The 115,343-nt window shown below is 61.4% G+C and carries 100 protein-coding genes and 2 pseudogenes (2 of these 102 cut by a window edge); 49 read left to right on the top strand and 53 right to left on the bottom strand.

The window, feature by feature from the left end; all coding sequences use genetic code 11:
* The 6 genes in view from LUU92_RS02275 to LUU92_RS02250 are tightly spaced (at most 26 nt apart) and all read left to right on the top strand, a layout consistent with a single transcriptional unit that may run on beyond the window.
* On the top strand, positions 1-199 hold the final stretch of the coding sequence (locus LUU92_RS02275) for a hypothetical protein (RefSeq protein WP_071492353.1). Its footprint begins 284 nt before the window's first position; 199 of the gene's 483 nt are visible here — the last part of the coding sequence; its start codon lies off the left edge, out of view; the stop codon is at positions 197-199.
* Complete coding sequence (locus LUU92_RS02270) at positions 196-1,362, top strand: beta-ketoacyl-[acyl-carrier-protein] synthase family protein (protein WP_071492354.1); 1,167 nt, start codon at positions 196-198, stop codon at positions 1,360-1,362. Before LUU92_RS02275 ends, LUU92_RS02270 begins: the two co-directional genes overlap by 4 nt.
* Complete coding sequence (locus LUU92_RS02265; protein WP_071492355.1) at positions 1,359-1,820, top strand: hotdog family protein; 462 nt, start codon at positions 1,359-1,361, stop codon at positions 1,818-1,820. Before LUU92_RS02270 ends, LUU92_RS02265 begins: the two co-directional genes overlap by 4 nt.
* Entirely contained in the window at positions 1,817-2,545 is a 729-nt protein-coding gene (gene fabG, locus LUU92_RS02260) for a 3-oxoacyl-ACP reductase FabG (protein ID WP_071492356.1), read from the top strand. Before LUU92_RS02265 ends, fabG begins: the two co-directional genes overlap by 4 nt.
* Positions 2,545-3,771 carry a beta-ketoacyl-ACP synthase gene (locus tag LUU92_RS02255; RefSeq protein ID WP_071492357.1) on the top strand — a complete coding sequence of 409 codons (1,227 nt, stop codon included), beginning with the start codon at positions 2,545-2,547 and terminating at the stop codon, positions 3,769-3,771. The genes fabG and LUU92_RS02255 overlap by 1 nt, the downstream gene beginning before the upstream one ends.
* Before the next feature lie 26 nt (positions 3,772-3,797).
* Positions 3,798-4,241, top strand: a complete 444-nt coding sequence (locus LUU92_RS02250) for an ApeA family protein (protein ID WP_071492358.1) — start codon at positions 3,798-3,800, stop codon at positions 4,239-4,241.
* A 260-nt stretch (positions 4,242-4,501) separates the two neighbouring features.
* Here LUU92_RS02250 and LUU92_RS02245 read toward each other — a convergent pair whose 3' ends face one another.
* The gene (locus tag LUU92_RS02245; RefSeq protein WP_257103111.1) at positions 4,502-5,395 is read right to left on the bottom strand and encodes a LysR family transcriptional regulator; all 894 of its coding nucleotides are present in this window, start codon (positions 5,393-5,395) and stop codon (positions 4,502-4,504) included.
* Between the two features lie 172 nt (positions 5,396-5,567).
* Here LUU92_RS02245 and LUU92_RS02240 point away from each other — a divergent pair, with 172 nt between their 5' ends.
* Positions 5,568-6,794: an MFS transporter gene (locus LUU92_RS02240; protein WP_371322040.1), complete on the top strand. Its 1,227-nt coding sequence runs from the start codon at positions 5,568-5,570 to the stop codon at positions 6,792-6,794.
* Between the two features lie 119 nt (positions 6,795-6,913).
* On the opposite strand, the gene hemE is transcribed toward LUU92_RS02240, so the two are convergent.
* The 11 genes and pseudogenes from hemE to LUU92_RS02185 form a co-directional block, all read right to left on the bottom strand.
* Positions 6,914-7,981 (bottom strand): uroporphyrinogen decarboxylase, encoded by a 1,068-nt coding sequence (hemE, locus tag LUU92_RS02235; protein ID WP_257103109.1) that lies wholly within the window; start codon positions 7,979-7,981, stop codon positions 6,914-6,916.
* Positions 7,982-8,222: 241 nt separating this feature from the next.
* Positions 8,223-9,641, bottom strand: a complete 1,419-nt coding sequence (locus LUU92_RS02230) for a glutamate synthase small subunit GltD family protein (RefSeq protein WP_071492362.1) — start codon at positions 9,639-9,641, stop codon at positions 8,223-8,225.
* A gap of 32 nt (positions 9,642-9,673) precedes the next feature.
* On the bottom strand, positions 9,674-14,119 hold the full coding sequence (gltB, locus tag LUU92_RS02225) for a glutamate synthase large subunit (RefSeq protein WP_222540837.1): 4,446 nt from the start codon (positions 14,117-14,119) through the stop codon (positions 9,674-9,676).
* 351 nt (positions 14,120-14,470) lie between these two features.
* Positions 14,471-16,030, bottom strand: coding sequence for an SPOR domain-containing protein (locus LUU92_RS02220; protein WP_071492364.1), 1,560 nt, complete (start codon positions 16,028-16,030; stop codon positions 14,471-14,473).
* Positions 16,031-16,040: 10 nt separating this feature from the next.
* Positions 16,041-17,141 (bottom strand): 3-dehydroquinate synthase, encoded by a 1,101-nt coding sequence (aroB, locus tag LUU92_RS02215; protein WP_071492365.1) that lies wholly within the window; start codon positions 17,139-17,141, stop codon positions 16,041-16,043.
* A gap of 125 nt (positions 17,142-17,266) precedes the next feature.
* Positions 17,267-17,785 carry a shikimate kinase AroK gene (aroK, locus tag LUU92_RS02210; RefSeq protein ID WP_003171222.1) on the bottom strand — a complete coding sequence of 173 codons (519 nt, stop codon included), beginning with the start codon at positions 17,783-17,785 and terminating at the stop codon, positions 17,267-17,269.
* Between the two features lie 4 nt (positions 17,786-17,789).
* A pseudogene (locus LUU92_RS02205) lies at positions 17,790-19,046 on the bottom strand (type IV pilus secretin PilQ); the annotation flags it as partial.
* Between the two features lie 139 nt (positions 19,047-19,185).
* Positions 19,186-20,151 (bottom strand): pilus assembly protein PilP, encoded by a 966-nt coding sequence (locus LUU92_RS02200; protein ID WP_071492366.1) that lies wholly within the window; start codon positions 20,149-20,151, stop codon positions 19,186-19,188.
* Positions 20,148-20,702, bottom strand: coding sequence for a PilN domain-containing protein (locus tag LUU92_RS02195; protein WP_222540834.1), 555 nt, complete (start codon positions 20,700-20,702; stop codon positions 20,148-20,150). The genes LUU92_RS02200 and LUU92_RS02195 overlap by 4 nt, the downstream gene beginning before the upstream one ends.
* On the bottom strand, positions 20,699-21,352 hold the full coding sequence (gene pilM, locus LUU92_RS02190; protein ID WP_093121363.1) for a type IV pilus assembly protein PilM: 654 nt from the start codon (positions 21,350-21,352) through the stop codon (positions 20,699-20,701). Before pilM ends, LUU92_RS02195 begins: the two co-directional genes overlap by 4 nt.
* Before the next feature lie 23 nt (positions 21,353-21,375).
* On the bottom strand, positions 21,376-21,522 hold the full coding sequence (locus tag LUU92_RS02185; protein WP_156682174.1) for a hypothetical protein: 147 nt from the start codon (positions 21,520-21,522) through the stop codon (positions 21,376-21,378).
* 51 nt (positions 21,523-21,573) lie between these two features.
* Here LUU92_RS02185 and LUU92_RS02180 point away from each other — a divergent pair, with 51 nt between their 5' ends.
* Complete coding sequence (locus LUU92_RS02180) at positions 21,574-24,033, top strand: penicillin-binding protein 1A (protein WP_371322039.1); 2,460 nt, start codon at positions 21,574-21,576, stop codon at positions 24,031-24,033.
* A 206-nt stretch (positions 24,034-24,239) separates the two neighbouring features.
* Here the strand turns inward: LUU92_RS02180 and LUU92_RS02175 are convergent, their stop codons facing one another.
* The 3 genes from LUU92_RS02175 to rpmE form a co-directional block, all read right to left on the bottom strand.
* A complete protein-coding gene (locus tag LUU92_RS02175; RefSeq protein ID WP_071492370.1) occupies positions 24,240-25,508 on the bottom strand; it encodes a malic enzyme-like NAD(P)-binding protein in 1,269 nt (422 codons plus the stop codon).
* Between the two features lie 181 nt (positions 25,509-25,689).
* A complete protein-coding gene (locus LUU92_RS02170; protein WP_257103108.1) occupies positions 25,690-26,496 on the bottom strand; it encodes a thermonuclease family protein in 807 nt (268 codons plus the stop codon).
* Positions 26,497-26,510: 14 nt separating this feature from the next.
* Positions 26,511-26,744, bottom strand: a complete 234-nt coding sequence (gene rpmE, locus LUU92_RS02165) for a 50S ribosomal protein L31 (protein ID WP_005784030.1) — start codon at positions 26,742-26,744, stop codon at positions 26,511-26,513.
* 215 nt (positions 26,745-26,959) lie between these two features.
* On the opposite strand from rpmE, the gene LUU92_RS02160 reads away from it, so the two are divergent.
* From LUU92_RS02160 to LUU92_RS02115, 10 genes are all read left to right on the top strand, one after another.
* Entirely contained in the window at positions 26,960-29,179 is a 2,220-nt protein-coding gene (locus LUU92_RS02160; protein WP_257103107.1) for a primosomal protein N', read from the top strand.
* A gap of 110 nt (positions 29,180-29,289) precedes the next feature.
* Positions 29,290-31,026: an arginine--tRNA ligase gene (argS, locus tag LUU92_RS02155; RefSeq protein WP_092246395.1), complete on the top strand. Its 1,737-nt coding sequence runs from the start codon at positions 29,290-29,292 to the stop codon at positions 31,024-31,026.
* Between the two features lies 1 nt (position 31,027).
* The gene (locus tag LUU92_RS02150) at positions 31,028-31,729 is read left to right on the top strand and encodes an SPOR domain-containing protein (protein ID WP_025858692.1); all 702 of its coding nucleotides are present in this window, start codon (positions 31,028-31,030) and stop codon (positions 31,727-31,729) included.
* A 195-nt stretch (positions 31,730-31,924) separates the two neighbouring features.
* Positions 31,925-32,455: an ATP-dependent protease subunit HslV gene (hslV, locus tag LUU92_RS02145; RefSeq protein ID WP_010563201.1), complete on the top strand. Its 531-nt coding sequence runs from the start codon at positions 31,925-31,927 to the stop codon at positions 32,453-32,455.
* 37 nt (positions 32,456-32,492) lie between these two features.
* Positions 32,493-33,830: an ATP-dependent protease ATPase subunit HslU gene (gene hslU, locus LUU92_RS02140; protein WP_257103106.1), complete on the top strand. Its 1,338-nt coding sequence runs from the start codon at positions 32,493-32,495 to the stop codon at positions 33,828-33,830.
* Between the two features lie 148 nt (positions 33,831-33,978).
* The gene (locus LUU92_RS02135; protein ID WP_071492374.1) at positions 33,979-34,356 is read left to right on the top strand and encodes a gamma-butyrobetaine hydroxylase family protein; all 378 of its coding nucleotides are present in this window, start codon (positions 33,979-33,981) and stop codon (positions 34,354-34,356) included.
* A gap of 249 nt (positions 34,357-34,605) precedes the next feature.
* Positions 34,606-36,285 (top strand): class II poly(R)-hydroxyalkanoic acid synthase, encoded by a 1,680-nt coding sequence (gene phaC, locus LUU92_RS02130; protein WP_071492375.1) that lies wholly within the window; start codon positions 34,606-34,608, stop codon positions 36,283-36,285.
* An 85-nt stretch (positions 36,286-36,370) separates the two neighbouring features.
* Positions 36,371-37,216 (top strand): poly(3-hydroxyalkanoate) depolymerase, encoded by an 846-nt coding sequence (phaZ, locus tag LUU92_RS02125; RefSeq protein ID WP_071492376.1) that lies wholly within the window; start codon positions 36,371-36,373, stop codon positions 37,214-37,216.
* A gap of 89 nt (positions 37,217-37,305) precedes the next feature.
* Positions 37,306-38,988 (top strand): class II poly(R)-hydroxyalkanoic acid synthase, encoded by a 1,683-nt coding sequence (phaC, locus tag LUU92_RS02120; protein ID WP_257103105.1) that lies wholly within the window; start codon positions 37,306-37,308, stop codon positions 38,986-38,988.
* A 27-nt stretch (positions 38,989-39,015) separates the two neighbouring features.
* Positions 39,016-39,636 (top strand): TetR/AcrR family transcriptional regulator, encoded by a 621-nt coding sequence (locus LUU92_RS02115; RefSeq protein WP_071492378.1) that lies wholly within the window; start codon positions 39,016-39,018, stop codon positions 39,634-39,636.
* Positions 39,637-39,672: 36 nt separating this feature from the next.
* Here LUU92_RS02115 and LUU92_RS02110 read toward each other — a convergent pair whose 3' ends face one another.
* On the bottom strand, positions 39,673-40,347 hold the full coding sequence (locus LUU92_RS02110) for a response regulator transcription factor (protein ID WP_231999479.1): 675 nt from the start codon (positions 40,345-40,347) through the stop codon (positions 39,673-39,675).
* 368 nt (positions 40,348-40,715) lie between these two features.
* On the opposite strand from LUU92_RS02110, the gene LUU92_RS02105 reads away from it, so the two are divergent.
* From LUU92_RS02105 to LUU92_RS02080, 6 genes are all read left to right on the top strand, one after another.
* Positions 40,716-41,297 (top strand): fimbrial protein, encoded by a 582-nt coding sequence (locus tag LUU92_RS02105; protein ID WP_071492379.1) that lies wholly within the window; start codon positions 40,716-40,718, stop codon positions 41,295-41,297.
* Positions 41,298-41,390: 93 nt separating this feature from the next.
* On the top strand, positions 41,391-42,179 hold the full coding sequence (locus tag LUU92_RS02100; protein WP_257103104.1) for a fimbrial biogenesis chaperone: 789 nt from the start codon (positions 41,391-41,393) through the stop codon (positions 42,177-42,179).
* Positions 42,176-42,934 carry a fimbrial biogenesis chaperone gene (locus LUU92_RS02095; protein WP_071492381.1) on the top strand — a complete coding sequence of 253 codons (759 nt, stop codon included), beginning with the start codon at positions 42,176-42,178 and terminating at the stop codon, positions 42,932-42,934. Before LUU92_RS02100 ends, LUU92_RS02095 begins: the two co-directional genes overlap by 4 nt.
* 140 nt (positions 42,935-43,074) lie before the next feature.
* Positions 43,075-45,618 carry a fimbria/pilus outer membrane usher protein gene (locus tag LUU92_RS02090; protein ID WP_371322032.1) on the top strand — a complete coding sequence of 848 codons (2,544 nt, stop codon included), beginning with the start codon at positions 43,075-43,077 and terminating at the stop codon, positions 45,616-45,618.
* A gap of 56 nt (positions 45,619-45,674) precedes the next feature.
* The gene (locus tag LUU92_RS02085) at positions 45,675-46,613 is read left to right on the top strand and encodes a fimbrial protein (protein ID WP_257103103.1); all 939 of its coding nucleotides are present in this window, start codon (positions 45,675-45,677) and stop codon (positions 46,611-46,613) included.
* A gap of 21 nt (positions 46,614-46,634) precedes the next feature.
* Positions 46,635-47,162 carry a fimbrial protein gene (locus tag LUU92_RS02080; protein WP_071492384.1) on the top strand — a complete coding sequence of 176 codons (528 nt, stop codon included), beginning with the start codon at positions 46,635-46,637 and terminating at the stop codon, positions 47,160-47,162.
* A 72-nt stretch (positions 47,163-47,234) separates the two neighbouring features.
* On the opposite strand, the gene LUU92_RS02075 is transcribed toward LUU92_RS02080, so the two are convergent.
* The 3 genes from LUU92_RS02075 to LUU92_RS02065 form a co-directional block, all read right to left on the bottom strand.
* Positions 47,235-48,185 carry a phasin family protein gene (locus tag LUU92_RS02075; RefSeq protein ID WP_257103102.1) on the bottom strand — a complete coding sequence of 317 codons (951 nt, stop codon included), beginning with the start codon at positions 48,183-48,185 and terminating at the stop codon, positions 47,235-47,237.
* A 12-nt stretch (positions 48,186-48,197) separates the two neighbouring features.
* Positions 48,198-48,620, bottom strand: coding sequence for a phasin family protein (locus LUU92_RS02070; protein WP_028615406.1), 423 nt, complete (start codon positions 48,618-48,620; stop codon positions 48,198-48,200).
* Between the two features lie 105 nt (positions 48,621-48,725).
* Complete coding sequence (locus LUU92_RS02065) at positions 48,726-49,001, bottom strand: polyhydroxyalkanoic acid system family protein (protein ID WP_071492386.1); 276 nt, start codon at positions 48,999-49,001, stop codon at positions 48,726-48,728.
* Positions 49,002-49,145: 144 nt separating this feature from the next.
* On the opposite strand from LUU92_RS02065, the gene ubiE reads away from it, so the two are divergent.
* From ubiE to LUU92_RS02010, 12 genes and pseudogenes are all read left to right on the top strand, one after another.
* On the top strand, positions 49,146-49,916 hold the full coding sequence (gene ubiE / locus LUU92_RS02060; protein WP_016972732.1) for a bifunctional demethylmenaquinone methyltransferase/2-methoxy-6-polyprenyl-1,4-benzoquinol methylase UbiE: 771 nt from the start codon (positions 49,146-49,148) through the stop codon (positions 49,914-49,916).
* Positions 49,916-50,539, top strand: a complete 624-nt coding sequence (locus LUU92_RS02055; RefSeq protein ID WP_071492387.1) for a ubiquinone biosynthesis accessory factor UbiJ — start codon at positions 49,916-49,918, stop codon at positions 50,537-50,539. Before ubiE ends, LUU92_RS02055 begins: the two co-directional genes overlap by 1 nt.
* Positions 50,536-52,140 carry a ubiquinone biosynthesis regulatory protein kinase UbiB gene (gene ubiB, locus LUU92_RS02050; RefSeq protein ID WP_257103101.1) on the top strand — a complete coding sequence of 535 codons (1,605 nt, stop codon included), beginning with the start codon at positions 50,536-50,538 and terminating at the stop codon, positions 52,138-52,140. The genes LUU92_RS02055 and ubiB overlap by 4 nt, the downstream gene beginning before the upstream one ends.
* A 41-nt stretch (positions 52,141-52,181) precedes the next feature.
* Positions 52,182-52,574, top strand: coding sequence for a phosphoribosyl-AMP cyclohydrolase (hisI, locus tag LUU92_RS02045; RefSeq protein WP_058423690.1), 393 nt, complete (start codon positions 52,182-52,184; stop codon positions 52,572-52,574).
* A 2-nt stretch (positions 52,575-52,576) separates the two neighbouring features.
* On the top strand, positions 52,577-52,909 hold the full coding sequence (locus tag LUU92_RS02040) for a phosphoribosyl-ATP diphosphatase (RefSeq protein ID WP_071492389.1): 333 nt from the start codon (positions 52,577-52,579) through the stop codon (positions 52,907-52,909).
* 26 nt (positions 52,910-52,935) lie between these two features.
* Positions 52,936-53,214: a twin-arginine translocase TatA/TatE family subunit gene (locus tag LUU92_RS02035; protein WP_071492390.1), complete on the top strand. Its 279-nt coding sequence runs from the start codon at positions 52,936-52,938 to the stop codon at positions 53,212-53,214.
* Positions 53,215-53,224: 10 nt separating this feature from the next.
* Entirely contained in the window at positions 53,225-53,629 is a 405-nt protein-coding gene (gene tatB, locus LUU92_RS02030) for a Sec-independent protein translocase protein TatB (RefSeq protein WP_257103100.1), read from the top strand.
* Complete coding sequence (gene tatC, locus LUU92_RS02025; RefSeq protein ID WP_257103099.1) at positions 53,626-54,414, top strand: twin-arginine translocase subunit TatC; 789 nt, start codon at positions 53,626-53,628, stop codon at positions 54,412-54,414. Before tatB ends, tatC begins: the two co-directional genes overlap by 4 nt.
* Complete coding sequence (locus LUU92_RS02020) at positions 54,411-55,118, top strand: 16S rRNA (uracil(1498)-N(3))-methyltransferase (RefSeq protein WP_092246351.1); 708 nt, start codon at positions 54,411-54,413, stop codon at positions 55,116-55,118. The genes tatC and LUU92_RS02020 overlap by 4 nt, the downstream gene beginning before the upstream one ends.
* Positions 55,119-55,224: 106 nt before the next feature.
* A pseudogene (locus LUU92_RS29080) lies at positions 55,225-56,283 on the top strand (methyl-accepting chemotaxis protein); the annotation flags it as partial.
* Complete coding sequence (locus LUU92_RS29075) at positions 56,269-57,141, top strand: methyl-accepting chemotaxis protein (RefSeq protein ID WP_371322038.1); 873 nt, start codon at positions 56,269-56,271, stop codon at positions 57,139-57,141. The pseudogene LUU92_RS29080 and the gene LUU92_RS29075, both read left to right, overlap by 15 nt.
* 106 nt (positions 57,142-57,247) lie before the next feature.
* The gene (locus LUU92_RS02010; RefSeq protein ID WP_257103098.1) at positions 57,248-59,155 is read left to right on the top strand and encodes a methyl-accepting chemotaxis protein; all 1,908 of its coding nucleotides are present in this window, start codon (positions 57,248-57,250) and stop codon (positions 59,153-59,155) included.
* Between the two features lie 3 nt (positions 59,156-59,158).
* Here LUU92_RS02010 and LUU92_RS02005 read toward each other — a convergent pair whose 3' ends face one another.
* The 10 genes from LUU92_RS02005 to LUU92_RS01960 all read right to left on the bottom strand — a co-directional run bounded on the left by LUU92_RS02005 (position 59,159) and on the right by LUU92_RS01960 (position 70,920).
* Entirely contained in the window at positions 59,159-59,893 is a 735-nt protein-coding gene (locus LUU92_RS02005) for an amino acid ABC transporter ATP-binding protein (protein WP_071492395.1), read from the bottom strand.
* Positions 59,886-60,845, bottom strand: coding sequence for an amino acid ABC transporter permease (locus LUU92_RS02000; protein ID WP_071492396.1), 960 nt, complete (start codon positions 60,843-60,845; stop codon positions 59,886-59,888). The genes LUU92_RS02005 and LUU92_RS02000 overlap by 8 nt, the downstream gene beginning before the upstream one ends.
* Positions 60,846-60,976: 131 nt before the next feature.
* Positions 60,977-61,774, bottom strand: a complete 798-nt coding sequence (locus LUU92_RS01995; RefSeq protein WP_071492533.1) for a transporter substrate-binding domain-containing protein — start codon at positions 61,772-61,774, stop codon at positions 60,977-60,979.
* Between the two features lie 219 nt (positions 61,775-61,993).
* A complete protein-coding gene (locus LUU92_RS01990; RefSeq protein ID WP_071492397.1) occupies positions 61,994-62,794 on the bottom strand; it encodes a transporter substrate-binding domain-containing protein in 801 nt (266 codons plus the stop codon).
* Between the two features lie 185 nt (positions 62,795-62,979).
* Positions 62,980-65,550 (bottom strand): glucans biosynthesis glucosyltransferase MdoH, encoded by a 2,571-nt coding sequence (gene mdoH, locus LUU92_RS01985; RefSeq protein WP_071492398.1) that lies wholly within the window; start codon positions 65,548-65,550, stop codon positions 62,980-62,982.
* The gene (locus tag LUU92_RS01980; RefSeq protein ID WP_071492534.1) at positions 65,543-67,279 is read right to left on the bottom strand and encodes a glucan biosynthesis protein G; all 1,737 of its coding nucleotides are present in this window, start codon (positions 67,277-67,279) and stop codon (positions 65,543-65,545) included. The genes mdoH and LUU92_RS01980 overlap by 8 nt, the downstream gene beginning before the upstream one ends.
* A gap of 267 nt (positions 67,280-67,546) precedes the next feature.
* Positions 67,547-67,984 (bottom strand): D-aminoacyl-tRNA deacylase, encoded by a 438-nt coding sequence (gene dtd / locus LUU92_RS01975; RefSeq protein WP_071492399.1) that lies wholly within the window; start codon positions 67,982-67,984, stop codon positions 67,547-67,549.
* A complete protein-coding gene (pip, locus tag LUU92_RS01970; RefSeq protein WP_071492400.1) occupies positions 67,981-68,952 on the bottom strand; it encodes a prolyl aminopeptidase in 972 nt (323 codons plus the stop codon). The genes dtd and pip overlap by 4 nt, the downstream gene beginning before the upstream one ends.
* 103 nt (positions 68,953-69,055) lie before the next feature.
* Positions 69,056-69,991, bottom strand: coding sequence for an alpha/beta hydrolase (locus LUU92_RS01965; RefSeq protein ID WP_071492401.1), 936 nt, complete (start codon positions 69,989-69,991; stop codon positions 69,056-69,058).
* Positions 69,988-70,920: a choline ABC transporter substrate-binding protein gene (locus LUU92_RS01960; protein WP_071492402.1), complete on the bottom strand. Its 933-nt coding sequence runs from the start codon at positions 70,918-70,920 to the stop codon at positions 69,988-69,990. Before LUU92_RS01960 ends, LUU92_RS01965 begins: the two co-directional genes overlap by 4 nt.
* A 194-nt stretch (positions 70,921-71,114) precedes the next feature.
* Between LUU92_RS01960 and LUU92_RS01955 the strand changes: the two genes are divergently transcribed.
* Positions 71,115-72,250, top strand: a protein-coding gene (locus LUU92_RS01955; RefSeq protein WP_428842196.1) for an IS3 family transposase whose coding sequence is annotated in 2 segments (ribosomal slippage) — positions 71,115-71,361 and positions 71,361-72,250 — 1,137 coding nt in all. Because the reading frame shifts where the segments join, the coding sequence is not laid out codon by codon here.
* A gap of 122 nt (positions 72,251-72,372) precedes the next feature.
* Here the strand turns inward: LUU92_RS01955 and hutG are convergent.
* The 10 genes from hutG to hutU form a co-directional block, all read right to left on the bottom strand.
* Positions 72,373-73,173 carry an N-formylglutamate deformylase gene (gene hutG / locus LUU92_RS01950; protein WP_093121421.1) on the bottom strand — a complete coding sequence of 267 codons (801 nt, stop codon included), beginning with the start codon at positions 73,171-73,173 and terminating at the stop codon, positions 72,373-72,375.
* A gap of 12 nt (positions 73,174-73,185) precedes the next feature.
* On the bottom strand, positions 73,186-74,391 hold the full coding sequence (gene hutI, locus LUU92_RS01945) for an imidazolonepropionase (RefSeq protein ID WP_071492404.1): 1,206 nt from the start codon (positions 74,389-74,391) through the stop codon (positions 73,186-73,188).
* Between the two features lie 15 nt (positions 74,392-74,406).
* The gene (locus tag LUU92_RS01940) at positions 74,407-75,816 is read right to left on the bottom strand and encodes an L-histidine transporter HutT (RefSeq protein ID WP_257103097.1); all 1,410 of its coding nucleotides are present in this window, start codon (positions 75,814-75,816) and stop codon (positions 74,407-74,409) included.
* 196 nt (positions 75,817-76,012) lie between these two features.
* Positions 76,013-77,551: a histidine ammonia-lyase gene (gene hutH / locus LUU92_RS01935; RefSeq protein WP_257103096.1), complete on the bottom strand. Its 1,539-nt coding sequence runs from the start codon at positions 77,549-77,551 to the stop codon at positions 76,013-76,015.
* Between the two features lie 20 nt (positions 77,552-77,571).
* Positions 77,572-79,083 (bottom strand): histidine ammonia-lyase, encoded by a 1,512-nt coding sequence (gene hutH / locus LUU92_RS01930; RefSeq protein WP_222540814.1) that lies wholly within the window; start codon positions 79,081-79,083, stop codon positions 77,572-77,574.
* 136 nt (positions 79,084-79,219) lie between these two features.
* Positions 79,220-80,044, bottom strand: coding sequence for a quaternary amine ABC transporter ATP-binding protein (locus tag LUU92_RS01925; RefSeq protein WP_058423708.1), 825 nt, complete (start codon positions 80,042-80,044; stop codon positions 79,220-79,222).
* Positions 80,041-80,892, bottom strand: coding sequence for an ABC transporter permease (locus tag LUU92_RS01920; protein ID WP_012721776.1), 852 nt, complete (start codon positions 80,890-80,892; stop codon positions 80,041-80,043). Before LUU92_RS01920 ends, LUU92_RS01925 begins: the two co-directional genes overlap by 4 nt.
* Before the next feature lie 72 nt (positions 80,893-80,964).
* Entirely contained in the window at positions 80,965-81,930 is a 966-nt protein-coding gene (locus tag LUU92_RS01915; RefSeq protein ID WP_071492407.1) for an ABC transporter substrate-binding protein, read from the bottom strand.
* A 69-nt stretch (positions 81,931-81,999) separates the two neighbouring features.
* On the bottom strand, positions 82,000-83,445 hold the full coding sequence (locus LUU92_RS01910; RefSeq protein ID WP_071492408.1) for a purine-cytosine permease family protein: 1,446 nt from the start codon (positions 83,443-83,445) through the stop codon (positions 82,000-82,002).
* A 42-nt stretch (positions 83,446-83,487) separates the two neighbouring features.
* Positions 83,488-85,191, bottom strand: coding sequence for a urocanate hydratase (gene hutU / locus LUU92_RS01905; protein ID WP_071492409.1), 1,704 nt, complete (start codon positions 85,189-85,191; stop codon positions 83,488-83,490).
* Between the two features lie 437 nt (positions 85,192-85,628).
* On the opposite strand from hutU, the gene LUU92_RS01900 reads away from it, so the two are divergent.
* Positions 85,629-86,027, top strand: coding sequence for a hypothetical protein (locus LUU92_RS01900; protein WP_257103095.1), 399 nt, complete (start codon positions 85,629-85,631; stop codon positions 86,025-86,027).
* A gap of 42 nt (positions 86,028-86,069) precedes the next feature.
* On the opposite strand, the gene LUU92_RS01895 is transcribed toward LUU92_RS01900, so the two are convergent.
* Together LUU92_RS01895 and hutC are read right to left on the bottom strand one after the other, a co-directional pair.
* Positions 86,070-86,627: a HutD/Ves family protein gene (locus LUU92_RS01895; protein ID WP_257103094.1), complete on the bottom strand. Its 558-nt coding sequence runs from the start codon at positions 86,625-86,627 to the stop codon at positions 86,070-86,072.
* Complete coding sequence (hutC, locus tag LUU92_RS01890; RefSeq protein ID WP_173668614.1) at positions 86,624-87,334, bottom strand: histidine utilization transcriptional repressor HutC; 711 nt, start codon at positions 87,332-87,334, stop codon at positions 86,624-86,626. Before hutC ends, LUU92_RS01895 begins: the two co-directional genes overlap by 4 nt.
* Before the next feature lie 147 nt (positions 87,335-87,481).
* Between hutC and LUU92_RS01885 the strand changes: the two genes are divergently transcribed.
* The gene (locus LUU92_RS01885) at positions 87,482-88,846 is read left to right on the top strand and encodes a formimidoylglutamate deiminase (protein WP_257103093.1); all 1,365 of its coding nucleotides are present in this window, start codon (positions 87,482-87,484) and stop codon (positions 88,844-88,846) included.
* Positions 88,847-88,960: 114 nt separating this feature from the next.
* Here the strand turns inward: LUU92_RS01885 and LUU92_RS01880 are convergent, their stop codons facing one another.
* From LUU92_RS01880 to LUU92_RS01855, 6 genes are all read right to left on the bottom strand, one after another.
* On the bottom strand, positions 88,961-89,530 hold the full coding sequence (locus tag LUU92_RS01880) for a lipocalin family protein (protein WP_058423714.1): 570 nt from the start codon (positions 89,528-89,530) through the stop codon (positions 88,961-88,963).
* 30 nt (positions 89,531-89,560) lie between these two features.
* On the bottom strand, positions 89,561-89,815 hold the full coding sequence (locus LUU92_RS01875; protein ID WP_033897714.1) for a lipoprotein: 255 nt from the start codon (positions 89,813-89,815) through the stop codon (positions 89,561-89,563).
* Between the two features lie 176 nt (positions 89,816-89,991).
* Complete coding sequence (locus LUU92_RS01870; protein ID WP_003187818.1) at positions 89,992-91,002, bottom strand: class 1 fructose-bisphosphatase; 1,011 nt, start codon at positions 91,000-91,002, stop codon at positions 89,992-89,994.
* A gap of 109 nt (positions 91,003-91,111) precedes the next feature.
* On the bottom strand, positions 91,112-92,467 hold the full coding sequence (locus LUU92_RS01865) for a DUF3999 domain-containing protein (RefSeq protein WP_257103831.1): 1,356 nt from the start codon (positions 92,465-92,467) through the stop codon (positions 91,112-91,114).
* Positions 92,467-95,526 carry a DUF2339 domain-containing protein gene (locus LUU92_RS01860; protein ID WP_257103092.1) on the bottom strand — a complete coding sequence of 1,020 codons (3,060 nt, stop codon included), beginning with the start codon at positions 95,524-95,526 and terminating at the stop codon, positions 92,467-92,469. Before LUU92_RS01860 ends, LUU92_RS01865 begins: the two co-directional genes overlap by 1 nt.
* Positions 95,527-95,685: 159 nt before the next feature.
* Positions 95,686-98,136: a glycogen/starch/alpha-glucan phosphorylase gene (locus LUU92_RS01855; protein ID WP_257103091.1), complete on the bottom strand. Its 2,451-nt coding sequence runs from the start codon at positions 98,134-98,136 to the stop codon at positions 95,686-95,688.
* Between the two features lie 228 nt (positions 98,137-98,364).
* Here LUU92_RS01855 and LUU92_RS01850 point away from each other — a divergent pair, with 228 nt between their 5' ends.
* Positions 98,365-98,799: a YkgJ family cysteine cluster protein gene (locus LUU92_RS01850; protein WP_012721764.1), complete on the top strand. Its 435-nt coding sequence runs from the start codon at positions 98,365-98,367 to the stop codon at positions 98,797-98,799.
* A gap of 193 nt (positions 98,800-98,992) precedes the next feature.
* Here LUU92_RS01850 and typA read toward each other — a convergent pair whose 3' ends face one another.
* Positions 98,993-100,813 (bottom strand): translational GTPase TypA, encoded by a 1,821-nt coding sequence (gene typA, locus LUU92_RS01845; RefSeq protein WP_058423717.1) that lies wholly within the window; start codon positions 100,811-100,813, stop codon positions 98,993-98,995.
* Between the two features lie 139 nt (positions 100,814-100,952).
* Positions 100,953-102,407 carry a tRNA uracil 4-sulfurtransferase ThiI gene (gene thiI, locus LUU92_RS01840; protein WP_071492415.1) on the bottom strand — a complete coding sequence of 485 codons (1,455 nt, stop codon included), beginning with the start codon at positions 102,405-102,407 and terminating at the stop codon, positions 100,953-100,955.
* A 334-nt stretch (positions 102,408-102,741) separates the two neighbouring features.
* Here thiI and glnA point away from each other — a divergent pair, with 334 nt between their 5' ends.
* The 4 genes from glnA (at position 102,742) to ntrC (ending at position 107,650) form a co-directional block, all read left to right on the top strand.
* Entirely contained in the window at positions 102,742-104,148 is a 1,407-nt protein-coding gene (gene glnA, locus LUU92_RS01835) for a glutamate--ammonia ligase (protein ID WP_017529544.1), read from the top strand.
* A 190-nt stretch (positions 104,149-104,338) separates the two neighbouring features.
* Positions 104,339-104,884, top strand: coding sequence for a chorismate mutase (locus LUU92_RS01830; protein ID WP_257103090.1), 546 nt, complete (start codon positions 104,339-104,341; stop codon positions 104,882-104,884).
* Between the two features lie 247 nt (positions 104,885-105,131).
* Positions 105,132-106,217 carry a nitrogen regulation protein NR(II) gene (gene glnL, locus LUU92_RS01825; protein ID WP_056860661.1) on the top strand — a complete coding sequence of 362 codons (1,086 nt, stop codon included), beginning with the start codon at positions 105,132-105,134 and terminating at the stop codon, positions 106,215-106,217.
* A complete protein-coding gene (gene ntrC, locus LUU92_RS01820) occupies positions 106,214-107,650 on the top strand; it encodes a nitrogen regulation protein NR(I) (protein WP_058423720.1) in 1,437 nt (478 codons plus the stop codon). The genes glnL and ntrC overlap by 4 nt, the downstream gene beginning before the upstream one ends.
* Before the next feature lie 472 nt (positions 107,651-108,122).
* Here ntrC and LUU92_RS01815 read toward each other — a convergent pair whose 3' ends face one another.
* Entirely contained in the window at positions 108,123-108,563 is a 441-nt protein-coding gene (locus tag LUU92_RS01815) for a hypothetical protein (protein WP_071492417.1), read from the bottom strand.
* Here LUU92_RS01815 and LUU92_RS01810 point away from each other — a divergent pair.
* On the top strand, positions 108,562-109,017 hold the full coding sequence (locus tag LUU92_RS01810) for a tRNA (cytidine(34)-2'-O)-methyltransferase (protein ID WP_003171120.1): 456 nt from the start codon (positions 108,562-108,564) through the stop codon (positions 109,015-109,017). The two genes, LUU92_RS01815 and LUU92_RS01810, sit on opposite strands and share 2 nt — an antisense overlap.
* A gap of 125 nt (positions 109,018-109,142) precedes the next feature.
* On the opposite strand, the gene secB is transcribed toward LUU92_RS01810, so the two are convergent.
* The 3 genes from secB to LUU92_RS01795 are packed head-to-tail and all read right to left on the bottom strand — an operon-like array spanning position 109,143 to position 110,333.
* Positions 109,143-109,622: a protein-export chaperone SecB gene (secB, locus tag LUU92_RS01805; RefSeq protein WP_010213875.1), complete on the bottom strand. Its 480-nt coding sequence runs from the start codon at positions 109,620-109,622 to the stop codon at positions 109,143-109,145.
* 41 nt (positions 109,623-109,663) lie between these two features.
* Positions 109,664-109,918, bottom strand: a complete 255-nt coding sequence (gene grxC, locus LUU92_RS01800; RefSeq protein WP_033896917.1) for a glutaredoxin 3 — start codon at positions 109,916-109,918, stop codon at positions 109,664-109,666.
* 1 nt (position 109,919) lies between these two features.
* A complete protein-coding gene (locus tag LUU92_RS01795; RefSeq protein ID WP_010213877.1) occupies positions 109,920-110,333 on the bottom strand; it encodes a rhodanese-like domain-containing protein in 414 nt (137 codons plus the stop codon).
* A gap of 151 nt (positions 110,334-110,484) precedes the next feature.
* Here LUU92_RS01795 and gpmI point away from each other — a divergent pair, with 151 nt between their 5' ends.
* The 4 genes from gpmI to LUU92_RS01775 form a co-directional block, all read left to right on the top strand.
* Positions 110,485-112,011 carry a 2,3-bisphosphoglycerate-independent phosphoglycerate mutase gene (gene gpmI / locus LUU92_RS01790; RefSeq protein WP_257103089.1) on the top strand — a complete coding sequence of 509 codons (1,527 nt, stop codon included), beginning with the start codon at positions 110,485-110,487 and terminating at the stop codon, positions 112,009-112,011.
* A 259-nt stretch (positions 112,012-112,270) separates the two neighbouring features.
* The gene (locus LUU92_RS01785; RefSeq protein ID WP_257103088.1) at positions 112,271-113,566 is read left to right on the top strand and encodes a murein hydrolase activator EnvC family protein; all 1,296 of its coding nucleotides are present in this window, start codon (positions 112,271-112,273) and stop codon (positions 113,564-113,566) included.
* A gap of 30 nt (positions 113,567-113,596) precedes the next feature.
* Positions 113,597-114,904 (top strand): S41 family peptidase, encoded by a 1,308-nt coding sequence (locus tag LUU92_RS01780; RefSeq protein ID WP_071492420.1) that lies wholly within the window; start codon positions 113,597-113,599, stop codon positions 114,902-114,904.
* 1 nt (position 114,905) lies between these two features.
* Positions 114,906-115,343 carry the 5' portion of a divergent polysaccharide deacetylase family protein gene (locus tag LUU92_RS01775; RefSeq protein ID WP_071492421.1) on the top strand. Its footprint extends 333 nt past the window's final position, so 438 of the gene's 771 nt are visible here — the first part of the coding sequence; the start codon lies at positions 114,906-114,908; its stop codon lies beyond the right edge, outside the window.

Below are 115,343 nucleotides of genomic sequence, written 5' to 3'. Positions count from 1 at the left end.
GCTGTTTGCCGCGCTGCTGTTTGCGCTGACCTCGTCGGATGACGTGCGTACGCTGTACCCCAGCGCGCAGGCGATGGATTTGACGCGCACCCTGCCGGGCCATTGGCAGATCGTGTACCAGTCTTCCGAGGTGTTCAGCGTAAATATGACTGGCCAACCCTTGAGCTACCGCATCACACCGCTAGGAGCGGCACGATGACCGCCTACCTGAACGCCCTGGGCGTGATTTGCGCCCTTGGCCGTGGCCAGGCGGAGGTCAGCCGCAGCCTGTTTGCCGGTGACTGCTCCGGCATGCGCGCCGAAAGCGGCTGGGTCCCGGACCGTGTGCTGCCGGTGGCCGGTGTGCACGGCGAACTGGCAACCATACCCGCTGAGCTGGGCCAGCAAAGCAGCCGTAATAACCAGTTGCTGCTGGAAGCGGCGTTGCAGATCGAGGGCGAGATCCGCCAGGCGATCCACACCTACGGCGCCTCACGGGTCGGCATCGTGCTCGGCACCAGCACCTCGGGTATCGATGAAGCCAGTCGCGGTATTGCCCATTACCTGCGCGAACACCAGTTCCCCGGCGATTACGATTACCGGCAGCAGGAACTCAGCGCCCCGGCGAACTTCCTCGCCGACTGGCTGCAACTGAGCGGCCCGGCCTATGTGATCTCCACCGCCTGCACCTCCAGCGCGCGCGCATTGATGAGCGCCCAGCGCCTGCTGGACCTGGGCGTGTGCGATGCAGTGATCTGCGGCGGCGTCGACAGCCTGTGCAAGCTCACGCTCAACGGGTTCAGTGCCTTGGAAGCGGTGTCGAACGAACGCTGCAACCCGTTTTCGGTGAACCGTAACGGCATCAACATCGGCGAAGCGGCCGTGCTGTTCCTGATGAGCAAGGTGCCTGCCCCCATCGCCCTGCTGGGCAGCGGCGCCAGTTGCGATGCGCACCATATTTCCGCCCCGGAACCCACCGGCAAAGGTGCATTGCAGGCGATGCGCAAGGCCCTGGCCAGCGCGAAATTGCAGCCCGGGCAGATCGGCTATCTGAACCTGCACGGCACCGCCACCCAGCATAACGATGCGATGGAAAGCCTGGCGGTCGCCAGCCTGTTCCCGCACGGCGTGGCCTGCTCGTCGACCAAACCCCTGAGCGGGCATACCCTGGGCGCTGCCGGTGCGCTGGAAGCGGCGTTCTGCTGGTTGAGCCTGGTCCATCACCGGGTGCCGCCGCATGTCTGGGATGGCCAGGCCGACCCGGCACTGCCCGCCTTGCACTGGGCGCAAGCCGCAGAGCCCCTGGAAAAACGCTGCCTGATGAGCAACTCGTTTGCCTTCGGCGGTAACAATGTCAGCCTGATTATTGGAGAGGCCCCATGATCGATTGGCCACTCGCCGAACTGCTGCCCCATGCGGGCGACATGATCCTGATCGACCAGGTGCTGTCGTTCGATGAAGAGCAGGTCCGCACCCGCACCACAATCAAGCCAGGCGGCCTGTTCAACCGCGCTGACGGTAGCCTGCCGGCCTGGGTCGGCATCGAGTTGATGGCGCAAAGCGTCGCCGCCTACGCCGGTTGCCACGCGCGCCAGAAAGGTGAAGCGGTGGAACTGGGTTTCCTGCTCGGCACGCGCAAGTTCGAATGCAACGTGGAACACTTTCCGGCAGGCGCCGAGCTGAGCATCCACGGCCTGCGCTCCCTGGAAGACGACAATGGCATGGGTGTGTTCGAATGCCACCTGACCGGTGACGGTATCCAGGCGAGCGCCCGCTTGAATGTATTTCGACCGCCCCAGGCGGCCAATTATTTAGATGAATCGAAGGACGTAACGCCATGACTGAATCCGTACTGGTCACCGGCTCCAGCCGTGGCATCGGCCGCGCTATTGCACTGCGCCTGGCCCAGGCCGGGCATGACCTCGTGCTGCACTGCCGCAGCGGGCGTAGTGACGCCGATGCGGTGCAGGCCGAGGTTGAAGCCCTGGGCCGCAAGGCGCGGGTGTTGCAGTTCGATGTGGCGGATCGTGCGCTGTGCAAGGAAATTCTCGAGGCCGATGTGGAGCAACATGGCGCCTACTACGGCGTGGTGCTCAATGCCGGCCTGACCCGTGACGGCGCATTCCCGGCCCTGTCGGAGGAGGACTGGGACGTAGTGATGCGCACTAATCTGGACGGTTTCTACAACGTGCTGCACCCGGTGATGATGCCGATGATTCGTCGTCGCGCGGCTGGGCGTATCGTGTGCATCACGTCGGTTTCCGGTTTGATCGGCAACCGTGGCCAGGTCAACTACAGCGCGTCCAAAGCCGGCCTGATCGGCGCGGCCAAGGCCCTGGCCATCGAGCTGGGCAAGCGCAAGATCACCGTCAACTGCGTCGCCCCCGGCTTGATCGACACGGCGATGCTGGATGAAAACGTACCGGTGGAAGAGCTGATGAAAATGATCCCGGCGCAGCGCATGGGCACGCCGGAAGAAGTCGCCGGTGCGGTGAACTTCCTGATGTCGGCCGAAGCCGGCTATATCACGCGCCAGGTCCTGGCCGTGAATGGAGGCTTGTGCTGATGAAGCGCGTCGTCGTCACCGGCATGGCCGGCATGACCTCCCTGGGTAGCGATTGGGCGAGCATTTCGGCCAACTTCCGCGCCAACCGCAGTGGCATCCGGCGCATGGACGAGTGGGACCGCTTCACTGAATTGAACACGCGCCTGGCCGGGCCGATCGACGACTTCGTCGTGCCCGCCCATTGGACGCGCAAGCAACTGCGCAGCATGGGCCGCGTCTCGCGTCTGGCGGTGTGGGCGGCGGAGCAGGCGTTGCAGGACGCCGGTTTGCTCGGTGACGAGTCGATCAAGGACGGACGCATGGGCGTGGCTTGCGGCTCGTCCACCGGCAGCACGGACGAGATCAAGGCGTTCGGCAATATGCTGCTGAACTCGGTGGCCGAGGGGCTGAATGCCAACTCCTACGTGCGCATGATGCCGCACACCACGGCGGCGAATATCAGCATCTTCTTTGGCCTGACCGGGCGGCTGATCCCCACGTCCAGCGCATGCACCAGCGGCAGCCAGGGCATCGGCTATGCCTATGAGGCGATCAAGTTCGGCCGCCTGCCCCTGATGCTCGCCGGCGGTGCCGAAGAGCTGTGCCCGACCGAAGCCATGGTGTTCGACGCGCTCTACGCCACCAGCCTGAAAAACGACGCCCCGCAAACCAGCCCACGCCCCTATGACAGTGGCCGCGATGGCCTGGTGATCGGTGAAGGCGGCGGCATGCTGGTGCTCGAAGAACTGGAACATGCGCTGGCGCGCGGTGCGCATATCCATGCCGAGATTGTCGGCTTCGGCAGCAATGCCGACGGTCAGCACACCACCCGCCCGGAGCAGAAAACCATGCGCCGCGCCATGGAGCTGGCCCTGGAAGATGCCGGGCTTGAGCCGTCCGCGATCGGCTACGTGAACGGGCATGGCACCGCCACCGACCAAGGCGACATCGCCGAAACCCTGGCCACCAGCAGCCTGTTCGGCACCCGCATGCCCATCAGTTCGCAGAAGAGTTTCCTCGGCCACACCCTCGGCGCGTGCGGCGCGCTGGAGTCGTGGTTCAGCATCGAGATGATGAACCGCGACCAGTACGTGCACACCTTCAACCTGGACACCGTCGACCCGCAATGCGGCGAGCTGGATTACCTGCAGGGTGACTTCCGCGAGATGCACCACGACTACGTGATGAACAACAACTTTGCCTTTGGCGGCGTCAACACCTCGCTGATTTTCCGCCGCTGGGCCTGACTCTTTAATCGATTGGAGAAAACGGAATGTCTTCCTTGCTACGCGTTACCTTGATCACCCTGGCTCTGCTGGTCAGCGCCGGCTGCACCAGCAAACCGATCCTCAATACCCAGCACGACCTGCCGGCCAACGCCCAGGTCAGCGAAGAAAAAATGAAAACGGTGATCGTCAACGCCCTGCAAAAGCGCGAATGGACGGTACAACGCCTCAGCCCGCAACTGGTGCAGGCCGAAATCACTGTGCGTAACCAGTACTACGCCGCCATCGACATCCGCTACACCCGCAACAGCTACGCCATCACCTACCGCGACAGCCGCGAACTGGGCTACAAGGATGGCAAGATCCATCGCAACTACAACCGTTGGGTGAACAATCTGGATAGCGATATCATGGCGGGCTTGCGCAGCAATGGCGTGAATGAGGCAGGGTCGGCGGCGCAGTTGTTTGAGCAAACCGGCACCACCAAGTAAAACGAATTCAGGCTCTACAGAAACGACAAAGGGCGCCTTTCGGCGCCCTCTTCACAAACAGGTTGGCTTGTCATCGCCGCTTCCTGCCTGGCTCTGCGATTGCTGGTTGCCCAGGATCCTCAGAGTCTCACAAGCCCCTTTCGGGAACGTGGGCAGTATGCCTGAAAACAACTTTACGGCAACCTGTGGCAAAGTGCCGACTCTGCGAATCTTTCCCGCGAATCGCTAAGCAGCTTGCGTTACCTGATATGTGAGCACGTCTACACCCAGGCCTTGCGTGTCAACAACTCCACAAACGCCTCTGCCATCGGCGTCTGCGCGCCTTTGCGTTGCACCAGCCACACTGCCGTCATCGCCTCCTGATCCAGCAGCGTGCGATACACCACACCATCGATCCGAATGCGCTGGTAGGACGCCGGCAGTACCGACACGCCCAAGCCCGCCGCCACTAGGCCGATGATGGTCATCGCCTCCCCGGCCTCCTGGGCAAAGTGCGGGCTGAAGCCGGCATCACGCGCCAGGTTGAGCAACTGGGCATAGAGGCCACTGCCGTAAGTGCGCGGGAAAAACACAAACGGCTCCTGTGCCAATTGCGCCAGGTGCAAACCACGCTCGCTGCCCGCCACCAACGGGTGACCAGCATTCAGCACCGCCACCAGCGGCTCACGCATCAACTCGACCACACTCAGCGAATCCGGCAATGGCAGCGGACGCATCAGGCCCACTTGGATAGACTCATCCACCAGCGACTCGGCCACTTCGGTACTGCTCATCTCCTGCAGGTTGAGATGCACCGCCGGGAACGCCTGGCGAAACGCAAAGATCGCCTGGGGAATGCTGGAATTGAACGGCGCCGACGAGGTGAAGCCAATCTTCAGTTCGCCCAGCTCACCCAACTGCGCCCGGCGCGCTACGTCCGCCGCCTTGTCCACCTGCGCCAGCACCAGCCGCGCCTCTTGCAGGAACAACCGCCCCGCTTCACTCAGTTCGACCCGACGATTGGTACGCTCAAACAACCGCGCCCCCACTTCCTGCTCCAGCGCCTGGATCTGCTGGCTCAGCGGCGGCTGCGAAATGCCCAGCACCTGCGCGGCCCGGCCGAAATGCAGTTCTTCGGCGACGGCGATGAAGTACCGCAAGTGACGCAATTCCATGGGAGCCTCATTAGGTCGTTAAAGCTATCAAACAGGTCGAACAATATATTGGAAAGAATCATTAGGGAGCTATATTCTTTTTTGCATTGCCTGTCCTGGCACGCTCTTCCTCCCCGAGGTCCCCGTGAAAGCTGTTGTTGCTCCACTCGCTCAAGACGTACCGCCCACCGCCCTGGATGAGGTGGTGGCCCAGCTCAATGACGCGTACATCGAAAAAGGCACGCCGATGTTCATGCGCACGGTGCTGGCGTTGTTTTCCGGCGGGTTCGCCACCTTTGCGTTGTTGTATTGCGTGCAGCCGATGATGCCGGCGCTGTCCCAGGAGTTTTCCATCAATGCGGCACAAAGCAGCCTGATCCTGTCGGTGGCCACGGCGATGCTCGCATGTGGTTTGTTGATCACCGGGCCGATTTCCGACCGCCTGGGGCGCAAGCCGGTGATGGTCTCCGCGTTGTTCTGCGCCGCGCTGGCGACCATCGCCAGCGGCCTTATGCCGACCTGGGAAGGTATCCTGCTGATGCGTGCACTGGTGGGTCTGTCGCTCAGCGGCCTGGCCGCCGTAGCCATGACCTACCTGAGCGAAGAGATCCACCCGCAGCACATCGGCCTGGCCATGGGCTTGTACATCGGCGGTAACGCGATTGGCGGCATGAGCGGGCGGCTGATCATCGGCGTGTTGATCGACTTCGTCAGTTGGCACACCGCCATGCTGATTATTGGCGGTCTGGCGCTGATCGCCGCCACGGTGTTCTGGAAGATCCTCCCCGAATCACGCAACTTCCGCGCTACCAGCCTCAAGCCCCGCAGCCTGGTGGACGGCTTTGTCATGCATTTCAAGGACGCCGGCCTGCCGTGGCTGTTCCTCGAAGCGTTCCTGTTGATGGGCGCGTTCGTGACCATGTTCAACTACATCGGCTATCGCCTGCTGGCCGATCCTTATGACCTGAGCCAAGCCGTGGTCGGCCTGCTGTCGCTGGTGTACCTCTCGGGCATCTACAGCTCGGCGAAAATCGGCTCCCTGGCTGACCGCCTCGGCCGCCGTCGTGTGCTGTGGGGCACCATGGTGCTGATGCTGGCCGGCATGGCCCTGACCTTGTTCACCCCCCTGTGGCTGGTGGTGCCGGGCATGCTGATCTTCACCTTCGGCTTCTTCGGCGCCCACTCGGTGGCCAGCAGCTGGATCGGCCGCCGCGCGGTGAGGGCCAAGGGGCAAGCGTCGTCGCTGTACCTGTTCTGCTACTATGTGGGGTCGAGTATTGCGGGGACGGCGGGCGGATTCTTCTGGCACTTCGCCGGGTGGAACGGGATCGGCGCGTTTATCGTGGCGCTGTTGATCGGGGCGTTGCTGGTGGCGTTGAAGTTGGCAAAGTTGCCGCCGTTGGGGCAAGCGAAGGCCTGAGTTTCTCTGGCTTTTAATGTGGGAGGGGGCTACACCCCGATGAGGGTAGGTCAGTCATAGTTGTACTGACTGGTACACCGCCATCGGGGGCAAGCCCCCTCCCACATTTGTTTTGCGTGTTATTCGTGATACTGCGCCGACAGCTCATGCACCGCGCGCAGGAACGCACCCGCATGCTCCGGATTCACTTCCGGGGTGATGCCATGGCCGAGGTTGAACACGTGCCCGGTGCCTTTGCCGTAGCTGGCCAGGATGCGGCCAACTTCGGTGCGGATGGCTTCAGGCTTGGCGTACAGCACGGTCGGGTCCATGTTGCCTTGCAGCGCGACGCGGTTGCCCACGCGCTGGCGGGCTTCGCCAATGTCGCAGGTCCAGTCCAGGCCCAGGGCGTCGGCACCGGCGTCGGCAATGCTTTCCAGCCACAGGCCGCCACCCTTGGTGAACATGATTACCGGCACTTTGCGGCCTTCGTGTTCGCGGATCAGGCCGCTGACGATCTTGCGCATGTAGGCCAGGGAGAACTCCTGGTAGGCCGCCGCCGAGAGGTTGCCGCCCCAGGTGTCGAAGATCTGCACGGCTTGCGCGCCGGCCATGATCTGGCCGTTGAGGTAGGAGGTGACCGACTGTGCCAGCTTGTCCAGCAGCAGGTGCATGGCTTGCGGGTTGTCATAGAGCATGGCCTTGGTCTTGCGGAAGTCTTTCGACGAGCCGCCTTCGACCATGTAGGTGGCCAGGGTCCAGGGGCTGCCGGAGAAGCCGATCAACGGCACGCGGCCGTTAAGCTCGCGGCGGATGGTGCTGACGGCGTCCATCACGTAACCGAGGTCTTTGTGGGGGTCTGGAATCGGCAGGGCTTCGATATCGGCCAGGGTGCTGACGACTTTCTTGAAACGCGGGCCTTCGCCGGTCTCGAAGTACAGGCCCTGGCCCATGGCTTCAGGGATGGTGAGGATGTCGGAAAAAAGGATGGCCGCATCCAGTTGTGGATAGCGGTCCAGCGGCTGCATCGTGACTTCGCAGGCGAACTCCGGGTTCATGCACAGGCTCATGAAATCGCCGGCGTTGGCGCGACTGGCGCGGTATTCCGGCAGGTAGCGACCGGCCTGGCGCATCATCCACACAGGGGTGACGTCCACGGGTTGCTTGAGCAGGGCACGAAGGAAACGGTCGTTCTTGAGGGCAGTCATGTCGGCATCCGCAAAAAAAGTGCGGGCATTTTCTCAGAGCCAGACGCAAAAGGCACGGTATGAGCCGTGCCTTTTGTCTATCGGGTCAATTTGTCGCGGACATGAAAGCGCTGCAAAAATAAATGTGGGAGGGGGCTTGCCCCCGATTGCAGTGTGTCAGTCCCAGTATCTGTAACTGAACCACCGCTATCGGGGGCAAGCCCCCTCCGACATTTTTGACCGCATTTCAGCCTGAACGAGATTAGACGTTCAGGTAATCCAGGATCCCTTCGGCGGCATTGCGGCCTTCGAAGATCGCGGTTACCACCAGGTCAGAACCGCGCACCATGTCGCCACCGGCGAAGATCTTCGGGTTGCTGGTCTGGTGCTTGTACTGGCCTTGTTCCGGGGCCACGACGCGGCCCTGGCTGTCGGTCTGGATCTGGAACTGCTCGAACCACGGCGCCGGGCTTGGGCGGAAGCCGAAGGCGATGACCACGGCATCGGCCGGGATGATCTCTTCGGAACCCGGGATCGGCTCGGGGCTGCGACGGCCACGGGCGTCCGGTTCTCCGAGACGGGTCTCGACAACCTTCACACCCTCGACACGCTCTTCACCGACGATTGCAATAGGCTGGCGGTTGTAGAGGAATTTCACGCCTTCTTCCTTGGCGTTCTTCACCTCTTTGCGCGAGCCCGGCATGTTGGCTTCGTCCCGACGATAGGCACAGGTTACCGACTTGGCGCCCTGGCGGATCGAGGTGCGGTTGCAGTCCATCGCGGTGTCACCACCGCCGAGCACCACGACCTTCTTGCCTTTCATGTCGACGAAGTCTTCCGGCGACTTTTCAAAGCCCAGGTTGCGGTTGACGTTGGCGATCAGGAAGTCGAGCGCGTCATAAACGCCCGGCAGGTCCTCACCGGCGAAACCGCCCTTCATGTAGGTGTAGGTGCCCATGCCCATGAACACGGCATCGTATTCTTCGAGCAGTTGCTCCATGGTGATGTCCTTGCCGACTTCGGTATTGAGGCGGAACTCGATACCCATGCCGGTGAACACTTCACGACGGTTGCTCAGGACGGTTTTTTCCAACTTGAACTCGGGGATGCCGAAGGTCAGCAGGCCGCCGATTTCCGGGTTCTTGTCGAACACCACCGGGGTCACGCCGCCACGTACCAGCACGTCGGCACAGCCCAGGCCCGCCGGGCCGGCGCCGATGATCGCGACGCGCTTGCCGGTCGGCTTGACCTTGGACATATCCGGGCGCCAGCCCATGGCGAACGCGGTGTCGGTGATGTACTTCTCCACCGAACCGATGGTCACCGCGCCGAAGCCGTCGTTGAGGGTGCAGGCACCCTCGCACAGACGGTCCTGCGGGCACACCCGGCCGCAGACTTCCGGCAGGGTGTTGGTCTGGTGCGACAGCTCGGCGGCAGCGAGGATGTTGCCCTCGGCCACCAACTTGAGCCAGTTGGGAATGAAGTTGTGCACCGGGCACTTCCATTCGCAATACGGGTTACCGCACCCCAGGCAGCGGTGGGCCTGGTCGGCCGAGTGCTGGGGTTTGAAGGGTTCGTAGATTTCCACGAACTCTTTCTTGCGTTGACGCAACAGTTTCTTCTTCGGATCTTTGCGCCCGACATCGATGAACTGGAAGTCGTTATTCAGACGTTCAGCCATGTTAAAACCTCATCAAACTCTTCAGGCGCATATCACTGCGGGTTGGCACGGATGCTGGAAAGCAACGATTTCAGGTTGGCAGCCTTGGGCTTGACCAGCCAGAAACGACGCAGGTAATCATCGAGGTTTTCGGCGAGGTTACGACCCCATTCGCTGCCGGTTTCCTCGACGTACTCGTCCAGCACGTGCTGCAAGTGGTTCCGGTAGGACTCCATGGCTTCGCCGCTGATCCGCTGGATCTCGACCAACTCGTGGTTGACCTTGTCGACGAAGGTGTTGTCCTGGTCGAGCACGTAGGCGAAACCGCCGGTCATGCCCGAACCGAAGTTGTAACCGGTCTTGCCCAGTACCGCGACAAAGCCCCCGGTCATGTACTCGCAGCAATGATCGCCAGTGCCTTCCACCACGGTGTGGGCACCGGAGTTACGCACGGCGAAACGCTCACCGGCAGTACCGGCAGCGAACAGCTTGCCACCGGTGGCGCCGTACAAGCAGGTGTTGCCGATGATGGCACTGTCCTGGGTCTTGTACACGCTGCCTTTAGGCGGAACGATCACCAGCTTGCCGCCGGTCATGCCCTTGCCCACGTAGTCGTTGGCGTCGCCTTCCAGGTACATGTGCAGGCCGCCGGCGTTCCACACGCCGAAGCTCTGGCCCGCGGTGCCCTTGAAGCGGAAGGTGATCGGCGCTTTCGCCATGCCCTGATTACCGTGCTTGCGCGCGATTTCGCCGGAGATGCGTGCACCGATGGAACGGTCGCAGTTGCAGATATCCAGGGCGAACTCGCCACCGCTGGCGTCGTTGATCGAGGAACCGGCCATGTCGACCATCTTCTCGGCCAACAGGCCTTTGTCGAACGGCGGATTACGGTCCACGCCGCAGAACTGCGGTTTGTCGGCCGGGATATGATCGCTGCCCAACAGCGGCGTCAGGTCCAGGTGGTTCTGCTTGGCGGTCTGGCCTTCGAGGACTTCCAGCAGATCGGTACGGCCGATCAGCTCTTCCAGCGAACGCACGCCCAGCTTGGCCAGCCACTCACGGGTCTCTTCGGCGACGTAGGTGAAGAAATTCACCACCATGTCGACGGTGCCGATGTAGTGATCCTTGCGCAGCTTCTCGTTCTGAGTGGCGACACCGGTGGCGCAGTTGTTCAGGTGGCAGATGCGCAGGTATTTGCAGCCCAGGGCGATCATCGGTGCAGTGCCAAAGCCAAAGCTCTCTGCACCGAGGATCGCGGCCTTGATCACGTCGAGGCCGGTTTTCAGGCCGCCGTCGGTCTGCACGCGCACCTTGCCACGCAGGTCGTTGCCGCGCAGGGTCTGGTGGGTTTCGGCCAGGCCGAGTTCCCACGGCGCGCCGGCGTACTTGATGGAAGTCAGCGGCGAAGCGCCGGTGCCGCCGTCGTAGCCAGAGATGGTGATCAGGTCGGCATAGGCCTTGGCCACACCGGCGGCGATAGTGCCCACGCCGGCTTCCGCCACCAGCTTCACCGAGACCAGCGCCTGCGGGTTGACTTGTTTCAAGTCGAAAATCAGCTGCGACAAGTCTTCGATCGAATAGATGTCGTGGTGCGGCGGCGGCGAGATCAGGGTCACGCCCGGCACTGCATAACGCAGCTTGGCGATCAGACCGTTGACCTTGCCGCCTGGCAGCTGGCCGCCCTCACCGGGCTTGGCGCCCTGGGCCACCTTGATCTGCAGCACTTCGGCGTTGACCAGGTATTCCGGGGTTACACCGAAACGGCCGGTCGCGACCTGCTTGATTTTCGAGCTCTTGATGGTGCCGTAGCGCGCCGGGTCTTCACCGCCTTCGCCGGAGTTGGAACGCGCACCCAGGCGGTTCATGGCTTCGGCCAGGGCTTCGTGAGCCTCGGGCGACAACGCGCCCAGAGAGATACCGGCGGAGTCGAAGCGCTTGAGGATCGATTCCAGCGGCTCGACTTCGGCGATGTCCATCGGCGTGTCCAGGGTCTTCACCTTGAACAGGTCACGGATCATCGACACCGGGCGGTTGTCCACCAGCGAGGTGTATGCCTTGAACTTGGCGTAGTCGCCCTGCTGCACGGCGGCTTGCAGGGTGTTGACCACGTCCGGGTTATACGCGTGGTATTCGCCACCGTGCACGAACTTGAGCAGGCCGCCTTGCTGGATCGGCTTGCGCGCACTCCAGGCTTCGGCTGCCAGGGCTTTCTGTTCAGCTTCGATATCGACGAAACGTGCGCCCTTGATGCGACTTGGCACGCCCCGGAAGCTCAGCTCGCAGACTTCTTCGGACAGGCCGATGGCTTCGAACAGTTGCGCACCGCGATAAGACGTAACGGTGGAGATGCCCATCTTCGACAGGATCTTCAGCAGGCCTTTGGTGATGCCCTTGCGGTAGTTCTTGAACACCTCATAGAGGTCGCCCAGCACTTCACCGGTACGGATCAGGTCACCCAGCACTTCGTACGCAAGGAACGGGTACACCGCCGAGGCGCCGAAACCGATCAACACCGCAAAGTGATGCGGGTCGCGGGCGGTGGCGGTTTCGACAAGGATGTTGGAGTCGCAACGCAGGCCTTTCTCGGTCAGGCGGTGGTGCACCGCGCCAGTCGCCAGCGAGGCGTGGATCGGCAGCTTGCCCGGCGCGATGTGGCGGTCGGTCAGTACGATCTGGGTACGACCGGCACGCACGGCTTCTTCGGCCTGGTCGGCGACGTTGCGCACTGCGGCTTCAAGGCCGAGGCTCTCGTCGTAGTTCAGGTCGATGATCTGGCGGTCAAAGCCCGGGCGCTCCAGGGTCATCAGCGAGCGCCACTTGGCCGGAGACACGACCGGCGAGCTGAGGATCACGCGGGAGGCGTGCTCAGGCGACTCCTGGAAGATGTTGCGCTCGGCACCGAGGCACACCTCCAGGGACATCACGATAGCTTCGCGCAGCGGGTCGATAGGCGGGTTGGTCACCTGGGCGAACTGCTGGCGGAAATAGTCGTACGGCGTACGCACGCGCTGGGACAGCACGGCCATCGGCGTGTCATCGCCCATGGAGCCAACCGCCTCGTAGCCTTGCTCACCGAGCGGACGCAGCACCTGGTCGCGCTCTTCGAACGTGACCTGGTACATCTTCATGTATTGCTTGAGTTGGTCCACGTCGTAGAACGCCGAACCATGGTCGTTGTCTTCCATGGTCGCCTGGATGCGCAGGGCGTTCTTGCGCAGCCATTGCTTGTACGGGTGACGGGACTTCAAGCGGTTGTCGATGGCGTCGGTGTCGAGGATCTGCCCGGTTTCGGTGTCCACGGCCAGGATCTGGCCCGGCCCCACGCGGCCTTTGGCGATAACGTCTTCGGGCTTGTAGTCCCACACGCCGATTTCCGAAGCCAGGGTGATGAAACCATTGGTGGTGGTGACCCAACGCGCCGGGCGCAGACCGTTACGGTCGAGCAGGCATACCGCATAGCGACCGTCGGTCATGACCACGCCGGCCGGGCCGTCCCACGGTTCCATGTGCATCGAGTTGTACTCGTAGAATGCACGCAGGTCCGGGTCCATGGTCTCGACGTTCTGCCACGCTGGCGGAATGATCATGCGCACGCCACGGAACAGGTCGATGCCGCCGGTGACCATCAGTTCGAGCATGTTGTCCATGCTGGAGGAGTCGGAACCCACGCGGTTGACCAGCGGGCCGAGCTCTTCCAGGTCCATCAAATCGTTGGCGAACTTGGTGCGACGGGCCACGGCCCAGTTGCGGTTGCCGGTGATGGTGTTGATCTCGCCGTTGTGGGCGAGGAAGCGGAATGGCTGGGCCAGCGGCCATTTCGGCAGGGTGTTGGTGGAGAAGCGCTGGTGGAACACGCAGATTGCGGTCTGCAGGCGCTCATCGCTCAGGTCTGGATAGAAGGCGGTGAGGTCCGCCGGCATCATCAGGCCTTTATAAATGATGGTCTTGTGGGAAAAGCTGCAGATGTAGTGGTCGGTGTCGGCGGCATTGGCAACGGACGAGCGGCGACGCGACGTGAACAGCTTGATCGCCATGTCCTGGTCGCTCAGGCCGTCCCCGGCGATGAACACTTGCTCGATCTGCGGCAGGCGCTCGAGGGCCAGGCGGCCGAGCACGCTGGTGTCGATCGGCACTTTGCGCCAGCCGACGAGTTGCAGGCCGGCAGCCAGGATCTCGCGGTTCATGTTCTCGCGAGCGGCTTCGGCTTTGACCGGGTCCTGGTTGAAAAACACCATGCCCACGGCGTACTGCTTGGGCAGGTCGACCGCAAATTGTTCTTTTGCGACAGCGCGCAGGAACAGGTCGGGCTTTTGAATCAGCAAGCCGCAGCCGTCACCAGTCTTGCCGTCGGCGTTGATCCCACCGCGGTGGGTCATGCAGGTCAGGGCCTCGATGGCCGTTTGCAAAAGGGTATGACTGGGCTCGCCCTGCATATGGGCTATCAGGCCGAAACCGCAGTTATCCTTGAATTCATCGGGTTGGTACAGACCTGCTTTCATAGACACTTTCTCACCAGGCTGCCTCTTATTCCGAGGCAAATTTCTTTTCAATTCAACCGGTTACCTTCCACGCCGAACGTACGCCGGCTTAGCGGGGGCAAAAGGGAGGTCATTGTACACACCGACACAGACGCTCACAAATTTAGCGACGAAATGTCGCAAATCTATGTCGCATTTATGAAAGGTTTAAAGCGATATGCTGTGCTAGTCAAAACTTTTTTAATTCTGACCGTTACGACTCAAAAGCCACTGTGACGCAGACACCACAAAGCGCGCGGTCTCTAGAGACAGCACGCACTTGTGGTTTTTTTGAGGTGCCGGGAGGGCGACCTGGGTAAGGCCGCCGGATCTTCAGCGAGTTGTTGCGAGTTCTTGTTGAACGCTGGCAACAGTGCGAGGCCAAGGTTTACCAGCCTGAACCTTCGCTGGCAAGGCCTTGATGGCAGAATCAGCCGCTGCACGGCTGGAGAAACTGCCATAGGTGATCACGTAGAGAGGCTTGCCGTTGAGCACTTTCTTGAAATAACGGTACTCGCCGCCCTGCTCTTTCACGAACGCCTGGGCGTTGGCTTCGGAGCTGGTGCCGAGGATCTGCACCACGAAGTTGCCGGAAGGCTGGCTGCCATACCAGCCGCTACCTGCAGCACCGGCCTTGGCAACGGTGGCGGCCGGTTTTTCAGCAGGCTTGGCAGCCGGGGCCGGAGCGGGCTTGGCGGCTGGCGCTGGCGCAACAGGTTTGGTCACAGGCGCAGGCTTGGCGGTTGCAACAGTCGGTGCCGGCGTTGGTTTTGCCGCTGGCTGACCGGCTGGGACGCCCGCAGGTGGTGCAGTGGTCGTGACGGTCGGCGGTGTTGCGCTGGAACCTTCCACCGGCACGCCGTCATCACCTTCGGAGATACCACCAGCTTCTTCGGCGAGCGGGCCGCGCATGACAGGTTGGCCAACCATCGGCAGGTTGGTCGGTTGCCCGGAATTGGCGAACTCGACGTTTGGCGTGGGTTTGCCCAGTGGCAACTGCGCCTGTTCGGTTGGCGCGCCGGCCGTAGTCGGTGCCTTGCTGCGGCCTGGAATCAACCAGGCGGCGGCGACAGCGACCACGACAACGGCGGAAATAGCCAATACGTGTTTCTTAGGCATAGTGAACCCCATCTTTGGACGCTTGACCGCTGTGCGGCTGGCAATCATGGCTTCGATCATGGCATCGCGGGCAACCTGGTTGATGGTGCCAGGCCAGCCGTCGGAGCTTTCGTGAATATCAGAGATCTGTTGAGCGGAGAAAAGTTCGATACCCGCGCCCGCGCCTTCCAGGCGTTGAGCCAGGTATTCGCGGGTTTCTTCCTCTTCGTACGGCTGCAGTTCGATGACGTGGAACAGCTCCTGATCACCGCTGATCTGCTCCAGCTCGGCAATCAGCGACGACTCACCAAACAGGAACACGTGGGGGCGACCTTCCGGCGTACCGGCTGCCAGCGCCAGCAGCGCTTCGAGGGCGGATTCGTCGAGCTGTTCGGCGTCATCCACCAGCAGGTAGACTTCCTGGCCGGTCAGGCCCAGTTGTACCACTTGCTTGAGGATTGCGTTCGGCTCGGCAGTCGCCACGTCCAGCGCCTGGGCGACCTGGCGCAACACGCCCGCCGCATCACCGGCACCACGGGCCGACACCACCACGCTCTGCACCGACTGCTTGTTAGTGCTGGCCACCAGGGCCTGGCGCAGCAAGGTCTTGCCGCTGCCCAAAGGGCCGGTCACGACCAGCAGCAATTGGCTGTAGCGCGCGAGGTGATGCAACTGGCCGAGCACTGGTTTGCGCTGGGCCGGGAAAAATTTGAAACCAGGCACCCGTGGAGCAAAAGGGTCGTGGCTTAACTGGTAATGGCCGAGGAACGCCTCGTCGGCATGCAAACTAGTCATCGGGATCTTATTAACCTTTAAGCTGGGCCAGGGCGCGGTAATCCGCTCCCAGCGTGGCCTGTAAAATCTCTTTCGGATAATCGTCGGTCACCACCGCTTCGCCCATGTGGCGCAGCAGCACCAGTCGCAGTCGACCGTCGATCACTTTCTTGTCTATTGCCATATGTTCGAGGAAATCTGCCTCGGTCATCTCTTCAGGCGGAATCACCGGCAAACCGGCGCGCTGGAACAGGCGGATGCCACGGTCACGCTCCTGGGCACTGATCCAGCCCAGGCGCTGCGACATCTCCAGTGCCATCACGGTGCCAGCCGCAACGGCTTCCCCATGCAACCACACACCATAGCCCATGTGGGTTTCGATCGCATGGCCGAAGGTGTGACCCAGGTTCAAGGTGGCCCGTACGCCGGACTCCCGTTCGTCGGCATTCACCACGAGTGCCTTGGCGGCACAGGATCGGGAAATGGCTTCGGTGAGGGCCGCCTGGTCGAGATTGCGCAAGGCGTCGACGTGCTCTTCCAGCCAGGTCAGGAACGGTTCGTCGCAGATCAGCCCGTACTTGATGACTTCCGCCAGACCCGCCGACAGCTCACGCGGCGGCAAGGTGTTGAGAGTCGCGGTGTCGATCAGCACGGCTTGCGGCTGGTAGAACGCGCCCACCATATTCTTGCCCAGCGGGTGGTTGATGCCGGTCTTGCCGCCCACCGACGAATCCACCTGGGACAGCAGGGTGGTCGGCACCTGGATAAAGTCCACGCCACGCTGGTAGCAGGCCGCTGCAAAGCCGGCCATGTCGCCGATCACACCGCCGCCCAGGGCGATCACGGTAGTACGGCGGTCATGACGTGCAGTCAGCAGGCCATCAAAGATCAGTTGCAGGGTTTCCCAGTTCTTATGGGCCTCGCCGTCGGGCAGGATCACAGAAATAACGGAGTACGCCGCGAGGCTGCGGCTCAGACGCTCAAGATACAGCGGCGCGACCGTTTCATTGGAGATGATCGCCACTTGCCGCCCGGCAATATGCGGTGCGAGCAACTCGGTCTGGTCCAACAGACCTTCGCCAATATGGATCGGGTAGCTTCGCTCGCCTAGATCGACCTTAAGTGTCTGCATGTGTCCCCGCGTTGAAGATGTATTGACGACCGGTAACGCCAAACACTGACGCTGCCTGATGGCTCTACGCCACACCTTGGGAGGTGTTGGCGCGCCGCCGAGAATAGCGCATTTCGGGCCTGGCTTTAACGGGGTGGCAGCCGTTGCAGGCGCTCAAGAATGTCGAGGACCACCATCCGGGGTGGCCGCTCATCGGTTTCCACCACCAGATCGGCAATTTCCCGATACAGCGGATCGCGCAGCGCCAGCAAATCCCGCAGGGTTTTCTCCGGATTGGCCGTGCGCAGTAACGGGCGATTGCGATCACGGGCGGTACGGCCCACTTGCTGCTCGACCGACGCATGCAGGTAGACCACGCGGCCACCGGCATGCAGCGCGCGACGGTTCTCGTCACGCATCACCGCGCCACCACCGGTCGCCAATACCACGCCATCGCAGCCGCACAGCTCGGCAATCATCGCCTGCTCGCGGTCACGAAAGCCCAGTTCGCCTTCCTTATCGAAGATCCATGGGATATTGGCACCCGTGCGCAATTCAATTTCCTTGTCGGAATCTTTGAACGGCAGGCGCAGCTCTTTGGCCAGCAAACGGCCGATGGTGCTTTTTCCAGCGCCCATCGGTCCTACAAGAATCAAATTTCGCACAGAATCAACGACTCACAGCAATCGCCTGGTTATTCATAATACGCGGAGTCAGGAATACCAGCAGCTCGGATTTTTTCTCCGCCAGCACATCGCGCCGGAAAAGGCGGCCAAGATACGGCACATCGCCCAAAAATGGCACTTTATCTACCACTTTGCTTTGGGTATTGGAGAAAACCCCGCCGATGACAATGGTCTCGCCATCCTTGACCAGTACCTTGGCGTTGACCTCGTTTTTCTTGATCGGCGGCACGTCGTTGAGTTTATTGAGATAGTCGGGCTCATCCTTGGTGACTTTCACCTCCATGATCACGCGGTCGTCAGGGGTGATTTGCGGGGTGACCTCCAGCGACAGCGAGGCCTCCTTGAACGACACCGAGGTGGCGCCGCTGGAGCTGGATTCCTGGTAGGGAATCTCGGTGCCCTTGAGGATGCGTGCGGTTTCCTTGTCGGACGTGACCACCTTGGGTTGCGAGACGATTTCGCCGTTACCGGTTTTCTCCATGGCGGTGAGCTCCAGGTCCAGCAGCAGGTTGTCGGTGATAAAGGCGATGCCCAAGCCCGAGGTGCCGTTGAGTGTCCCCAAGTCCACGAAAGGTGAACTGGGTGGGTTTTCCGGCGGCTCCGCGCCTTCAGGCAGAGGTTTGGGAATGCCACCCGCGCCCCAGTTGCCGCGAGTCAGCCGCCCACCCCAGCGCGCGCCCAGGCTTTTGTCGTAATCGACATTCGCCTCGACAATCCGTGCCTCGATCATGACCTGGCGCACCGGCACATCCAGTTGCGCCACGATCCTGCGCAGTTCCTCAAGCCGCTCGCCAGTCTGATAGGCGATGATGTTGTTGGTGCGATCATCCACCGCCACCGAGCCACGCTCATCGGTGACGCCCTCAAGGCCCGTGACTGACTGAAACAACTTGGCCAGGTCCGCCGCCTTGGCGTAATTGACCTGCAGCAGCTCCCGACGCAACGGCGCCAGTTCGGCCATTTGCTTGCGCGACTCCAGCGTCAGCAGCTCACGCGCGGCCAACTCCTCGGCGGGCGCGACCAGCAACACACCGGCCTTTACCCGCTTATCCAGGCCCTTGGCTTGCAGCACCAGGTCCAACGCCTGATCCCAAGGCACATCCTTAAGACGCAGGGTGATCGAGCCCTGCACATCGTCGCTGGCAACCAGATTGAGGCCCGCCACATCGGCAATCTGCTGCAGCGCGGTGCGCAACTCGATGCTCTGGAAGTTGAGGTTCAGCTTGTCGCCGGTGTAAGCGCTCGACGTGGCGCTGCCAGGCGGTGGCAACTGGATCAGGTCTACACGATTGGGCACAGCAACAGCCATCGGCGCCGTGAACGCTATCCATAGCGCCACACCGAAGGACAAGAAAATCCTTTTCATTGATTCGATTCCGTTATGAGTTGACGTTCAACACCAGGGTTCGCGGGCGCTCCAGCCATGCACCCTGACCATCAGGAAACAGCTCGACCAGCTCTATGTGACGCTCATGGATGGCCGTGACCCGGCCATGGTCCGGCCCCACATAGTCACCGACCGCCAGGCGATGCACCGTGGAGGCCGCACGCAGCAAGGCGAAAACCTGCGACCCGCGGGACAGCGTGCCGACCATTTCGAACTGGTCCAGCGCAAGGCTTTCCAGGGCTGCGCGTGGCCGGGCGAGATCTGGCGCACGGGCCGGCCGCCCAGGTAGGTGATCGACCTGAACGGCAAGCCGCTGAAAAGGGTCGCGCAGCCCGCAAGCCTCGTAGACAAAGGGCTGCCCTTGGCGGGCCTGACCGCCTCCCACGCCGCCCGGCTGCCAGTAGCTCTTGACCAGCAGATCAAGGCGCAGCAGCTTGCCATCCCGCCGCAGGACCACATCGTGCACCGTCGCGATTCGCACCAGACCACCCAAGCTACTCAGGAACGTCGCCAGGTCGTGGTAAGCCCCTGCCACGCCGACCTGTACCGGCTGCTCGTGATAGTACGGCTGGGACTGTTCGTCCAACGGCGTGACACTCTCGACCACCAGACCATTGGCCAATGCCAAGTGCGCGATGTCTTCCAGCAAGCCGGGCATTTCGGATTTTCCCGGCAACGCCCGGAAAAGCTCATCGGCTTTCGCCTGCATCAATTGGAGCTGCTGCGTGCGCGCCTCAAGGGGGGCAGCCATGGCCGTCTTTTGAGCGACTTGCTGTTGCAGGGCCACTTCCCGCACCTCGACCTGGCTTAGCCGCTGACGCGACGGGCTCAGGTACACAAGGTCACCCACCACAAATATCAGGCTCGCCAGCGCACAGCCCAACAGGGCCTTGCCAGGTAGGGGCCATTTTGCAGCGTTGTGAGTGAGTGCAGAAAGATTGAGCCTCAACGGGCTCAAGGTCGCGCCTCGGAAGGCTCGCCCTGTCGCACCATCAGCTGGAATTCGTTGTTGCCACGCGCGCCCTCGGTTCGCACCTGTTGCAACCGCGTGGAGTGGGCGCCTTGCGCAGCCTCCAGGCGACGCATCAGTTGGGCGATATCCTGGCTCGACTCGGCACTGCCGCTGATACTCACCGTATCGCCCTTCGCCACCACTTCATGCAGATGGACACCGTCGGGTACTGCGCGCGCCAACTGATCCAACAATTGCGCACCGGACGAGCGGGAGTCGTGCAGGTCCTGCACAACCTTCATGCGCTGCGCCAACTGCTGGCTTTGCTCCTGCAGGTCATCGATGGTCTTGATGCGCGAATCCAGGCCGGTGATTTGTTTGCCCAGATGGTCATTACGGGTCACTTGCCGGTCAATGGCCTGGTCGATCACCTGGTCCGCCAGCCACACGGCTGCGAGCGCCGCGCAGGCGAACGCCAGCAGGCACGCCAGCAGGTACTTGCGTCGCCGCTCCGCCAGCGCCTGGCGCCAAGGCAAAAGGTTGATTCGTGTCTTCAAGCGAAACTCCTCAGGGCCAACCCGCAAGCAATTCCCATCCCGTGGGCGTCCACGGCCCATTGTGCACCATCGACTCGATGGCCCGGCGTGAAGCTGGCGAAATCCTGACTGCATGCGCGCGCCAATGCAAACGCTTCGACATCGACCACCCTCGGCACCAGCCCGGCCAGCGCCAGAACCGCCTCCCGTGCCTCGACGTGTTCCTTCAGGCACGCCGCCAGCAGCACCTCGACACGACCTGGGTCCAGGGCGGTCGGCCCGCGCACTTGAAAGTCGATGGCCACGTCATCCAATGGATAAGGAATGTACTGGTCTGCCTCCATCTGGATCATCCAGGCCATCTCATCGTCGGTGAGCCCAGCCTCCATCTCGATTATGCGCGTGATCACCGAGGGCCCGGATACCGCAGCGGCAGCACCACGGACCGATGTTGCCATTCGCGACAACGCACTGCGCAAGGTGCGTCCCACGCCTTCGAGATCCAGGAATGTGCCGTCCACCACCGAGCGTACCGGCAATGCCTGGGTGACATAGGCCCGAATGTGGTAACCCGTGATTGAACGGCCCAGCTCCACCAGCCGGATTGCCGTGTCATTGATGTCGACGCCCAGCAGGGTATCGAGTTTTCCCGTGAAAAATCCTTTTCCCATAAAACTCCCTAAAGCTTTGCCTGTCATACCGCCTGATTGCCGCCGGGCGCCATGCATTCGGTCGACTTGTTGAGCAGGTGCGAATGACGCCCCAAGTCGAAAAATGCTTTAATGCCCAGCGTTTTTTGCCGCTTTTTATCTGCAGCTCGGGTCGATCCATCGATTGCCATGCAAGCCCCGACGCCTAACCCATTCTTTTCTCTGGAAATCCAAAAGCCTTGATTCGTCTGCTGAAGTTTTTCGGGTACTCCATTGTCGCCATCGTTTGCGGGCTGCTGCTCGTGCTCAGCGGGGCCTACCTCTACCTTAGTCCGGGTTTGCCCTCCGTAGAGGCTCTCAGAAGTATCCAGTTGCAGATTCCTTTGCGGGTCTACAGCAGCGATGAAAAACTGATCGCGGAGTTCGGCGAAATGCGCCGCACACCGATCCGTTTTGCCGATATTCCACCCAATTTCATCAGCGCCCTGCTCTCGGCCGAGGACGATAATTTTGCCAACCACTATGGCGTCGACCCCAGCAGCCTGGTGCGTGCGGCCACGCAATTGGTAAAAAGCGGACACATTCAATCCGGCGGCAGCACCATCACCATGCAGGTGGCGAAGAACTTCTTCCTGACCAGCGAGCGCAGCTTTTCGCGCAAGGCCACCGAGATCCTCCTGGCGCTGCAAATCGAACGCCAGTTGACCAAGGATGAGATCCTTGAGCTGTACGTGAACAAGATCTACCTGGGCAACCGCGCCTACGGGATCGAGGCGGCCTCGCAGGTCTACTATGGCAAGTCCATCCGTGACGCCAGCCTGGCGCAGATGGCCATGATCGCCGGCCTGCCCAAGGCGCCCTCACGCTTCAACCCACTGGCCAACCCGGCGCGCAGCAAAGAGCGCCGCGACTGGATCCTGGGGCGCATGTACAAGCTGGGCAAGATCGACCAGGCCGCTTACGAAAGCGCCATCGCCGAGCCGTTGAATGCCAGCTACCACGTGCCGACGCCGGAAGTGAACGCCCCTTACATCGCCGAAATGGCGCGCGCCGAGATGGTCGGCCGCTACGGCAGCGAGGCGTATACCGAAGGTTTCCGCGTGACCACCACCGTGCCGAGCGACTTGCAGGATATCGCCAATAATTCGGTGCATTCCGGCCTGATCACCTATGACCAGCGTCACGGCTACCGTGGCCCCGAATCACGCCTGCCGGGCAAGACCCTGAGCGCATGGACCACCGAGCTGGGCAAACAGCGTGCGATCAGCGGCCTGGAGCCGGCCATCGTCACCCAGGTGAAAAAAGATGGCGTGCAGGTCCTGACCCGCACCGGCGAAGCCCATGTGGCATGGGACAGCATGAAGTGGGCGCGCCCGTTCCTGAACACCAACAGCATGGGCCCGATGCCCAAGCAACCGTCGGACGTGGCGCAGGTGGGCGATTTGATCCGCGTACAACGCCAGAAGGACGACAGCCTCAAGTTCAGCCAGGTGCCGCTGGCCCAGGGCGCACTGGTGTCGCTGGACCCGCAGAACGGTGCAATCCGTGCCCTGGTCGGTGGCTTCGCGTTCGAGCAGAGCAACTACAACCGCGCGACCCAGGCCAAACGCCAACCGGGCTCGAGCTTCAAGCCGTTCATCTACAGCGCCGCGCTGGACAACGGCTACACCGCCGCCAGCCTGGTCAACGATGCACCCATCGTGTTTGTCGACGAGTACCTGGACAAGGTCTGGCGCCCGAAGAACGACACCAACACCTTCCTTGGCCCGATCCGCATCCGCGAAGCGCTGTACAAGTCGCGTAACCTGGTGTCGATCCGCTTGCTGCAGGCAATGGGCGTGGGCAAGACCATCGATTACATGACGCGCTTCGGTTTCGCCAAGTCAGACCTGCCGCCCAACCTGTCCCTCGCCCTGGGCACAGCGACCCTCACACCGATGGAAATCGCCACCGGCTGGAGCACCTTTGCCAACGGCGGCTACAAGATCACACCGTACCTGATCGACAAGATCGAAAGCCGCAACGGCGACACCCTGTTCACCGCCAACCCACCACGCGTGCCGGGTGACGTGGTCAACGGCGTGGCAGCGACGGATGGCCTGGCAGCACCGAGCAATGGCGGCATCACCATCGAGCCGACCCCAGGCACGACGCAGGCCGCCAACGGTACCCCGGCGGAGCCACAGGCGCCGGCAGTTGCCGAGCGTATTGTCGACGGCCGTACCACTTATATTCTCAACAGCATCCTGGAAGATGTGATCAAGAAGGGGACCGGCCGCCGCGCCCTGGCGCTGAACCGGCCAGACATCGCCGGCAAGACCGGTACCACCAACGAATCCAAGGACGCCTGGTTCTCCGGCTACAACGCCGACTACGTGACCACCGTGTGGACCGGCTATGACCAGCCGGAAAGCCTGGGTCGCCGCGAGTTCGGTGGCACCGTCGCACTGCCGATCTGGATGAGCTACATGGGCGCAGCCTTGAAGGACAAGCCGCCGCACACCCAGCCGGAGCCGGAAGGCATCCTCAGCCTGCGCATCGACCCGATCAGTGGCCGTGCGGCCTCGCCAAGCACACCGAATGCGTACTTCGAACTGTTCAAGAGCGAAGACACGCCGCCATCGGTCAATGAGCTGGGCAATGGCGTTGCACCGGGTAGCCCGCTGCCGGCGGATGAGGCGGCGCCGATCGATCTGTTCTAGTGAGATTTATGGCCTGAAACAGATTCAATGTGGGAGCGGGCTTGCCCGCGATTGCGGTGTGTCAGGCGCCACATGAGCTGATTGATCCATCGCTATCGCGGGCAAGCCCGCTCCCACACTTGGGTCTCCACAAGGCCCAAGTGAATCGCCACAAAAAAGCCCCGACTCGCGAGAGCCGGGGCTTTTTGTGGGTGCGCTACAACGGCTTAGCCGTTGAACACATCATCCACGCTTTTCAGCGGGTAGTGCTTCGGATACGGCAGGGTGGCCACGCCGGTCTCGATGGCGGCCTTGGCCACGGCATCGGAGATCAGGGTGATCAGGCGCTTGTCCATTGGTTTCGGGATGATGTACTCACGACCGAATTCCAGCTTGGCGCCACCGTAGGCGTCGCACACGTCCTGAGGCACCGGCAGCTTGGCCAGTTCACGCAGGGCATTGGCGGCAGCCACTTTCATCTCTTCGTTGATGCGCTTGGCGCGAACATCCAGGGCGCCACGGAAGATGAACGGGAAGCCCAGTACGTTGTTGACCTGGTTCGGGTAGTCCGAACGGCCGGTGGCCATGATCACGTCGCTGCGAGTGGCGTGAGCCAGTTCCGGCGAGATCTCCGGGTCCGGGTTGGAGCAGGCGAACACGATCGGGTTGGCCGCCATGGACTTGAGGCCTTCGGCGCTCAGCAGGTTCGGGCCGGACAGGCCGACGAACACGTCTGCACCGTCGAGGGCGTCAGCCAGGGTGCGCTTGTCGGTGGCGTGGGCAAACATCGCCTTGTACTGGTTCAGGTCGGTACGCTCGGACTGGACCACGCCCTTGCTGTCGACCATGAAGATGTTTTCCAGCTTGGCGCCCATGCTCACCAGCAACTTCATGCAGGAGATGGCCGCAGCGCCGGCGCCCAGGCAGACGATCTGCGCGTCAGCCAGGGTCTTGCCGGCGATTTCCAGGGCGTTGATCATGCCGGCCGCGGTAACGATCGCGGTGCCGTGCTGGTCATCGTGGAATACCGGAATGTCGCACTGTTCGATCAGGGCCTTTTCGATCTCGAAGCACTCAGGTGCCTTGATGTCTTCCAGGTTGATGCCACCGAAGGTGATGGAAATGCGCTTGACCGTGTCGATGAAAGCCTGCGGGCTTTCGGAGTCGACTTCGATGTCGAAAACGTCGATGCCGGCAAAGCGCTTGAACAGCACGCCCTTGCCTTCCATGACTGGCTTGGAGGCCAATGGACCGAGGTTGCCCAGGCCGAGAATCGCGGTGCCATCGGAAATCACTGCAACCAGGTTGCCTTTGCCGGTGTACTTGTACGCCAGTTCGGGGTCGCGGGCGATTTCACGTACGGGCTCGGCAACACCAGGGCTGTAGGCCAGCGACAGGTCGCGGGCGGTGGCAGTGGCCTTGGTGAGCTCTACACTCAGCTTTCCTGGACGAGGGTGGGCATGATATTCGAGAGCGGCAGTTTTCAAATCAGACATATCGGCATTCCGCTTTTACTGTTGGTCGACGGACCGCCGAGGATACGCGTGTCGCAAAGTCCCTACAAGACTGGGTAGTCACAGGTGTCAAGGCCCCAAAGCGCCGTACTTTGGTCTAAGGCCACGGGATACAAGGGGTTAACTGTTCACAATCGAATAAAAAAATGTCTACAATTTTTTATTAATCAGCCAATTTGAGCATGCTGGGGTCGGTCAGCGGCAGCAACCAACGTGCCTGGCCGTTTTTCCGGCCACCCCGTCTGGATCGATCCTGCACCCAGCCACGGGCTTCGACTGCCCTGCCTTGCAGACCACTGAGCAATACGGAGTCGAACCGGCGGGCGAGTTCGGGTGCAATGCGTAATACCAGTGAACCCTGCAACTCGATCCAGATTCCACCACGATTGCGTTCGACCTTGCTCACTCGGCCGCTGACCAGGGCGAAGCCGGACTGCTTGAGTTGCGCCACGCCTTGCACGGGTGACGGCTGCCATACGCCCAAACGCGCGTCACGGGCGCTGTCCTCCGCAGCTTTCTGGCAAGCGACAAGATCGACATTGGGCGCGACCCCCACCTGAAACCCCAGGCCTTCGGCCAGCAGTTGCGCCTCAAGGTTCTTTCCATCAGCGCTGTAGAGGTGGGCCAAGGTACGGCCGTAGCGGTCCTTGCTCTCGCGCCCCGGCACCAAGCCAACCCGGCCGCCACTGGCCTCAACCAACACCTGCAAACGCTGGCGAGCCGCGACGGCGTAGGGCTCGTCGGAGCGGCCTTGCTTGCCGGTTTCCGGGGCATTGAGACCGATCATCCGCACACTGCGGCCATCCTTCAGGCGCACGGTGTCGCCATCCACCACGCGTTGCACCTCCACCCGGGCCAAGGCGGACGGCGCGGGGCACGACACGTCGGCCTGGGCGACTGAAAGCCAAATCCCAGGCACAAAAAAGGCGCCCACACGGGACGCCTTTTTCAACAGCTGGCAAAAGCCCATAAGGCTTTTGAGCCTTACTCTGCTGGAGTAGCAGCAGGCTTCTTGCCGAAAGCACCAAAGCGATCTGCGAAGCGCTGTACACGGCCGCCGGTGTCCAGAGTTTTCTGCTTACCGGTGTAGAACGGGTGGCACTCGTTGCATACGTCAGTACCCAGTGGCTTGCACAGGTTCGAACGGGTTTCGAACTTGTTGCCGCAGCTGCAGGTGACTTCGATGGTTTCGTACGCTGGATGGATATCGGCTTTCATGGCACTTCCTCGGGCTAGCGTGCCGCCACTCGACACTATTGTCGAATACCGCACGTAATTAGGCCGCGGATTCTACCAGACCTTTTCAATCACGCAAGCTGCACATCTGGCTGAAAACCTCCTTTCATCAGAAAACCGTGGCATACCCAAGCCCTCCCGGCTCTGCTAGGCTCCCGCCCCTGCGCCACCGCCTGCCTTTATATGAGACTCCTCGCGTGCCCGACGCCATTCTGCGCCTCGCCCTGCCTTCGCCCCTGCGCCGCCTGTTCGATTACCGGGCGCCGGCCGGCGTACTGCGGGCGCAGTTGCAACCGGGCATGCGTGTGCGTGTGCCGTTCGGGCGGCGTGAGATGATCGGCATTCTGGTTGAAGTCACCGACCACAGCGAAGTGCCGGCCGAAAAACTCAAGCCCGCGCTGGCCATTCTCGACACCACCCCTCCACTGCCACCCGCGCTGTTCAAGCTGTGCCTGTGGACCGCTCAGTATTACCAGCACAGCCTGGGCGATACGTTGAGCTGGGCCTTGCCGGTGCTGCTGCGCCAGGGCGAACTGGCCGAAGCGCGTCAGGAGCGCTTCTGGTCGATGGTGCCCGGCGCGCGCCTCGACGACCCGCGCATCGCCCGTGCCCCACGCCAACGTGAAGCACTGGCCACGCTGGCGCAGCATCCCCATGGCGTGGCTCATCAACTGCTGAGCAAGCTGATGCTGAGCAAAGACAGCCTCGACCTGCTGCTTGCAAAAGGCCTGGTACAGGTGGAAATCCGCAAGCACGCCCCTGACGCCCGCCACGAACACTGGCTGGCCCAGCCGGAATTGCCGCTGAACCCCGAGCAACGCGCCGCCTACGAAGCGATCCGAGCAGGCTTCGACAGCTTCCACGCTTTCCTGCTGGCCGGCGTCACGGGCAGCGGCAAGACCGAAGTCTATTTGCAGTTGATCCGCGAAACCCTGCAAGCCGGCAAACAGGCGCTGGTGCTGATCCCCGAGATCAACCTCGGCCCGCAGACCCTGGCGCGCTTCGAGCAGCGTTTCAATGCGCGTATCGCGCTGGTGCATTCGGCGGTCAACGACCGCGAGCGCCTGGAGTCCTGGCTGGCAGCGCGGGATGGCGAGGCCGACATTATTATCGGCACCCGTTCGGCGCTGTTCACCCCGATGAAAAACCCCGGGCTGATTATCATCGACGAGGAACACGACGGCTCCTATAAACAGCAGGAAGGCCTGCGCTACCACGCCCGCGACCTGGCGCTGGTGCGCGCTCGCCAGGAAGACATCCCGATTGTGCTGGGCTCGGCCACGCCGTCCCTGGAAAGCCTGCACAACGCCTACACCGGCCGTTACGGCCTCTTGCGCCTCAACGAACGGGCGGGCGGCGCCAAGCAACCACGTTTCCTGCGCCTGGACGTCAAAAGCCGACCGCTGGACAGCGGTATTTCCGGGCCAATGCAACAAGCCATCGGCCAGACCCTCGCCGCTGGCCAGCAGGTGCTGGTGTTCCTCAATCGGCGCGGCTTTGCGCCGACGCTGCTGTGCCATGACTGCGGCTGGATGTCCGAGTGCGAGCGCTGCGACGCGCGCATGACGGTGCACCAGCGCCACGGCGAACTGCGCTGCCACCACTGCGGCCATGTGGAGCGGGTGCCGCGCCATTGCCCGCAGTGCGGCAAAGTCGACCTGCGACCGGTCGGCGCAGGCACCGAGCGCGCCGAGGAACGCCTGGGCATCCTGTTCCCGGATTACCCGGTGCTGCGGGTCGACCGTGACAGCACGTCGCGCAAAGACGCGATGAACCAGCTGTTCGCCACCATCCAGAAAGGCCAGCCGTGCATCCTCATCGGCACGCAGATGCTTGCCAAGGGGCATCACTTTCCACGGGTGACCCTGGTGTCGATCCTGGATGCGGACGGTGGGCTGTTCTCCGGGGATTTCCGTGCCAGCGAGCGCATGGCGCAGTTGATCGTGCAGGTTGCGGGCCGCGCAGGGCGTGCCGAGGAGCCAGGCCGAGTGATTATCCAGACGCACCTGGCCGACCATCCGCTGCTGATCCAGCTCACCGAGCAAGGCTACTTCGCCTTCGCCGAACAGGCCCTGAGCGAACGTCGCGCCGCCGGCCTGCCGCCGTTTTCCCACCTGGCACTGCTACGCGCCGAAGCGCACAAGCCGGGGCAGGCCGAAGGTTTCCTGGATGAAGCGTGCAGCGCGGCCGAACGTTTGCTTGGCGAACCAGGTCTGAGCGGCATCGAACTGCTCGGCCCGGTGCCTGCGCCCATGGAGCGCCGCGCCGGGCGCTATCGCGCTCAGCTACTCTTGCAGGCAACCTCCCGCGCACCGCTGCATCGGCTATTAAGTAGCTGGTTGCTTGCCCTGGAGCAAATGCCCAGCGGCCGGCAAGTGCGATGGTCGTTGGACGTAGACCCGGTAGATTTGTATTAACCCTGGCCACAGGTCCCGCGAAGGTTGGCAAGCCCGCCCTCGCCACGGATAATGCCCAGTTTTTCCACCTGCGCATCGCGCGCCGCCGCTTGCGGTCGAAAGAGAACACCATGAAAGACACCATTCGCCAGCTGATCCAACAAGCCCTCACCCAACTCGTCAACGAAGGTGTGTTGCCTGAAGGCCTGTCGCCGGCGATCCAGGTGGAAAACACCCGCGACAAGACCCACGGTGACTTCGCCAGCAACATTGCGATGATGCTGTCCAAGCCGGCCGGCATGAAACCGCGCGACCTGGCGGAAAAAATCATCGCCGCGCTGCCGGCCGACGAAAGCGTCACCAAGGCCGAAATCGCCGGCCCCGGTTTTATCAACTTCTTCCAGAACACCCAGGCCCTGGCTTCGCGCCTGGATGCAGCCCTGGCCGACGCCAGGATCGGCGTGCTCAAGGCCGGCCCGCTGCAGCGCGTGGTCATCGACCTGTCGGCACCGAACCTGGCCAAAGAGATGCACGTGGGCCACCTGCGCTCCACCATCATCGGCGATGGCGTGGCGCGGGTGCTGGAGTTCCTCGGCGACAGCGTGATCCGTCAGAACCACGTGGGCGACTGGGGCACCCAGTTCGGCATGCTGATGGCTTACCTGCAAGAAAACCCGATCACCAGCAACGAGCTGTCGGACCTGGAAAACTTCTACCGCGCCGCCAAGAAGCGCTTCGACGAATCCGAAGAGTTCGCCGACCGCGCCCGTGGCCTGGTGGTCAAACTGCAAGCCGGTGACGAGGAATGCCTGGCGCTGTGGAACCGTTTCCGTGAGATCTCGCTGTCGCACTGCCAGGAAATCTACGATCTGCTCAACGTCAAGCTGACCATGGCCGACGTGATGGGCGAAAGCGCCTACAACGACGACCTGATCAACGTGGTCAACGACCTCAAGGCCCAGGGCCTGCTGGTGGAGAGCAACGGCGCGCAATGCGTGTTCCTCGAAGAATTCAAGACCGCCGACGGCGAGCCGCTGCCGGTGATCATCGTCAAGGCCGATGGCGGCTACCTGTATGCCACCACCGACCTGGCGGCCGTGCGCTACCGCAGTGGAGTGCTCAAGGCCGACCGTGCGCTGTATTTCGTCGACCAGCGCCAGGCCCTGCACTTCCAGCAAGTGTTCGAAGTGGCACGCCGCGCGGGCTTCGTCACCCACCCGATGCACATGGAACACATGGGCTTCGGCACCATGAACGGCGCCGATGGCCGCCCGTTCAAGACCCGTGACGGCGGCACCGTGAAGCTGATCGACCTGCTGACCGAAGCCCAGGAACGTGCCTACAACCTGGTGAAGGAAAAGAACCCGGAACTGGCCGAGGCCGACCTGCGCAACATCGCCCGCGTGGTAGGCATTGGTGCGGTGAAATACGCCGACCTGTCCAAGCACCGCACCAGCGACTACAGCTTCAACTTCGAGCTGATGCTCAACTTCGAAGGCAACACCGCACCGTACCTGCTTTACGCCTACACCCGCGTGGCCGGCGTGTTCCGCAAACTGGGCAAGGACTTCAGCGAAGTTGAAGGGCACATCGTGCTGGACGCCCCGCACGAGCAGGAACTGGCCGCCAAGCTGGCGCAATTCGGCGAAGTGCTGAACAGCGTCGGCGAAAAAGGCACCCCGCACATCCTGTGCACCTACCTGTACGAAGTCGCCGGCCTCTTCTCCAGCTTCTACGAGAACTGCCCGATCCTGACTGCCGACGACGAAGCCCAGAAGCAAAGCCGCCTGCGCCTCGCCGCCCTGGCTGGACGGACCCTCAAGCAAGGCCTGGAACTGTTGGGCCTGGAAACACTGGAGCGTATGTAAGTTGGCTGCCAAGAAAAAACCTGCACCCAAGCGCGGCGCCAGCCGCTATCAGGCCCCGGCGAAGAAGCCGATCCCGGGCTGGTTGTGGATGGCGATCGGCCTCACCGTCGGCGCGTTTATCGTATTCCTGATGAAACTGGATCCGGGCAAGGGCGATGACGTCAAACGGGTCAAGCAGGAGCAACAGAAGGCCACGAAAATGGCCGAAGCCAACAAGACTGCGCCGAGCCCGACCGCTCCGGTAAAGCCGAAGTACGACTTCTACACGCTGTTGCCCGAATCGGAAGTGATCGTGCCGCCGGACGCCGTGCCGGAGAAAACCCTGCCGACGCCGCAAGTGCCGACCACCCCGGTCACCCCGGCGGAAGCCGCTAAAATCGACACAGCGCGCGCCCAGGCCGCATTGGCCGGGATCACCCCGCCGCCAGCACCGCCGGTGGCCGAAACCAAGGCCGCGCCAGTGACCAAGTTCTTCCTGCAAGCGGGCTCGTTCCCCAAACAGGCGGATGCGGACCGCGTGCGGGCGCAGATCATTCTGCTGGGCCAGTCGGTGACAGTGGAGTCCGGCACTGTGAAGGATGCGACCTGGTATCGCGTACTGGTAGGACCGTTCAGCAACCGTGAACAGCTGACCGTGGCGCAAAAGCAATTGGCCGGCGCGGGTTTTAGCAACCTGTTGTTACAACAACGCCAGAGCCGCTGACCTTCAGCCAACCTGGATCAAATGTGGGAAGGGGGCTTGTCCCCTCCCACATTTGGTTTTGCAGCGCTGTGGATGTGTGTCAGACCCTTGAGCACCACTCGTCCGCCATAACCCCCTATGGTTGAAATCCCCTCCGCCACCCCCATATGAGTTTCCATCAGGGCATTTTCGCCCCGCTGCGTGGAGACTCTCCCCTTGACCACCATCGTTTCAGTACGTCGCCACGGCAAAGTCGTCATGGGCGGCGACGGCCAGGTTTCCCTGGGTAATACCGTGATGAAAGGCAACGCCAAGAAAGTGCGTCGCCTGTACCACGGCCAGGTTCTCGCGGGCTTTGCCGGCGCTACCGCCGACGCCTTCACCCTTTTCGAACGTTTCGAAGGCCAGTTGGAAAAACACCAGGGCCACCTCGTGCGCGCCGCAGTCGAACTCGCCAAAGAATGGCGCACCGACCGCTCCCTCAGCCGTCTGGAAGCCATGCTGGCCGTCGCCAACAAAGACGCGTCCCTGATCATCACCGGCAACGGCGATGTGGTTGAGCCCGAACATGGCCTGATCGCCATGGGTTCCGGCGGTGGCTACGCCCAGGCGGCAGCCAGCGCACTGTTGAAGAAAACCGACCTGTCGGCCCGCGAAATCGTCGAGACTGCCCTGGGCATCGCAGGCGATATCTGCGTGTTCACCAACCACAACTTCACCATTGAGGAGCAGGACCTCGCCGAGTAAGCCGTAGGCTTATTCCCGCTTGAGGCCGCCAAACATTATGTCCATGACTCCCCGCGAAATCGTCCATGAACTCAACCGCCATATCATCGGCCAGGACGATGCCAAGCGCGCCGTAGCCATCGCGCTGCGTAACCGCTGGCGCCGGATGCAACTGCCCGAAGAACTGCGCGTTGAAGTAACGCCAAAGAACATCCTGATGATCGGCCCGACCGGCGTCGGCAAAACCGAGATCGCCCGTCGCCTGGCCAAGCTGGCCAACGCGCCGTTCATCAAGGTAGAAGCCACCAAGTTCACCGAAGTGGGCTATGTGGGCCGTGACGTCGAGTCGATCATTCGTGACCTGGCCGACGCAGCCCTGAAAATGCTGCGCGAACAGGAAATGACCAAGGTCAGCCATCGCGCCGAAGACGCCGCCGAAGAACGCATCCTCGACGCCTTGCTGCCACCGGCACGCATGGGTTTCAACGAAGACGCCGCACCGGCCTCGGACTCCAACACCCGCCAGCTGTTCCGCAAGCGCCTGCGTGAAGGCCAGCTGGACGACAAGGAAATCGAGATCGAAGTCGCCGAAGTGTCCGGCGTCGACATCTCTGCCCCGCCTGGCATGGAAGAGATGACCAGTCAGTTGCAGAACCTGTTCGCCAACATGGGCAAGGGCAAGAAGAAAAGCCGCAAGCTCAAGGTGAAGGAAGCGCTGAAACTGGTGCGCGACGAAGAAGCCGGGCGCCTGGTGAATGAGGAAGAACTCAAGGCCAAGGCCCTGGAGGCGGTCGAGCAGCATGGCATCGTGTTTATCGACGAGATCGACAAGGTGGCCAAGCGCGGTAACTCCGGCGGCGTCGATGTGTCCCGTGAAGGCGTACAGCGCGACCTGCTGCCGCTGATCGAAGGTTGCACCGTGAACACCAAGCTGGGCATGGTCAAGACCGACCACATCCTGTTTATCGCCTCCGGTGCGTTCCACCTGAGCAAGCCAAGCGACCTGGTGCCGGAGCTGCAAGGCCGCCTGCCGATTCGCGTGGAGTTGAAGGCGCTGACCCCGGGCGACTTCGAACGCATCCTCAGCGAGCCGCACGCCTCGCTCACCGAGCAGTACCGTGAACTGCTGAAAACCGAAGGCTTGGGCATCGAGTTCCAGACAGACGGTATCAAGCGCCTGGCGGAGATCGCCTGGCAGGTCAACGAGAAGACCGAGAACATCGGCGCCCGTCGCCTGCACACTTTGCTGGAGCGGCTGCTGGAGGAAGTGTCTTTCAGTGCCGGCGACCTGGCCAGTGCGCAGAATGGCGAAGTGATCAAGATCGACACGGCTTACGTCAACAGCCACTTGGGCGAATTGGCGCAAAACGAAGACTTGTCGCGCTATATTCTGTAAGCCTCACACAGAATCGCTTCGCTTGAATGTGGGAGGGGGCTTGCCCCCGATGGCGGTCTGTCAGACAACTATGTACTGACTGACACACTGCTATCGGGGGCAAGCCCCCTCCCACATGTTGAAGCCGGTCTCTTCAGGATCATTACCCATGTCCAAATTCCCCACCGCGGTAAACCTGCACAAAACCTCCAACACCCTAGGCCTCACCTACGGGCCCGACGAGGTGTACCAACTTCCTGCCGAACTGTTGCGCACCCACTCGCCTTCCGCCGAGGTCCAGGGTCACGGTAAGCCGATCCTGCAATTCGGCAAGCTCAACGTGAAGCTGATCAAGATCGAACCGGCCGGCCAGTACGCACTGAAATTGACCTTTGACGACGGGCATGACAGTGGACTGTTCACCTGGGACTACCTCTATCAGTTGGCCGTGCGTCAGGACGCGCTGTGGGCCGACTATCTTGCCGAACTCAAAGCCGCCGGCAAAACCCGCGACCCGAGCGAGTCGGTCGTACGGCTGATGCTCTAGCTCAGGCGTCTTGCTCTTTAGAGCGCATTTTCTAATTTCATCTGCTTGAATGCCCTGTCGCGTGGCCAACGATTGGCCCGCTTGCGAAAAAAATTAAACTCGGGTAACCAATGGAACTGGCAAGTTCCCTGCATTTGACGATGTGGTATCAACGGTCACCCGAGTCGCAGTACCAGGCTTGTGTTGTGTATCGAAACTGGGTGCGCAGCGGTCCCCGGTACTCGTCTTTCGGACAATGGAGCGTCGTAGATGAGTAACAAGAACAACGATGACTTGAAACGCCAGGCCTCGGAAAACACTCTGGGGCTCAACCCGATCATCGCGTTACGTAAAAAGGATTTACTCGCCTCGGCGAAGATGGTGCTGACCCAAGCCATCAAGCAACCGTTGCACAGCGTCAAGCACGTCGCCCATTTTGGCGTCGAACTGAAGAATGTGATGTTTGGCAAATCCGCGCTCGTGCCGGAAAGCGATGACCGTCGTTTCACCGACCCGGCCTGGAGCCAGAACCCGCTCTACAAGCGCTACCTGCAAACCTACCTGGCGTGGCGCAAGGAACTGCACGACTGGATCGGCGACAGCAACCTGTCGGAACAGGACATCAGCCGTGGCCACTTCGTGATCAACCTGATGACCGAAGCCATGGCCCCCACCAACAGCGCGGCCAACCCGGCGGCGGTCAAGCGTTTCTTTGAAACCGGCGGCAAGAGCCTGCTCGACGGCCTGTCCCACCTGGCCAAGGACATGGTGCACAACGGCGGCATGCCCAGCCAGGTCAACATGGGCGCCTTTGAAGTGGGCAAGACCCTGGGCACCACCGAAGGCGCGGTGGTGTTTCGCAATGACGTGCTGGAGTTGATCCAGTACAAGCCGATCACCGAACAGGTGCACGAACGCCCGCTGCTGGTGGTGCCGCCGCAGATCAACAAATTCTATGTATTCGACCTGAGCCCGGAGAAGAGCCTGGCGCGCTTTTGCCTGCGCAACGGCCAGCAGACGTTCATCGTCAGCTGGCGCAACCCGACCAAGGCGCAGCGCGAGTGGGGCCTGTCGACCTATATCGAAGCGCTCAAGGAAGCCGTCGATGTGGTCACCGCGATCACCGGCAGCAAAGACGTGAATATGCTCGGCGCCTGCTCCGGCGGCATTACCTGCACCGCCCTGCTTGGCCACTACGCGGCGCTGGGGGAGAAGAAGGTCAACGCCCTGACCCTGCTGGTGAGCGTGCTGGACACCACGCTGGACACCCAGGTGGCGCTGTTCGTCGACGAGCAGACCCTGGAGGCGGCCAAGCGCCATTCCTACCAGGCCGGCGTACTCGAAGGCCGCGACATGGCCAAGGTGTTCGCCTGGATGCGCCCCAATGACCTGATCTGGAACTACTGGGTTAACAACTACCTGCTGGGCAACGAGCCGCCGGTGTTCGACATCCTGTTCTGGAACAACGACACCACGCGCTTGCCGGCGGCGTTCCACGGCGATCTGATCGAACTGTTCAAGAACAACCCACTGGTGCGCGCCAACGCACTGGAAGTGTGCGGCACGCCCATCGACCTGAAGCAGGTCACCGCCGATATCTATTCATTGGCGGGCACCAACGATCACATTACGCCGTGGCAATCCTGCTACAAGTCGGCGCAGCTGTTTGGTGGCAAGGTCGAGTTCGTGCTGTCGAGCAGCGGGCATATCCAGAGCATCCTCAACCCGCCGGGCAACCCCAAGGCGCGCTACCAGACCAGCGATGGCCTGGCGGGCAAGCCGCTTGAGTGGCAGGAGAATGCGACCAAGCATACGGATTCGTGGTGGCTGCATTGGCAGGCATGGCAGGCGGAGCGAGCGGGTAAGTTGAAAAAGGCGCCTACGAGTTTGGGTAACAAAACCTACGCCGCAGCAGAGGCGGCGCCCGGCACCTACGTACACGAACGCTAAATTGAAATGCATTCAAGTGTGGGAGGGGGCTTGCCCCGTCCCACATTGACCGCATTCCGGCTGTAACACTTCACAGGGTTTGAGCATGCCGCAACCGTTCATCTTCCGTACCATCGACCTGGATGGCCAGACCATCCGCACGGCGGTACGCCCGGGCAAGCCTCACTTGACGCCGCTGCTGATCTTCAATGGCATCGGCGCCAACCTTGAGTTGGTGTTTCCGTTCGTCCAGGCGCTGGACCCGGACCTGGAAGTGATCGCCTTCGATGTGCCCGGCGTGGGCGGTTCGTCGACACCCAATCGACCGTACCGCTTTCCCGGTTTGGCCAAACTCACCGCGCGTATGCTCGATTACCTGAACTATGGCCAGGTGAATGCCGTTGGCGTGTCCTGGGGCGGCGCGCTGGCGCAGCAGTTTGCCTATGACTACCCGGAGCGGTGCAAAAAGTTGATCCTCGCAGCCACGGCGGCGGGTGCAGTGATGGTGCCGGGCAAGCCAAAAGTGCTGTGGCTGATGGCCAGCCCGCGCCGCTACATCCAGCCGTCCCACGTGGTGCGCATCGCGCCGATGATCTACGGCGGTTCGTTCCGCCGCGATTCGAAACTGGCCGCCGAACACGCCAGCAAAGTGCGCTCGGCCGGCAAGCTCGGCTACTACTGGCAACTGTTCGCCGGGTTGGGCTGGACCAGCATCCACTGGCTGCACAAGATCCGCCAGCCCACCCTGGTGCTGGCGGGGGACGATGACCCGCTGATCCCGCTGATCAACATGCGCATGCTCGCCTGGCGCATTCCCAATGCACAGTTGCACATCATCGATGACGGCCACCTGTTCCTGATCACCCGGGCCGAAGCCGTGGCGCCGATCATCATGAAGTTTCTTGAAGAGGAGCGCATGCGCGCGGTGATTCATCCGCGACCGGCCGTGTAAGGACCACACCGCCGCGCAACTTGCCAGGAACCGACTATGGTTCTGAATTGGCGTGCCTGTTTGATGGCTTGACGAAGGAGTGTTGGCTCATGCGAGAAAGACCCGTGACGAACCCGGCGCCCACACCCGCCGCGTTCATCAACGCGCAAAATGCGATCACCGGCCTGCGCGGCCGGGATTTGCTGTCGACGCTGCGCAGCGTGGCTGCCCATGGCCTGCGCAACCCGGTGCATACCGTTCGGCATGCCTGGGCGCTGAGCGGGCAACTGGGTCGCGTAGTGCTCGGTGAAACCGTGCACGAACCCAACCCCAACGACAGCCGCTTCAACGACCCCACCTGGAAGCTAAACCCCCTGTACCGCCGCAGCCTGCAGGCCTATCTGAGCTGGCAGAAGCAGACACGTCACTGGATCGATGACAGCACCCTCAGCGACGATGACCGGGCCCGTGCGCACTTTGCCTTCTCATTGCTCAACGATGCGGTCTCGCCGTCCAACACCCTGCTCAATCCGTTGGCGGTCAAGGAGCTGCTCAACTCCGGCGGCAACAGCGTGGTGCGCGGGGTGACCAACCTGGTCGAAGACCTGCTGCACAACAATGGCCTGCCACGCCAGGTGAGCAAGCACGCTTTCGAAGTGGGCAAGACGGTCGCCACCACCCCCGGTTCGGTGGTGTTTCGCAATGAGCTGCTGGAGCTGATCCAGTACAAGCCCATGAGCGAAAAACAGTACGCCAAGCCGCTGCTGGTCGTGCCGCCGCAAATCAACAAGTTCTACATTTTCGACCTGAGCCCGGCCAACAGCTTTGTGCAGTACGCCCTGAAAAACGGCCTGCAGACCTTCATGGTCAGCTGGCGCAATCCGGATGTGCGGCATCGCGAATGGGGCCTTTCCACCTATGTCGCCGCGCTGGAGGAAGCACTCAACGTCTGTCGCGCGATCAGCGGCGCCCGCGAGGTCAACCTGATGGGCGCCTGCGCCGGCGGCCTGACCATCGCCGCGCTGCAAGGCCACCTACAGGCCAAGCGCCAGCTGCGCCGCATCTCCAGCGCAAGTTACCTGGTGAGCCTGCTGGACAGCCAGATCGACAGCCCCGCCACCCTGTTCGCCGACGAGCAGACCCTGGAAGCCGCCAAGCGTCGCTCCTACCAGCAAGGCGTGCTCGACGGCCGCGACATGGCCAAGGTATTTGCCTGGATGCGCCCCAATGACCTGATCTGGAACTACTGGATCAACAATTACCTGCTGGGCAAGGAACCACCGGCCTTCGACATCCTGTACTGGAACAACGACAACACGCGCCTGCCCGCCGCCTTGCACGGCGACCTGCTGGACTTCTTCAAGCACAACCCACTGAGCCATCCGGGCGGCCTGGAAGTGTGTGGCACGCCCATCGATTTGCAGAAGGTCACGGTGGACAGTTTCAGCGTGGCCGGCATCAACGACCACATCACGCCGTGGGATGCGGTGTATCGCTCCACTCAGTTGCTGGGCGGCGAGCGGCGCTTCGTGCTGTCCAACAGCGGGCATATCCAGAGCATTCTCAACCCGCCGGGCAACCCCAAGGCCAACTACGTCGAGAACCTCAAGCTGAGCAGCGACCCACGCGCCTGGTATTACGACGCCAACCACGTCGAAGGCAGCTGGTGGCCGCGTTGGCTGGAATGGATCCAACAGCGTTCCGGCGTACAACGCGAAACCCTCACCGCCCTGGGCAACCAGAATTACCCACCGATGGAAGCGGCACCGGGCACTTACGTGCGCGTGCGCTGAGCTCAACGATCACCTTAAGAAGACTGGATGAAGACCCGCGACCGTATCCTTGAATGCGCCCTGCAACTGTTCAACCAGAAGGGCGAACCCAACGTGTCGACCATGGAGGTGGCCAATGAAATGGGGATCAGCCCCGGCAACCTCTACTACCACTTCCATGGCAAGGAGCCGCTGGTCCTGGGGCTGTTCGAGCGTTTCCAGAATGAGCTGGCGCCCCTGCTGGACCCACCGCCAGACGCGCAATTGGAAGCCGAGGATTACTGGCTGTTCTTGCACTTGATTGTCGAGCGCATGGCGCATTATCGGTTTCTGTTTCAGGACCTGTCGAATCTGGCAGGGCGCCTGCCGAAGCTGGCCAAGGGCATTCGCAACCTGCTGACGGCGCTGAAACGGACCCTGGCGTCATTGCTGGCGCGGTTGAAGACGGCAGGACAACTGGTCAGTAGCACCCAGGCCCTGGGGCAACTGGTGGAGCAGATCACCATGACCTTGCTGTTCTCCCTGGATTACCAACGGATTCTCGATCGTGAAGGCGAAGTACAGGTGGTGGTTTACCAGATCATGATGCTGGTGGCGCCCCATCTGCTATCGCCGGCACGCCAGACAACTGAGCAATTGGCCCTGCGTTATCTGGACAGGCCGATTTAAATACTCGCGCAAGTCAAACATTCAAACCACGCGGCGTTAATCAGGACGACCAAACTGCTTGGTAAACATAAAAAGCTCACTGTCAGTCCTGATACCCAACTTCCGATACGCCGACTGTTTTTGTGTACTGATAGTACTCGCGCTACGCGAAAACTTTGCCGCAATTGAATTCACGGACATTCCGTCCAGAAAACAACGCAGGACCTCCTGTTCCCTGGGGGTCAAGGCGCCGCTCAATCGTACCGGCAGTGCATTTTCAAGTGTCGACTTGATATTCTCCCGTGCCAGAACAGACTCTCCCTCCCGCAGCACCGACAACATGCAACGCTGCAGGTAAATCCGCCCCTGGGCGACAGTCCGAATAGCCACGATCAATTCCGTGAGGTGTTCGGTCTTGCCCAGCACTCCAAAGCTCCCGGCCTTCAACGCCAGTATCACCGTTGCGCGCGTGCAGCGGGATGACACAACGAGCACCTTGCAACGTTTGAAACGCCTGCCCAGCATCTGGATCAGGCCGAGGCCATCGATGTCTGACGGCCCCAGTGTAAAGTCCATCACCACCACATCCGCAGGTTGTTGGCCGAGCGCATCAAGCAACTCCCTGGATGTGCCGAAGGACCCGATGACCTCCAGGTCGGGCTCTTTGCGCAGGCCCAGTTCAATTCCCTGCCGAACCATTTCATGATTATCCAGCAACATGATGGTGTGCATTTCAGACACCCGGAAGTTCGCTCAAGTAAGTAAAAATTAGTACACATATGCTCGTTGCACGAACAGTGTATAGCGCAGCCTTTTTCGTGAATCAATCCATCAAAAACAGCCAACATGCGCCTGACAAGTTATTCCTACATACATGTCTTACATTGAAACCCTACAGACACCACCACATACAATTGTTTTAATTAAAATTTTAGACTTCGAATATTTACGAGATAAATCTCGTGACCTGTCGATAGGCAAAAATAACGTTCCCAGCCAAATTACTGCCACCTGCCATTCGGTAAAAAAACGAAACAAATTACCGATGCAACACTTCAATGTGTGGCGGGTTACTCAGATAACTCACGATTGGGAACACTATGAAAGTCAACGTTTTCTCTACCCTCGCCGTAGTACTCGCCTTAGCCGCGGCGGTTTCGCAGCCGGCACAGGCTGCCAACGACGGAACCATCAACTTCACCGGGTTGGTGAGCGATACGACCTGCACCATTGAAGGCGCAGCGCCAGGCACCGGCGCCGTGGTCAAAGACGTCAACCTCGGTGGCGTGTCCGCCGCACGCCTGCAGAAACCGGGTGATCGCGCCAACCTGACCGGCTTCACCATCCGCATCGGCGCACCTGGCGAAGGTGGCTGCACCAACGGACGCACCGCAATGGTTGCATTCGACCCTACCAGCCCGGCCATTGATGTGGCGACCGGGCGCTTGAACATCGACGGCTACGATGACCCGTCCGACACCACCAACGCCAAGAACGTACAGGTTGAGGTGACGAACCGTAATGGCACTCCGATCAACGTTTACACGGAAAAATCCGAAGGTGTGGTCATCGCCGACAACCAGGCTGTCATCCCATTGGCCGCACAGATGTACGCCAGTGGTGCCGCGACTGAAGGTACTGTCAAGACCCGCGTCGGCTTCATGGTCGTGTACGCCGATTGATAGAAAAGCAGGCCCGCTCTGGCGGGCCTTGCGCGCAACGGGCCTGCCGCCGCCAGGCAGGCCCACCCGCTTGATTCGAAGAGAGCTTTGAGCATGAAAAAGCTGGCCTGCCTCGTGCTTTACACCTGTGGTGTTGTGGGGTTATTGCTGCAAGCAGTTCCCGCCCGGGCCGGGGTCATTATGCATGGCACCCGCGTGATCTATCCCGCTGACCAGCAGGAAGTGGTGGTACGCCTGGAGAACAAAGGTGACCGTCCAGCGCTGGTACACGCCTGGCTGGACACGGGCGATATCCGCTCGACGCCGGCGACGGTACGCACGCCATTTACCCTGTCGCCACCGATTTTCCGCATTGAGCCCCACCAGCAGCAGGCGCTGCGGCTGCGCTATACCGGAGCGGCCGCAGCCCCCGATCGCGAAAGCCTCTACTGGCTGAATGTGCTGGAAGTACCACCGCTTACCGCCGGTACCGAACAAGGCAACCAGATCGAACTGGCATTTCGGACTCGCTTGCGTGTGTTCCTGCGACCACAGGCATTGCCCTACTCCGTAGCCAGTGCTGCGTCAAAGCTGCAATGGAAACTGGTCGCACATGAGCATGGCTACGCCCTGCAAGCCACCAACCCCACGCCATATCATGTTTCCCTGAGTTCGGTGGATTTGCTGAACGGAGGAAAACGATTCACTAAAGCACCAAACAAAGAGGCCAACGACAGCCTGATGATGCCGTGCGGCGACGTGAAACTGTTTGCACTGCCATTGTTGCGCGAATACCCCACCGGCGCGCTGAACGTCGAATTCACCGCCGTCAGCGACTTCGGTGCCCGCGTGCGTCACTCGGCAAGCGTCACACCGCCAGGCGCCAGGCGATCAAAACCATGAATGCCATTTTCACTTCACACTGGGTGGCCCGTCTCATTGCATTGACACTTGCGCTGTCTGGTGCCGCCGCCGGGCACGCCAGTGTGGTCATTGGCACCACTCGGATCATCTACCCGCAGCGCGACAAGGAGGTGACGGTCAGGCTCGAAAGCAAGAACCAGGCACCCGTGCTGGTCCAAGTCTGGCTGGACAGCGGTGACGAACACTCAACCCCGGATAGGGCCACGGTGCCGTTTATCGCCACGCCGCCGATCTTTCGCATGGATCCAGGCAAGCAGCAGGTCGTACGCCTGGCGTACACGGGCGACACCTTGCCCACCGAACAGGAAAGTCTGTTCTGGCTCAACCTGTTGGAGGTGCCCGCGCACTCCCAGGAGGCCAATCAGTTGCAACTGGCCTTCCGCTCGCGGATCAAGCTGTTTTTCCGACCGTCGAACCTGCCTTCCGGGGTCGACGCGGCGCCGGGAAAACTGCAATGGCGGCGTGAATCGACCGCGCAAGGCCAGGTACTGGAGGTCTATAACCCCACGCCTTACTACGTAACCTTCGAACAGGTCGAGTTGCTGGAGTCCCGGCAGCGCCATCCACGCAAGGCCGCGTCTTCAGGTGCTGGAAACATGGTGGCGCCGGGTGATCGCACGCGCTTCGAACTGCCCAGCCTCAAAACCCCACCAGGCAGCGCCGCCACCGTGGAGTTCCAGACACTCGACGACTACGGAGTGCGCAATACCCACAGTGCCCGGGTCTCGACATGACCCCGAGAGCTGCCTAGCGCCGTATTGGCCCGCCCCCCGCTACTGACCTCACTGCACACGTTCGTTTGATGCCCGGTTTTCAGGGTAGGGCTTCCCATTGCCCAAATTCGGACAGCCCCTATTTTTTGGAAGTGGTACACATGAGTTTTGTCACCCGCGCCAGTTTAAGAAACTGGCCTTTTGCGCGTCATCAATTGATGCTTGCGACGCGCTGCCTTTTACTGATGAGCAGCGCCTATGCTGTGGGCGCCCAAGGTGTCGAGAATGTCAGGTTCAACCCGGCCTTCTTCCCGGATGGGGTTGGCGGCCAACAAGTCGACATAGGCAAATTCAGCCAGGGTAACGTCGTGCTGCCCGGCAGCTACCGCACCGACGTTTATCTCAATGGCCAATGGATTGGGCGCGAAAGCCTCACGTTTGTCGCGGTAAAGGGCCGAGATTCCGCACAGATGTGCCTGGAGCGGGATGTCGTGCTCAGGTTTGGCATCGACTTGGACGCGGCACAAGCTCAACCCACCGAAGCCAGACAAACGCCCACTCCCGCGTTTGCACCCTGCGAAGACATCTCAACCTACCTGCCGGGAAGCACCGGTCAATTCGACTCGGGCGAAAACCGCCTGACCCTGCAGGTTCCTCAGATCTACCTGGCACGTAAAGCGCGCGGTTATGTCGACCCCAGGCACTGGGACGGCGGGGTCGATGCGGCTTTCGTGCGCTACAACGCCAACACCTTTGAGACCCGCACAAATGGCCGCTCCGTCGACGCTCATTACCTGGGCCTGAATACGGGGCTCAATCTGGGAGACTGGCACTGGCGCCACAGCGGCAGCTTCAGCCAGACCGATACCTCCTCGGGCTATCAGCGCAGCAGCACCTATGTGCAGCGCGAGTTGAGCCCGCTGCGATCACAGATGATGCTCGGCGAGATCTATACCCCAGGCGAACTGTTCGACAGCGTGCGCCTGCGTGGCGCCAGCCTGTTCAGCGATGATCGGATGCTGCCGGACTCTCAGACCGGGTTCGCCCCGGTCGTGCGCGGCATCGCCGAGACCAATGCACGGGTTACCGTGCGCCAACGTGGCGTGTTGTTGGATGAAGTGTCGGTCGCTCCTGGCCCGTTCGTGCTCAACGATTTGTTTCCTACCGGTTATGGCGGCGACTTGACCGTCACGGTGACCGAGGCAGATGGCCGTCGACGCGAATTCATAGTGCCATTCGCCGCCAACGCCAATCTGCTGCGCACTGGCCACAGCCGCTATTCCCTTAGCGTCGGCAGGATGGATGAAATCGGCCTGCGCCACCCCCAAAGGCTCGTACAAGCCACTTACCAGCACGGCCTCAGTAACCTGGTGACCGGCTACACCGGGACGGTGGCAGGTGACGACTACTTGTCGCAATTGCTGGGCGCGGCATTCAATACCCCGTATGGCGCGCTCTCCCTTGACCTGACCCACTCAGATGCAACATTACCGGGCCACGGTTCACGCCAGGGGCAAAGCGTGCAGCTGCGCTACAGCAAGAACTTCACCGACACCGGCACCCACTTTGCCCTCGGCGCCTACCGATACTCCACGCAAGGCTTTCTGAGCATCGCCGACGCCGCACGGGTTCGCGACCTCGCCATCGGCGGGCACAACTTGGATAACGTATCGCGTCTGCGCGACAGGATGGACATCAGCCTCAATCAAAGCTTGAGCAACGGCACGGTCTACCTGACCGGATCCTCGCAAAACTACTGGAACCGCAACAGCGGCAACCTGACCTTTACCACCGGTTACAGCGGCAACTGGAAGGGCCTGCGCTACACCCTCAGCGCCCAGCGCACCAAGGATCTGCTGAGCGAGCGGGTCGACAAGCAAGTGGAACTGACCCTGAGCCTGCCCTTAGGCAGCGACGCTCGCTCCCCCACCCTGACCACCACTGTCTATCGCGGCGATCAAAGCAGCGGTGAACGGATGAACCTCGGCGGCACCCTGGGCGAGCGCGGCCAATTCAGCTACGGAGTAGGGGGTAGCCGTACGCAGGGCCGCAGTAATTCGGTCTCTGCCGACATGAAATACCAGACCAGCCACGGCGTGCTGTCGGCAGGGTTCGGCCAGAGCAACGCCTACCGCGCAACGTCCCTGGGCATGACCGGCGGCATCGTCGCTCACGCAGGTGGTGTGATTTTCGCACCGGAACTGGGCGAAACCATTGGCATTGTCCAGGCCCCAGGCGCACAAGGTGCGCGGATCAATGGCAATCACGGCGCCCAGGTCGGCAAGGGCGGGTATGCCGTGGTGCCGTACCTCACACCTTATCGCCAGAACGTGGTCGAGTTGGACCCCAAGGACCTGTCTGTAGATGTGGAACTCAAGAGCGCCGCGCAAAACGTCGCCCCCCGTGCAGGCTCGGTGGTGAAACTGCACTTCGACACCGTCAGCGGCCAAGCCTTATTGATCTCTGCATTACGCAAGGATGGCAGCCTGCTGCCCTTCGGTTCCGATGTGTTCGACGAGAATGGCGACAGCGTCGGCGTGGTCGGCCAGGGTGGCAAAGCCTTTGCGCGCGTACCGCGCTCCCAGGGGGTGCTGGCGGTGAAGTGGGGCTCCGAGGGAAACGCTTCCTGCCGGCTTCGTTACGACGTCAGTGGACAACAGGGCGCCAACCGCTTGCTTCAGGTGGACGCAGGTGCATGCCAATGACTGCGGCCCGCCGTTCATCCCGTGTTTACACAGCCACTTTTCACGATGGACTGAAGATGAAACATCACCTCCCCTTCCTGGCGGCACTACTGGCCCTGGGCACATCGATCACTGCACAGGCGGCCTGTGACAGGTACCCGGATGCAACGCTGACCCTCAATACGGCCACGACAATCAGCGTGCCGGACAGCATTCCTGTCGGCGGCGTGATCCTGCGACAGGCGTTCAACGGCACATCACCCGGCTTCACAACCCATTGCTGGGGGCAGACGCTGAGGACGATTACCGGGCGCTACGCACGCGATCTGTACCCCGGCACACTCATCTATCGCACTGAGGTACCCGGTATCGGTATCACGGTGTCGATGACATGGGCCGATGGCGGGCCGGCAAACTTCGGGCTCTTCAGTCAGAGCACCGTTATGTACCCTGGAAAAGTCCAAAGCTTCACCTCGGCGCAAGTCACGTTCTACAAGATGGGCACAGTGGCAGACGGGACCATACCCAGTGGGAGCCTCTGGGAGGACAGGTGGCATAACGTCCCGGAAAGTTTTCGATTGGTGTTCGGCAACGCCATACGTTTCATCCGGGCTCCCGCCACTTGTGACCTCGCCGCCGGGGACGTCAACCGCCTGATCACACTTGCCCCGATCAATGTCGGCGATTTGAAAGACGCACCGTACGCCGGCGTTCAGAACTTCGATCTCACCGCCAATTGCACCGACGCTGGCAGCGTCACCTTTCGTTTTACCGGGACGCCCGCGCCAGACAACACCGCACTGTTCGCCAATACGGGCACCGCCCAAGGCATAGGGCTGTGGCTCTACTCACGCATCAATGGCGTGCCTCAGACCATCAGCGTCAATGACCAGCGCACGGTGACGGTGTCCGGTGATCGGGCGGTCTTGCCGCTCAGCGCCGCGTACCACAAAAACGGCAGGGTCAGCCCAGGCACTCTGGCTAGTACCGCCACCGTCAGCATTACCTACAACTAACTGAAACCCGAGGAAAACCCAATGTACCTTCGAAGCATTCCCTTGCTGATGGCCATGATTGGCGGACTCGTCAGCCTCACCGCCCACGCCGCGACTACCGGCACCTTGAGTTTCGCCGGACAAGTCAACGCCGGCACCTGCAACCTGGCAGCGGGCGACGAAAATCGGAACATTACGTTGCCAACGATCAAGATTTCCGACCTGGACGCGAGCCCCTCCGCCGGCCAGCTCGACTTCGAGGTTACCGCCGACTGCGAATCGGATATCCGTAACGTGATCTTCCTATTTGCCGGAACACCCGCCGTGGGCAACGGCGAGTTATTTGCCAATACCGGCGGCTCAAAAGGCACTGCGCTGTGGCTGACACATCGCGCGCCCACCCTTTCGACCATCCCCGCCAATGGCACCCCTGAGCAGCGCAGCCGAACTGTGGCGACGAACGGCAACAAGGCCGTACTTCCCCTCGCGGCGGCTTACCATAAGACCGGTGAAGCCATCACTCAGGGCAGCCTGGTCAGCGCGGTCACCGTTTCCATCACTTACAACTGACGAAACGGCCTTAAGGGCGCAAAAAAATGCCCGACCTTCGTAGGCCGGGCATTTTTCGTCTCCTGGAAAAAATCAGGACTGACTGGATGGCGTCGGGGTTACCGGCGTTGCAGTCGGGGTCGCAGCAGCAGGGGTCGGCGCGGACACCGAGTTGGCTGTGGAGGCGGTTGGCGCAGTAGCAGGCTTGGCAACAGCTGGCTTCGGTGCTGCTGGTTTTTTCGCTACCGCAGGCTTCTTCGCGGTGGCTGGTTTTGCCGCTGGCTTGGCAGCCGGTTTCGCGGCGGCCGACTTGGCGGCTGGCTTGGCCGCTGCGGTTTTGGTCGCTGGCTTGGCGGCAGGTTTTGCTGCTGGTTTTGCAGCAGCCTTGGCTGCGGGTTTAGCCGCTGGTTTAGCGGCTGGCTTGGCAGCAGCTTTCGCAGCGACAGGCTTGGCAGCGGGTTTGGCTGCAGCAGTTTTGGCGGCTGGCTTCGCAGCAGCCTTGGCCGCTGGTTTGGCGGCCGGCTTGGCGGCCGGCTTGGCGGCGGCTTTTACCAGAGGCTTGGCGGCAGTTTTCGCAGCCGGTTTGGCCGCTGCTGTTTTAGCGGCAGGCTTGGCAGCAGGTTTGGCGGCTGCGGTTTTCGCCGGAGCCACTTTGGCGCCGGTGAGTTTTTCAATTTGCCTGGTCAGGGTATCGACCTTGCTGTGCAGCGTTTTGAGTTCAGCTTTACTCGGCACGCCCAGTCGCGAAACGGCACTGGCGAGGCGCTTGTCGAAAGTCTGTTCCAACTTCTCCCAAGTGTCAGCAATGCTGGATTTGGCAGAGCCGGCAGTTGCCTTGGCCGCTTCAACTTTTTTTCCAACCGTGGTTTTGGTCAACTTCTCGGCCTTCTCGCCGTCCTTGACCAAAGTCTCGAAGTATTTGCCGCCGTCACTGCTAACCTTCGAGTACACGCCTAAACCAGCAAGCCAGATCTTACGGGAATATTTTTCAACTTCCCCGACCCACGAGCTGCCTTCTTTCTGAGTAGTCTTTTTAACAGCCATCCCGATGTCTCCTTAGTGTTTACGCGCGACACGTTCTAGCAATGTCGTCAGCTCTTCGAGCTTAGCAGAGAGTGTCTCAACGTCATGTTTAGACGCAATGCCGATTCGATTCAAGGCACTGGCAACGCGAGTATCAAAAGCTTTTTCAACTTTATCCAGCTGAACTTCTACCAGACCTTTGACTGCGGAGACATTACTCTTTACTTGGTCAATCTGACTGTTGGCGGCCTCAAGTTGTTCAACTGCAACTTTTTTGCCTTTGCTTTCAACATGTTGCCCAGTTTTAACCAGCTCTTTGAAGTACTCGCCGCCCTCGCTTCCGACCTTGGCGTAAGCCCCCAGACCCGCCAACCAAATCTTGCGGGCATAGGACTTGACCTCGCTCAGGGTGGTGGTCTGGGCGTCGATTTTTTTCTTCAGGATAACTTTGGCCATGGTGCACCTCACGCAGAATAGGGGGGAGGAACGGCCCACAGGAGTTGAGGGCTTGGGCACAAAGTAGGCGGGAAAATTAGAATCGGCACCCTAAGAACAATGGGATCACGCCAGCGCCTTATCCAGGGCCTTTTCGATTTCGGACTTGATGGTGCCACTCATGGCCGACATCAACAGCCCCAGCTCCACATCAATGCGCAGCGAATCCTCAGCGACTAATACCGTGCCTTTAACCCCCGAACGCTTGAGATTCAAGGTATCGCCGGACCACGACGGCTCCAGGCCGTATTGCTCCTTGAGTTTGTGCGCCAACTTGTCGGCCTTTGCCCGCGCGCCCTCTTTACCCAGGGAATGTGCACGCTCAACAGTTATACGGGCCATTGCAATGACTCCTCTTTATAGGGACTTGGATACCTTCGATGCGGCAAAAGGTCTCGCTGACCGCCCATCTTACCGTCAGCCTTGCCAAGACAAAGCAGGCCTTGGGGATTATCATGTCCCGCATTCTCTTTTGGTGACAGCGATATGACTGATCAGCGCAAAGGCAGCGATGCCGAACCCACCACTCACTTCGGCTTCAAGAACGTCCCGGAAAGCCAAAAAGCGGAAAAAGTCGCTGAGGTGTTCCACTCCGTGGCAGCCAAGTACGACTTGATGAACGACGTGCTGTCGGGCGGCATGCACCGCCTGTGGAAGCGGTTCACCATCGAGTTGTCGGGCGTTCGCCCCGGCAACCGCGTGCTGGACATCGCCGGCGGCACGGGCGATCTGGCGGCCAAGTTCTCCAAGCTCGTCGGCCCGACCGGCCAGGTGGTGCTGGCCGACATCAACAGTTCGATGCTCAAGGTCGGTCGCGATCGCCTGCTGGATAAAGGCGTGGCCGGCAATATCGAGTTCGTCCAGGCGGATGCCGAGAAGCTGCCATTCCCGGACAACCATTTCGACTGCGTGACTATCGCCTTCGGCCTGCGCAACGTGACCCATAAGGAAGACGCGATCCGCTCGATGCTGCGCGTACTCAAGCCGGGTGGCCGCCTGTTGGTGCTGGAGTTCTCCAAGCCGACCAATGCGGTGATGTCCAAGGTCTACGACACCTACTCGTTCGCCTTCATGCCACTGGTGGGCAAGCTGGTGCTCAATGACCCGGACAGCTATCGCTACCTGGCCGAATCGATCCGCATGCACCCCGACCAGGAAACCCTGAAGTCGATGATGGTAGAGGCCGGTTTCGACCGCGTGACCTACCACAACATGACCTCGGGTATCGTCGCCCTGCACCGCGGCATCAAGCCCTGATGCTGATCAAAGGCCTTCTCGCCAGCGTTGAACACGGCCTCAACCGTGTGCTGCGCCTGGACAGCACCGCCCTGGCACGGCTTGCGCACCTCAACGGTAAAGTCATTGCCGTCGATTGCCGCAGCCCCCGCTTGCAGCTGTTTATCCTGCCCAGCGATGAAGGCCTGATGCTTGCGACCCAGTGGGCCGCCGACGCCGACTGCACGCTGCGTGCGCCGGCATCGAGCCTGTTGCACCTGGCCCTGAGCCGCAACAAGACCGCCATCCTGCACAGCGCCGAAGTCGAGCTGGAGGGCGACAGCTCGGTGCTGATGGACCTCGCCGCCATCCTGCAGGACCTGGAACTGGACTGGGAATACGAACTGTCGCGCTGGATCGGCCCCGTCGCCACCCAGTTGATCAGCGGGCACCTGCGCAGCCGTTCGCGCTGGTACCAGCAAGGGTTCGCCAGCCTCAACCAGAACCTCGCCGAATACCTGAGCGAAGAATCGCGCACCCTGGTCGGGGAGCGGGAAGCGCAAGCGCGCTTTCGTGAACTCGACAAGGCCAAAATCGACCTGGAACGCCTTGAGGCGCGCTTCGAGCGCCTGAGCCGCTCCCTTGATCCAAGCGATAACGCATGAAGCTGCTCGCCGTCCGCCGTTTGTTTCGTATCCAGCGCGTCGTAATCCGCTACCGCCTCGATGACCTGCTGTTCGCCCTGCCCCTGCCGTGGTTCCTGCTCGCCGTGCGCTATGTGCTGCCATGGCGCTGGTTCCCGCGCAAACAGCTGGAACTCAGCAGAGGCGCGCGCCTGCGCCTGGCCTTGCAGGACCTGGGGCCGATCTTCATCAAGTTCGGGCAGATCCTCTCGACCCGCCGCGACCTGCTGCCCGAAGACATCGCCGACGAGCTGATGCTGCTGCAGGACCGCGTGCCGCCGTTCGACTCCCAGCAATCGATGAAGCTCATCGAAGCGCAACTGGGCAAGAAGATCAGCGACGTGTTCAGCCGTTTCGACGTCGACCCGCTGGCCTCGGCCTCGGTCGCCCAGGTGCACGCCGCGCAACTCAAGACCGGCGAAGAAGTGGTGGTGAAGGTGATCCGCCCCGGCCTCAAGCCGATCATCGGCCAGGACTTGGCGTGGCTGTTCATCCTCGCCCGCGCTGCCGAGCGTTTCAGCGCCGACGCACGCCTGCTGCACCCGGTGGACGTGGTCGCCGACTACGAAAAAACCATCTACGACGAACTCGACCTGCTGCGCGAAGCGGCCAACGCCAGCCAGCTCAAGCGCAACTTCGAAGGCTCGCCGCTGCTGTACGTGCCGCAAGTGTACTGGGACTGGTGCCGCCCGAAAGTACTGGTGATGGAGCGCATCTATGGCGTGCAGGTCACCGACCTCGCGACCCTGGCCGACCAGCGCACCGACATGAAGATGCTTGCCGAGCGTGGCGTGGAGATCTTCTTCACCCAGGTGTTCCGCGACAGTTTCTTCCACGCCGACATGCACCCGGGCAACATCTTCGTGAGCACGGTCAACCCGTGGAGCCCGCAGTACATCGCGATCGACTGCGGCATCGTCGGCAGCCTGACTCCGGAAGACCAGGACTACCTGGCGCGCAACCTGTTCGCCTTCTTCAAGCGCGACTACCGTCGTGTGGCGCAATTGCACATCGACTCGGGTTGGGTGCCGGCCGAGACCAAGCTCAACGAGTTCGAAGCGGCGATCCGCACGGTGTGCGAGCCAATCTTCGAAAAACCGTTAAAAGATATTTCCTTCGGCCAGGTGCTGATGCGCCTGTTCCAGACCGCGCGGCGCTTCAATATGGAAGTGCAGCCACAATTGGTGCTATTGCAGAAAACCCTGCTGAACATCGAAGGCCTGGGCCGCCAGCTGTACCCGGACCTCGACCTGTGGAACACCGCACAGCCGTTCCTCGAACGCTGGATGCGCGAGCGTATGAGCCCGAAAACCATGCTCGGCAACCTGCACAGCCAGATGGAGCAACTGCCGCATCTGGCCAACATGACCCGCGACCTGTTGGAGCGCATGTCCCAACCCCACGCCAAGGACCCGTCGCCGCCCTGGAAGAAGCCCAAGGACGACTGGTTCCTGCGCCTGCTGGGCGCCGCGCATCTGGTCGGCGGCGTCATGCTCGCCATTGGTGGCCCGCTGAACCCACTGGGCCACTGGCCGGCCGGCATCATGGTCGCCGTGGGTGTTTATCTGATCGTGCGTCGATAGCCAATCCGGTTATACACTGTCGCAAATTGCCGGAGCTGAACATGAAAGACTGGCTGGACGAGATCAAGTGGGACAGTGACGGCCTGGTGCCGGCCATTGCCCAGGACTACAAGACCGGGCGCGTGCTGATGATGGCCTGGATGAACCGCGAGGCCCTGAGCCTCACCGCCACTGAGCAGCGTGCCATCTACTGGTCACGCTCGCGTGGCAAACTGTGGCGCAAGGGCGAAGAGTCCGGGCACGTGCAGACCCTGCACGAGATGCGCATCGACTGCGACGCCGACGTGGTGATCCTGATGGTCGAGCAGATCGGCGACATCGCCTGCCACACCGGCCGTCACAGCTGCTTCTATCGCGTGTTCGAGAACGGCGAATGGAAAGTCGTGGAGCCGGTGCTCAAAGACCCGCACGCTATCTACTCGGCAGGACACTAGACATGAGCGATACCCTGAACCGTGTGGCCCAGGTGCTGGAAGACCGCAAAGGCGCGGACGCCGACAGCTCCTACGTCGCCAGCCTGTACCACAAGGGCCTGAACAAGATTCTGGAAAAACTTGGCGAAGAGTCCATCGAGACCATCATCGCCGCCAAGGATGCGCAGCTCAGCGGCGACTGCAGCGATGTCATCTACGAGACCGCCGACCTGTGGTTCCATAGCCTGGTCATGCTCGCCCAACTGGGGCAGCACCCACAGGCTGTGCTGGATGAACTGGACCGTCGCTTCGGCTTGTCCGGGCACGCCGAGAAGGCCTCGCGCCCGTCCGCCTGAATAACCAAGACTAGAGGATACGCAGCATGGGCATTTTTGACTGGAAACACTGGATCGTCATTCTGGTGGTCGTGGTACTGGTATTCGGCACCAAGAAACTCAAGAACCTGGGCACCGATGTGGGCGAGTCGATCAAGGGCTTCCGTAAAGCCATGAACGACGACGAAAAGCCGGCCGACCCTGCCGTCAACCCCGTGCCTCCGGCGCAGCCTGTGCACCCGCAGGCTACCCAGCCAATCAGCGAGCGTCGTACTTTCGACGTACAGGCTGAGAAAGTCGAAGAGCCGACCCGCAAAGACTCGTGAGCACTGACTAATGTTTGGTATCAGCTTCTCTGAACTGCTGCTCGTCGGCCTCGTGGCCCTGCTGGTATTGGGGCCGGAACGCCTGCCCGGTGCAGCGCGCACGGCCGGCCTGTGGATCGGGCGCCTGAAACGCAGTTTCAACGCCATCAAACAGGAAGTTGAACGGGAAATCGGCGCCGACGAGATCCGCCGGCAACTGCACAACGAGCACATCCTCTCGTTGGAGCAGGAAGCCCGCAAGATTCTGTCGCCCGTGCAGGAGCCTGCCAAACCGGTCGAACCTGCGGCTCAAAACAGCATCGCGCCTTCCGTTGAAGCCGCTCCCGTGGCACCCTCCGCGCCAACCGAGCCTGCGCCGACGCCTGCCGCGCCGCCCGCGCCCCATGACCCTACATTGCCGCCGCGAGCCCCATGAGCGCTGATAAACCGGAAAACGACCAGCACATGCCGCTGGTCTCGCACCTCACCGAGCTGCGTACCCGCCTGCTGCGTTGCGTAGCGGCCATCTTCATCATCTTTGCCGGGTTGTTCGCCTTTACCCAGCAGATCTACACCTTTGTCTCCACGCCGCTGCGCCAGTACCTGCCGGCCGGCGCGACGATGATCGCCACCGATGTGTCGTCGCCGTTCCTCACGCCGCTGAAGCTGACCATGATGGTCTCGCTGTTCCTGGCGATCCCGGTGATCCTGCACCAGATCTGGGGCTTCATCGCGCCGGGCCTGTACAAGCACGAGAAACGCATCGCGGTGCCGTTATTGGTGTCGAGCATCCTGCTGTTCTACACCGGCATGGCGTTCGCCTACTTCCTGGTGTTCCCGCTGATCTTCAAGTTCTTCGCCGCCGCCACCCCGGCCGGTGTGGAAATGATGACCGACATCACCAGCTACCTCGACTTCGTGATGACGTTGTTCTTCGCCTTTGGCGTGGCCTTCGAAATTCCGGTGGCCGTGGTGCTGCTGGTATGGATCGGCGTGGTCAACGTGACGTACCTGAAGAAGATTCGCCCGTACGTGATCATCGGCTGCTTCGTGGTCGGCATGATCCTCACGCCGCCGGACATCTTCTCCCAGACCCTGCTGGCCGTGCCGATGTGGATGCTGTTCGAGATCGGCATCCTGTTCAGCAGCCTGATCAGCAAGCGCGGCGAACACCCGGACGACCAGCGCGACGACGACCAGCCGCCAGCGACCCAGCCGTGAACCTGTTGCTGCTGGAGGAGGCCGACTTCATCGCGGCCGACCGCGTGGTGCTGCGTGATCGGCGCCTGGTGCACATGCAGGAAGTCCACCGCGCCGCCGTAGGCGACAACCTGCGCGTCGGCCGCATCGGCGGGTTGATGGGCAATGCCCAACTGCTGCGCCTGGAGGCCAGTGAAGCCGAGTTGCATGTGAGCTTCGACCAACCGCCGCCGGCCAAACTGCCGCTGACCCTGCTGCTGGCCCTGCCGCGCCCGAAGATGCTGCGCCGAGTGCTGCAGACCGTAGCGGCCATGGGCGTGCCCAAAGTAGTGCTGGTCAACAGTTACCGGGTCGAGAAGAGCTTCTGGCAAACCCCCTTCCTGGAGCCCGAGGCGATTCGCGAGCAATTGATCCTCGGCCTGGAACAGGCGCGGGACACGGTGCTGCCCGAGATCATTATCGAGAAGCGCTTCAAGCCGTTTGTCGAAGACCGCCTGCCGGCACTGGTTGAGGGCACCCTGGGCCTGGTCGGTCATCCTGGCGACTACCCAGCCTGCCCCCGCGGCCTCGACGAGCCAGTGACTCTGGCGATTGGTCCCGAGGGCGGCTGGATTCCCTACGAAGTGGACCTGCTGGCCAAGGCCGGCTTGCAGCCGGTACAACTCGGCGCCCGCATCCTGCGCGTCGAAACCGCCGTCACCGCCCTGCTCGCCCGCCTCTTCTGACCGCCCTGAGCCCCCTCCCACACGGGTACAGCTTCACTACAGAATTGCGCATGCCGGCCGATACCCTTTGAATAAGTCCAAGCCTTGTTCCAGGGGAGTTCGCAGCATGTATCGTTGGTTAGCCGAAAAGCTGGGGAATGTCAGCGTCAAAACCAAACTCGGCGTGGGCTTCGGCCTGGTATTGCTGCTCACGCTGATGATCACCTTCACCGGTTGGACCGGCTTGGGGGATGTCACCAGTCGCGGTGACAAGCTGGGTTATATCTCCAGCCTCAACGGGCTGACCAAGGACTTGCGCCTGGCGCGCCTGGACTTCGAAATGCGTCGCGGCGAACAAGGCACGGACGCGGTCAACGGCTTGATCGCCAAACTGGACAGCGGCCTCAAAACCGCCGCCGACCTGATCGAGCAACCCGCCGACAAGGCCCTGGTGGAACAGCAACAGGATGCCCTGAACCAATACAAAAAAGCCTTTGGCGCCATGGTCCAGGCCGGGCTCAAGCGTGAAGGTGCGCGCAGCAGGCTGGGCGACACCGCCGACAACGCCGTGGCCAAGGTCAGTGAGGTGGAAAAATCCCTGCTGCAAGGCGATAGCGTCACCCAGTTCAACAGCGTGGTCGACCTGAGCAAACTGATCCAGCAAGCGCGCTTCCAGGTGCGTGGCTACACCTACAGCGGCAAGGTCGAGGCCGAGCAACCGGCCCTGGATGCCATCGACAATGCCCTGAAGAAAATCACCGAACTCGAAGGACAACTGCCCGCGCAGTACCAGGCCAACCTGCAGGAGGCCAGCACTTCGCTGCAAGCCTACCGCGCTGCCGTCAGCCAGTACCGCGACTCACAGACGGCCGCCGCTGCCGCGCTGAAAATCATGAGCGCCCAGGGCGACACTCTGCAGAGCCACAGCGAACAACTCACCACGTCGCAAACCGTGGTGCGCGACACCGATGCCGCACATGCCAAACAACTGTTGCTGCTGGCGACCGTGCTGGCGTTGATCTTCGGCCTGGTGGCCGCCTGGGCAATCACCCGCCAGATCATTCTTCCGCTGAACCAGACGCTGCAGGTGGCCGAACGCGTGGCCTCCGGCGACCTCAGCCACAACCTCACTTCCGTGCGCCAGGATGAACTGGGCCAGTTGCAACGCGCCATGCAAAGCATGACCGTCGGCCTGCGGGAGCTGATCGGCGGGATCAGCGAAGGTGTCACCCAGATCGCCAGCGCCGCCGAGCAGCTGTCGGCCGTGACCGAACAGACCAGTGCCGGCGTCAACAGCCAGAAGGTCGAGACCGACCAAGTCGCCACCGCCATGAACGAAATGGCCGCCACCGTGCAGGAAGTCGCGCGCAACGCCGAGGAAGCCTCTGAAGCGGCCGTGGCCGCCGATCAACAGGCCCGTGAGGGTGACAAGGTGGTGGGTGAAGCCATCGCCCAGATCGAACGCCTGGCCACCGAGGTGGGCAACTCCACCGTTGCCATGGGCGACCTGAAGCGTGAAAGCGACAAGATCGGCAGCGTGCTTGATGTGATCAAGTCCGTTGCCCAGCAAACCAACCTGCTGGCCCTCAACGCCGCGATTGAGGCCGCACGTGCCGGGGAAGCCGGGCGAGGCTTCGCTGTGGTGGCGGATGAGGTGCGCAGCCTGGCCCAGCGTACACAGAAGTCCACCGAAGAGATCGAAGAGCTGATCGTCGGCCTGCAGAGCGGCACCCAGCAGGTCGCGACCATCATGGACAACAGCCGTGGCCTCACTGACAGCAGCGTCGAGCTGACCCGTCGAGCCGGCAGCGCGTTGGCGAGCATCACGCGCACGGTCTCGACCATCCAGGCGATGAACTCGCAGATTGCCACTGCCGCAGAACAGCAAAGTGCGGTGGCTGAGGAGATCAACCGCAGCGTATTGAACGTGCGCGATGTGTCGGAACAAACCTCTTCGGCCAGTGAAGAAACCGCCGCCTCCAGTGCCGAGCTCGCACGCCTGGGCATTTACCTGCAGACACTGGTGGGGCGCTTCCGCATCTAATCAGCACCTTGTGAAATTTCCTACGCAGTTATCAGCCCAGCAATACTCCGAATCGAATTAGCGTTTCTTTTGTCGCGAAACGCTTTTTCAGATTTGGAGGTTCACCATGCTTCCTCTACTGACCCGTTGGCTGGTCAATGCCAGCGTCCGCCTCAAGCTCGCCCTGGGGTTTGGCCAGGTGCTCATGCTCAGCTTCGCCATCGCCGTGGCCGGCTGGCAAGCCCTGAATGCGGTGTTGTTCCGCTCAGGCAACCTGACTGCCTTGAGCCAACTGTCGGTTGTTGCTGAAGCCATGCGTGCGGACCGTATCGTGTACCGGACCCTGGCGGACACGGCCAGCCTGGACAAAATGAAGAGGCAGGTCGTTCAGATCGATGAGCACCTCGGCTTCCTGTCAACCCATCTGAAAGACCCAGCCGACTTGCAGCGCGTCCAGGAAGCGGAACGCCTGTCGGCCAGCTTCAAGGCGGCGCTGGTGGAGCTGCCGCCGTTGATCCAGGCGCGCGAGAACTTGCGCTCCCCCCTCCACGCCACAGCACTCCAGGCCAGCGACACGCTCGTACAACTGGCCAGCGAACTGCCTGACCAGCAGGACCAGCAGGCACTCGATGCCATCGAGAACCTGCGCCAGGCTATGGAGCAAGCCGAGGACCGCGCCCGCAGCCCCGCCTGGGCGGAGGAATCGCTGCAAGCCTATGCCGAAGCCGTCGGCCAGGCCCTCGATGCCCTGGACATTGCCCAAGCGGCGGTGACAGACCTGCCGATCGATTCCACCTTGCTTAAAACCGACCTGGCGAACTATCGCGCGCAGTTGACCAAGCTCAAGGACGCTCAGCTCACCACCGAAACTGCGCAGGGGCGGTTTGAAACGCAGCTCAACCAGTTGCTTGAACACAGCGAAGCGGTGAGCAATAGCCAGATTCTCAAGCGCGGCAAGGAAGCCGACGACACCCGGACACTGCTCATCAGCGTCACGGTGGCTGCCCTGCTGCTCGGTGCCCTCGCAGCCTGGTGGATCGCCCGCCAGATCGCCGTGCCGCTACGCCAGGTGCTGGTGTCTGCCAACCGCATCGCCCAGGGCGATCTCAGCCATGACATCCAAGTGGAACGCCGCGATGAGTTGGGGCAATTGCAGCGAACTATCAGTGACATGAACCGCAACCTGCGCAGCCTGATCAGCGGCATCGGCGACAGCGCCCGCCAGGTCGCCAGCGCCGCCACACAGCTGTCGGCCGTTACCGAACACAGTCACACCGGCATCAACCACCAAAAAGACGAAACCGATCAAGTGGCCACCGCCATGAACGAAATGCTCGCCACCACACAGGAAGTTGCCCGGCACGCCGAGCAAGCCTCGGTCGCGGCGAACGAAGCCGATCTGCAAGCCAGCGCCGGGGAGAAGGTGGTGACCCAGGCCGTTGAGCAGATAAGCCAACTGGCAGATGAGATGGCCCTCGCGGGCAGGGCGATGCTGGCGTTACAGCAAGAAAGCCAGAAGATCGGCAGTGTGCTGGACGTGATCAAATCGGTGTCCCAGCAGACCAACCTGCTGGCGCTGAACGCCGCCATCGAAGCCGCACGCGCGGGCACGGCCGGCGAAGGCTTTGCGGTGGTGGCCGATGAAGTACGCAGCCTTGCACAGCGCACCCAGGAATCGGCCGAAGAAATCGAAGGACTGATCCAGGGGTTGCAGACCGGCACCCAGCAAGTCGCCGACATCATGGACAGCAGCCGCAGCCTGACCGACTACAGTGTCGGGCTGACCCGCGACGCAGGTGACGCCTTGGCGGCGATTGCGCGCACGGTCTCGGTGATCCAGGAAATGAACCCGCAGATTGCCGCGGCGGCCGAACAGCAAAGTGCAGTGGCTGAAGAGATCAATCGCAGCGTGTTGAAGGTGCGGGATGTATCGGAACAGACCGCCGCCGCCAGCGAGGAAACGGCGGCGGCGAGCGTCCAACTGACCAAACTGAGCCTGGACTTGCAGACGCTGGTCGGCAAATTCAGGCTCTGAGCCTTACAGAACCTGGCGCAGGAACGCCTGGGCCCGTGGGTCTTTGGGTGCATCGAAGAACTCGGCCGGGGCGGCATCTTCGAGCAACTTGCCATGGTCGAAGAACAGCACGCGATCGGCCACCTCACGGGCAAAGCCCATTTCGTGGGTGACGCAGACCATGGTCATGCCTTCCAGGGCCAGGGTCTTCATCACGTCCAATACTTCGCCGACCATTTCCGGGTCCAGCGCCGAAGTGGGTTCGTCGAACAGCATCACCTTGGGCTCCATCGCCAGGGCCCGGGCAATCGCAACCCGTTGCTGCTGGCCGCCGGACAGGCGTGACGGAAACTCATTGGCCTTCTGTGCAATGCCGACCTTTTCCAGCAGCGCCAGGGCCTTGGCCTCGCGCTCCTGCTTGCCACGCTTGCGCACGACTTTTTGCGCCAGGCACAGGTTCTCCAGCACGGTCATGTGGGGGAACAGGTTGAAGTGCTGGAACACCATGCCGACTTCACGGCGATAGGCGTTCACATCGGTCTTCGGATCAGCCAATTGCAAGCCGTCGATGCTCACTGAGCCGGAATCGAACTCTTCCAGGCCGTTAAGGCAACGCAGGAAGGTGGACTTGCCGGAACCGGAGGGGCCGATCACCACCAGCACTTCGCCCTTGGCCACATGCGTGGTGACGTGGTCCACCGCGCGGACCACGTGGCCACGGGTGTCGAAGACTTTTACCAGATCGCGGACTTCAATCACTTTGTGCGAGCCTCCGCTCAAGCCGGCTGGCCATTTTCGACAGCGGCAGGTTGATCAGCAGGTACAGGCCTGCAACACAGAACAGGATTTCAAACGGTGAGAACGAGGTGGTGATGACCTCCCGACCGCTCTTGAGCAGCTCGGTAATCGCGATCACCGACACCAGGGACGTGTCCTTCACCAGGCTGATAAATTGCCCGGCCAACGGCGGCAGCACACGCTTGAACGCCTGCGGCAATACCACGTGGCGCATCGACTGACTGGCACTCAGGCCCAGGGAACGGGCAGCTTCGTTCTGGCCACGGGTGATGGACTGCACGCCGGCGCGGACGATTTCCGCCACGTAGGCACCGGTAAACAACGACAGCGCCGCGATGCCGGCAAACTCCCGGGACAGGTTGAGCACCGTGCCGATAAAGAAATAGAAAATGAAGATCTGCACCAACAGCGGCGTACCGCGTACCAGTTCGACGTAGATCGTCGACAGATCCCGCAGGGTCGGGTTGCTGGACAAGCGACACAAACCAGTCGCCAGCCCGATCGCCAAACCGAGGATGCCGGACACCACCGACAACCACAGCGTGGTCCACAAGCCCCACATCAACGGGCCCAACGCCCACTGCCGGGTCACGCCGACCACATCGCCTTCAGCCACATCGTCGCCACGGGCCACCTGCAGGCTGTTGTCGGCCACGGTCAGCTTTTGCTCGGCGCCCGCGTCGTTGCGCAGGGTCACCTCGGCTACATCGCCTTTGCGTACCAGCTCGACCACGGTGGAGATGTCAGCGGCACGCTGGGACGTTTCGGCCTGGTAGGCGAAGTATTGCGGTACACGGTTCCAACGCCACTCGTAGGACATCAGCGAAGTGGCGTAGTACAAGGCGCCGGCCAGGCCGACCAGCACGACCACGGTCAGCAGGTGCCAGGGCCATTGGGCTTTTTTCTGTTTCATTTCACTTTCCGCGATTTGTGTTGCCTGTGAGGCCGCCATCGCGGGCAAGCCCCCTCCCACATGTTGATGTGTGAACACCGTCAAATGTGGGAGCTGGCTTGCCTGCGATACAGGCAACTCGGTCTGAAGCGTTATTCCATGTCCTTGAGCCACTCGGAGCTCTTGAACCACTTGTCATGGATGCGATCGTAGGTGCCGTCGTTACGGATCTGGTGCAGGAAGTTATTGATGAAGTTGATGCTGTCGTAGTCGCCCTTCTTCAAACCAAACGCCAGCGGTTCGAAGGTGAAGGGTTCTTCCAGGAACACCAGCTTGCCGTTACCGACTTTCTTCTCGGCGACCACGTTGTACGGCGCGTCATACACAAAGGCATCGGCCTTGCCGTTGACCACGTCCAGCACGCCTTCCTGCTCGTTGTCGTAGCCGTGGTACTTGGCCTTGGAGATCAGCTTCTTGGCGACCATTTCACCGGTGGTGCCCAGCTTGGAGGTGAGGCGGTATTTCTCGTCGTTCAGGTCTTTGTAGGACTTGACGGTGCCTTCCAGCTCCTTGCGGATCAGCAGGGTCTGGCCGACCACGATGAAGGGTTCGCTGAAGTTCAGGCGCAGGTTGCGTTCCTGGGTCAGGGTCATGCCGCTGCCGATCATGTCGAACTTGCCGGTCAGGAAGGCCGGGATGATGCCGTCGTAGCCGGTGGAGACCAGCTCCAGCTTGACGCCCATGGATTTGGCCATGGCCTTGAGGATGTCGACTTCGAAACCGATGATTTCGCCGCGTTTGTCTGTCATTTCGAACGGCATGTAGGTCGGGTCCATGCCGACCTTCAGCGTACCGCGCTTGACGGCATCGTCGATCGCGCCGGCCTGGGCCGCATTGGCCGCGACCAGCGCGGTGACGCCGAGCAGCAGCATCGAAAGATACTTTTTCATCATCAAGTCCCCTGAACCATTCTTGTAAGGTCGGCGCGCAAAAGGGCTGCACCATTTCGGGGTGCGATCCTAACCCACTCGTCTGCCGTCACAAAGGTTTCACGGCTATTTGTTGTCGGCGTATGTCGGAAAAGCCCCACAACGCTGCAGCAAAGCGCAGGGGTAGACACTCGCGCAGACAGCCCGGGCAACGGATTGATATGTAAGCAGTTATGACTTTCAGTCGATTTCCACCATCCAGTCGGTGTCTTTAAACCACTTGTCGTGCAAGCGATCATAGGTCCCGTCCTGCGCCACCTGATTGAGGAAATGGTTGATCCAGTTGAGGCTGTCGAAATCACCCTTTTTCAAGCCGAACGCCAGGGGTTCGAAGGTGAAGGGTTGTTCCAGCGCCAACAGCGTGCGGTTTTCCGGGCGGCTCAGGGCGATCAGGTTGTAGGGGGCGTCATGAATAAAGGCGTCAGCCTTGCCCTGCACCACCTGGCGCACCCCTTCCTCGGGCGTGGCAAAACTGCTGATCCGAGCCGCCCCCAGGAACCGTCGGGCCGCCGCCTCGCCCGTGGTGCCTTCGGTGGCAGCAATTCGGTAGCTGGCGTCGTCAAGGTCTTCGACAACGTTGACCTTGCCCGCAAGGCTTGGGTGCAACAACACCGACTGACCAACGACGATGAACGAATCGCTGAAATTCAATTTGAGGTTACGTTCCTGAGTGACGGTCATGCCGCTGCCGATCAGGTCGAATTTCTTCGCCAAAAGCCCCGTAACCAGTTCGGTGTAGGGCACCGCGACCAGCTCAAGCTCGACCCCGAGGGCCTGGCTCATGACCTTGAGCAGGTCGATTTCAAAACCGACGATGCGCCCCTGATTATCGGTCATTTCGAAGGGCACGTAAGTGGGTGTAGTGCCGACTTTCAGCACGCCGCGCCGAACGGCGTCATCGATTGCACCGGCCTGGGCCAGGCCCATGTGAATGAAAGCGACAGCGCCGATCAGCAGCGCCGAACCATACCGTTTGATCATGAATCCCCCGCACCAAGTCAAATTCGGGGGCGAAGCTAACGCAGCCACGCGCACGGCAATACGCCTCGAACCAGGGTCTTTTGTTTCGAAAAAACAAGGGGTTAGCACAAAGAAGGAAGAACCGGGAAACGCTGTAGGATCAGCGCTTGAAGCACCCCCGAGGTGAGCCCTCGGGGGTATCCGAATCAGGCCGGTTGGGCCTGGGACGACAGGGGTTTCAGCGGCAGCAACGGTGCATGCGGATCTGCCTTGATCGAGTCCCGCCAGGCGGCGAGCCACTCGGCGTGACCTTCGCTCCAGACCTGCTCGTGCAGGCGGGCCAAGGCGACCGGGTCACTGAGCAACGCCAGGCGCTCGCCGTTGTTGAGGCCGGCAGGGCCGACTTTCAACGCGTGGCGCACACGTTCGGTACGCAGGTACTCGATCGGTTCGGCCTGGGCGTGACGCGAGGTTGCCAAGGCGCAAGCCAAAGCGTTCTGCTGCGGGTCGACCACCGAGCGCACAAAGCCGTCATTCAGCGCGTGCCAACGGTTTTCGTGGGTGTACTTGTCGGTGGACAGCAGGGCTTGCGGCGGGTTGTATTCCTCAGGGATCAGGAACAGGCTCTCGTCGCGAGACTTGAGGCCCAGCCCGACACGGCTGGAAATCACCGATACCGGGATCGACAGCATCAGCGAACCGACGATCGGCACCAGCCACCACAGGAAACTCGGGTTCAACCACACCACCAGCAGCGCCCACAGGAAGCCCAGCACGGTTTGCGGACCGTGACGCTTGACCGCTTCGCTCCACGGGGTGGAGTCGTCGTCACGTTGCGGCGAGTTCCAGGTTGCCGCCCAGCCGAGGAATGCGGCGAGCACGAAGCGGGTGTGGAAGATCATCCGCACCGGCGCCAGCAGCATGGAGAACAGCATCTCCAGCAGCATCGACAAGGTCACCTTGAACTTGCCACCGAACTCTTTCGCGCCCTTGGCCCAGATCAGGATGATGCTCAGCAGTTTGGGCAGGAACAGCAGCACGATGGTGGTGGAGAACAGCGCTACCGCCTTGTCCGGATGCCATTGCGGCCACAGCGGGTACAACTGACGGGGTGCCATGAAGTACTGCGGCTCCATCAATGTGTTCACCGCCAGCAGGGCCGTGGACAGCACCAGGAACAGGAACCACAACGGCGCCGACAGGTAGGACATCACACCGGTCAGGAACACCGCACGGTGCACCGGGTGCATGCCTTTGACGAGGAACAGGCGGAAGTTCATCAGGTTACCGTGGCACCAGCGACGGTCACGCTTGAGTTCATCCAGCAGGTTCGGCGGCAGTTCTTCATAGCTGCCCGGCAGGTCGTAGGCAATCCACACGCCCCAGCCGGCACGGCGCATCAGCGCAGCTTCTACGAAGTCGTGGGACAGGATGGAACCGGCGAACGCGCCCTTGCCCGGCAATGGTGCCAGGGCACAGTGCTCGATGAACGGCTTCATGCGGATGATCGCGTTGTGACCCCAGTAGTGGGATTCACCCAACTGCCAGAAGTGCAGGCCGGCGGTGAACAGCGGGCCGTACACACGGGTGGCGAACTGCTGCATGCGCGCGTACAGGGTGTCCATGCCCGACGCACGCGGCGCGGTCTGGATAATCCCGGCATCCGGCGTGGCTTCCATCAGGCGCACCAGGCTGGTCAGGCATTCGCCGCTCATCACGCTGTCGGCGTCGAGCACGACCATGTATTTGTAGTCACCGCCCCAGCGACGGCAGAAGTCGTCGAGGTTGCCGCTTTTACGTTTGACGCGACGGCGACGACGGCGATAGAAGATCTTGCCGAAACCACCGGCTTCGCGGCACACGTCAAGCCAGGCTTGCTGTTCGGCGATGCAGATGTCGGCCTCGTTACTGTCGCTGAGCACGAAGAAGTCGAAGCGATCCAGGTCACCGGTGGCGGCGACTGACTCGAACGTGGCGCGCAGGCCTGCAAACACCCGGGGCACGTCTTCGTTGCAGATCGGCATCACCAGCGCGGTGCGGGCGTCTTTCGGGATCGGCTCGTCGCCGGCACTTTTACCGGAGATGCGGTATTTATCATGACCGGTGAGCAATTCCAGGAAGCCCATCAACGCAGTCCAGAAACCGGCCGACACCCAGCAGAACAAGATGCCGAACATGATCAGGATGCTGGTTTGCAGGGCGTATGGCAGTACCTGGGTCGCGGTTTGCAGCAGGGTCTGGTTGCGGATCTCGTCGAAGTCAACCAGCGACCAGCCCTGGTAAGGCATGATGCCTTTCATGTACCAGCCGGCGACGAGGGTCTGGCCGATCATCAGCACCAGCAGGATGTAGCGGCGGATCGAACCGACGGTACGCCAGCGGGCAGCCGGCAATACGCGCTCGTCCTTCGGCGGGGCCGGCGGGTTGCTGCGCCCGGTGATACGGCGCCAGCCACGCACCAGGATATTGGTGCGCCACGGCTCCGGGACCACGCGAGTGCGACGGATCGGCGGGGTGGCCTTGAGGCACACGCGGCCTTCGGCATCGAGGGCCAGCATTTCGGCGTCCTGCAGCTCTTCGGCGGTGCTGAGGGTCAACCGCGTGCCAACCGACGCCTGGGCGGCGTCGATGGGCGCGTCGAAGGTCTTCGACGACAAGCGCTCGTGCAACTCGCTGAAGGAGGTGCAGCCCGCCAGTTCGGCGCGCTGCTCAGCGGTCATGGGCAGATGCGCCAGATACTCGGAGAGGGTCTCTGGCTGGATTTGAGAATTACTCATCGGCAGGCAACTGATAGCTCCAGGTTTCGGTCAGGACTTGTTCGGTCTTGATCGGCTCCGGCGTGGCTGGGGCAGCTTCTGGCTGCTTGGCTTCCTTGTCTTTGGCGTCTTTCCTGGCCTGCTTCTCGTGTTGCTTGGCCAGGACCTTGTCGGCCTTGAGCACGTGGCTCGTGTCCTGCTCAGGGGCCGGAGGCGGAACGTCCTGCACCAGCGCTGCGCGCATTTCGGTCGGCTTGCCTGCGTCCTTGATCTTCATGCGCAGGGTCAGGCGCCAGCCTTTGGTGTGCTCGTTGTAGCGCACGCTGTTTTCAACCAGTTCGGCGTTGTCGCTGACGCTCACCTGGCTGCGCACTGCGGCATCCGGCGGCAGGGCCTTGAGGGACGGGCCCTCGAAGTCCACCAGGTAGGCCACGCTGCCATCCGGCTGGCGGATCAGGTTCGATTGCTTCACGTCACCGGTGGAACGCAGGGTCTGCTTGACCCAGGCGCTGTCGGCCGGATGCAGGGCTTTTTCGTCCATGGTCCAGTGCAGGCGGTAGGACACGTCCAGCGGCTGGCCCACCTCCGGCAGTTTTTCCGGGCTCCAGAAGGCAACGATGTTGTCGTTGGTTTCATCGGCCGTCGGGATCTCTACCAGGTTGACAGTGCCTTTGCCCCAGTCGCCTTCAGGCTCGATCCAGGCGCTTGGGCGCTTGTCGTAGTTGTCGTCCAGGTCTTCGTAGTGGCTGAAGTCGCGACCGCGCTGCAGCAGGCCGAAACCTCTCGGGTTCTCGACGGTGAAGTTGCTGACCGACAGGTGTTTAGGGTTGTTCAGTGGGCGCCAGATCCACTCGCCGTTGCCGGCATGGATCGACAGGCCGCTGGAATCGTGCAGCTCACGACGGTAGTTGAGCACCTTGGACGGCTGGTTCGCACCGAACAGGTACATGCTGGTCAACGGGGCAACGCCCAGCTTGCTGACCTTGTCGCGCAGGAACATCTGGGATTTCACATCGACAATGGTGTCGGTGCCCGGACGCAGGATCAGACGGTAAGCACCGGTAGCCCGTGGGGAGTCCAACAGGGCGAAGATCACCAGTTGTTTCTCACCCGGTTTTGGACGCTCGATCCAGAACTCGGTGAAGCGCGGGAATTCTTCGCCGGACGGCAATGCCGTGTCGATCGCCATGCCTCGGGCGGACAAGCCATAGGCCTGGCCCTTGCCGACCACGCGGAAGTAGCTCGCGCCCAGCATGGTCATGATTTCGTCTTGCTTGTCGGCCTTGTTGATCGGGTACAGCACACGGAAGCCGGCATAACCCAGCTGTTCGGTGGCCTTGGGATCAAACTTCACGTCGCCGAAATCGAAGCGCGTCGGGTCGTACTTGATTTCCTGGACGCTGTCGGCGGTGACTTCGTTGATTTTCACCGGTGTATCGAAATGCATACCCTGGTGATAGAAGGACAGCTTGAACGGGGTGTTCTGATCAGCCCACTCGGCTTTTTCGTTGCGGAAACGAATCTTCTGGTAGTCCGCGAATTTCATTTCGCGGAATTCATTCGGCAGATTGCTGCGCGGAGCTTCGTATTTCTGTCCGGCCAGCTCTTTTGCCTTGGCCGACACATCATCCAGACTGAATGCCCACAGTTGACCCGCGCCGAACAGGCAAAACAGGGCGGAGCCCGTCACCAGTGCGTTTCGTAACCGTTTGGCAGACAATTTTGGTGCATTACAGGGACTAACAATCACGAGCAACCCTCGCCGAAAACAGATCAAAAAACCAACGGCCAGCTATCTATATGCCAGGTTGGCGAGCATTGTTCCGACTCCCCGGGGGCAAAATGATTCCCCATTGGTTGTCGGACAAGTCTCTACCTAAGTCAAAAATGGACCAAACAACGCTGATCCCCGTAGCGCGCGATTATCTAGTAGCCCGCGAGACAACGCATCAGGGACAACGAAGTATTTGTAGCGAAACCCTGCGTTTTTAGGCATTAAAAGTCGTTTTTAATACATTCACGTCTGCAAGAGGAAGGTCACAGGGCCATCATTGACCAAATGCACCTGCATATCGGCGCCAAAACGCCCCGACGCCACCCTGCCATGCAATTGTTGCGCTTGTAACAGCAAGTGATCAAAAAGCGCCGCTCCCAGGGCCGGCGGGGCTGCTGTGGAGAAGCTCGGCCGCAGCCCGCTCTTGGTATCCGCCGCCAGGGTGAACTGCGACACCAGCAACAAACCGCCGTCGATATCCTTCAACGACAGGTTCATCTTGTCTTGGTCATCGCTGAACACCCGGTAGTTCAGCAGCTTGTGCAGCAGTTTATCGGCACTGTGCGGCGTATCCGTAGGCTCGACGGCCACCAGCACCAGCAACCCCTGGTCGATAGCGCCGACGATTTCGCCCGCGACCTCCACCCGGGCGCCTCTCACCCGTTGCAACAGGCCCTTCATGCTTCTTCAGGCGGCAGATCGAGCAAGCGACGTGCCATTTGGCTGGTCGCACGCACCAGGGCATCGGTGATGCCGGGTTCGGACGCCGCATGGCCGGCTTCGCGGATCACCTGCAGCTCACTGTTGGGCCACGCCTGGTGCAACTCCCAGGCGTTATCCAATGGGCAGATCATATCGTAGCGCCCGTGAATGATTACGCCAGGCAGATGGGCGATCTTGTGCATATCGCGGATCAACTGGTTGGGCTCAAGGAACGAGTTGTTGGTGAAGTAGTGGCACTCGATTCGCGCAATGGACAGCGCGCGTTGCGGTTCGGAAAAACGCTCCACATGCTGCGGGCTCGGGCACAGGCCCAGCATGCGCCCTTCCCAGCCGGACCAGGCCTTGGCCGCGTGCATCTGGGCGATCTGGTCGTTGCCGGTAAGACGCTTGTGGTAGGCCGCAATCATGTCGTGGCGCTCTTCCGCCGGGATCGGCGCAAGGTAGTCCTGCCAGTAATCCGGGAACAGGCGGCTCGCGCCCTCCTGGTAGAACCAATGGATGTCCTGCGGCCGGGCCAGGAAAATGCCGCGCACGATCAGACCATGCACGCGTTCCGGGTGGGTTTGCGCGTAGGCGAGGGACAGGGTCGAGCCCCAGGAACCGCCGAACAGCACCCATTTGTCGATGCCCAAGTGCTCGCGGATGCGCTCAAGGTCGGCGACCAGGTCCCAGGTGGTGTTGTTTTCCAGACTGGCGCGCGGGGTGGAGCGACCGCAACCACGCTGGTCGAAGGTGACGATGCGGTACAGGTTCGGGTCGAAATAGCAGCGGCTCTGTGCATCGCAACCGGAACCAGGGCCACCATGGATGAATACGACGGGCAAGCCTTCGGGGGAGCCACTTTCATCGACGTACAGGGTGTGGGTGTCATCGACTGCCAGATCGTGCCGGGCGTAGGGTTTGATCTGCGGGTACCAAGTCTGCATTGCGCGCTCCGTAGGGGGTCGGGTTCATCCCTGGGGGGACGTCTTTTATTTTGCCGTCTGGCACTATAAACCCGAATTGTGCAATGAGCATGTCCTAGAGCGCTTAGACCTGTGTCAGCCCTTCGCTCCCCAGGTAATCCAGCAGGAAATCGTAGAGCCGGTCCACCTCCGGCACGTGCCGCCGCGCCCTCAGGCAGCCGTGCACCAGGCCTTTGCCCGGATACAGCACGGTGCTCACACCCGCCGCTTGCAGGCGCTCGGCGTACAGCATGCCGTCATCGCGCAGCGGGTCGAACTGGGCCACGGCGATGAGCGCCCTGGGCAAACCGCTGAAGTCATTGGCCAGCAGCGGCATGGCATAGAGCGTGGGCTTGCCGCTGCCCTGCAGGTACAGCGTCAGGTAACTGTCAGTGTCGGCGCTGCTGAGCAAGGGGGCATCCGCGCAGTCGCGCCTCGACGGCAAGTCAGGCGGGCCGCCCAGCCCCGGGTAAATCAGCACCTGGGCCAGCGGCAGTGGCTGCCGGTCGTCGCGCAACCCCAGGCACAACGCCGCGGCCAGGTTGCCGCCCGCGCTGTCGCCGATCACCACCAGACGTTGCAGGTTGATGGCATGCGGCCCCTGCCCCGCCTGGACCGCCTGCCACACGGCGCGGCAATCCTGATAGGCAGCGGGGAACGGATGCTCCGGCGCCAGCCGGTAGTCGATGGCGATCACCAGCACCTGCAAGGTACTGGCCAGTTCGAAACAGATGAAATCGTGGGAGTCCAGCCCACCGACCACCCAACCACCACCGTGCATATAAAGGAGGCACGGCCAGCCATCCAGGGGCGTGGGGGCAGTGGGCAGATAGCTGCGCACACTCACGCCAGCCAGGGAAAAATCCGAAATCGTCAGCCCCTCGGGCAACGGCGGGGTAAACGCCTGGCACATGCGGTCGTAGCCGTTGCGCAACCCAGCCAGCGACGTGTCTTCGCTGGTGAAGGACTCCGTCTTCTCCACAAACGCCGCCAGCTCAGGCGAAATCGGATACCCACTCATTTAAGGCTCGCCTGCACCGCCGCCACACCATCGCCGCCATCAAACGCCTTTACCCCGGCCAGCCAGCGCTGCAAATCCTCGGGGTGGTCGCGCAGCCATTGTCTGGCCACATCCTGCGGCGACTGGCGTTCCATGATCGGCACCATCAGTTGGCTTTCCTGGGCGGCGGTGAAGGTAAGGTTCTCCAACAGGCGGTTGGCGTTGGGGCAACGCTCGGCAAAGTCCGGCGCGGTGACGGTGGACACGGCGGCACGGCCTTCGTCGGGGCCGAACACGTCTTCGCTGCCGGTGAGATAGGCCATTTTCATGTTGATGTTCATCGGGTGCGGGGTCCAACCGACGAACACCACGAACTCCTTGCGATTCACCGCGCGCTGCACGGCGGCCAGCATGCCCGCCTCACCCGAGGCCACCAGCTTGAAGCCGCCCAGGCCGAAACGATTGGTGTCGATCATTTTCTGTATATCGGTATTCGCGCCGCTGCCCGGCTCGATGCCATAGATCTTGCCGCCCAGTTTGTCCTTGAATCGGGCGATGTCGGCAAAGGTCTTCAAGCCTGCGTCGGCTACGTACTGCGGCACGGCCAGGGTGGCCTGGGCGTCGGCGAGGCTTGGGGTGTCGAAAACCTTGACCTGCCTGGCCGCCAGGAACGGCGCAATGTTGTTGTCCATCGCGGGTTTCCAGTAGCCGAGGAAGATGTCCAGGCGCTTGTCGCGGATGCCGGCGAAGATGATCTGCTGCACCGCGCTGGTCTGCTTGCTGTCGTAGCCCAGGCCATTGAGCAGCACGTCGGCCATGCCCGAGGTGGCGATCACGTCGGTCCAACTGACCACGCCCATGCGGATGCTTTTGCAGGAGGTCGGTTCGGCGGCCATGGCGTGTGCACTGAGCAGTGCGACACAGGTGAGGGGCAACAACAGTTTTTTCATGGGTGAGCACTCACTCGGCTGTTTTTATTAAACAACCTTACGCAGTGAGCATGCATTCAACACGAACTGTGGCGACCGGCAGTTGCACTGGGGCGACGGTGAGACCGCCATCGGGGGGCAAGCTGAACTGGCCTAATGATTTTGGACACTTCAATCGGGCGCTATGATAGCGCCCAAATCTGAGGTGTTTGGATATGCGTAAATCTTATTCGAGTGAGTTCAAGCTCAAGGCTGCCAGCATGGTGCTGGATGAAGGTCAGCCGGTTACCGAGGTCTGTGCCAGCCTGGATATTGGTCCTACTGCTCTGCGCCGTTGGGTCGATCAAGTGCAAAAAGAACGCTTGGGCTCGACTCCGGTGGGAGCCAAGGCAATTACCGCTGATCAACGAGAGATCCAGAGACTCAAAGCCCTGCTCAGGGAGAAAGACCTGGACATTGAAATCTTAAAAAAGGCCAGTGCTCTCCTGCTTTTGGACGCCAAAGATCATTCACGCTGATCGATGAGCTGGACGAGCAGTACGGCGTTAAAAGGTGTTGCCGGGCGTTCGGGGTTAACCGCAGCAGCTTCTATGCCTGGCGCCAGCGCCAGGGCAGAGCAAATCCTGAGCGGGAAAAGCTCAAAGCCGCGCTGGTCAGGCACCACAAGGCGTCGAGAGAGTCGGCGGGCGCACGTACCTTGTCCAAGGAGCTGCAAGCCAAAGGACATCGTGTCGGACGTTACATGGCTCGCAATTTGATGCGCGAGGCTGGCATCGCTAGTCGTCAGCGCAGGCGCCATAAGTACAAGTCGCCGGGCGTGGAGGCCTTGGTGGCGCCGCATGTGCTCAAGCGGAAATTTGATGTGACGGCGGTTAATCAGGTGTGGTGTGGCGACGTAACGTACATCAAGGTCGGCAAGCGTTGGATGTACTTCGCCGCCGTTCTGGATCTGTACGCTCGCAGGATCGTAGGCTGGTCGTTCTCGATGATTTCGGATGCCAACCTGACCTGCGAGGCACTACGCATGGCAGTTGAGCTACGCGGCCATCCCGAGGATGTGTTGTTTCACTCTGACCAAGGTTGCCAGTACACCAGCCATAAATTCCGAAACGCGCTTGTGAAGCATGGGTTTAGGCAAAGTATGAGCCGTAAAGGCGAGTGCTGGGACAACGCCCCGATGGAGCGTTTCTTTGGTAGTTTGAAATCCGAGTGGGTTCCTGAAACGGGCTACAAACTGGAGCATGAGGCCCGGGCAGATGTGCAGCGCTATGTCTCGCGCTACAACATCAGCAGGCCTCACAGCTACAACGACTACCGGTCGCCGGTCGCGAAGGAAAGGTTGGCGGCATGAACCTTAATCGGTGTCCAAGATTACTTGACCAGTTCAAGCCCCCTCCCACATTTGACTGGGTTCACCAATCAAAAGGTGGGAGGGGGGCTTGCCCCCGATAGCTATTCCAGCAGCACCCCAATTCACCGATAGCGCGCTTGCCCCCAGGCCAATACCCCCTCCAGCAATTGCTTCAACACCACCCGCGTCGGTTCGGCCAAGTCAGGGCGATACCGAAACGGTTCAACCTCTTCCATATAAGTGCTCTGGCACAACTCCAACTGCACCGCGTGGACATCCTGAGCCGGATCGCCGTAATGCCGGGTGATGTGGCCGCCCTTGAAGCGCCCGTTCAGTACATGGGAGTACTGCGGGTGCGCGGCGCAAATGGCTTCCAATTGGCTGGCCAATTCGGGATCACACGCGGCGCCATTGAAAGTGCCAAGGTTGAAGTCCGGCAGCTTGCCGTCGAACAGGTGCGGGATCACCGAGCGGATCGAGTGCGCATCGAACAGCAAGGCATAGCCGAACTCGGCCTTGAGGCGCGCCAGTTCTTCTTGCAGGGCACGGTGGTACGGCCCCCAGATTTTCTGGAGGTAGCTGACGCGTTCCTCCGGGGACGGCTCCAGCCCTTCGCGGAACAACGGCACGCCGTCGAACAGCGTTGCCGGGTACAGCCCGGTGGTCGCGCCGGCGTACAGCGGCTTGTCGTCGGATGGCCGGTTCAGGTCGATGACAAACCGCGAGTATTCGGCGGCCAGGGTGCTGGCGCCCAGCTCTTCGGCGAAGTCATACAGCGCAGGAATGTGCCAATCGGTATCCGGCAGGCTTTGCGCCTCGGGAATCAACCCGGCTTCGACCGCAGGCGTCAGGCGCAGACCGGCATGGGGCATGCTGATCAGCAGCGGCACGCGGCCTTGTTTGAAGTTCAGAACCTTATCCACAAGCAGTACTCCTCACACAGTGACGTCGACGCCATGGCGCACGACGCGTTTATCCAGCTCGCCACCCAGCCAGTAGGCGAGGTCGGCGGGGCGATCGATTTGCCAGGCGACAAAATCCGCGACCTTGCCCACTTCCAGGGAGCCGTGGGTGTCGCCCATGCCTAATGCGGTAGCCGCATGTTGCGTGGCACCGGCCAGGGCTTCTTCCGGGGTCATGCGGAACAGGGTGCAGGCCATGTTCAGCATCAGGCGCACCGACAGCGCCGGCGAGGTGCCGGGGTTGAGGTCGCTGGCGATGGCGATCTTCACGCCGTGTTTGCGCAGGGCGTCCATCGGCGGCAACTGGGTTTCGCGCAGGAAGTAGAACGCGCCCGGCAGCAACACCGCGACGGTGCCGGAGGCGGCCATGGCGATGGCGTCTGCTTCGGTCATGAACTCCAAGTGATCCGCCGACAGCGCCTGGTAACGCGCGGCCAGGCTGGAGCCGTGCAGCGACGAAAGCTGCTCGGCGTGCAGCTTCACCGGCAAGCCCAGTTGCTGGGCGACCTTGAAGACCCGCTCCACCTGCTCGGTGGAAAACGCCAGGTATTCACAGAACGCATCCACCGCGTCCACCAGCCCTTCCGCGGCCAGGGCCGGCAACATCTCGGCGCAGATATGCTCGATGTAATCGTCGGCGCGGTCCTTGTACTCCGGCGGCAACGCGTGGGCCGCCAGGCATGTGGCGCGCACGCTGACCGGCAGCGCTTCACCGAGGCGACGGGCCACACGCAGCATCTTGCGTTCGTTGGCCAGGTCCAGGCCGTAGCCGGACTTGATCTCCACGCTGGTGACACCGTCCCGTAGCAGACTGCGCAGGCGTTTTTCAGCACTGGCAAACAGCTCATCTTCGGTTGCGGCGCGAGTGGCGCGCACCGTGCTGGCAATACCGCCGCCCTTGGCCGCGATCTCGGCGTAGCTCACGCCTTCGAGACGCTGCTCGAATTCGCCGCTGCGGTTACCGCCGAACACCGTGTGGGTGTGGCAGTCGATCAGCCCGGGGGTGACCCACGCGCCATGCAGGTCATGCACCTGGGCGTAATCCGCCGTCGGTGCCTGGCTGCGGGGGCCGATCCACTCGATGAGTGAACCCGCGGTGACCATGGCGGCATCCTCGATGATCGAGTATTTGCCCTGGGCCATGGTTGCGATATGGCAGTGTTGCCAAAGCGTTTTCATCAACGCCTCCCTGGATTAACGATGAGACAAAGCCGGGTCGTAATGGACCTTGGCCGCTTGACCGGCAGCGGGTTTGACCCACAGCAGGTAGGCAAGCACCAACAGCACGATCCATACGGCGCCGACCAGCAAGGCAGCCTGGGTGTCCGGGAAGTAACCCAGCACACCAAACACGAATAGCATGAACACGATGGCGGCCGCCGGCGCATAGGGCCAGAACGGCACCGGGAATTTCAGCTCCTCGACTTGCTGCTTGTTCATCGAGCGGCGCATGGCGACCTGGGTGAACAGGATCATCAGCCACACCCAAACGGTGGCGAAGGTGGCAATCGAGGCGATCAGCAGGAATACGTTTTCCGGGATCAGGTAGTTGAGCACCACGCCACCGAGCAAGGCTGCGCCCATCACTACTACGGTCATCCATGGCACACCGTGTTTTGACAACTGCGCAAAGCCTTTGGGCGCCTGCCCTTGCTGGGCCAGGCCGTACATCATGCGGCCGGCGCCGAAGATGTCGCTGTTGATGGCCGAGACGGCGGCCGAGATCACCACGATATTGAGGAGGGTCGCCGCCGAGCCGATGCCCAGGTTGCTGAAGATCTGCACGAACGGGCTGCCCTGGCTGCCGATCTGCGGCCACGGATAGATGGCCATCAGCACGAACAGGGTCAGCACGTAGAACAACAGGATGCGCAGTGGCACTGCGTTGATCGCCTTGGGGATCACACGTTGCGGATCCTTGGCTTCGCCAGCGGTGATGCCGATGATTTCGATGCCGCCGAAGGCAAACATCACCACCGCGAACGAGGCGATCAGGCCACCAATGCCATTGGGCATGAAGCCGCCGTGGGCCCACAGGTTGCTGAGGCCACTGGCCTGGGCCTCACCGGCGGAATGGATGCCGAACAGCAGGATGCCGAAACCGCCGAGGATCATCGCGACGATGGCGCCGACCTTGAGCAGCGACAGCCAGAACTCCATTTCGCCAAACACCTTGACGTTGCACAGGTTCAGGCCGCCGATCAGGAACACGATGCCGAGCACCCAGACCCAACGCGCAACCTCGGGAAACCAGAAGCCCATGTAGATGCCAAACGCGGTGACGTCGGCCAGGCACACAATGATCATTTCAAACGCGTAGGTCCAACCGAGGACAAACCCGGCCATGGGGCCCAGGTAGGTGCTGGCGTACTGGCCGAAGGAACCGGCGACCGGGTTGTGCACGGCCATTTCGCCGAGGGCGCGCATCACCATGAACACGGCGGCGCCGCCGATCAGGTAGGCCAGCAGCACAGCGGGGCCGGCCATCTGGATAGCCGAGGCGGAGCCATAGAACAACCCGGTGCCGATCGCGGAACCGAGTGCCATGAAGCGAATATGTCGGGCGCTGAGCCCGCGTTTCAAAGCCTTTTCTTGCTGATGCATTTCTCGTCCTTAATTATTTTTATCCTGAGAAAAATCCGAACGGCTGCGTGATGAATGCCTTCTCTTGTGGTGAGCGGGCTCGCCCCGCGTTGGGCTGCACAGCAGCCCTTCTGCGGTCGTCGGGTTTGGGGCCGCTTCGCGCCCCAACGCGGGGCAAGCCCGCTCACCACAGGAAGCATGTCGTCCTATGGATCGGTTACAGACTCGGCAGCAGCTTGGCCGGCACCAGCTCATTCAGGCAGCGAGTGGCGAGCAGTTTGCTGGCGGCATTGATGTCCGGGGCGAAGAAGCGGTCCTTGTCATAGAAGCCCACTTTGGCGCGCAGGATGCCACGCGCCTTTTCCAGCTTCGGTGAAGTTTTCAGGCCTTCGCGCAGGTCCAGGCCCTGGCACGCGGCCAGCCACTCAACCGCGAGAATGCCACGGGTGTTCTCAGCCATTTCCCACAGGCGTTTGCCCGCAGCCGGGGCCATCGACACGTGGTCTTCCTGGTTGGCGGAGGTCGGCAGGCTATCGACGCTATGGGGATGAGACAACGCCTTGTTCTCGCTGGCGAGCGCGGCAGCGGTCACCTGGGCGATCATGAAACCAGAGTTCACACCGCCATTGCCCACCAGGAACGGCGGCAGTTGCGACATGTGCTTGTCCATCATCAACGAGATACGGCGCTCACTCAGGGAGCCGATTTCGGCGATGGCCAGCGCCATGTTGTCGGCCGCCATGGCCACCGGTTCGGCGTGGAAGTTGCCACCGGAAATCACGTCGCCTTCAGCGGCAAACACCAGCGGGTTGTCCGACACGGCATTGGCCTCGACCACCAGCACTTCAGCGGCCTGGCGGAACTGGGTCAGGCAGGCGCCCATGACTTGTGGCTGGCAGCGCAGCGAGTACGGGTCTTGCACCTTGTCGCAGTTCTGGTGCGACTGGGACACCTGGCTGCTTTCGCCGAGCAGGTCGCGGTAGGCCGCCGCCGCGTCGATCTGGCCGCGCTGGCCGCGAGCCGCGTGGATACGGGCGTCGAACGGCGAACGCGAACCCAGCACCGCTTCCACGGTGAGGCCGCCGCAGGCCAGGGCGCTGGCGAACAGGTCTTCACCTTCGAACAGGCCACGCAGTGCATAAGCCGTCGACACCTGCGTGCCGTTGAGCAGCGCCAGGCCTTCTTTGGCGGCAAGGGTCAGCGGCGTGAGGCCGGCGACTTTCAGCGCGTCGGTCGCTTCCAGCCACTCGCCTTTGTAGCGTGCCTTGCCTTCGCCCAGCAGCACCAGGGACATGTGCGCCAACGGCGCCAGGTCGCCGGAGGCACCCACCGAACCTTTCAGCGGAATATGCGGGTATACCTCGGCGTTGATCAGCGCGATCAGCGCGTCGATCACCTGGCGGCGGATGCCGGAGAAACCACGGCTCAGACTGTTGACCTTGAGCACCATGACCAGCCGCACCAGCGCATCGCTGATCGGCTCACCGACGCCGGCGGCGTGGGACAGCACCAGGGAACGCTGGAGGTTTTCCAGGTCTTCGCTGGCGATGCGGGTCGAGGCCAGCAGGCCGAAACCGGTGTTGATGCCGTAGGCGGTGCGGTTCTCGGCGAGAATCTGCTCCACGCAGGCCACACTGGCGTCGATCTGCGCCGTAGCGCTGTCATCCAGACTGAGGGTTACCGGCTGCTGGTAGATGGCTCGCAGTTGGGCAAGGCTCAGTTGGCCTGGAATCAGGTTTAGCGCAGTCACATTCATACTCCTTCTGAATTGTTCTTTTAAAAGTGCACATTCGGTAAATCGGTGTTTTTCAGCAGCTGAGCGGCGGCGGCAATGTCCGGCGCCAGCCAGCGGTCCTGTTCATAGGCCGGGACGACTTCACGCAACAACCGCCAGGCACGGTCGGTGCCGGCGCCGAAACGTTGTTCCTTGAGAAACTCGAACGCCTGGGCCGCCAACAAGTACTCGATGGCGAGAATCTGGGTCACGTTGGCCAGCACCTGGTGCAGCTTGAGCGCGGCATTGGTGCCCATGCTCAGGTGGTCTTCCTGCAGGCCCGAGGTGACGAAGTTGTCGAGCACCGCCGGTTGCGCCAGTTGGCGGTTTTGCCCGCACAGGGAGGCGGCGACGTACTGCACGATCATCATCCCGGAGTTGACCCCGGGGTTGCTGACCAGGAACGCCGGCAAGCCGCTGACGTGCGGATTGATCAGGCGGTCCAGGCGACGTTCGGCCACCGAACCGATTTCGGCCATGGCGATCGCCAGCATGTCCGCCGCCAGCGCCACGGACTGGCCGTGCGGGTTGGCCTGGGACACCACGCGGTAGTGTTCCGGCGTGCCGAGCACCAGCGGGTTATCGGTGGCGCTGTTGAGTTCGGTCTCGATCTGACGGGTGGCGTGCTCCACCTGGTCGCGGGCCGCGCCGTGGATCTGCGGGATCGAACGAATGCTCAGGGCGTCCTGGGTACGGATACCTTTGCTGCTGGCGATCACTTCACTGCCATCGAGCAAGGCGCGCAGATGGGTCCCCACGTGCTGCATGCCCGGGTGCGGCTTGAGCGCGATGATTTCTTCATCGAAGGCATCGATCTGCCCACGCTGGGCTTCGAAACTCATGGCGCCGATCACGTCAGCCCATTGCAGCAAGTGATGGGCGTCAGCCAGGGCCAGGCAGCTCAGGCCGGTCATGCACGGCGTGCCGTTGACCAGGCACAGGCCGTCCTTGGCGCCGAGCACCACCGGCTGCAGACCTTCCGCGCTCAATGCCTCTTGAGCCGGAACGACCCGACCTTGGTAACTCACGTTACCCACGCCCAGCAAAGCCACACCAACATGGGCCATATGGGTCAGGTAACCCACCGAGCCCTGGGATGGCACTTGCGGCGTGATGCCGTGGTTGAGCAGCGCCAGCAGCGAATGCACCACCTGCGGATGCAGGCCGGATTTGCCGTGGCTGTAGTTGATGATGGCGGCGCAGATGATCGCGCGGGTCTGCTCGTCGCTCAGCACCGGGCCGACGCCACAGGCGTGGCTGAGCAAGGTGTTGCGCGACAGTTGGCTGAGTTGCTCGCCCTTGAGCGACACATTGCACAGCGCGCCCAGGCCGGTGTTCACCCCATAGGCGCGCTCACCGCTGGTGACGATGCGCTGCACAATGGCCTGGGCATTGTCGATGCGCGCCCAGGCCTGGCCCGAGAGTTCTAGCACGGCACCGTGGCGGGCGACGGCGACCACGTCCTGCCAGCGCAGCGGGGTGTCGGCGATGGTGATTTTTGTTGCCTGGGGCATGTTCATACTCTCTTCAATTCTTGTGCAGCCTTACCGGCCTTATCGGGGGCAAGCCCCCTCCCACATTTGGAATGCATTCCCCTGTGGGAGGGGGCTTGCCCCCGATGAGGCCATCAGCCTCACCAACACATCCAGATCAGACCACCGCCGCCCGCCGCTGGACAAACCGATCCACATACTCATCCGCCGGCGAATGCAGGATCTCCCGAGGCGTGCCGACCTGGATCAGCTTGCCGTCCTTGAGGATCGCAATGCGGTTGCCAATACGCACGGCCTCGTCGAGGTCGTGGGTGATGAACACGATGGTCTTGTGCAGGGTCTTTTGCAGTTCCAGCAACTGGTCCTGCATCTCGGCGCGGATCAGCGGGTCGAGTGCGCTGAAGGCTTCGTCCATCAGGATGATGTCGGTGTCTGCCGCCAAGGCGCGGGCCAGGCCGACACGCTGGCGCATGCCGCCGGAGAGCTGGTGCGGGTATTTGTTTTCGTAGCCCTTGAGGCCCACGGTTTCGATCCACTGCAAGGCGCGCTCGGCGCAGACCTGCTTGGTTTCGCCACGCACCTTCAGGCCATAGGCGACGTTGTCGAGCACGCTCTTGTGGGGCAGCAGGCCGAAGCTCTGGAACACCATGCTGATCTTGTGCCGACGGAATTGGCGCAGGGCTTCCATGTCCAGTTGCAGGATGTCTTCGCCGTCCACCAGGATCGCGCCGCTGGTGGGGTCGATCAGGCGGTTGAAGTGACGCACCAGTGTGGACTTGCCGGAACCCGACAGCCCCATGATCACAAAGATCTCACCGGTGCCGATGCTCAGGGACAGGTCGTTCACACCGACCACGCAGCCGGTCTCGGCCAGCACCTGGTCCTTGGTCTTGCCCTGGCCGATCAACGACAGCGCATCCTTGGAACGCGCGCCGAAGATCTTGAAGACGTTTTTGACTTCGATTTTGCTGACAGTAGTCATTTGCTCGCCTCATGCCGTGGACGACCATAGGCCTGGGTAATGCGGTCGATGACCACTGCGAGAATCACGATCGCCAGGCCGGCCTCAAGGCCACGCCCGACGTTGAGGGTCTGGATGCCGACGAGCACGTCTTCACCCAAGCCACGGGCGCCGATCATCGAGGCGATCACCACCATCGACAGCGCCATCATGGTGGTCTGGTTGATACCGGCCATGATGCTCGGCAATGCCAGCGGCAGTTGCACACCGAACAGTTGCTGCCAGCGGTTGGCACCGAAGGCGTTGATGGCTTCCATGACTTCACCGTCGACCTGGCGAATGCCCAGGTCGGTGAGGCGAATCAGCGGTGGCGCGGCGTAAATCACCGTGGCGAAAATCGCCGGGACCTTGCCCAGGCCGAACAGCATCAGCACCGGGATCAGGTACACGAAGCTCGGCATGGTCTGCATGATGTCGAGCAGCGGCATCAATACCGAACGCAGGCGATTACTGCGCGCCGACAGGATGCCCAGCGGAATGCCGATCAGCACCGAGATCACCGTAGCGACCATCATCAGGGCCAGGGTCTGCATCAGCTTGTCCCACAGGCCAACCGCGCCCACCAGGAACAGCAGGCCGACGATCACCGCCGTGGTCACCACCTTGCGGGTCGCGTGCCAGGCGACGGCGCCGACGATGGCCAGCATCAGCCACCAGGGCGCTGCGCGCAGCAAGCCTTCCAGGTTGACGATGGCCCACAGCAGGGTGTCGGAGATGTGCCGGAACACATCGCCGTAGTTGGTGACCAGTGAGTCCACCCAACCGTTGACCCAGTCGGCGATGGAAAACGTAAAACTCTCAGGAAACATATCGTGCTCTCGATCCAGTGGGTTGTGGCCAGGCGCCCGGCCGGCCCTTCAGGGTAGCCGGGCACGCTTGACCTACAAGGCCGCGTCGATTTTCTTGGCTGCGTCGTCGCTCACCCAGGCGTGCCAGACTTCAGGATGTTCCTTGAGGAAAATTTTCGCCAGTTTTGGCGACTCAATTCGCTCCTTGGCCATGCGGCCCAGGTTCTGGTTCAGCAGGTCGATGGGCAGGTTGACCTTTTCCAGCACGGCCACCAATTCAGGGGCTTGCTCGTGGAAGGTCTTGGACAAGCCGACCTTGATGCTCACGCTTTTATCCACGCCGGGTTTTTCTTCCAGCTTGACCAGGTCGACCTGGCCCATCAGCGGCGTGGGCGACCAGTAGTAGAACAGGATCGGCTCGCCACGCTTATAGCTCGACAGCACCGCCGCATCCAGCGCCGGGCCGGTGCCTGGGCGGAAGTTGGTGTAGGTGCTTTCCAGCCCATAGCTTTTCAGCATCTCGCTGTTGTCCAGCTCGCAGGTCCAGCCGGCCGGGCAGTTGTAGAAACGACCCTTGGAGGGCTCTTCCTGGTCCTTGAACACCGAGGCGTACTTGGCGAGGTCAGCGATGTTTTTCAGGTCCGGGGCCTTGGGTTCCAGCTTGCGCTTGGCGTCGCCTTCGATCACATAGCGCGGCACGTACCAGCCTTCGATAGCGCCCACTACAGGGGCACCGACGCCGACGACTTTGCCGGCCTTCTCGGCCTTGTTCCAGACCTCGCTGCGGCCGACCCACTCTTCGGCAAACACCTGGATGTCATTGCTGCTCAGGGCGTTTTCCATGGTGATGGAGTTGCCCGGCAGGCTGTCGGTTTTGCAGTCGTAGCCTTTTTCCAGCACGGTTTGCAGGATGTCGGTGAGCAACATGCCGCTCTCCCAGTTCAGCCCGGCGAATTTCACCGGTTTGCCGGATTCGCACCAACCGGCTGCCTGGGCGCCAGCGCTGGCCAGCAAGCCCGCAGAGAGCAAGGTAGCCATCAGGGTCTTATGCATTTTCATTGTTGTGACGCTCCCAATCTTGAAATGGATTACGGCAGTCAGTAGGCATCCTGCCCTGTCCACGTCCCATCAGGCCTGTGCAGCCAGCCCGTTTGTTGTGGGTATAGCGCCCTGCTCTGTTGGCAGGATCAGTTGATCGGGCACGGTGCCGTGCCATTTTTTCGCACACACGTAATACAGCGCTGCGGGCAGTACCAGGCCAATGATCCAGGAGATATCCACATCACCCAGCGCGGCCACCAAGGGACCTGTGTAGAACTTGGTGGAGATGAACGGCAACTGCACCAGCACGCCGAACACGTAGACGCTGATTCCCAGCAGGTTCCAGCGGCCATAGCGACCGTTCGGGTCGGCCAGCGCCGGTACGTCATAGCGCTCGCGGGTGATGCAGTAGTAGTCCACCAGGTTGATCGCGCTCCAGGGCGTGAAGAACGCCAGCAGGAACAGGATGAAGGACTTGAACGCCCCCAGGAACGAGTGCTGGCCGAGCAATGCGATCAGGGTCGCCGTGCCGACAATCGCCAGCACGAACACCAGGCGCTGCAGACGCGTGACCTCCAGGCGACCACGAAAGCCGCTGATGATGGTCGCGATGCACATGAAGCTGCCGTAGGAGTTCAGCGTCGAGATGGTGACCTTGCCGAACGCGATGCTGAAGTACAGCAACGCAGCGGTAGCACCCGTGCCACTCAAGCCCACGATGTACGCCACTTCATGCCCGGCGAACTGACCGTTGGACATGGCCGCGGCAAACACGCCCAGCACCATGGCCACCTGCGCGCCCACCACCGAACCGGCGCCGGCGGCGAAAAAGGTTTTCACCGATGACGTCTTGCTTGGCAGGTAACGCGAGTAGTCCGCCACGTACGGGCCGAAGGCAATCTGCCAGGAGGCCGCGAGCGATACCGCCAGCAGGAAACTGCTCCAGCTGAAGTGGCGGATTTGCAGGAGTGCGCCCACATCGGTCTGGCTCACCAGCCGGCTGAACAGGTAGACAAAGGCGACCACGCCAATGACGCTGGCGACGCGGCCAATGAAATGGATCACCCGGTAGCCGAGCACCGTGACCAACACGATCACGCTGGCGAAAATCAGGATGCCCACGCTGTCGCTGACCCCGAACAACTGGCCCAGCGCCTGCCCCGAAAGCACGGTGCCAGTGGCGGTGAAACCCAGGTACATCAGGCACACCAGTACGATCGGAATCGCCGCGCCATACACACCGAACTGCACCCGGCTGGAGATCATCTGTGGCAGGCCCAGCTTGGGCCCTTGCGCCGCATGCAACGCCATGACCCCACCGCCGATCAGTTGGCCGATCAACAGACCGATCAACGACCAGAACACATCACCGCCCAGCACCACGGCCAGGGCCCCGGTGACAATCGCGGTGATCTGCAGGTTGGCGCCCATCCACAGGGTGAACTGGCTGAACAGACGACCGTGTCTTTCCGCTTCCGGGATGTAGTCGATCGAACGCCTTTCGATCAACGGGGTGGTGTCATTTGCAGCCATGTCGGTTCAACCTCTGATGGATTGTTTCAGGGTGGTGCTGGCTTACTTGATCATCGGCAGGTTCAAGCCCTGCTCCTTGGCGCAATCGATCGCGATCTGGTAACCGGCGTCTGCGTGGCGCATCACCCCGGTGGCTGGGTCGTTGTGCAGCACACGGGCGATCCGCTCAGCCGCTTCATCGGTACCGTCGCAGACGATGACCATGCCGGAGTGCTGGGAGAAGCCCATGCCCACACCACCACCGTGGTGCAGCGACACCCAGGTCGCGCCGCTCGCGGTGTTGAGCAGAGCGTTGAGCAGCGGCCAGTCGGATACGGCGTCGGAGCCGTCCTGCATGGCTTCGGTTTCGCGGTTCGGGCTTGCGACCGAGCCGGAATCGAGGTGGTCACGGCCGATCACCACCGGTGCCGACAACTCGCCGCTGCGCACCATTTCGTTGAACGCCAGGCCGAGCTTGGCGCGCTGGCCCAGGCCAACCCAGCAGATACGTGCCGGCAGGCCCTGGAAGCTGATGCGTTCGCGGGCCATGTCCAGCCAGTTGTGCAGGTGCGCGTCGTCCGGGATCAGCTCTTTGACTTTGGCGTCGGTCTTGTAGATGTCCTGCGGGTCACCGGACAGCGCCGCCCAGCGGAACGGGCCGATGCCACGGCAGAACAGCGGGCGGATATAGGCCGGGACGAAACCCGGGAAATCGAAGGCGTTTTCCACGCCCTCTTCCTGGGCCATCTGGCGGATGTTGTTGCCGTAGTCGAAAGTCGGGATGCCTTGCTTCTGGAATTCCAGCATGGCTTTGACGTGCACGGCCATCGACTGCTTGGCGGCCTTGATCACGGCGGCGGGCTCGGTCTTGGCGCGGGCGCGGTATTCGTCCCAGGTCCAGCCAGCGGGCAGGTAACCGTTGAGAGGGTCGTGGGCGCTGGTCTGGTCGGTGACCATGTCCGGGCGCACGCCACGCTTGACCAGTTCCGGCAGGATTTCGGCGGCGTTGCCCAGCAGGGCGATGGAGATAGCCTTGCCTTCCTTGGTGTATTTGGCGATGCGTGCCAGGGCGTCGTCGAGGTCGGTGGCCTGTTCGTCGACATAACGGCTGTTCAGGCGGAAATCGATGCTGACCTGCTGGCACTCGATGTTCAGCGAGCAGGCGCCAGCCAAAGTGGCCGCCAGCGGCTGGGCGCCGCCCATGCCGCCGAGGCCGGCAGTCAGTACCCAACGGCCTTTGAGGTCACTGTTGTAATGCTGGCGACCGGCTTCGACGAAGGTTTCGTAGGTGCCCTGGACGATGCCCTGGCTGCCGATGTAGATCCAGCTGCCGGCGGTCATCTGGCCGTACATGGCCAGGCCCTTGGCATCCAGTTCGTTGAAGTGCTCCCAGCTGGCCCAGTGCGGCACCAGATTGGAGTTGGCGATCAGTACACGCGGTGCGTTGCTGTGGGTCTTGAACACGCCGACCGGCTTGCCGGATTGCACCAACAGGGTTTCGTCGTCATTCAGGTGGGTGAGGCTCTCGACGATCTGGTCGTAGCACTCCCAGTTGCGTGCTGCGCGGCCAATACCGCCGTACACCACCAGTTCTTTCGGGTTCTCGGCCACTTGTGGGTCGAGGTTGTTCATCAGCATGCGCAGCGGCGCTTCAGTCAGCCAGCTTTTGGCGGTGAGCTTGTTACCGTGGGCGGCACGGATTTCGACGTCACGGTATTTTGTAGGCCTGGCTTTAGAAAAATCGGTCACGACTGGACTCCTCGGCATGATGCGCGAACATGGATGGTGCGAAGGAGAGTCTTACGCACACATCTTTACTTGTACATACAAGCATATGCAATCAAGCGGCCAACTTTAGAAAGGCGTTGTCGGGATTTTTTGTGAAGGGGTGTGCAAGCCTTGGAAATTGAGGCTTTGAGGCTTGATGAAATTTCTTGCAGACGTTTCTTCCCGGGAGAGGGGTTTGTCACCCCCAATGCAGCATTGCGCCGCATTGGGGCATTCGGTAACAAAATGGTGCGCACGGTTGGGAATCGAGGGTGGGCATGCGTAGCAGTGAAATGGCGCGCCTGGCCTGCCAGGTAAAAGGCGCGTCCCAACGACGATTTTTCTGAGTTATCTGTAGCCCAGTAAAAACGGATTTTTTTGTATATTCAGTGGTTTAGAGTCGGCTTTCACACACCCAACACCATGGAAGACTTATCGTGACCACTCTAAAACGGGCAGGCATCTTTATCGTACTCATGGCGACAAGCACGGCTTCAGTCCAGGCCATTGCCGACACCTTTACTGCGACCCTTGATAAAACAGGAAAAATTACTGCGCAGTCACCCAAGTGGATCAAGGACGTGAAACTCACCGCCCAACCTGATTACTTCTCCGATTACAAAGTCAGGTTTGTGCCGGGAGTGTTCAAGGACGCGCCACGGTTTTGCACCGTGTCGGTGACGGACGTCAGCTCCAATGATCACATCTTCTACGGCCACGCCAAGTTGGGGAGCGTCCCGGCGATCAACTACGTCAACGTTTTAACGCTGAAAGTGGGAGACAACAAACCCGCGGGCGATTCTTCGATGGGCTTTCAACTGATGTGCGTTAAGTAAACCCATCTCCCCACGCTGGCTGAGCGCCGGTCATACAAGCGCTCAGCTGTTGCTCAGTTCGATAACACAACAGCGACCGCTCACGGCAACCTCCAGCAGGCCAGTGTTACCGTCCACTTGCAGGCAGTCGTGATGGCCTAGCTTTTGGTCCAGCACCTTCACTTCATCCGCGACACAGAACACCAGCACTGTCTGCGCCGTGCTGAAGAAGCGCTGTTCGCCATCGATCCATTGCAGCCGTGCGTGGTAACGCTGGGGCGAATAGATCAGGTTGAAGTCGCGGATCGGCCCGGTGATCAAACGGCATGACACCTGGCTGTCACCCTTGAACGCAAAAGCTTGCAGCGGCAGCAACCCGCGCTGCTCCTCGCCGTCCACGGTCAAGACCATGCCGGCGCCCTTGATTACGGTGATCACGCGCTGATAGCCGGCAAAGGTGGAGAAACCGCCGGATTCAGCGATATCCGCAATCGACAGGCGCCAGCCAAAGCCATCCAGGCCTGCGCCGGCGTCGCGGGTGATTTCTTCGGTGCTGCCACCGCCGTTTTTCCACGGCATGCGTACGTACTCAGCGGCGCGCCAGACTTTTACGCTACTCATTTGCTGAAGCGTCCTTCCAGGCTGTGACGGGAACCGGGGTGGATCAAACGCGCAGCAGTCACCGGCTGGCGCCCCGACCAGGTGCGTCGTCGGATCAACAGGCACGGCTCACTGGGTTCGATCTGCAGCAGTTTGCATTCGGCCGCATCGGCGAGGATGGCTTCGACCACATGCTCGCCTTCGGTCAGCGGTGCCACTTGGTTCAGGTAGGCGTAAGGCGTCTGCTGGGTGAAATCCTGTTGCAGGTATTCCGGCGCGACCAGGGCATTGACGAAGCGGTCTTCGATTTGCACGGGAATATCGTTTTCGAAGTGCACGATCAATGAATGGAACACCCGCCCGCCTTCACGCATCTCCAAGGCAACGGCGCGCTCGGAACCGGCGGCCTCTTCACCCAGGGTGATGACCTGGCAGGTATGCCGGTGACCGCGGGAGGCGATCTCATCGGCGATGTTGTGCACCTCGAACAGCGCTGACTGGCTCTTGGGTTCGGCGACAAACGTGCCGACGCCTTGCATGCGCACCAGCAACCCTTCGGCGGTGAGTTCGCGCAGGGCGCGGTTGATGGTCATGCGGCTGAAACCCAGCTGGCTGACCAACTCGCTCTCCGATGGCACGCGGTAATGGGGCGGCCAGTTGCCGTTGAGGATCTGCTGGCTGATCATCTGTTTGACGCGGGCATACAAGGGCGCCGGACTTTCGTCCATGTGGGCAGCCAGCGAAGAGTTGGCGGGCGGAGTCGGCACGGGGAATCCTTGCAGGGGAAAAAGATGCATAGATTGCCGGAGTTTACCGAGCAGGCAAACGTCTGTATATGTATATACAAATAAACACACGACCGGGGTGCCTTGATCATGTCCGCTTTCTTCGCCGAACGCGCGCTGCTGCCTGATGGATGGGCCAATGATGTACGTCTTGAAGTCAGCGCCGATGGCCTGCTGACCAACGTTGAGGCCAATGCCAGCGCAGAGGGTGCCGAACGGCTGAGAGGGCCGGTCTTGGCGGGTATGCCGAACTTGCATTCTCACGCATTCCAGCGTGCCATGGCCGGCTTGGCCGAGGTGGCCGGCAACCCGAATGACAGTTTCTGGACCTGGCGCGACCTGATGTACCGCATGGTCGGCAAGATCAACCCGGACCAACTCCAGGTCATCGCGCGCCAGCTGTATATCGAGATGCTCAAGGCCGGCTATACCTCGGTGGCCGAGTTTCACTACGTGCACCATGACGTCAGCGGCCAGCCCTATGCCGATCGCACACAATTGTCGCGGCAGATCAGCCAGGCGGCGGCCAGCAGCGGGATTGGCCTGACGTTGTTGCCGGTGCTCTACACCCACTCTGGGTTTGGCGGCCAGGCGCCCACTGAAGGCCAGCGGCGCTTTATCAACAGCACTGAAAATTATCTGGAGCTGCAAGCGCGTCTGCAGCCAATTCTGGCCGCGCAACCCGCACAGCAACTGGGTCTGTGTTTTCACTCGCTGCGTGCCGTCACACCGCAACAAATCAACGAAGTGCTGGCCGCCAGCGACAAGGCGTGCCCGGTGCATATCCACATTGCCGAGCAGCAGAAGGAAGTCGATGACTGCCTGGCCTGGAGCGGCAAACGCCCGCTGCAATGGCTGTATGACAATGTCGACGTCGATGAACGCTGGTGCCTGGTGCACGCCACCCATGCCGACGCCGATGAGGTGATGCGCATGGCCAAGAGCCGGGCGATTGCCGGTTTGTGCCTGACCACCGAGGCCAACCTAGGTGATGGGATTTTCCCGGCGGTGGACTTTCTCGCCCAGGGCGGACGCCTGGGCATCGGCTCCGACAGCCATGTGTCACTGAGCGTGGTGGAAGAATTGCGCTGGCTGGAATACGGCCAGCGCCTGCGTGATCAACGGCGTAACCGCTTGTATCGCAGTGACCAGCCGATGGTTGGGCGCACGCTGTTCGATGCCGCGCTGGACGGTGGTGCCCAGGCGCTGGGGCAGCCAATTGGCCGATTGGAAGTGGGCAAGCGTGCGGATTGGATTGTGCTGGATGGTAATGATCCGTACCTGGCCACGGCGACCGAGGACGGGATTCTGAATCGCTGGTTGTTTGCCGGTGGTGATCGGCAGGTGCGGGATGTGCTGGTCAACGGCCAGTGGGTGGTGCGTGATGGGCGACATGCCGGCGAGGAAGACAGCAGCCTGGCATTCACGCAGGTTCTAAGGGACTTACTCGGTTAAAACGTGTGGGAGGGGGCTTGCCCCCGATTGCAGAGTGTCAGCCAGCAAATCAGATACTGACACACCGCTATCGGGGGCAAGCCCCCTCCCACATTGGATTGAGGAGTTCTCAGATTATTGCGAAGTCTTCGCCATCTGCTTGTCCGACGTACGCCAGATCAACCGTGTGGTGTCATACCCCTGCTGTCGCGCCCTGCTCAGCAGGTCTTCGCGGGTGTCCGCATTGACCGTTGGCGTGCGCGACAGGATCCACATGTAGCGCCGGCTCGGGCTGCCGACAATGGCGGTCTTGTAGTCATCGCTGACATACAGCACCCAGTAATCGCCCTTGGCGACGCCCGGCAGCAGCGAGGTGAACCAGTTGTTGAATTCCACCCAGAGCTTGTCGGTCTTGCCCGGCACTTGCGGGGTGGCGGTACCCTTGGCTTCCTCCCACTTCCATTCAGTCGTCAGGCAGCGGTTGAACACCGACATGTCGCCGTCCGGCAACAGGGTGTAGCGGGCTTCGGACTGCGCACAGTTGCGCTGGAAGTACATCGGCAATCGGGCCAACTCATACCAGGTGCCCTGGTAACGCTTGAGGTTGACGTTGCTCGCTGTCTTGGGTTGCAGATCATCGCCAGAATGGCTGGCACAGCCCGCCAAAAACAGGCTGGCACAAAGGAACAAAACAAAACGCATCATTCTTCTTCTCCCGCAGGCTTGCGCCCCGGTTTACTTCAGGCCTTGCCCGGAAAACATCAGAACCTTGTCACCGGCATATTGAACGCTGATAAAGCTGTTTTTATCGCCCCAGGTGCAACTGGACATGCCCAGTGCGCCGGAACAATCGGTCGGCTTGCCCAGCAACGACTCCACCTCAGCCTTGGCCATGCCAGCCGACAATTTTTGATAGTTTTCTTGGTTGACCTTGCTGCAAGCGGCCAACAGCACGCAAAAAGCCAGCAAAGCGAGACGGCGTAACGACATGGAAACACTCCTGGAGGGACGAAGCAGCGTGGGTATCTGCCAGAAGCTTAGAAGGGAAAAGAGGTGTCTGGTTCCCGATGAGCGAAAACAAAAAAGCCCCGAAAACGCTGAAACGTTTCGGGGCTTCTTCAACGGTGAACCGGCTCACAACAACACCAGTCACTTGTCGCCGCAGCTTACTTCTTATGGTAAGCCGTCACACGCTCGACTTCTTCCTTCGACCCCAGGAACACCGCCACACGCTGGTGCAGGCCTTCCGGCTGAATGTCGAGGATGCGCTGATGGCCGTCGGTGGACGCGCCGCCCGCCTGTTCAACCAGGAACGACATCGGGTTGGCTTCGTACATCAGGCGCAGTTTGCCCGGTTTGGACGGCTCGCGGCTGTCGCGTGGGTACATGAACAGGCCACCACGGGTCAGGATACGGTGCACGTCGGCGACCATCGCGGCCACCCAGCGCATGTTGAAGTTTTTCTTCAACGGGCCTTCCTCACCTTCCATCAACTCGTTGACGTAGCGCTTCACCGGCTCTTCCCAGTGGCGCTGGTTGGACATGTTGATCGCAAATTCCTGGGTCGACGCAGGAATGGAGATGTCTTCGTGGGTCAGTACGAAGCTACCCATTTCACGGTCCAGGGTGAAGCCCTTGACGCCATCACCCAGGGTCAGCACCAGCATGGTCTGCGGGCCGTAGATCGCGTAGCCGGCAGCGACCTGCTCGGTGCCTGGCTGCAGGAAGGCTTTTTCGTTCAGCGCTTCGTTCTGGCTCAGGTATTCATTCGGGCAACGCAGTACCGAGAAGATGGTGCCGACCGGTGCGTTGATATCGATGTTGGACGAACCGTCCAGTGGGTCGAATACCAGCAGGTACGCGCCTTTCGGGTATTTGCCGGGGATCTGGTAGGCATTGTCCATTTCTTCGGACGCCATGCCGGCCAGGTGACCGCCCCATTCGTTGGCTTCGAGCAGGATTTCGTTGGACAGGACGTCGAGCTTCTTCTGCACTTCGCCCTGCACGTTTTCAGTGCCCATGCTGCCCAGGACACCACCCAGTGCGCCTTTGGACACGGCGTGGCTGATTTCCTTGCAAGCACGCGCCACCACTTCGATAAGGAAGCGCAGATCGGCAGGCGTGTTGTTGCTGCGGGTCTGCTCGATCAAATAGCGACTCAAGGTAACGCGGGACATGTAAGGCTCCGGAGAATGGGGGGCTTGAAAACCCGCGCAGTTTAACGCGAGTCGGGGCGTATTTCCTCCTATCAGAGGATTTAAACCCAATAGAGTTCATGGACTTTATTTAACGTGCCGCCGGCGGCTTGCGCAGCAAACTGTAGGCCATGGCGCCCAGTGCCGCCACGCCGAGCAGCAGTACGGCCCAGAGCCCGAGCTTTTTCCAGTTCGTCCCGGGATCGGCAGCGGCTACCATCGCAACCGGTGTGACCGCGACTTCCCCGGCGACCGTGGCCTGCCCCAGCGTCTTGAAGCGCTCGGGTTTGTAGTCCGGGATCAAGGTCGAGAGCGGCAAGCTCGCGGCCTTGGCCGACGCATTGCCCAGCGCCAGCGTAAACGGTGGCTCACCCCGCGCCAGGAACACCAACTGCGTGGCACGCACTGCAAAGCGCAGCGCGGGCGCCTCGACGCCCAGGCCGCCACCGCGCTCATCTACCTGCAATTTGAGCTCGGCCACCGTTTGCCCCGGCAATTGCAGTTCGTCCTGCACCACGTCCTGGCCATTCTGGGTCAGGCGATACAACAGACCATTGCTCAACGGCTGCCATGCCTGCTTGCTGTCCCTTCGACCGGATAACGTCACGGGCGCCAGCGTGTTGGGTTGCTTCAACGCGACGCGCAAGCGTTCGATGCTCACCCCCGCCGGCAACTGCCAACTGTATTCCCCGGGGCCAAGCCGCGTACCCGAGAGCGGCTGCGACCATACCAACGGCAGCGGCACGCTGCTGCGGGTAGCGCTCACCAGTTTGGCCGAGGTCAGCAACGGCGCCGCCTGGCCCTGCCAGACCAGACGCAGGTAGCGCGCCGATTGCCCGGGCAAGTTCACGTCATGTTGCTCGACCCGTTCGTCGGCAAACGACAAGCGCGCCACCTGCCCATCGCCCCAGGCGTCCCAGTGCTGCAAGTCATCACTGGCCTCAATGCTGAAACGCTGGAAGCCCTCTTGCTCGCGGCTCCAGTCCAGGGTCAATTGCTGCAAGGGCGCCTTGATCGCGCTGGCGTCCAACACCCAGCCGCGCAGTACTTGCTTGCCGGGTTTGGGTGCAGTGGATGGGGTGATTTCCACCAAGGTGCCTGTGGTAGAGGCCTTCATCACCACGTCGGGCAACGCTGTTTGAGTGTCGGCGGCGTACAGCGGGAACCACTTCACGTCAGTGACGTTGCGACTCTCGGAGCGTTGCGCGGACTGGCGAGACAGCGCATAGGCCTGGGGCTCACCGGCGGCGTTGAACACTCGCACATCGCTGAGATCGGCCTGGCGTGCATTCAGTTGAACCGCCAACGGCAGGTCCAGGCGATACCAGGGGCCAGTGCCGCTCACGGCGAGCGGCACCTGGGTGGCGAAATCAGCCGGCCGCTCTTGAGCAAACGCCACCGAGCACAGCATCCATATCGCTAACCCACTCAGACTCAGCTTGCCTATCAAGAAGACGCTCCCTCAGTTTCAATACGTTTGGGCGGCAGCGGTGCAAAATAGCCCACCACCAGCAACAACCCGCCCACGCCGATAAACGACACGATTCGCGCCAGGCCGCCACGGTTACTCAATTCGACGAAGAACAGCTTGGCCACCACCACCGCAATCAGCGCCGCGCCGATCAGCCACACTTCACGACGATGGCGCAGGTGGCCGCCGATCATCAGGCCGAGGGCGATCAGGGTCCAGACAATCGACAGGCCGGCCTGTACCAGCATCGACTCCAGCAACGCATCCCATTGAAACGGCACGTCGCCCCAATGGTGGGCCGTGCGCATCACCAGCGCGGTAAAGAAGGCGAACAGCGAAAGCCCCGCGACACCTTGGGCGATCGACTCGACACGCGGCCCCCGCTGCGGCGCGGCGCTGCGCGACCACAGGTAAATGCCCAGCAACGCGAACAGCAGGCCCAGGTCCAGCGGATTGAGCATGGGCAGATAGGGCAGCGGCTTGGCAGTGCCGTCACTGAAGATGTTCGCCAGCCAGAACCAACCGAGCATCAGCACCGCCAGCGGCAATGCGGCGAGCACGCGGTATTCCCTTGGGTACGCGGAAACAGGCCACGGCCAGCTGCGCGGCGCGGCGGCCAGCACCAGGTACAGGCTTGGCAGGATCGCCCAGCCCAGCCAGCGCCAGGCGTTGTATTCGCTCGAGAGCATCAGCAAGCCGTAGCGCAGTTCCAGTGCCAGTACGCCGATCAGCATCCAGCAGCCCAGTACATGAGCCGCGCTTAAGACCTTTCCAGGCACCAGTGCCGCCAAACGTCGCAGCGAGATGAAATGCACCCCGAACACCGCCAGCCAGGCCAGCCAGCCGAACTGCGCGGCTGGGTGGTAATACTCGGTCCATGCGTCCCACAACACCAGGCCCGCCGCAGGCATCAGCAACGTGCTGGCGAGACCCAACGCCACCCAGCGCAAACGCAGCGCCAGTAACGTCCAGATCACCCCGCTCAGCGCAGCCGCCAGCAGCAACAGTGCAGCGTGCAAAGGTACAGGCGCCAAGCGCCACACTTCAATGATCACCGCCAGCGCCCACCACGCCACACCCCAGGCCAGCAGAGCTGAGGACAAACGGCCACGGGGCAAGCGCCAGGCGCCGGGCATTGCCGCCAAGGCAATGATCATCGGCGTCCAGGCATTGCTCACGGGGTCGAGGGCAAACAGCGCGCCCGAAAGGACTTGCACAGCAATGCCACAGCGCACTACCACCGGCGAGCCGATACGCTGGCCCACCCATAGGGTCGCAAGGCCCGCAACTGCCCAACTGACGATGCTGCCTTGGGTTGAAAACAACAGCGGCGCCAGCAGGTAGGCGCAACCCAGGCCGAGTATGGCGAGCCCTGGAGCGCCGAGACGCTCCCAACGCCGGCTCTGCTCCGGCGCGGCTTTGTGTAGTTGGTAAAAACTGAACAACAGTGCGGCGCCCAGCAACAACGCCCCTAATGGAGGGCCCAGCAGCAAGGTGTCCTGGCCATCGCGCAGTTCGCTGAGGAAGGCGAGCAACGAACCCAGTTGCAACAGCAAGGCGAACGCCCGCGCCACGGGGCGATGCTGGCGTAGGCCGAGCCAGAAGATCCCGGCGCCTTCGACAGCCCACGCCGCAGCGGTCCAGCGTGCATCGAGGCCCAAGGGAATGGCCAGGCTGGCGAAGATCACCCCCAGGGCCAGACAGGTTTCCGTCAGGAGCCCGGCGCGCCCACCACTGAATACACGGGCCAAGACCATGTAAATAATGCCCAGGCCCAGCGCACTGAACGCAGCGGCGAACTCAAGGTGTTGCACCAGCGCGAACTGCAAGCCAAAGCCCACCAGCGGCGGGCCGAACAACAAGGTGCCGTCGACATAGTCGCCCTTGCGCAATTGCGCACCCAGGCTGTCGCCCTCGCCCACCTGCAGCAACTTGCGCCAGGCATACAACAGGCCGATTGCCAGGTACATCGCGAAAAACAGGATCAGGAACGGTTCGGTGCTCCACAACAGCTCCGGCGTGTAGGAACGCATACCCCAGGCGAAACCGATCCCGAAGGTGCCCACAAAGCCGATCACATTCAGCAGGCGCCAGGCCTTGAACCAGGCAATCGCGAGAATGCCGGCATTGAGCAACGCAAAGTAACTGAACAACGCCACATGGCTTCCGGCGCCGGTCGATACCAGGATCGGTGCCGCAAAACCGCCCAAAGCCGCCGCACAGGCGAGGCCGAGGGCATCCTGGGTGATCGCCAGGATCGCTGAAAATACCGTGACGGCGACCAGCAACCCCATTGCCGCGCCGGGATCGATCAGCAGATGCACACGCATCGCCGCAAACACCGTGAGGTACAACACCGCAATGCCCGCGCCCTGCAGCATCAACCCGTAGTTGCTGTTGCGCAGCCGCAGCCACCAGCCCAGGCCCAGCAGGCCCACCGCAGCCGCAGCCACACCGGCATAACGCAGCTCGATTGGCACCACCATGCCTTCGGTGGCGTAGCGCAGCAGGAACGCGAGGCCGAGAAACAGCAGCACCACCCCGACGCGCAGCACCGTGTTGCCGCCAAACAGCCAATTGCGTGCACCGTTGAGGGCACGCTCGATAAGGTTGGGGCCACGCGGGATGGCAGGTTCTTTAGGGGACGACGACGCAGCCGGTGCCCACACATCATCCGGCAGCGGCTGGCTCGGTTCGGCGACCATGGCTACAGGTGTCAGCTCGGCAGGCAGCTCCCAGACCAGCTCAGGCGTTTGGGCGACCGGGGTGGGTTCTGCCACGGCGGGCTCGACAAACACGCTGCTGGTTGCAGGCGCAGGCACTTCCAGTTGCCGCAGGCGCTCACCCAGCGCTATCAGCGACTTCTGCGTGGTTTCCAACTGACGCGCCTGTTGGTCCACCTGGGAGGACAGCTTCGCCAGGCGGATCGCCTGGCCAATGCCCAGCCCCAACAGCGCACCGATGCCCGCATCGCTGAACGACTCATCGAGCGTCCAGCCGAGCACCAGGCCAATCAGCATGAAAATCCATTGCATGGTCGATATTCCCTAGGCAAACCGGCGCCCAGTATATCGATGCAGAACCAATGTGGGAGGGAGCTTGCGCCCGATAGCGGTGCACCAGTCGACATATCTGCAAACTGACAGGCTGCTATCGGGGGCAAGCCCCCTCCCACATTTTTGGATCAGCGATGTTTAGTCGAGGGCTTTCCAGATCTCGGTCGCGTACTCCCTGATCGTCCGGTCCGAGCTGAACCAGCCCATGCGCGCCGTATTCAGCACCGCCGAACGCCACCACGCCTTGGAATCATGCCAATGCGCCTCGACCCGCGCCTGGGCGTCCCAGTACGAATCGAAGTCGGCACACACCAGGAATCGATCGTAGTCGATCAACCCATCGATCAACCCCACGTAGCGGCCCGGATCATCCGGCGAGAACACCCCGCCGCGGATCGCTTGCAGCACATCGTTCAACCGATGGGAGGCGGCGATGTCCGGCCCGGCGCTGAACTCCCCGGCGTGTTTGCGGGCTTCCACTTGCTGCGCGCTGAGGCCAAAGATAAACATGTGCTCGGCACCCACGCGCTCATGCATTTCAACGTTGGCGCCGTCCATGGTGCCGATGGTCAGCGCGCCGTTGAGGCCGAACTTCATGTTGCTGGTGCCCGAAGCCTCAAAGCCGGCGGTAGAGATCTGCTCCGACAAGTCCGCCGCCGGAATGATGCTTTCCGCCAGGCTGACGTTGTAGTTAGGCAGGAACACCACCTTGAGCAGGCCGCGCACGGTCGGGTCGTTGTTGACGGTGCGCGCGATGTCGTTGGTCAGCTTGATGATCAACTTGGCCTGGTGGTAACTGGCCGCCGCCTTGCCCGCGAAGATCTTCACGCGCGGCACCCAGTCGGTGCCCGGTTCGGCACGGATCGCCTGGTACAGCGCCACGGTGTGCAGCAGGTTGAGCAGTTGGCGCTTGTACTCGTGGATACGCTTGACCTGCACGTCGAACATCGCCGCCGGGTTCACCGCAATGCCCAGGCGCTCGTGGATGATGTCGGCCAGTGCACGCTTACTGTGTAAACGTTGCTCGGCAAACGTCTTGCGGAATGTCTGTTTCTCGGCAAAGGGTTCAAGCTCCAGCAGTCGCTCTTCGGGCTTGTCGAGAATGTCCGGACCGAGCGCCTCCACCAGCATGGACGTGAGCTTGGGGTTGGCCTGGTACAACCAGCGACGGAAGGTAATGCCGTTGGTTTTGTTGTTGATGCGCTCCGGGTACAGCTTGTGCAGTTCGGAGAACACAGTGCTGCGCATCAGTTGTGTGTGCAGGCCGGACACGCCGTTGACGCTGTGGGAACCGAGGAATGCCAGGTTGCCCATGCGCACACGGCGGCCGTTATCTTCTTCGATCAGTGAGACGGCGCGCAGCACATCGAAATCGTGGATGCCTTTGGCGCGCAGCGAATCGATGTGCTGGGCGTTGATCAGGTAGATGATCTGCATGTGCCGGGGCAGCATGCGTTCCATCAGGCCCACAGGCCAGGTTTCCAAGGCTTCGGGCAACAGCGTGTGGTTGGTGTAGGAAAGGGTTTCAACGGTGACGTCCCAAGCTGCTTCCCACGGAATATCGTGCAAATCCACCAACTGCCGCATCAACTCGGCCACGGCAATGGACGGGTGCGTGTCGTTGAGCTGGATCGCCGCGTGTTCGCCCAGGCTCAGCACCGAGCCGTGCATGTTCTTGTGACGGCGCAGCAGGTCCTGCAATGAAGCGGAGACAAAGAAGTATTCCTGACGCAGGCGCAGTTCCTGCCCCGCTTCGGTGCTGTCGGCTGGGTAAAGTACGCGGGAGATGCTTTCAGCCCGGGCCACTTCGGCGACAGCGCCCAAGTGGTCACCGGCGTTGAAGCGCTCCAGGTGCAAGTCTTCCACCGCACGGGCACGCCACAGGCGCAGGGTGTTGACGCTGGCGCCACGCCAGCCGACCACCGGAGTGTCGTAGGCCACGGCCCGGACGGTTTCGTTGGGCGACCACACCTGAATCATCTTGCCGGAGGCATCCGCCAAGGTTTCGACGCTGCCGCCAAAGCCGATCGGGTAAATCACTTCGGCCCGCTCGAACTCCCACGGGTTGCCGAAATCCAGCCAACGCTCGGTCTGCTCCTGCTGCCAGCCATCGACAATCGCCTGGCGGAATAAGCCGTGCTCATAACGAATGCCATAACCATGGCCGGCAATGCCCAGGGTCGACATGCTTTCCATGAAGCACGCCGCCAGGCGGCCCAAGCCACCGTTGCCGAGCGCCGCGTCGGGCTCCAGCAGGCGGATACGCTCCAGGTCGACGCCCAGCTCGGACAACGCTTCGCGCGCAATCTCCAGCACGCCAAGGTTGCTCAGGCTGTCGTAGAGCAGGCGGCCGATGAGGAATTCCAGGGAAAGGTAATAAACGCGTTTCTGGCCTTTGCGGTAGATACGCCGCGTATGGTCCATCCAGTGGTCGACCATCTGGTCGCGGGCGGCCAGGGCAATGGCTTCGAACCAGTCGTGGTCGAAGGCGTGATCCGGGTCCTTGCCCACCGCGTAGGTGAGTTTGGTCAAGACGGCATCGCGGAATGCGGCTACCTCTGCTTCTCGTGCAAGTGGTTCCTGAGACATCAATTGCGACCTCGGGCGAGATAGAAGGAGTTGCTAGAGCCTAGACGGTCTGACAGGCGGTAGACGCGCTGGTTCGGCAGTTTTTTAACGCATTCACCGTTGTGTGAATTAGATGCAGGGGTCGTGCCCGATCTGCCTTTGAGCTGAAACCCAGAAAATATTGTTCAAAAAATCACCAATCCCGGTATGATCGCGCGCCCGGATACAGCCCCACCTTTTGGAACCCTGATGAAGCCTCAATTGATCGCCGCCGCGGAACTCGACCGTCTTGAAACGTGGCAGAAATATTCCGCGCATATGTGCGGTGGTTGCGTGTCCAGCTGCTGCACGCTGCCGGTCGAAGTGAAGATCAAGGACCTGATCCGCATTGGCATCGTCGATGAATTCGAGCGTGGCGACCCGCCGAAGAACATCGCCAAGCGCTTGCAGAAGGAAGGCATCGTCGAGCGCTTCAATTCCAAATCCGAGATTTTTACCCTGCAGCGCATGAGCAACAACGATTGCCTGTACCTGGATCGTAAGACGCGCTTCTGCACTATTTATGACAAGCGCCCGGATACCTGCCGCAACCACCCGAAGATCGGGCCGCGTCCGGGATATTGCGCGTACAAGCCGAAGGAAGTGGTGCGCGAGACCACGTTCAAGACCCTCGACAAGTTCTGATCAGGGTTTTGCGGGGCTTTCAAGGGCCCTATCGGGGGCAAGCCCCCTCCCACACTTGAAAGTGTTCACAGTTCAAAATGTGGGAGGGGGCTTGCCCCCGATAGGGTCGGCACAGTCACCACAAAACCTGCAGGCATAAAAAAACGCCCCCGGCCTTTCGACCGGGGGCGTTTTTCATTCAGCCTGAGTTAACTCAGTTCTTGGCTTTCTTGGCAGCGCGGGTACGCTCGCCTTCGTCCAGGATCTTCTTACGCAGGCGGATCGACTTAGGCGTGACCTCACACAGCTCGTCGTCCTGGATGAATTCCAGGGCCTGTTCCAGGGTGAAGCGAACAGGTGGAACCAGGGCGATGGTTTCGTCTTTACCCGAAGCACGCATGTTGTCGAGCTTCTTGCCTTTGGTTGGGTTGACGCCCATGTCGTTGTCACGGCTGTTCAGACCAACGATCTGACCGTTGTAGATCTCTTGACCGTGCTCAACGAACAGCTTGCCACGCGCCTGGAGGGTTTCCAGGGAGTAGGTCAGTGCCTTGCCGGTTTCTACCGAGACCAGAACACCGTTCTGACGGCCGGACATGTCGCCGGACTTCATGGTGTCGTAGCGATCGAAGATCGAGGTCAGGATGCCAGCACCGTTGGTCAGGGTCAGGAACTGGTTACGGAAACCGATCAGACCGCGAGCAGGGATGTTGTATTCCAGACGCACACGGCCTTTGCCATCCGGCACCATGTTGGTCAGGTCGCCTTTACGCAGGCCCATCTCTTCCATGACCTTGCCCTGGGATTCTTCAGGGGTGTCGATGGTGACGTTTTCGAACGGTTCCTGCTTCACGCCGTCAACTTGACGGATGATCACTTCAGGACGACCAACGCCCATTTCGAAGCCTTCGCGACGCATGGTTTCGATCAGTACCGAGAGGTGCAGCTCACCACGGCCGGAAACCTTGAACTTGTCAGCCGAGTCGCCTTCTTCAACGCGCAGGGCAACGTTGTACAGCAGCTCTTTGTCCAGACGCTCCTTGATGTTACGGGAGGTCACGAACTTGCCTTCTTTACCGCAGAAAGGCGAGTCGTTTACCTGGAAGGTCATGGAAACGGTTGGCTCGTCAACGGTCAGAGGCTTCATCGCTTCTACCGCGTCCGGGTGGCACAGGGTATCGGAGATGAACAGCGAGTCCATACCGCTGATGCACACGATGTCGCCAGCTGCAGCTTCTTCAACGTCGATGCGGTGCAGGCCGTGGTGGCCCATCAGCTTCAGGATACGACCGTTGCGCTTCTTGCCGTCGGCGCCGATAGCGACAACCGGGGTGTTCGGCTTGACGCGACCACGGGCGATACGGCCAACGCCGATAACACCCAGGAAGCTGTTGTAGTCCAGTGCCGAGATCTGCATCTGGAACGGACCGTCACGGTCAACAGCCGGCGCAGGTACGTTGTCGACGATCGACTGGTACAGCGGGGTCATGTCTTCAGCCATGTCGGTGTGGTCCAGACCGGCAATACCGTTCAGGGCCGAGGCGTAGACGACTTTGAAGTCCAGCTGTTCTTCGGTGGCACCCAGGTTGTCGAACAGGTCGAAGATCTGGTCCAGAACCCAGTCCGGACGCGCGCCTGGACGGTCAACCTTGTTGATGCACACGATCGGACGCAAGCCGGCTTCGAAGGCCTTCTTGGTCACGAAACGGGTTTGCGGCATAGGGCCGTCTTGAGCGTCAACCAGCAGCAGAACGGAGTCCACCATCGACATTACGCGTTCTACTTCGCCGCCGAAGTCGGCGTGGCCCGGGGTGTCCACGATGTTGATGTGGTAGCCGTTCCAGTTGATGGCGGTGTTTTTCGCCAGGATGGTAATACCGCGCTCTTTTTCCTGGTCGTTGGAGTCCATCACGCGCTCGTCGTTGAGCTCGTTGCGCTCCAGGGTGCCGGACTGACGCAGGAGTTTGTCTACCAGGGTGGTTTTACCATGGTCAACGTGAGCAATGATGGCGATGTTACGTAGATTTTCGATCACTTGTGTATCTCGATCAGAGGATTCGGTGTGCTGACAGGTCGTGGCAGCGATTAACAGTAGAGTCAGGCCTTGCCGTTACAGCTTGACGGCAGAGTCGGGGGGCCGGTGACGCAGGCCACAGGCAAACAGCCCCGGGCTCTTAGCTCGGTCGATAAACGCGCACATTGGCATGCCCCTCACTGAGCAAATGGTGGGCATGCAGGCGACTCATCACGCCTTTGTCGCAATACAGCAGGTACTGACGGCTGTTATCCAGTTCCTTGAAACGCGCGTTCAATGCATAGAACGGCAGCGTTTGTACGTCGATGCCGGCGATTTCCAGCGGCTCATCCTCAGCGGCATCCGGGTGACGGATGTCGATGACGATCTGGCCGGCCAGGGCTTCGCTGACTTCTTCGATCTTGATGTCCTGGCCCAGCTCGTCGATGACACGATCGATCGGGACCAGTTTGGCGTTCTCGAGCGCACGCTCCAGAATCGCCATGTCGAATTCTTTCTCTTCATGCTCCACGCGGTGACGCTTGGCGTGGGTCTTGGGGTTCACCGAGATGACCCCGCAGTACTCGGGCATGTGCTTGGCAAAATCGGCGGTGCCGATCTGCTCTGCCAGGTCGATGATGTCCTGCTTGTGGCTGGCGATCAGTGGGCGCAGTACCAGCTTCTCGGTAACACAATCGATGATCGACAGGTTCGGCAGCGTCTGGCTCGATACCTGGGAGATCGCTTCACCGGTGACCAGCGCGTCGATCTGCAACTGGTCGGCGATCCGCGAGGCCGCGCGCAACATCATACGCTTCAATACCACGCCCATATGACTGTTATCGACTTTGCCGAGAATTTCGCCCAGCACTTCCTCGAACGGTACGCTCACAAATAGCACGCGTTGGGAGCTGCCGTACTTCTTCCAGATAAAGTGCGCAACTTCCATCACGCCCAATTCGTGTGCACGCCCGCCCAAGTTAAAGAAGCAGAAATGGCTCATGAGGCCGCGACGCATGATCTGGTAGGCCGCCACCGTGGAATCGAAACCGCCGGACATCAGTACCAGGGTCTGTTCCAGAGCGCCCAGCGGGTAGCCGCCGATGCTGTTGTGCTGGCTGTGGATCACAAACAACCGTTGGTCGCGAATTTCCATGCGCACTTCAATTTGCGGTGCTTTCAGGGAAATTCCGGCAGCGCCGCACTCGCGACGCAGCTTGCTGCCGACATATTTCTCGACGTCCATGGAGCTGAAGCTGTGCTTGCCGGCACGCTTGCAGCGCACCGAAAAGATCTTGCCGGTAAGCGAGTCGCCGTAGTGCTGTTTGCACTTCTCGGTGATGTCGTCGAAGTCGCCCAGCGGGTACTCATCCACCTGCAGGAAGTGCGCGATGCCCGGCATGCAGCTCAGGCGCTCGGTCATGTCCTTCAAGGCTTTGGGCTCGGTGACACGGGTTTCCAGCTCGAGATTGTCCCACACGCCGTTCACCACCACAGCCGGGTCCAGATCGCGGAGCACGGCACGGATGTTCTTGGCCAACTGACGGATGAAACGCGTCCGTACCGGTCGGCTTTTGATGGTGATCTCGGGGAAGACTTTAACGATTAATTTCATGGAAACAGCGCGCGCCGGGCCTGCTGAAAAAGGGGGGCGCGGATTATAGCGGAAATCGCTCAAGGTTTAACCAGTTAATATGCACAGCAGGCGCAACGCACTAAATAGGTGCGCTTGCGCGCCTTTGCGCTACATTGAGGTGCGCTATTTTCGGGCTTTTGTCGTAATGCACCGTTATAGGGGCGTTTTTGGAACAGAAAACCCATGTTGGCGCACTGGCATGCAATTTGCTCTCTTGTGAGGCAGGTTGCCATGGCGGAGTATCCGCGCCGGCATCACCCACATTCTAAGGGCTAACTCCACTACCCCAGCCCGAAGCCACCCGGAGGACACTATGTCGAAGTCGGTTCAACTCATCAAAGATCATGACGTTAAATGGATTGATCTGCGCTTCACGGACACCAAAGGCACTCAGCACCACGTGACCATGCCGGCTCGCGACGCGCTGGATGATGCTTTCTTCGAAGAAGGCAAAATGTTCGACGGTTCCTCCATCGCTGGCTGGAAAGGCATCGAAGCTTCCGACATGATCCTGATGCCGGACGACAGCACTGCTGTTCTCGACCCGTTCACCGAAGACCCAACCCTGATCATCGTCTGTGACGTGATCGAGCCTTCGACCATGCAAGGCTACGACCGCGACCCACGTGCGATCGCCAAGCGTGCCGAGGAATACCTGAAGTCCACCGGTATCGGCGACACCGTATTCGTAGGCCCGGAGCCAGAATTCTTCATCTTTGATTCGGTCAAGTTCAAGTCCGACATTTCCGGCTCCATGTTCAAGATCTTCTCCGAACAAGGCTCCTGGATGTCCGACCAGGACGTGGAAGGCGGCAACAAAGGCCACCGTCCAGGCGTCAAGGGAGGCTACTTCCCGGTTCCGCCATTCGACCACGACCACGAAATCCGTACCTCCATGTGCAACGCCATGGAAGAAATGGGCCTGGTCATCGAAGTGCACCACCACGAAGTGGCCACTGCCGGCCAGAACGAAATCGGTGTGAAGTTCAACACCCTGGTCGCCAAGGCTGACGAAGTACAGACCCTGAAGTACTGCGTACACAACGTGGCTGATGCCTACGGCCGTACCGCGACCTTCATGCCTAAGCCACTGTACGGCGATAACGGTTCGGGTATGCACGTTCACCTGTCCATCGCCAAAGAAGGCAAGAACACCTTCGCTGGCGAAGGTTACGCCGGCCTGTCCGACACTGCCCTGTACTTCATCGGCGGTATCATCAAGCACGGTAAGGCCCTGAACGGCTTCACCAACCCGTCGACCAACTCCTACAAGCGTCTGGTCCCAGGTTTCGAAGCTCCGGTAATGCTGGCCTACTCCGCTCGCAACCGTTCCGCCTCGATCCGTATTCCTTACGTGTCCAGCCCACGTGCTCGCCGTATCGAAGCGCGCTTCCCGGATCCGGCAGCCAACCCATACCTGGCCTTCGCGGCGCTGGTCATGGCCGGTCTGGACGGTATCCAGAACAAGATCCACCCTGGCGACGCCGCCGACAAAAACTTGTACGACCTGCCGCCTGAAGAGGCCAAAGAGATCCCACAAGTGTGCGGCAGCCTGAAAGAAGCCCTGGAAGAGCTGGACAAGGGCCGTGCGTTCCTGACCAAAGGTGGCGTATTCAGCGACGACTTCATCGATGCCTACATCGAGCTGAAAAGCGAAGAAGAAATCAAGGTTCGCACCTTCGTACACCCACTGGAATACGAGCTGTACTACAGCTGCTGATCCGGTAGCGCTGCTTAACGTGGCGTGACGAAAAAGACCTCCTTCGGGAGGTCTTTTTTTTGCCTGGGGTTTAGCTGGCCGGCGGATTCTCGCGTAACTATAAGGTAGCCTCTGACTGACGCTGCTGTAGACCTGCAAACCCAATCAAAAAGGTGGGAAGGGGCTTGCCCCTCCCACAAGGAGATCTTCATTGAAACATAGACTTGTGTTCGCCCTGTTGTTCGCAAGTGCCAGTGCCAGTGCCAGTGCCGCGCCGCCCACCCTGGAGCCGCTGCTCAACAGCATCGCCGAACGCCTGGAGATCGCCGACCAGGTCGCCCTGAGCAAATGGGACAGCAAAAAGCCGGTAGAAGATAAAAAGCGCGAACAAGAGGTGATCGCCAGCGTCGTCGCCCAGGCGCCAAGCTACAAGCTGGCCCCGGCCGCCGCCGAGCAGTTCTTTTCGGCGCAGATCGAGGCGAACAAGCTGGTGCAGTACACCCACCTCTCCGACTGGCAGTTCCAGGGCAAGGCACCCGACGACCCGCGTCCGGACCTGGTGAAGCAAATCCGCCCGCAGTTGGACGAGTTGCAAAAGCGTCTGTTGCAGCAACTTGCCGACTTCACCCCGCAGCGCACTGACCCGCAGTGTCCGCAGTGGTTGGCCGAGGCCGTGCATGAGCCGCTGAACGATCCGTTGCGTCAACTGGCAATGATCCGCGCCACCGCCGAGGTGTGTATCACCCCCGCCTCTTGATTTTTGCCTTTCTGAACACACCCCAGCAAATCGCACTATATTGGTGCGATAGGCTGCACCCTTCCCACTTGCCCAGCCCATTTTGGTTCGAAACTTCCCGTGCAAGCTGGCAGAACGCCACAGTTTCGCGCCTGAAACACCCATTTCAGGGCTTTCACGCTTCTTTTCGGAGCCTTGGTTTGGTTTTTGCATTTTCCATGTATCAGCGTGTGCCTCAAGCCCGCGCCTTGCTCCAAAAGAGGTCCTGATGACCATCAGCGATGCACTGCACCGTTTGCTACTCGACAACCTGACCACCGCGACCATCCTGCTCAATGACGACTTGCGTCTTGAGTACATGAATCCGGCGGCGGAGATGCTCCTGGCCATCAGCGGCCAGCGCAGCCATGGGCAGTTCATCAGCGAATTGTTCACCGAGTCGGCCGAAGCCCTGAGTTCGTTGCGCCAGGCGGTGGAGCAGGCACACCCGTTCACCAAACGTGAAGCGATGCTCACCGCCCTCACCGGCCAGACGCTGACCGTCGACTATGCCGTGACCCCCATTCTGAGCAACGGCGCGACGTTGCTGCTGCTGGAAGTACACCCGCGCGATCGCCTGCTGCGCATCACCAAGGAGGAAGCGCAGCTGTCCAAGCAGGAAACCAGCAAGATGCTGGTGCGCGGCCTGGCCCATGAGATCAAGAACCCACTGGGCGGCATTCGCGGTGCGGCGCAGTTGCTGGCCCGTGAGCTGCCGGAGGAACACCTCAAGGACTACACCAACGTCATCATCGAGGAGGCCGATCGCCTGCGTAACCTGGTGGACCGCATGCTCGGCTCCAACAAGTTGCCGTCCCTGGCGATGACCAATGTGCACGAAGTGCTCGAGCGCGTCTGCCAACTGGTCGAGGCCGAAAGCCAGGGCTGCATCACCTTGGTGCGTGACTACGATCCGAGCATTCCTGACGTTCTGATCGACCGCGAACAGATGATCCAGGCAGTGCTCAACATCGTGCGCAATGCCATGCAGGCCATCAGCAGCCAGAATGAGCTGCGCCTGGGTCGCATCAGCCTGCGCACCCGCGCCCTGCGCCAGTTCACCATCGGCCACGTACGCCATCGCCTGGTGACCAAGGTCGAAATCATCGACAACGGCCCGGGCATTCCTGCGGAACTCCAGGAAACCATTTTTTTTCCCATGGTCAGCGGCCGCCCGGACGGTACCGGGCTGGGCCTGGCCATCACCCAGAACATCATCAGCCAGCACCAGGGTCTGATCGAATGTGAAAGCCATCCCGGCCACACCACGTTCTCGATCTTTCTGCCTCTGGAACAAGGAGCCCCATCGACATGAGCCGTAGTGAAACTGTCTGGATCGTCGATGACGACCGTTCTATCCGCTGGGTCCTCGAGAAAGCCTTGCAACAGGAAGGCATGACCACCCAGAGCTTCGACAGCGCCGACGGGGTGATGAGCCGCCTGGCGCGCCAGCAGCCCGATGTGATCATCTCCGACATCCGCATGCCCGGCGCCAGTGGCCTGGACTTGCTGGCGCGGATTCGCGAGCAGCACCCGCGCCTGCCAGTGATCATCATGACCGCGCACTCGGACCTGGACAGCGCTGTCGCGTCCTACCAGGGCGGTGCCTTTGAGTACCTGCCCAAGCCGTTCGACGTGGACGAGGCGGTGGCACTGGTCAAGCGCGCCAACCAGCACGCCCAGGAACAGCAGAACCAGGAAGCCCCACCGGCCCTGACCCGCACTCCGGAAATCATCGGCGAAGCGCCGGCGATGCAGGAAGTGTTTCGCGCCATCGGGCGCTTGAGCCACTCCAACATCACCGTGCTGATCAACGGCGAATCCGGCACCGGTAAAGAGCTTGTCGCTCATGCACTGCACCGCCACAGCCCACGGGCCGCCTCGCCGTTCATCGCGCTGAACATGGCGGCGATTCCCAAGGACTTGATGGAATCCGAGCTGTTCGGCCATGAAAAAGGCGCGTTCACCGGCGCGGCCAACCTGCGGCGCGGGCGTTTTGAACAGGCTGACGGCGGTACCTTGTTCCTCGATGAAATCGGCGACATGCCGGCCGATACCCAGACCCGCCTGCTGCGGGTACTGGCTGACGGTGAGTTCTATCGCGTTGGTGGGCACACGCCGGTCAAGGTCGACGTACGCATCATTGCGGCAACCCACCAGAACCTGGAAACCCTGGTACACGCCGGCAAATTCCGTGAGGACTTGTTCCATCGCCTCAACGTGATCCGTATCCACATTCCACGTATGTCGGACCGTCGCGAAGACATCCCGACCCTCGCCCGTCACTTCCTCAGCCGCGCCGCCCAGGAACTGGCCGTCGAGCCGAAGCTGCTGAAAAGCGAGACCGAGGAGTACCTGAAGAACCTGCCATGGCCGGGCAACGTGCGCCAGCTGGAGAACACCTGCCGCTGGATCACCGTGATGGCGTCCGGGCGCGAAGTGCATATCAGCGACCTGCCACCGGAGCTGCTGAGCCTGCCGCAAGACTCTGCGCCAGTAACCAACTGGGAACAGGCGCTGCGCCAGTGGGCCGACCAGGCCCTGGCACGCGGCCAGTCGAGCCTGCTGGACAGCGCCGTGCCGGCGTTTGAGCGGATCATGATCGAGACCGCGTTGAAACACACCGCCGGTCGCCGTCGCGATGCCGCCGTGTTGCTGGGCTGGGGCCGCAATACCCTGACGCGCAAGATCAAGGAACTGGGGATGAAGGTCGACGGGGGGGATGATGACGAGGGTGATGAAACCTGAATCTCGGATCCACTCAAGACCCAATGTGGGAGAGGGCTTGCCCCCTCCCACATTTGGACCTCTACAAGGCTCCAGCACCGTGCACCGCTTCAATGCACCATGAACCGGCATCGGGCACGGATCTGGTAGCGAAAGCCAGAGCCTCACTCAATAAAACCCGCGAACCGAAAACACCAAAGCCCCGTATTCCGGGGCTTTGCGCTTTCTGGAGAAATTTTTTGGCCCACATTGCGAATTTTGGCACGCGCCCTGCAACAACCCTGTTACTACCCAGTTTCGGGGACCTTGGTACAGGCAGGCCGAGAATCCCCTCTTTACACCCGGGGTGCTTGATGCGAATCGCGTCGCGCTCCACACCGCTTTGGGGAACCTCGGTACAGGCAGGCCGGGGATTCCCTCTTTAACACCGAAGCTTTGCAAGCTTCACCCCGTTTTGGGAGCCCTGGTACAGGCAGGCCGGGAACTCCCTCTTTTATTCCTCCTGGAGATGGATCTCCAGCCGCCAACGGCCATCGGCCTTCTCGCCCTTCCACTCCCCACGCAACGGTCGCGCCGCCACCAGGTTCAGCAGCAGGCCGCCATCGGTCTTGCGTACGCGCCAGTTCACATCCTTGTCATTGACCTTGAGCCGTCCACTCGCGGCCTTGCCCTGGGCGTCGAACAACAGCGCCACAGTGCCGTCGACGTGCTCGCCGTGCAACTTGGGTTCGCCGTTGAACCACACCACCACGCCGTCCCTCGCGGTCTCGACCTGTTGCAGTTCGACCGGCTCCGGGGTGGTCAGGCGACCGATCATCAGGCCGACCATCATGCCGACAATCGCCAAAGAGCCCATGACCCTCGGCATAAGCTTCGGCCTCGGGTCCTCTTCGAGGGTAGAATGCAGCGCATCTTTGCCTTCGGAGCCGTGCATGTTTCACGTCATCCTTTTTCAACCAGAAATTCCGCCGAATACCGGCAACGTTATCAGGCTGTGCGCCAACAGTGGCTGCCACCTGCATTTGATCGAACCGCTGGGCTTCGACATGGACGACAAGCGCCTGCGCCGTGCCGGGCTGGATTACCACGAGTACGCCACGCTCAAACGCCACGCCGACCTGGCCAGTTGCCTGGAAAGCCTGGGCCACCCACGGCTGTTCGCGTTCACCACCAAGGGGTCGCGGCCGTTCCATGATGCCAGCTTTGCCGAGGGCGATGCGTTCCTGTTCGGCCCGGAAAGCCGGGGCCTGCCGGCCGAGGTGCTCGACGCCCTGCCCGACGGCCATCGCCTGCGTTTGCCGATGCGCGAGGGCTGCCGCAGCCTGAACCTGTCCAACACCGTGGCCGTCGCCGTCTACGAAGGCTGGCGCCAGCTCGGCTTCAAATAACACACATAACAAATGTGGGAGGGGGCTTGCCCCCGATGACGGAGTGTCAGTCGACATCTATGTGACTGATCCACCGCTATCGGGGCAAGCCCCCTCCCACATGGGGTCCTGCACCGGGTTCGAGATTACTGAACCGTCGACGAACCTTCCTGTTGCATGCGCTGCAGCTCTTGCGCGTACAGGGCATCGAAGTTCACCGGAGCCAGCATCAGCGCAGGGAACGAGCCACGGGTGACCAGGCTGTCCAGGGTCTCACGGGCATACGGGAACAGGATGTTCGGGCAGAACGCGCCCAGGGTGTGGCTCATGGACGCTTCGTCCAGGCCCTGGATCAGGAAGATACCGGCCTGTTGCACTTCAGCGATGAAGGCCACTTCTTCGCCATTCTTGACGGTCACGGACAGGGTCAGCACGACTTCGTGGAAGTCGCCTTCCAGTGCCTTCTGGCGGGTGTTCAGGTCCAGCGCAACGCTTGGGGTCCATTCCTGACGGAAGATGGCCGGGCTTTTCGGCGCTTCGAACGACAGGTCACGCACGTAGATGCGCTGCAGCGAGAACTGTGGCGCTTGGGCTTCTGCAGCTTCGGTGTTCTGTTGGTCAGTCATCGCAGATCCTTGTGATCTTGAGGTCTTTTAGGGTTTAGGAGTCAGACGAGCAGCAGCGCATCCAGTTTACCGGCGCGCTCCAGGGCGAACAGGTCGTCGCAGCCACCGATGTGCCTGGCGCCGATCCAGATCTGCGGCACGGACGTGCGCCCCGCCTTCTGGGCCATTTCGGCGCGCACTTGCGGTTTGCCGTCGACCTTGATTTCTTCGAAGGCAACACCCTTCTTCTCAAGCAGGGCCTTGGCCCGCATGCAGTAAGGGCACCAATCGCTGGAATACACGACAACCTGGCTCATATCACTTCACCAGCGGCAGGTTATCGGCGCGCCAGCTGCTGATGCCACCGGACAATTTGGCGGCGGTGAAACCGGTCTTGAGCATTTCGCGGGCGTGGGTGCCGGCGTGCTGGCCTTGGGCGTCGACCAGGATGATGGTCTTGGCCTTGTGCTTTTCCAGCTCGGCCAGGCGCGCGATCAGCTTGTCCTGAGGAATGTTCAGGGCGCCGACGATATGACCGGTGGCGAAATCCTTGGCCGGACGAATGTCCACGACAACGGCCTCATCCTTGTTGACCAGCGCGGTCAGCTCCGCCGTGCTCAGGCTGCGGCCACCGCGGCTCAATTCATGAGCGATCAGCAGCGCCAGCAGGATGACGAAGGCACCCACGAGCAGGTAGTGGGCAGTGGCAAATGCAATCAGGTGATCAACCATCAAGGAGGTTCCAGGGCGTTAAAATGGCGGTAAGTATACACAGCCGCCAGGGGGGGCCAACCCCCGTAAAGCGGTGACGTGGTCGGAACTTCGCTTTAAACTGCCACTCCCTTTTCAATTGTCTTCCTTTATTACCGCCGCGAGAGGATCTATGACTACAACGCCTAAACCTTTGGTCCTGATAATTCTCGATGGCTTCGGACACAGTGAAAGCCACCACGACAACGCGGTATACGCGGCCAACAAGCCTGTCCTCGACCGCCTGACCGCCACCGTACCCAACGGCCTCATCTCCGGCTCGGGCATGGACGTGGGCCTGCCGGACGGCCAGATGGGCAACTCGGAAGTCGGCCACATGAACCTCGGCGCCGGACGAGTGGTGTATCAAGACTTCACACGCGTGACCAAAGCGATCCGCGATGGCGAGTTTTTCGAGAACCCGACGATTCGCGCGGCGGTAGATAAAGCAGTGGCTGCCGGCAAGGCCGTGCACTTCATGGGCCTGTTGTCCGATGGCGGCGTCCACAGCCACCAGGACCACCTGGTCGCCATGGCCGAACTGGCCTTCAAGCGCGGCGCCGACAAGATCTACCTGCATGCCTTCCTCGACGGCCGCGACACCCCGCCGAAAAGCGCGCAATCGTCCATCGAACTGCTCGACACCACCTTCGCCGCCCTCGGCAAGGGCCGCATCGCCAGCCTGGTGGGCCGTTACTTCGCCATGGACCGTGACAACCGCTGGGACCGCGTCTCCCAGGCTTACAACCTGATCGTCGACGGCCAGGCCGAATTCAACGCCGCCACCGCCCAGGAAGGCCTGGAAGCCGCCTACGCCCGTGGCGAAAGCGACGAGTTCGTCAAAGCCACCACCATCGGCGAGCCAGTGAAGGTCGAAGACGGCGACGCCGTGGTGTTCATGAACTTCCGCGCCGACCGCGCCCGTGAGCTCAGCCGTGTGTTTGTCGAAGACGGCTTCAAGGAATTCGAGCGCGCCCGCCAGCCAAAAGTGCAGTACGTGGGCCTGACCCAATACGCCGCCAGCATCCCGGCCCCCGCCGCCTTTGCCCCGGGCAGCCTGGACAACGTGCTGGGCGATTACCTGGCAAAAAATGGCAAGACCCAGCTACGCATTGCCGAAACCGAAAAATACGCCCACGTAACCTTCTTCTTCTCCGGTGGTCGCGAAGAGCCGTTCCCGGGTGAAGAGCGCATCCTGATCCCATCACCAAAGGTCGCCACCTACGACCTGCAGCCGGAGATGAGCGCGCCGGAAGTCACCGACAAGATCGTCGACGCCATTGACCACCAGCGTTACGACGTGATCGTAGTCAACTACGCCAACGGCGACATGGTGGGCCACAGCGGCAACCTGGAAGCTGCGACCAAGGCCGTGGAATGCCTGGACCTGTGCGTCGGCCGTATCGTCGACGCCCTGGAAAAGGTGGGCGGCGAAGCGCTGATCACGGCCGATCACGGCAACTGCGAGCAGATGTCCGACGAATCCACCGGCCAGGCCCACACTGCTCACACGACCGAACCGGTGCCGTTCATCTACGTCGGCAAGCGTGATTTCAAGGTGCGTAGCGGTGGCGTGCTGGCGGATGTGGCGCCGACCATGTTGATGCTGATGGGGCTGGAGAAGCCGGTGGAGATGACCGGGACTTCGATTCTGATTTGATTTCAACCACACCGCGCAACAGCGTGGGAGGGGGCTTGCCCCCGATAGCAGTGGATCAGCCAGCACCTATTGAGCTGACACACTGCAATCGGGGGGGCAAGCCCCCTCCCACATTGGATCTGCGGTGTTTGGAACATGTCTTTTTGCCATACCACTGCCACTCGGCACCTATCTTGCGCTACAGCCCGAATTGGGCGTTTTTTTTGCCGCGCTTGGCGGGCATACTAGGCCGTCCATTTCCCTGGTGTCGCCCGCCTCTATGCTTCGCGCCTTGATTACCCTTGCTCTTGTCTGCCTGCTCCAACCGGCGTTTGCCGACGAGCGCGCACAAACCCAACAACAGTTGGACGCTACGCGTCAGGACATTACCGAGCTGAAGAAACTGCTCGGCAAGCTCCAGGAAGAGAAATCCGGAGTGCAGAAAGACCTGCGCGGTACGGAAACCGAGATGGGCAAGCTGGAGAAGCAGGTCCAGGAGCTACAAAAAGAATTAAAGAAGAGCGAGTCGGAACTGGAGCGACTCGACGCTGAGAAAAAAAAACTCCAGAGCGCACGCGTTGAACAGCAACGCCTGATCGCGATCCAGGCCCGTGCCGCCTACCAGAACGGCCGCCAGGAATACCTCAAGCTGCTGCTCAACCAGCAGAACCCCGAGAAATTCGCGCGCACCCTCACCTACTACGACTACCTGAGCAAGGCCCGGCTGGAGCAACTTAAAAGCTTCAACGAAACCCTGCGCCAGTTGGTCAACGTCGAACAGGAGATCGCCAACCAGCAGTCGCAGCTGGAAGACCAGAAAAGCGCCCTCAACACCCAGCGCGACGAGCTGGACAAGGTTCGCAAGGAGCGCCAACTGGCCCTGGCCAAGCTCAATGAGGATGTGAAGGCCCGCGACGCCAAGCTCCAGGCCCGCGAGCAGGACCAGGCCGACTTGGCCAAAGTGCTTAAAACCATCGAGGAAACCCTGGCACGCCAGGCACGCGAGGCCGAAGAAGCGCGGCAGAAAGCGCTGATCGCCCAGCAGGAAGCCGAAAAAAAGCGCCAGCGTGAGGCCGAGCTGGCCGCCACTACGGATGCGCCGGCACCGCGTAAACCGGCGCATTCAGCGCCTGGCCCGCTGGTTTCCAGCGCCGGCGAGTCGTTCGGTGGGCCTTTTGCTTCGGCCCGCGGCAAACTTCCATGGCCAGTTGATGGTCGATTACTGGCACGCTTCGGGGAAACCCGTGGCGATGACACCCGCGCCAAGTGGGATGGGGTGATGATCAGCGCCTCCGCCGGCAGCCAGGTCCACGCCGTTCATGGCGGGCGTGTGGTGTTTGCCGATTGGCTGCGGGGCGCCGGTTTGCTGGTGATTCTCGACCACGGCAATGGCTATTTGAGCCTTTACGGCCACAATCAGACATTACTCAAGTCGGCAGGTGATGTTGTAAAAGCCGGTGAATCCATCTCCACTGTGGGTAACAGTGGTGGCCAGGACACTCCGGCGCTGTACTTCGCTATTCGTCAGCAGGGTCGCCCGAGCGATCCCGCACAATGGTGCCGCTCCCAAGGATAGGGGCGCATCTACATTAGGAGTTCGTTCGACATGCTGCATTTGTCCCGCCTCACTTCGCTGGCCCTGACGATCGCCCTGGTGATCGGCGCGCCCCTGGCTTTCGCCGACCAGGCTGCCCCGGCCAGCACGGCCGCGACCACCAAGGCGCCGCTGCCGCTGGACGAGCTGCGCACCTTTGCCGAGGTCATGGACCGGATCAAGGCCGCTTATGTCGAACCTGTAGACGACAAGACCCTGCTGGAAAATGCCATCAAGGGCATGCTCAGCAACCTCGACCCGCACTCCGCCTACCTGGGACCGGAAGATTTTGCCGAGCTGCAGGAAAGCACCAGCGGCGAATTCGGCGGCCTGGGCATCGAAGTCGGCTCCGAAGACGGCAACATCAAGGTGGTCTCGCCGATCGACGACACCCCGGCGTCCAAGGCCGGCATCCAGGCCGGCGACTTCATCGTCAAGATCAACGGCCAGCCGACCCGTGGCCAGACCATGACCGAAGCCGTCGACAAGATGCGCGGCAAGATCGGCCAGAAAATCACCCTGACCCTGGTACGCGACGGCGGCAACCCGTTCGACGTGACGCTGACCCGGGCGACCATTGTGGTCAAGAGCGTGAAGAGCCAGCTGCTGGAGTCGGGCTACGGCTACATCCGCATCACCCAATTCCAGGTCAAGACCGGCGACGAAGTGGCCAAGGCCCTGGCCAAGCTGCGCAAGGACAACGGCAAGAAGCTCAGCGGTATCGTGCTCGACCTGCGCAACAACCCGGGCGGCGTGCTGCAGTCGGCAGTGGAAGTGGTCGACCACTTCATCACCAAGGGCCTGATCGTGTACACCAAGGGCCGCATTGCCAACTCCGAACTGCGCTTCTCGGCAACGGGCAACGACCTCAGCGAAAACGTCCCGTTGGCCGTGCTGATCAACGGCGGCAGCGCCTCGGCGTCGGAGATCGTCGCCGGCGCCCTGCAAGACCAGAAGCGCGGCGTGCTGATGGGTACCACCAGTTTCGGCAAAGGCTCGGTGCAAACCGTGTTGCCGCTGAACAACGAACGTGCGCTGAAGATCACCACGGCGCTGTACTACACGCCAAATGGTCGCTCGATCCAGGCCCAGGGCATCGTGCCGGACATCGAGGTGCGCAAAGCCAAGATCACCAACGAGATCGACAGCGAGTACTACAAAGAAGCGGACCTGCAAGGCCACCTGGGCAATGGCAACGGCGGCGCCGACCAGCCCACCGGCAGCGGCAAGAAAGCCAAGCCGATGCCACAGGACGATGACTACCAGCTGGCCCAGGCGCTGAGCCTGCTCAAGGGCTTGAGCATTACGCGCAGCCGTTGATATGCGTTTTGCCCTGATCATCGCCGTGCTGTGCAGCCTGGCCGGAGTCGCCCATGCGACCCCGGCCAACGAGCCCAACAAAGCCTACCTGACCCTTATCATCGACGACCTCGGGCAAAATCTGCCCAGGGATCGTCGCGTGCTGGCCCTGCCCGGGCCGGTGACCACGGCGATCATGCCCGACACGCCCCACGCCGCCGAATTCGCCCGCGAAGCCCACAAGGCCGGCAAGATCGTGATCCTGCACATGCCCATGGACCCGGCCACCGGCCCGTTCGCCTGGCACCCGGAGCTGCCCATCGAGGAACTCGGCAGGCGCCTGGACGCTGCCTTCAAGGCAGTGCCCTACACCGCGGGCATCAACAACCACATGGGCAGCCGCATGACCGCGCAGCCCGAGGCCATGGCCTGGTTGATGGGCGAGCTGCAACGGCGCAAC

The sequence above is a fragment of the Pseudomonas extremorientalis genome, assembly GCF_024584605.1.
Taxonomy (GTDB): Bacteria; Pseudomonadota; Gammaproteobacteria; order Pseudomonadales; family Pseudomonadaceae; genus Aquipseudomonas; species Aquipseudomonas extremorientalis.
Note: the sequence above shows the minus strand (reverse complement) of the source record. Positions and strands in the feature narration are given on the sequence as shown.

Excerpts from the sequence above, each read along its gene's own strand:
- glnA (WP_017529544.1), top strand. The coding sequence starts at position 102,742 with ATGTCGAAGTCGGTTCAACTCATCAAAGATCATGACGTTAAATGGATT.
- LUU92_RS02265 (WP_071492355.1), top strand. The coding sequence starts at position 1,359 with ATGATCGATTGGCCACTCGCCGAACTGCTGCCCCATGCGGGCGACATG.
- LUU92_RS02085 (WP_257103103.1), top strand. The coding sequence starts at position 45,675 with ATGAAACATCACCTCCCCTTCCTGGCGGCACTACTGGCCCTGGGCACA.
- LUU92_RS02010 (WP_257103098.1), top strand. The coding sequence starts at position 57,248 with ATGCTTCCTCTACTGACCCGTTGGCTGGTCAATGCCAGCGTCCGCCTC.
- LUU92_RS01875 (WP_033897714.1), bottom strand. The coding sequence starts at position 89,815 with ATGTCGTTACGCCGTCTCGCTTTGCTGGCTTTTTGCGTGCTGTTGGCC.
- LUU92_RS02055 (WP_071492387.1), top strand. The coding sequence starts at position 49,916 with ATGCTGATCAAAGGCCTTCTCGCCAGCGTTGAACACGGCCTCAACCGT.
- tatB (WP_257103100.1), top strand. The coding sequence starts at position 53,225 with ATGTTTGGTATCAGCTTCTCTGAACTGCTGCTCGTCGGCCTCGTGGCC.
- LUU92_RS01965 (WP_071492401.1), bottom strand. The coding sequence starts at position 69,991 with ATGAGTGGGTATCCGATTTCGCCTGAGCTGGCGGCGTTTGTGGAGAAG.
- LUU92_RS02245 (WP_257103111.1), bottom strand. The coding sequence starts at position 5,395 with ATGGAATTGCGTCACTTGCGGTACTTCATCGCCGTCGCCGAAGAACTG.
- LUU92_RS01940 (WP_257103097.1), bottom strand. The coding sequence starts at position 75,816 with ATGCATCAGCAAGAAAAGGCTTTGAAACGCGGGCTCAGCGCCCGACAT.
- LUU92_RS02070 (WP_028615406.1), bottom strand. The coding sequence starts at position 48,620 with ATGGCCAAAGTTATCCTGAAGAAAAAAATCGACGCCCAGACCACCACC.
- secB (WP_010213875.1), bottom strand. The coding sequence starts at position 109,622 with ATGACTGACCAACAGAACACCGAAGCTGCAGAAGCCCAAGCGCCACAG.
- LUU92_RS02135 (WP_071492374.1), top strand. The coding sequence starts at position 33,979 with ATGTCCAAATTCCCCACCGCGGTAAACCTGCACAAAACCTCCAACACC.
- LUU92_RS02110 (WP_231999479.1), bottom strand. The coding sequence starts at position 40,347 with ATGCACACCATCATGTTGCTGGATAATCATGAAATGGTTCGGCAGGGA.
- phaC (WP_071492375.1), top strand. The coding sequence starts at position 34,606 with ATGAGTAACAAGAACAACGATGACTTGAAACGCCAGGCCTCGGAAAAC.
- LUU92_RS01855 (WP_257103091.1), bottom strand. The coding sequence starts at position 98,136 with ATGTCTCAGGAACCACTTGCACGAGAAGCAGAGGTAGCCGCATTCCGC.
- gltB (WP_222540837.1), bottom strand. The coding sequence starts at position 14,119 with ATGAAAGCAGGTCTGTACCAACCCGATGAATTCAAGGATAACTGCGGT.
- LUU92_RS01885 (WP_257103093.1), top strand. The coding sequence starts at position 87,482 with ATGTCCGCTTTCTTCGCCGAACGCGCGCTGCTGCCTGATGGATGGGCC.
- LUU92_RS02250 (WP_071492358.1), top strand. The coding sequence starts at position 3,798 with ATGTCTTCCTTGCTACGCGTTACCTTGATCACCCTGGCTCTGCTGGTC.
- LUU92_RS01780 (WP_071492420.1), top strand. The coding sequence starts at position 113,597 with ATGCTGCATTTGTCCCGCCTCACTTCGCTGGCCCTGACGATCGCCCTG.
- LUU92_RS02000 (WP_071492396.1), bottom strand. The coding sequence starts at position 60,845 with ATGAAACAGAAAAAAGCCCAATGGCCCTGGCACCTGCTGACCGTGGTC.
- LUU92_RS02040 (WP_071492389.1), top strand. The coding sequence starts at position 52,577 with ATGAGCGATACCCTGAACCGTGTGGCCCAGGTGCTGGAAGACCGCAAA.
- LUU92_RS29075 (WP_371322038.1), top strand. The coding sequence starts at position 56,269 with ATGCAAAGCATGACCGTCGGCCTGCGGGAGCTGATCGGCGGGATCAGC.
- grxC (WP_033896917.1), bottom strand. The coding sequence starts at position 109,918 with ATGAGCCAGGTTGTCGTGTATTCCAGCGATTGGTGCCCTTACTGCATG.
- hutU (WP_071492409.1), bottom strand. The coding sequence starts at position 85,191 with ATGCCGAGGAGTCCAGTCGTGACCGATTTTTCTAAAGCCAGGCCTACA.
- phaZ (WP_071492376.1), top strand. The coding sequence starts at position 36,371 with ATGCCGCAACCGTTCATCTTCCGTACCATCGACCTGGATGGCCAGACC.
- LUU92_RS01860 (WP_257103092.1), bottom strand. The coding sequence starts at position 95,526 with ATGCAATGGATTTTCATGCTGATTGGCCTGGTGCTCGGCTGGACGCTC.
- LUU92_RS02100 (WP_257103104.1), top strand. The coding sequence starts at position 41,391 with ATGAAAAAGCTGGCCTGCCTCGTGCTTTACACCTGTGGTGTTGTGGGG.
- hslU (WP_257103106.1), top strand. The coding sequence starts at position 32,493 with ATGTCCATGACTCCCCGCGAAATCGTCCATGAACTCAACCGCCATATC.
- LUU92_RS01920 (WP_012721776.1), bottom strand. The coding sequence starts at position 80,892 with ATGTTTCCTGAGAGTTTTACGTTTTCCATCGCCGACTGGGTCAACGGT.
- LUU92_RS02170 (WP_257103108.1), bottom strand. The coding sequence starts at position 26,496 with ATGGGCTTTTGCCAGCTGTTGAAAAAGGCGTCCCGTGTGGGCGCCTTT.
- LUU92_RS02095 (WP_071492381.1), top strand. The coding sequence starts at position 42,176 with ATGAATGCCATTTTCACTTCACACTGGGTGGCCCGTCTCATTGCATTG.
- aroB (WP_071492365.1), bottom strand. The coding sequence starts at position 17,141 with ATGCAGACACTTAAGGTCGATCTAGGCGAGCGAAGCTACCCGATCCAT.
- hutC (WP_173668614.1), bottom strand. The coding sequence starts at position 87,334 with ATGGACGAAAGTCCGGCGCCCTTGTATGCCCGCGTCAAACAGATGATC.
- ntrC (WP_058423720.1), top strand. The coding sequence starts at position 106,214 with ATGAGCCGTAGTGAAACTGTCTGGATCGTCGATGACGACCGTTCTATC.
- LUU92_RS01815 (WP_071492417.1), bottom strand. The coding sequence starts at position 108,563 with ATGCACGGCTCCGAAGGCAAAGATGCGCTGCATTCTACCCTCGAAGAG.
- pilM (WP_093121363.1), bottom strand. The coding sequence starts at position 21,352 with ATGGGAAAAGGATTTTTCACGGGAAAACTCGATACCCTGCTGGGCGTC.
- LUU92_RS01995 (WP_071492533.1), bottom strand. The coding sequence starts at position 61,774 with ATGAAAAAGTATCTTTCGATGCTGCTGCTCGGCGTCACCGCGCTGGTC.
- LUU92_RS02185 (WP_156682174.1), bottom strand. The coding sequence starts at position 21,522 with ATGGCAATCGATGGATCGACCCGAGCTGCAGATAAAAAGCGGCAAAAA.
- fabG (WP_071492356.1), top strand. The coding sequence starts at position 1,817 with ATGACTGAATCCGTACTGGTCACCGGCTCCAGCCGTGGCATCGGCCGC.
- LUU92_RS01810 (WP_003171120.1), top strand. The coding sequence starts at position 108,562 with ATGTTTCACGTCATCCTTTTTCAACCAGAAATTCCGCCGAATACCGGC.
- phaC (WP_257103105.1), top strand. The coding sequence starts at position 37,306 with ATGCGAGAAAGACCCGTGACGAACCCGGCGCCCACACCCGCCGCGTTC.
- LUU92_RS02075 (WP_257103102.1), bottom strand. The coding sequence starts at position 48,185 with ATGGCTGTTAAAAAGACTACTCAGAAAGAAGGCAGCTCGTGGGTCGGG.
- ubiB (WP_257103101.1), top strand. The coding sequence starts at position 50,536 with ATGAAGCTGCTCGCCGTCCGCCGTTTGTTTCGTATCCAGCGCGTCGTA.
- LUU92_RS02255 (WP_071492357.1), top strand. The coding sequence starts at position 2,545 with ATGAAGCGCGTCGTCGTCACCGGCATGGCCGGCATGACCTCCCTGGGT.
- LUU92_RS01960 (WP_071492402.1), bottom strand. The coding sequence starts at position 70,920 with ATGAAAAAACTGTTGTTGCCCCTCACCTGTGTCGCACTGCTCAGTGCA.
- hemE (WP_257103109.1), bottom strand. The coding sequence starts at position 7,981 with ATGACTGCCCTCAAGAACGACCGTTTCCTTCGTGCCCTGCTCAAGCAA.
- LUU92_RS02035 (WP_071492390.1), top strand. The coding sequence starts at position 52,936 with ATGGGCATTTTTGACTGGAAACACTGGATCGTCATTCTGGTGGTCGTG.
- argS (WP_092246395.1), top strand. The coding sequence starts at position 29,290 with ATGAAAGACACCATTCGCCAGCTGATCCAACAAGCCCTCACCCAACTC.
- hutI (WP_071492404.1), bottom strand. The coding sequence starts at position 74,391 with ATGAAAACGCTTTGGCAACACTGCCATATCGCAACCATGGCCCAGGGC.
- tatC (WP_257103099.1), top strand. The coding sequence starts at position 53,626 with ATGAGCGCTGATAAACCGGAAAACGACCAGCACATGCCGCTGGTCTCG.
- LUU92_RS02115 (WP_071492378.1), top strand. The coding sequence starts at position 39,016 with ATGAAGACCCGCGACCGTATCCTTGAATGCGCCCTGCAACTGTTCAAC.
- glnL (WP_056860661.1), top strand. The coding sequence starts at position 105,132 with ATGACCATCAGCGATGCACTGCACCGTTTGCTACTCGACAACCTGACC.
- LUU92_RS02220 (WP_071492364.1), bottom strand. The coding sequence starts at position 16,030 with ATGACTAGTTTGCATGCCGACGAGGCGTTCCTCGGCCATTACCAGTTA.
- pip (WP_071492400.1), bottom strand. The coding sequence starts at position 68,952 with ATGCAGACTTGGTACCCGCAGATCAAACCCTACGCCCGGCACGATCTG.
- LUU92_RS02105 (WP_071492379.1), top strand. The coding sequence starts at position 40,716 with ATGAAAGTCAACGTTTTCTCTACCCTCGCCGTAGTACTCGCCTTAGCC.
- rpmE (WP_005784030.1), bottom strand. The coding sequence starts at position 26,744 with ATGAAAGCCGATATCCATCCAGCGTACGAAACCATCGAAGTCACCTGC.
- hutH (WP_257103096.1), bottom strand. The coding sequence starts at position 77,551 with ATGAATGTGACTGCGCTAAACCTGATTCCAGGCCAACTGAGCCTTGCC.
- LUU92_RS01925 (WP_058423708.1), bottom strand. The coding sequence starts at position 80,044 with ATGACTACTGTCAGCAAAATCGAAGTCAAAAACGTCTTCAAGATCTTC.
- LUU92_RS02065 (WP_071492386.1), bottom strand. The coding sequence starts at position 49,001 with ATGGCCCGTATAACTGTTGAGCGTGCACATTCCCTGGGTAAAGAGGGC.
- LUU92_RS01785 (WP_257103088.1), top strand. The coding sequence starts at position 112,271 with ATGCTTCGCGCCTTGATTACCCTTGCTCTTGTCTGCCTGCTCCAACCG.
- LUU92_RS01990 (WP_071492397.1), bottom strand. The coding sequence starts at position 62,794 with ATGATCAAACGGTATGGTTCGGCGCTGCTGATCGGCGCTGTCGCTTTC.
- hisI (WP_058423690.1), top strand. The coding sequence starts at position 52,182 with ATGAAAGACTGGCTGGACGAGATCAAGTGGGACAGTGACGGCCTGGTG.
- LUU92_RS02270 (WP_071492354.1), top strand. The coding sequence starts at position 196 with ATGACCGCCTACCTGAACGCCCTGGGCGTGATTTGCGCCCTTGGCCGT.
- gpmI (WP_257103089.1), top strand. The coding sequence starts at position 110,485 with ATGACTACAACGCCTAAACCTTTGGTCCTGATAATTCTCGATGGCTTC.
- dtd (WP_071492399.1), bottom strand. The coding sequence starts at position 67,984 with ATGAAGGGCCTGTTGCAACGGGTGAGAGGCGCCCGGGTGGAGGTCGCG.
- hutH (WP_222540814.1), bottom strand. The coding sequence starts at position 79,083 with ATGCCCCAGGCAACAAAAATCACCATCGCCGACACCCCGCTGCGCTGG.
- LUU92_RS01880 (WP_058423714.1), bottom strand. The coding sequence starts at position 89,530 with ATGATGCGTTTTGTTTTGTTCCTTTGTGCCAGCCTGTTTTTGGCGGGC.
- LUU92_RS01850 (WP_012721764.1), top strand. The coding sequence starts at position 98,365 with ATGAAGCCTCAATTGATCGCCGCCGCGGAACTCGACCGTCTTGAAACG.
- LUU92_RS02230 (WP_071492362.1), bottom strand. The coding sequence starts at position 9,641 with ATGGCTGAACGTCTGAATAACGACTTCCAGTTCATCGATGTCGGGCGC.
- thiI (WP_071492415.1), bottom strand. The coding sequence starts at position 102,407 with ATGAAATTAATCGTTAAAGTCTTCCCCGAGATCACCATCAAAAGCCGA.
- mdoH (WP_071492398.1), bottom strand. The coding sequence starts at position 65,550 with ATGAGTAATTCTCAAATCCAGCCAGAGACCCTCTCCGAGTATCTGGCG.
- LUU92_RS01910 (WP_071492408.1), bottom strand. The coding sequence starts at position 83,445 with ATGGCTGCAAATGACACCACCCCGTTGATCGAAAGGCGTTCGATCGAC.
- LUU92_RS02080 (WP_071492384.1), top strand. The coding sequence starts at position 46,635 with ATGTACCTTCGAAGCATTCCCTTGCTGATGGCCATGATTGGCGGACTC.
- LUU92_RS01795 (WP_010213877.1), bottom strand. The coding sequence starts at position 110,333 with ATGGTTGATCACCTGATTGCATTTGCCACTGCCCACTACCTGCTCGTG.
- ubiE (WP_016972732.1), top strand. The coding sequence starts at position 49,146 with ATGACTGATCAGCGCAAAGGCAGCGATGCCGAACCCACCACTCACTTC.
- LUU92_RS01915 (WP_071492407.1), bottom strand. The coding sequence starts at position 81,930 with ATGAAAATGCATAAGACCCTGATGGCTACCTTGCTCTCTGCGGGCTTG.
- LUU92_RS01870 (WP_003187818.1), bottom strand. The coding sequence starts at position 91,002 with ATGTCCCGCGTTACCTTGAGTCGCTATTTGATCGAGCAGACCCGCAGC.
- LUU92_RS02090 (WP_371322032.1), top strand. The coding sequence starts at position 43,075 with ATGAGTTTTGTCACCCGCGCCAGTTTAAGAAACTGGCCTTTTGCGCGT.
- LUU92_RS01895 (WP_257103094.1), bottom strand. The coding sequence starts at position 86,627 with ATGAGTAGCGTAAAAGTCTGGCGCGCCGCTGAGTACGTACGCATGCCG.
- LUU92_RS02175 (WP_071492370.1), bottom strand. The coding sequence starts at position 25,508 with ATGTCTGATTTGAAAACTGCCGCTCTCGAATATCATGCCCACCCTCGT.